Genomic DNA, 115,343 nt, shown 5'->3' with positions numbered 1-115,343 from the left:
CCCGTGACCAGGGCAGCCCGCCGTTTTGGGCGCGATTCAGTAGATCGCCGACGGCGCCTGCCGGATCGGGTCCCAGCGAGCAGTTGTTGGCGACGCATTGCGCCGCGAACGCATCGAAGGCAGATTGCTCGCCCTTGAGCCGCTGTTCGGCGGCGGCCTCGGCGGCGATATCGGCGGCCACGGGTGAGTCGAGCATCAGCCGAGCAACCTTGTTGGGATGAGATCCCGTGTACGCCAGGGCCACTCGGGCGCCGCTGCCAACGCCAAGGAGTGCCAGGTTGGGCACGTCCCATTGGGCGCGCAACGCCTCCAGGTCCTCGGCGGCATGCGCGTCGTTGTAGGCCGAGTCACCGGGGGAGATGGTGTCGGTGCAGTTGGTGGTGGCCGTCTCGATGATCTTGCCGAGGCTCGCGACCTGGTCGTCACCGCCACGATTCTGGGCCTGGTCCCGCATGTCCCGCAGATCCCAGGTGTCGCGGCAGGTGATGGGATCGGATCGCCCGATGCCGCGGCGGTCGACAGCCACCACCGGGCGTTGTCTGAGCACCTGGGCGCCGGGACCGTTGAGCCAGGTCGCCAGCTGTACCGAGGACGGGATATCCGAGCCGGTGGTGAAGACCAACGGCCCCGCATCGGCAGGTGTCTGCGAGGTCTTGGCGCGCACTGCGCCCAGCGTCACGCTGCCCGGTGCGCCATTGATGGGATCCAGCGGGGCCTTGTACTCGGCACATTCGAGTGTGAACGTCGGCGATGTGGTCACGCCGGCACTGGCGAGCACCTCCCGGGTGCAGTCCTGCCAAGACAGGTCGACCTTGGGTTTGTCGATGGATGGGGGTCCGCTCACCGGCGGCGCCGAGGGTGGGCCGATATTTCCTCGCCCCTCGTCCATCGCGAAATTCGGTCCCGCGGAAGGGCCGGGGGCGCACCCGGCCAGGAGCATGGCAACCGCCATCGCCCCCGCCAGCCGTGCACCCATGCGGACCAGAGTATCGGGTGTGCATGGGTTGCGATGAGCCGCTTGCGTGAAAAGCGTTAGCTGCGATGAGCCGCTTGCGTGAAGAGCGTTAGCTAGGTCCGGACGTGCCGCGCGAACAGGTACCCGTCCGCGTCGCCGAGTAACAACACCCGTCGCCACGACGTAAGTGCTTCGGCGGGGCTCGACGCGATCCGGATTGCGCCACCCGCGACCGTGGTCGGCGCAATGGTCAGGCACAGCTCATCGACGAGACGTGCGGAAAGAAGGGTGCCGAGCAGAGCGGGACCGCCTTCGCACAGCACCCGGGTCAGACCGCGACCGCGCAGCTCGGCCAACGCCGTGGGCAGGTCGACCTGCCCGGCGCGCAGGTGGTGCTCGGCGACAACTACCTGCGCACCGGATACGCGGGAAGCGACGTTCGCCGCCCCGGATGCCGAGGTCACCACGATGGGTGCGATCTCCGACTCGTTGAACAGGGGAGTGCTGGGGTCGATCGCCCCGGAGGCGGTGACGACGGCGATCACCGGCACCTCGCTCTGTCCGCGGGCTTGGCGGCGCTGGCGCTGACTGACCGGTAGATGCGCTCCGTGATAGCGCTCGGTCCGCACGGTGCCGGCCCCGACGAGAATCACATCGGCATTGGCGCGCATCGCGGCGAACACCGCTCGGTCGCCGTCGCCGCCGAGCCCACCGGACGATCCGGTCACCGTCGCTGCACCGTCCAAGCTGCCAATCATGTTGGCGCGCAGATAGAGTCCGGCGTCGTCGGGGTAATCGTAGAGATCGACCAGCTGGCCTGGGTCGACCGATGCGCCCGTCGTCAGCTGTGTGAGCTGCGTCCCAGTAGAGCCCGGAATTGCCTGTTCACCGTCGTTGTCGGCCACAAGGAGATCTCAACACGCCGCTACGCTGCCCGTGTGACTGATCCGCAATCCGGTGCCGTAATAAACCTCCAGCACCTTGCCGACCGGCACCCCACCGTCTCCAATGACCGGCTGATCGCGCAGTTGGTACCGCCGCCGACGTTCACTTCGGTGAGCTTCGACTCGTACCGGCCGGATCCGAACGAACCGACTCAGGCCGCGGCCGTGGAGACCTGTCGGGCGTTCTGCCAGGACGCGGTCACCCGCCGCTCGGGCAAGAAGAAACTGTTCGGCAAGCGTGAGGTGCTGCCCGGCGTCGGCATCTATCTCGACGGCGGATTCGGTGTCGGCAAGACTCACCTGCTGGCGTCCATCTACCACACCGTGCCGGGCCCCAAGGCCTTCGCGACCTTCGGCGAATTGACACAGGTGGCCGGGGTTTTCGGGTTCCTGGAGTGCATCGAGCTGCTGTCGAACTACACGGTGGTCTGCATCGATGAGTTCGAGCTTGACGACCCGGGAAACACGACGCTGGTGTCGCGGCTGCTCTCGGAACTGGTGGCCCGTGGAGTATCCATTGCCGCCACCTCCAACACGCTGCCCGAGCAGCTCGGTGAGGGCCGGTTCGCGGCGCAGGACTTCCTGCGCGAGATCAACACCCTCGCGGCGATCTTCAACACGGTGCGGGTGGAGGGTCCCGACTACCGCCACCGTGATCTGCCTCCTGCACCCGAGCCGCACACCAGCGAAGAACTCCGCGAGCTGGCGGCCTCCATTGACGGTGCCACCTTCGACGAGTTCGACGATCTGTGCCGCCACCTGGCGAGCATGCATCCCTCGCGGTATCTGACCTTGATCGAAGGTGTGACGGCGGTATTCATCGCGGGCGTGCAGCAGATACATGACCAGGCGGTGGCGCTACGGATCGTGGCGCTGACGGACCGGCTCTACGACGCGGGCATCCCGGTGGTGGCGTCGGGGGTGAAGCTGGACACGATCTTCGACGACGAGATGGTCGGAGGCGGCTTCCGCAAGAAGTACCTGCGCGCCACCTCGCGGCTGTTGGCGCTCAGCGCGGCGCCGTTGCCGAGCGCTAGATGACCCGCTGCATCACATAGTCGTTCTCCAGTCGCTCGCCGACTCGGAACGTCTTGGTGCCGCTGCGGCTGAAGCCGTGTTTGGTGTAGAAGCGTTGTGCGCGTTCGTTTTCCTGGTTGACGCCCAGCCATACGCCGGTGGCCCCGCGCCCGGCAGCCGCGGTGAGGGCGGCGCTCATCAGTGCGCCCGCCACCCCGGCTTGGTGGAACTCCGGCAGCACGTACATCTTGGAGAGCTGTACCGCGGGCCGTAGCGTGACGGCGCGCTGGACTTCGGGATCGTCGACGACACCGTCGACCAGCATCGCGTACCCCACGATCGTCGTGCCGTCAGCACGCGCCACCAGCACGCGGTTATCGCGGACGTGTTCGGCGAACCTGTCCGCGTTGAGGTTGGCCGCGATGAAGGCTGCGATATTGTCCTGCGTCGACGACGGTGGGCAGGCCAGAGGAAAGGTTCGGGCGGCGACGTCGGCCAGCTCGGTGCAGTCGGCCGCTGTGGCGGTGCCGACCTGAATCGTCATGACCGGCACGCTACCTATACTTGGCCCGGTTTCAGACTCTGCGACCCATTCACCCCATTCAGGAGGAGCATCACATGACCCGGCGCGTGACGGCCTTCGGCGAGATTCGTGACGCGGTGGTGGGGCAGGGCCTGCGCACACTGGCCCGCACCACACCGTGGGTGGAAAGCGAGTTGGTGGGTATCGCGCAGGTGGTCAGGCCGGGGGATGTGTGCCTCGACGTGGGTGCGGCCGCCGGTTTCTACACCGCGGAGCTGGCACGGCTGGTGGGCGCCGAGGGCCTGGTGTACAGCCTGGAGCCGCTGCGGTTCGCCCATGCCACCTCGTCGGCGGCCCTGGGCCTGCGCAGCGCACAGAACGTGCGCCGTCACGCTGTCGCGCTCGGCACCAATGCCGGTGAGCAAGTGATGAGCGTTCCGCTGCGCAACGGCAAGCCGATCACCGGCCGGTCCTTTGTCGACGCGGGAGCCGACGGGCTCGGCTCGAATGCCGAGTTCGACGAGCACATTCGGGTGGTCGTGGATACCGAGACATTCGACGGGTTCTGTGAACGTCTGGGCATCGCGCGGATCGATTTCGTGAAGATCGATGTCGAGGGCGCCGAACTCGATGTCCTGGTCAGCGGTGAGAAGACGATTGAGCGGACTCGACCGGCGATGATGCTGGAGGTGGAGGACCGGCACATGGAGCGTTTCGGACGCACCGCCGGGGACATCGTGGCCTGGTTCACCGAGCGCGATTACCGGATGTCGGTGTGGAGCGCCGATTCTTGGCGGCCCGCGGACAAGGTCACCGATACCTTCCGGAACTACCTGTTCCAGCCCCGCTGATCTCCAGGGCTCGCGCGGGAGAAGTGCGCTAGAGGTCCCACTGGGCCAGGTGGACCTGGGTCTGTGCCGAACGCAGCACGATATGGCGCACCGGTCCGCGGTAGACGTCCCAGTACACAGCGCCGCTTACGGTCGATCCCTGCGGCGCGTTGCGCAGCGCATAGTTCAGATCGTCGGGCTCGTCGGTGCGCTGCGGCTCGTACGCATCCCCGGTTTCCGGTGAGATGCCGCCGAGCTTGAGCGCCATCAGCAGCGCGTACGCATTGGGCACCTTGGTCGGCCGGATGGTGACGTATGCCTTCCAGATGACACCGCGAGGGGGAGCCATTCCCGCGGGGACGCCGGTGGGTTCGATGTTGTGCACGGTGACGTCCGCGCCGATGGTGCCGTAGTCGAAATGCAGCGTCTCACCGATGTGTCCGATGGGCGTTACCCGCTCGGGTTGCGCATTCGCGGTCGGAGCCAGGGCCATGGCGATGGCGGTGAGCATGGCGATGAGCTGGAGGGCAGGGCGTAGACGCACCCAGCGATCTTGGCACACGTCGCGGCGGGGTCGGTGGCGCATGGCTCTTCGGTATTCGCCCGGTATAGAAGCCCTGACGACCTACGATGTCCTGATTGGCGCGGGCCGCCGAACCGGATGGGACGTGAAGCATGCGCGTATTGGTTACTGGCGGTACCGGATTCGTGGGTGGGTGGACGGCGAAAGCGATCGCAGACGCCGGGCATCAGGTCCGTTTTCTGGTGCGTAAGCAAGCGCGACTGCACACCACGGTGGCGACGCTGGGTGTCGACGTATCCGACTACGCGGTCGGCGATATCACCGACCGGGAGTCGGTCGAGGCCGCACTCGACGGATGCGATGCGGTGGTGCATAGCGCGGCGATGGTCAGTACGGATCCCAAAGAAGCCGACCGGATGATGGCCATAAACCTCGAGGGCACCCAAAACGTCCTCGGGGCGGCGGTTGACCGTGGCCTCGATCCGATCGTGCACGTCTCGAGCATCACCGCGTTGTTTCGGCCGGGCCTGGACACGTTCGCCGCCAACCTGCCCGCGGCGGGCGGTAGTGACGGATACGGGCAGTCGAAGGCGCGGGTGGAGCTCTACGTGCGCGAATTACAGGAGTCTGGCGCACCGGTGACCATCACCTATCCCGGCATGGTGCTGGGACCACCCGTCGGCGATCAATTCGGGGAGGCCGCCGAGGGGGTGCGCTGGGTCCTGCTGCTGAGGTCGGTCCCCGGCCGTAGTGCGGCGTGGCTGGTGGTGGATGTCCGTGACCTCGCCGCCTTGCACACCGCGTTGTTGGAACCCGGACGCGGCCCCCGCCGCTACACCGCGGGTGGCCATCGGCTGGAGGTCGACGAGCTGGTGGATCTGCTGACCGAAGCAGCGGGCAGTACCGTACTTGCGGTTCCGGTACCCGACTCGGTGCTGCGCGCAGCGGGGACGGTGCTGGACCAGGTCGGCCGCTACGTGCCGCACGGCACTCCGGTCACCGAGGCGGGTATGCAGTACTACACGCAGATGCCCGCCTCGGATGACTCACCCAGCGAGCGTGAGCTAGGAGTCACCTACCGGGATCCGCGGGAAACTCTGGAGGACACCATCGTCGCCTTGCGCGGTAAGAAGGCCACCTCGAATCTGTTCGGCTCATGGCCCTTTTTCTCATAGAGCGAGCCAGTGTGCTGCCCGCCGCGATCGCCTTCGCGCGGGTCACCGACTGGCCGCGGCATAGCGAGCACATCCCGTTGACGACGGTCGTCGTCACCAGCGACCCTCCCGCAGGCGTCGGTACCACCTTCGTGGGGCGAACCGGGTTGGGGCGCATAGGTTTCGATGATCCGATGACGGTCGCCGGATGGGAACCGCCGCAGGGCGGGCAGCCTGGGAGGTGTCGGCTGGAGAAGACGGGTTCGTTGATACTGGGCTGGGCCGAGATCGAGGTCCATCCCGCAGACCGCGGTTCTCGGGTGGTCTGGCGTGAGGAAGTGCGCATTCGCGGTTTACCGAGATTCTTCGACACGCTGGCCAGATCCGGCGGCCAGTGGATGTTCGGCCGAGCCCTCGACGGACTGCTGCGCCGCTAATTCCGGGAGCTGCGCCATTCCTGGATGGCGCAGCCAATCTCGGTAGTCGGCGGTTCACCATAGATCCATTCGCGAGCGATCCGATGCCAGTTGTTGGTGACGTTGAGCTGGCCGAGGACGCCGAAGGTGTAGAAGTCCGCGCGTCGCGAGAAGATGTGTTCGGGCGGCAGGTTTTGGCGCCTCATGCCGGCGAACTCGCCGGAGCGTGGGTCTACGGCGAGAATCATTGCACTGGAAGCGATCTCGGGAGTAATGGTCATTTCTTCATCGACGAGGTTCCATCCGGACGCCGCATAGCAGTACTCCAAACAGTCCTGGGGGCTTACCGCGGCGTCCGGGTCGACCACCCCGCGCCGCACCATGGCGTCGTATAGATCGTCGGCGCGGCCCTCAGATGCTGCGCTCATGGTCTGACGCTCGAAGTCCACATGTTCGGGATCCATTCGCTTGTACAGCCCGAAGTCCACGAATCCGACGGTGCCATCGGCGGCGAGCAGGATATTGCCCGGATGGGGATCGCCGCAGAACTCGTTGTCCTGGAACAGCGAGCCGACGTAGAAGCGGAAGATGAGTTCACCGATTCGGTTACGTTCGGTGTCGGGCAGTCCTTGCATGTACGGAAAGGCTTCGCCCGCTACAAAATCCGTGACGAGTACCTGCGGTGTGCACAGTTCCGGTACACAGTCGGGAATGACGATGAAGGGATGCCCGCGATAGTGCTCGGCAACATGTCGCTGGGTGCGTGCTTCGCGGAGGTAGTCGAGCTCGCCTTCCAGGCTCAGTGAGATCTCGTCCATGAACGCCGAATTGGCAAGGGTTGGTATCGCTTTGCGCCAGAACTTGGTGAAGAGCGCGAGATTCTGCATATCCGCGCGCACCGCTTCGTCGACGCCTGGGTACTTGACCTTGACCGCGACATCGCGGCCATCTCGCAGGGTGGCGCGATAGACCTGCCCGATTGATGCGGCCGCGACAGGTGTTTCGTCGAAATCGCGGAATGTCTTACTGAGGCTTCCCAGATTTCTTTCGATGATCGGTCGCATCACCGAGAACGGTTCGCGTGGGGCCTGGTCGCGCAGCCGGGCCAGCTTTTGCCGGAAGCGTTCTCGGTGCGCCTCCGGCACCAGATCGACTTCGAGCATCGAGAGCAGCTGACCGAGCTTCATTGCCGAGCCCTTCAGGCTGCCCAGCACGGTGACGAGCTGTTCGGCGGCTTGGAGCGAGGATCGTTCTGCCAGCACTTCACGGGCCCGTTCTGACCGGCCGATCATGGATATCCGGCTTCCGGCGGTGCGGATGGCCTGCCCGGCAGCGAGCTTGCCCAAAATCTGGCCACGGCTTATGCGGCTCAAGGGGATTGGATCAGTCATCGAGTTTTGTCTCTAGCCGCGGGTACCGGTGAAGGCCAAGTGCAGCGGCAGCTCGGGGTCGAGAATCAGCCCGTTGAATGCGGCGATCGATTCGGCGATACCAAACAAGATGGTGGCCAGGTATTGAGTGAACCGCTCGATCGGCATGGGATTGTCGCGTGACTGGTTGGCGCTCAAGAACCAGTCGGTGGCGGTGCCGACTGCCCCAGCCACCGAGCTGACTGCCAGATCGGCGTCATCGGCGCTCACTGTTTCGTCATCGATGGCGTTCGACAGCATTTCCGCGAGGTCGCGCGTCATCTGGTGTGCCGCCTCGAGGAGCCGCTCGGTGCCGTCCGCCGAATTCACGAAATGGCCGTGCACGATGAACCGCAGCACATTCGGGTGCTCGGTGACCATGCGTGTGTACTCGTTGGCGCCGAGCTCGACCAGCTGGCGTGCTGAATCGGTCATGAGATTCATGCGGCCGGTGGCGGCCGACCACACCATGTCCTGGACGCGTGCAAGTACCGCCGTGTGCAGGTCGCCCTTGTCTTCGAAGTATCGGTACAGCTTGGGCTTGGCGATCCCGGCTTCGCGAGCGATATCGTCCATGCTCACGGCCGGGCCGAGGCTGTTGATGGCGCGAAAGGCGGCGTCCACCAATTCTTCTCGTGCAATCTTGCGTCGGTCGCCGCGCCGGGCAGCGGCCGTGCCTGCCTTCGGTGCGATGGCTGTGCTCACGTTCTCCACGGCTCCCATCACCACTGATGATATGTGTGTGCCGTCATCGGTTTGTTGATTCGGGCGACACGATCCTGCTGCCTATTGTGCTTACGCCATGCCGTATGGATACTATCAGTAGTACTCGGAGTACCAGTATAAAAAGCCAGGTCAGACGTCAACGCGGACGTCGGAGGTAAGGAGTTCCGTCATGGCAGTTGTAGAACAGCGGAGTCGAAAGTCGGTCACGCGCGCGCTTCCGAAGGTGCGCCGGATGAACTTCCGGTTCGGTGAGCCGGCTCCGATGAAGAAGCACTACGTCGAGGGCGATATCGTCTTCAGTCACCTGGTGTCACTACTGTCGGGTGTTTTCCCGCCCGGTGAGGAGTCCTTCATTCGGTCGGTGCGCAACTACTCCGACCAGATCACCGATCCGGTGTTGAAGAAGCGTGTTGCGGCCTTCATCGGCCAAGAGGCCATGCACGGTCGCGAGCACCGCAAGCTCAACGATCAGATCGTGAACATGGGATACCCGCTGGTCAGGCTTATGAACTTCGAAGAGGGCAGCCGGCGCGAGAAGTTTGTCCTGGCCTTGGAGAAGCGCATACCCAAGATCGCGCACCTGGCGGGGACGGCGGCCGCAGAGCATTACACCGCGGTGCTCGCCGAGCGGGTGCTGTCCAGCTCTGAGCTGCAAGAGATTCCGATGTCCGATGAGGTTCATCACCTGTTGAACTGGCATGCGATGGAGGAGATGGAACACAAGTCGGTGGCCTTCGATGTCTACCGCGCGGTGGGCGGACCGGAATCGGTGCGCATCGGTGTGATGTCGGCGATCTGGTTGGGCACACTGCCCGTCATGACTCTCGCGGTGCTGGGGTCGATCCTCACCGATCGCAGTGGCTGGAAGCCCGTATCCGTGCTGCGTCAGACCATCGACCTGTACCGCGGACCACTCGTCAAGGGACTGATGCGCGATATCGCGGTGTACCTGCGCCCGGGATTCCATCCGGACGACGTCGACACCAACGCGCTGCTGGATGAGTGGCAGAAGATCCTGTTCGGCGCCGAGGGCGAACTCAACGATCGACTACCCACTCGCGCCACTGCGGCGGGCCAGTGACGGCCGAAGCAATTCGGATCACCAGCAGCGGAATCACCGGGAACACAGTCCTGGAGGTCGAAATCTATGGGAGCACACACGTTCTCGACTGGCCGGCGGGCAAGAAGCTGCTCGACGTGCTCCTGGACGCGGGGATAGACGCCCCCTACGTGTGCCGCGAATCCGCCTGTGCCACCTGTATGTGTTCGGTGATATCGGGTCAGACGCGGATGCTGATGAACGAATCGCTCATCGACAGCGAGGTGGCCGAGGGGTTCACCTTGGCATGCCAGACACTGCCGGAATCGGATCGGGTGCAGATCGTTTTCGACGGCTAAGCAGGGCATCTCGCGACACTCGCCGGAAATCGCGGCCGGCCGCGCGGGCGAAACGTGCGCGGGTCCAGCCGCACACCCGCAGCGCACCGCCGTGATCCAGCAGGACCACGGCGGTGGTACCTGCTGCCAGGATCATCCATATCCCGCGCACCAGCATCCGCATGCCGATCGGCATGCGGATGAATCCCCTTTGCAGGGAGTCGATCTGGAAGGCCACGTGCTGGTGCTCGTCATCGACGATTCGCCGCGACATGGCCTCCACCGCAGGGTCGCCGCACTGCGACAAGGCGCCGTAGTAGCTCAGTGCGATCACCTCGGCCACCGTCAGCACCATCACCTCCCATCGCAGCGTGAACATCCTGCGAGCGGTCACGAACACCGAGTTCGACCAATGCGTTGAGAGGGGCGGCACACCCAGGTGCTCCAGGCTTCGGCCCAGCAGATGGGCGTGTTGCTGTTCCTCGGCGACGAACAGTTCGAGCGCCTTCGCGTATTCGGGATCGCCTGCGCGTGCCTTGCGTAACAGCACCTCACCGTCGCCGCGTTCGCCGATCTCGAAACGTTGCAGGGAACGCCCCACTGCCAGTGCGGTTTCCGATGGTAGCGCGGTGTCGGCACGCCAGTTGATGGCGGCGTCGATCTCGCGGTTGAGCCGGCGGTTCCGCTCGAAATGTGCAACCCAGGCTGCCGGTCCAATGATGGGCGTGCGTGGCAGGTTGTCGTTCATGCCGCACGGTAGCAATCGATTGTGAAGCATCTGTGAAGATGTGAATCGGATTGCGGGATAGGCTGGGTATCTGCTGATCGAACGGGGTATTGACCATGGAGCCTATGGCGACATTTGACCTGCTGGTGCGCGGCGGCTTGGTATTCGACGGGACGGGTGCGCCCGGCCAAGCCTTGGATATCGGGGTCCGCGGCGGCAAAGTGGTGGCCATGGCCCACGATCTGTCGGGCGCCGATGCCGATGAGGTCATCGAGGCCGACGGCAAATGGGTCATCCCCGGCATGATCGACGTGCACACCCACTACGACGCCGAGGTGCTTGTCAGTCCTGGGCTCGGCGAATCTGTGCGCCACGGCGTCACCTCCGTCGTTTACGGCAACTGCTCGATGTCCGCGGTGTACGCCGAACCGGAGGATGTCGCCGACCTGTTCGCCCGGGTGGAGGCTCTGCCCTGGGATGCGGTGCACTCGGCCCTCAAGGAGCACAAGGATTGGGACGGGCCACGCGGATACCGCGAGGCCATCGAGTCACTTCCGCTGGGCGCCAACGTCGCGACACTCATCGGACATTCCGATATCCGTGCGGCGGTGATGGGTCTCGCGCGTGCCACCGATTATGAGGAGCGGCCCACATCCGAGGAGCTGGCTCGGATGCGCGCCATGGTGGCCGATGCGCTCGACGCCGGATTCGCCGGGTTGTCCACCGACCGGCTGCGCTTCTCCAAGCTGGAAGGCACGCGGTTCGCGGGCCGACAGTTGCCGTCCACATATGCGACCTGGCGCGAGTACGGGGCTCTCTATGACGTGGTCCGGCGGCGCGGCGCCGTCGTGCAGTCGAATCTCGATGTGGAGAAGCGGCCCGAGACGGTCATGCATTTCCTGCTCAGCGGTGCCCGTCCCTGGCGCCGCGCGCTCAAGACCACGCTGCTGGCCGCCTTCGATCTGAAGAGCAACCGGTCGGTGATAACACTCCTCAAGGCGGCGACCGGTGCCCTCAACCCGCTGCTGCGCTCCCAGGTCAATTTTCAGCTGCTGGCGGTACCTTTCCATCTGTACTCCGACGGTATGGATCTGGTGATCTTCGAGGAGTTCGCCTCGGGCACGGCGGCGTTGGATATCCGCGATCAGCTCCAGCGGGTCGACCTATTCAAGGATGAGGGGTACCGGCGGCGGTTCCGCAAGGAGATGGCCCAGAAGTACGGGGTGGTGGCCTGGAACCGCGATATGTACGACACCGAGATCGTCGGCTGCCCCGATGAATCGGTGGTGGGCAAGTCCTTCGGCCAGGTGGCCGACGCCCGCGGCGTACAGCCGGTGGACGCCTTCCTCGACCTGGTTGCCGAGCACCCCGGGAAGGTGCGCTGGCATACCACCATTGCCAACGACCGTACCGACGTTCTCAACGAAGCCATCAAGTATCGGCATTTCCAGTTGGGCAACAACGACTCCGGTGCACACCTGCGCAACATGTCCTTCTACAACGCCGGGCTTCGGTTGCTTAAGCGCGTCAAGGAGGCCTGCGAGGCGGGCAAGCCGTTCATGCCATTGGAAGCCGCGGTGCACCGGCTGACCGGTGAGCTCGGTGAGTGGTACGGCCTGGATGCCGGGCGGCTCCGCATTGGCGATACCGCCGATATCACCGTGATCGACCCTGTGGGCCTTGATGATTCACTTGAGGGGTACCACGAGGAGTACATGACGGAATTCGGGGTATCTCGGCAGGTATGCCGCAACGACGGGGCGATCGCTGCCACGGTCGTCGGTGGGCAGCGGCTCTACTCCTACGGCACCTTTGTCGATGGCTTTGGCAGTACGGTGAAGGCCGGGCGGTTCCTCGCCGCGCGTTAGCCGAGCCACCCCATGTTTTTCCCGAACGTCTCTGCCGAAGAGGACAGCGAGCCCAGCTCACTGCTGCGCTGCACGTAGCCCTGGATGGCCACCATGAACTGCATCGGGTTGTAGACGTCTTCCTCGTTGGCCCAGTGATTGTCGCCGGCGTAACGGAAGATGCTGATATTCGTTGCTTCCCAGACGCTTCCGTCGCCGGGGTCCTTCATCCGGTTGACCAGCTCGCAGATGACCCAGCCGTGCTCCTCGTCGACCACGTGCCAGTTGGAGAAGTAGTGGGGCATCTCCACCCCTGGGAATTCGGACATGGTCTTGACCATCGACTCACGGATGGCTGCACGGCCCTCGAAGGTGCCGTAAGTCGGTTCGATATAGGTGGCGTCCTCGGCGAACAGATCGGCGTACTTGGCCCAGTCGCCCTTCGGGCCTATCTCCTCGACCACCCGCAGGTGATGGTCGAACATGCTCTGCAGTTCGTCCCGTGACCACTGTCCCATGGCGGGGACAGTAACACCGGGAGCGTTTTCAAATCCGGGCTTTCGCCGGTGTCACCCGGAATTGAAAGCGGGACACAGAAATTCGCGCGACTACAGCAGCCCGAGCTGCTTCAGGTCCGTCGCGTACTTGACGACGAGCTCCCGGGTGAGGTGGGGGATATCGGTGTTCTGGGCGGATTGCACGCCCTCACGGAATCTGACCGCGGGCAGGAAGGCCCCGTTATGCGCGTGCTGTGAATACCGGTACGCGTGTAGCAGTGGGAGTAGCGAGTGCTGCTTCTGCTTTTCGGGCAGGCCGCGGATGGCGGTGTCGAAGCGGTCGAACCATTCGCTGTACTTGGCGATGCGCTGGATGGGGTATCCGGCGTCGATGAGCCAGTCGACGAAGCTGTCCAATGAGACTCCGTCGGCGTGTGGGTTCACCGAATCGTAGGTGTGGAAGCCCTCGATGGCGCGGAGTGCGGTGATGGCCGAAGCCGTGAAATCTGCTGGCAGGCCGTCGTAGTGGGCGAGTGGGCGTTCTCCCGTGGCCTGTGCCTGATAGAAGGAGCCGGGGGCGATACCGGTGGCGATGAGGCTGAGGATCAGTCGGGTGAACTGGTCGGGGACGTTGAGCTGGCCGGTGTAGCGGCTGTGGGCCAGGATCATGTCGGAGCGGAAGACGGCCACGGGCAGGCCGCACAGATCGTGTGCCTCGCGTAGCAGCACTTCACTGGCCCACTTGCTGTTGCCGTAGCCATTCGCGTACCCGTCGTCGATCGGGCGGATCGCGCTGATGGTGCGGATATCGGCGTCCTCGTCGAACACCTTGGGGTCCACCGAGATTGCCACGGCGACGGTGGACAAGTAGGTGACGGGCTTGATTTTGGTGGTCAATGCGAGCTTGATGATCTCGGCGGTGCCAACGACATTGGGGCCGAATAGCTGTTTGTAGGGGAGTACATGGTTGACGAGTGCGGCGGGGTGGATGATGAGGTCGACGGTGTCGGCCAGGTGCTGCCAGGTGTCGGAATCAAGGCCCAGGTCCGGGTCGCCGATATCGCCGGGGAGCACTTCGAGGTGCTTGTCGGCCAGTGACCGGAAGTGCTTGAGCAGTTCGGCGTCGCCGCTGTCGAAGGCATCTTCGAGTCGCTCATATGCGGCCTGGGTGTCCTTGCCGCGGACGATGGCGATCAGCTTGCCGTCCGTCTTGTCTAGGCGCTCAAGCCATTCCAGCGCGAGAAATCGGCCGAGGTAGCCGTTGGACCCGGTGAGTAGCACGGTCTGTGGTGCGCCGGTCGATTTGGGGAGCGACGGGGCAGCCTGCAGCGTGGCCTCGTCGATGAATTTGTCGAGGGTCAGATCGGCCGCACGGATCTCGGTGTGCCCGACACCGTGCACCGACTCGGCGGTGGGACGCACAGAACCGGAGTCACGTTGTGTCTCCACAATGCGCGCGATGGCGGTCAGATCGTTGGCGGCGCTGACGATATCGCCAACCGGAATTTCCACGGCGAAGATGTCGCGCAGCAGATCCGAGAAGGACAACGCGGACAGCGAATCACCGCCAAGGTCGATGAAGTGAGCGTCCGGACTGACGTCCCCGGTGGCCAGACCCAGGAGCGCCGTTGCCGCGCGCTGCACGGTGTCCAGGACAGGCTTGCCCTCGTGTCCCGCCGAGTGCAGGGCCTGCAATTCCAGCGCCTGCGCGATTGCGATATCGGAGTACAGCTGTTCCAGGCGGGCACCGTACTTCTCATGCAGCTTCGGTCGCGCCAGCTTCGCGATACCGGTCAGCAGGCCGTTGGCGGCCGTGAACGGTTCACCCTCCACCAGGAAGTCGCGTGGCACCTCGTAGGGCTGCAGCTCGGCATCTCGAGCGATCTGCTGTAGCGACTCGGCGAGCAGGCGCTTAAGTGACTGGTCATCACCCTGGCTCAGTTCGAGTGCCTCGGGTGTCGGCACCACGACTGCCAGCAGATAGGACCGCTCGCTGCTGCCGTAGACGCAGATCTGTTGCACCAGTGGGCTGTTGGCGTACTCGGCTTCGAGATTGGCGATCGCGACGAACTCGCCCTGAGAGAGCTTGATGACGTTGTTGCGGCGGTCGACGATCTGGATCTTGTCGGGCTGCAGCTCGGCGACGATGTCCCCGGTCTTGTAGTAGCCGTCGGGATCGAACACGTCGGCGGTGACATCCGGGCGCTTGAAATACCCGCCGAATACCGATTCGGCCTTCACCAGCAGCTCGCCGCGTGGGTGTGGTTTGTCGGTGGAGAAGTAGCCCAGCTCGGGCACGTCGGTGAGTTTGTAGTCGATGACGGGTGGACGCTGGATCCAGCCGTTGCGCACGATGACACCTGCCTCCGTTGACCCGTAACCGTCGGTGATGCGGGCATCCAGGCAGGACTCGATGAACGCGGCCAGCTCCTCCGAGAGCGGGGCCGAGCCGCACACGATCGTCAAAACGCGTCCGCCGAACAGATTTTCACGGATGTCGGCCTTGACCTCGGCGTCGAGGGCAGCCGGATCGGCCGCGGAATCCATACCGGCGCGGCGTTCCACTTCGTTGCGGTAGCGCTGAAAGAGCATGTCGCACACGCGGGGAACAAGGGTCACCACGGTCGGGCGGGTCAGGGTGATGTCCTCGAACAGGGTGGACATATCGCTGGATGCAGCGAAGTAGGCGAGGCCACCGCAGGCCAGTGCGGTAACCAGGCTGCCCCGTCCCATCACATGGCTCATCGGCATGAAATTCAGGTTGATCAACGGAATTTCGGCCTTGGAGCTCAGGGTGTCGGCCCGCAGCCATGGTTTGGCGACCATCTTCTCGGTGTAGGTCGCGCCCTTGGGGGTACCGGTACTTCCCGAGGTGTAGATCACCAGGGCCAGCGGATCGGTATCGTCTTCGGCGGTGAACAGTGGGGCCTGCGGAAGAGCCCGCCCGTGCCCTATCACCGCAGACATGGGCTCGACGGCAATGGGCAGCCCGGCCTCGGAGATCCTGCGCTGCGCCGTCTCGATGCTCTCTCGCTGCGCGTCGACACCAGCGTGATAGTCGAAGACCGTGATATGTCGTAGCGATGGCGTGGCGAGCGCCGATTCCATTGCTACATCCAATAATTCGGCGCTCACGGCCAGCACCGAGGGCTCGGATTCGGCCAGTATCGCGGTCCAGCTCGATGCGGGCGCGCTCGTCTGCAACGGAACCGCTACCGCGCCCAGATGGATACACGCGAGATCAACCGCGGTGTAGTCGACGCTGGTGAAGCCGAGCATCGCGACGAAGTCTCCGGCGCGTACCGGATGGACGGGATCGTGGTACCAGGTGGAGGCCAGCGCGCGCGCCATACCCCACAGCTCTCCGTAGGTGACGGTCTCAAACTCGGGCAGTGCACGTAGCGTCGACCGTCCGGTCTCGTCGGTGACGAGTTCTTGGGCCCGGTGTCCGAGGGCCGGCCGGTCGGCATACCCGTCCATGATCGCGGTGACCACTTCGGCCAGGCGCATGCCCGGTACCGCGACGGCAGCGTCCACCCCGGGATCGGGTTTGGCGGCCAGGAATTGCGGATCTTCGGTGAACAGCCGCCTGACGCGGTCGCCCAATCGCTGACGACGTGCTTCCTTGGTGTTGTCAGCGGCGGCGTCGATGGTCATATCGGGGAGCTTACGAAACCTCGAATTCTGTAAGCGCGCGGGTTAGAGCAGACCGAGTTGTTCCAGGTCCTTGGCGTACTTCACGATCAGCTCCTCGGACAGGTGTGGAATGTCGGTACCGCCGTCCTGATCGGCCGGACCGATTCCAGCGGCCTGCACCGCGTGCTGGAAGCGCTTGGCCGGAACGACGCCGTGGTCCTCGGCACCCTGGGGCCGCTCGAACGCGTGGAGCAGGGGCAGCAGGGAATGCTGCTTCTGTTTTTCGGGCAGGCCGCGGATGGCGCTGTCGAAGCGGTCGAACCACTCGCCGTAGTTGGCGATGCGCTGGATGGGGTATCCGGCGTCGATGAGCCAGTCGACGAAGTTGTCCAATGAGAGTCCGTCGGCATGCGGGTTCACGCAGTCGTAGGTTTCGTATCCATCGGTCACCTGCGTGCCCAACGTGGTGATCGCCTCGGCAGTGAAGTCACCCGGCAGGCCGTCGTAGTGCGCACGCGGACGCTCACCGGTCGCCTGTGCCTGATAGAAGGAGCCGGGGGCGATACCGGTGGCGATGAGGCTGAGGATCAGTCGGGTGAACTGGTCGGGGACGTTGAGCTGGCCGGTGTAGCGGCTGTGGGCCAGGATCATGTCGGAGCGGAAGACGGCCACGGGCAGGCCGCACAGATCGTGTGCCTCGCGTAGCAGCACTTCACCGGCCCACTTGCTGTTGCCGTAGCCATTCGCGTACAGCTCGTCGACGGGGCGCGCGGCGCTGATGAGACGGATATCGGACTCTTCGTCGAATGTTGTCGGATCGACATACGCCGCGACCGCTACCGTCGACAAGTAGGTGACGGGCTTGATTTTGGTGGTCAATGCGAGCTTGATGATCTCGGCGGTGCCAACGACATTGGGGCCGAATAGCTGTTTGTAAGGGAGTACATGGTTGACGAGTGCGGCGGGGTGGATGATGAGGTCGACGGTGTCGGCCAGCCGCTGCCAGGTATCGGAATCAAGGCCCAGATCCGGGTCGCCGATATCGCCGGCCAACACCTCAAGGTGCTTGTCCGCAAGCGAGCGGAAGTGCTCGAGTAGTTCGGTGTCGCCGGTGTCGAAGGCACCTTCTAGACGCCGGTAGGCGGCGTCGGCATCCTTGCCGCGGACGATAACGATCAGCTTGCCATCTGTCTTGTCCAGACGCTCAAGCCATTCAAGAGCCAGATAGTGGCCGAGGTAGCCGTTGGACCCGGTGAGTAGCACGGTCTGTGGTGCGCCGGTCGATTTGGGGAGCGACGGGGCCGCTTGCAGTGTGGCCTCGTCGATGAATTTGTCGAGGGTCAGATCGGCCGCACGGATCTCGGTGTGCCCGGCTCCGTGCACAGTCTCGGCGGTCGGCCGGGTTCCTCCCGAATGACGTTGGTCGTCAATGAACTTCGCGATATCGCTGAGGTCGTTGGCGGCGCTGACGATGACGCCGACGGGTACCTCGATGCCGAAGATGTCGCGCAGCAGATCCGAGAAGGACAACGCGGACAGCGAATCGCCGCCCAGATCGGTGAAGTGTGCGTGCCCAGACAGCTCGGCCGACGAGACACCGAGTAGGGCTTGCGCGGCCTTGAGTACCGTCTCCAGCGCGGGCTTGTCCGGGTCCACGCCGTGCAGCGCACGCAGCTCCGCGGCCTGCTGCTCGGCGATATCGGTATACAGCCGCTCCAGCCGATCGCCATAGTGCGCCTTGAGGTTCGGGCGTGCCAACTTGGCGATCCCGGTCAGTAGACCGTTGCCCTGAGTGAAGGGCTGCGGCTCGACTATGAAGTCGCGCGGGACCTCGTAGGACTGCAGCTGGATTTCCTTGGCGATGTCCTGCAGCGAGTCCGCGATGGTTGCCTTAAGGGCCGCCCCGTCGCCCCGAGCGGTGGCGACAGCCTCAGGTGTCGGCACCACGACCGCCAGCAGATAGGATCGCTCGCTGCTGCCGTACACGTAGATCTGGTGCACCACAGGGCTGTTGGCGTACTCGGCTTCCAGATTGGCGATCGCGACGAACTCGCCCTGGGAGAGCTTAAGGACGTTGTTGCGACGGTCGATGATCTGGATGTTGTCGTGCGCGAGTTCGGCGACGATATCGCCGGTCATGTAGAAGCCGTCCTGGTCGAAGACGCCGGCTGTCACCTCGGGGCGCTTGTAGTAGCCGAGGAACATTCCGTCGGTCTTCAGCAGCAGCTCACCGCGTGGATGCGGCTGGTCGGTGGAGAAGTAGCCCAGCTCGGGCACGTCGACGAGCTTGTACTCGATCACCGGCGGGCGCTGCACAATGCTGTCGCGGAACACCATGCCTGCCTCGGTGGATCCGTAGCCGTCGGTCAGATGCAGCTCGAAGCAGGACTCGATGAATTCGCCTAGCTCCTCGGACAGCGGCGCCGAGCCCACCATGACGGCCAGCACCCGGCCCCCAAAGAGGTTGTCGCGGATCTCGGCCTTGACCTCGGCGGACACCGAGTCCGCATCGGCGGCGTTACCACCGGCGAGACGGCGATCCACCTCGGTCTGGTACCGCTGGAAGACCATGTCGCAGACCCGGGGAACCAGCGCGAGCGCGGTGGGTCGGATCAGCTCCATATCTTCGAAAAGCGTTGACATGTCGCTGGATGCGGCGAAGTACCCCAGGCCACCGGTTGACAGGGTGGAGGTGAGGGTGCCGCGGCCCATGATGTGACTCATCGGCATGAAATTGAGGCCGATCATGGGCAGATTTTCGGTACCGGCCATGACGTCTTCGCGAATCCACCAGCGGCGCACGATATTTTCACTGTGCATGGCGCCCTTGGGGGCTCCGGTGCTGCCGGAGGTGTAGATGAGTAGCGCCAACGGATCGTCGTCGGCGACCGGCGCGTACAGCGGTGCGCCGGGAAGCTCCGTGCCGCGGGCGATCACGGAATCGAGGGTCTCGATCGCGATACCGGTTCCCGCGAGCCGTGCGCGGGCGGCGTCAAAGGCCTGGCGTTGCTCGTCGACCTCGGGGGTGTAATCGAAGACCACGATCTGCTTGATCGACGGCGTGGTGAGTACGGATTCCACTGCAGTGCTGAGCAATTCGACGCTGACGGCGAGAGTATTGGGTTCGGCCTCGGCGAGAATGGTGGTCCACTGCGAGGTGGGTGCACTCGTCTGCAGAGGTACCGCGACGCCGCCGAGGATCATGATCGCGAGATCCAGCACGGTGTAGTCGATGCTGGTGAATCCGAGGGTCGCGACAAGGTCGCCGCCCTTGACAGGATGGGACGGATCATGGTGCCAGGAGGCGGCGACAGATGTTGTGCGGGACCACAATTCACCGTAGGTGACAGTGTCAAAGCGGGGGAGGAGACGCAGGGTGGTACGTCCCTCGGCGTCGACGACGAGTTCGCGCGCGCGCTCGCCGAGGGCAGGGCGCTCGGCGTAACCGGTCATCAGGGTCGCGATGGCTTCGGAGAGATGTAGGCCTGGCTGCAGGACCGCTTTGGCGACTGCCGGGTCGGGCCGCGTGGCGCGGAACTGGGGATCGCTCTCGCGCAGGTTCTCGATACGACGGGTCAGCTGCTCCAGCTGCGGGTCGGTCGTGACGGTCTCGGTGTTGGTCGCAGTCATGGACAGCCTCTAATCGACAGGGTGCTCTTTGGGACTCTGAAAGTACATTACCTAAACTAACGATATATCCCGATATGGTATTCCTCACAATCGGCGCCCTTTGCCGGTGGCGTCAAGTAGTTGCGTGGAAATCTCGCACAATCCAGGATTGGCCAGCGTCGCGAGCCATGAAGGGAGGCGTCATGACACAGGCAAAGGTTGCTACACAGAATCCCCTCGGCGCCGAGCGCTCGGGGTGTGGGTGAAGAACTGGGCATCGATGATCGAACCCGGAACCCTGCGGGCGGCCGGGCAAGCGGCCGGTATGAGCAGCTTGCCGAGCCGGCTGCACGTCACTCGGCGGCGGTGTGGCTGGCCGACATGACATCTACGCAGGCTTCTACTCGACATCTACCCGCGTAGATGTCATCTCGGCGGCGGGGAGCTGAACTCGACAATGTCGCGCCACCGGCTTCCGGTTGCCGACTTGAACGCGAAGCTCTCCGATTCGGCGAGGGCGCGTAGCTCGGCAATGCCCAGGCGATCGGGATCGAGGAAGATCTCTTGGAAGACCAGCCGCCCACCGGGTTTGAGTACCTGTGCCAATGACCGGATGCAGGCGGGCTTGTCGGGGACCTCGCCGATCACGCTGGAAAGGAAAGCGACGTCAAAGGTGTTGTCCGGGAAGGGAAGTCCGTTGCCGGCGTCGCCGGAGTGAAATCCGGTGTTCCGGTATCCGGCTCCGTCGAGCTTGCGCTTGGCCTTGTCGAGCATCTGAGGCTGCACGTCGAATAGGTCGAGACGTCCGGAGGTGAGTCGGGGGGCGATCTGGATGCTGAACATTCCTGGTCCAGGGCCGATCTCCAGTACGCGTTCGTCACCGCGCAGTGCCAGCTGCTCGATCACCCCGGCGGGATTCACGAACTTTCGGTGTATCGGATTGTCGAGTAAGAAGGCCGCCTGGTGGGGAAAGGGGAACTCGCCAACCCGACGCACCTGGTGTATCACGGTGTCTATCCATGTTGTAGGCATGAACTAAGGGTACCCTAATTAATGCCTCGAATGGAGTCTCGCTAGTGGTGGCCGCCGCCCGCGCTGGGTGCCTGCGCGGGTGTGCTGTAGGTCGGCGCCTCCCGCGTTGGTGCCTCCCGTGTTGGCGCGACGGGTTCCGGCGCCGACGCGCGTGACGGGGGCGCCTCACGCTCCACGGGTGCTTGCTTCGCCGGGGCCTCGACGGGTACCTGCTGTGGGGCCGGTTCCACCGTGGCGCGCGGCTCGGGTGTCGGAGCTTCCTGCGATGGCGTGCTCCGTTGCCTGGTGGGTTCCGGTGCGGTGGACGGTTCGGCGGTTGGCACAGGGGGTGCGGTGACTGTTTGACGTGGGGCGGGTGTCACCGGCGACGCGGGTGTCTCTGGCGTTACGGGAGTCGGGGCCGCCGGGGTGGTCACCGGTGCCGATGTCTCGTCCTTCGGCGTGGGGGCCGGCGCTACCGAGGTCGGTGCGGGGGCCGGCGCACTCGTGGTGGCCTTGGCCGGGGCGGAAGGCTCGGACGTCGGCGTCGGTGATTGTGACGGTTCCGTCGATGGGGCCGGACTTGTGGTGCCGGACGTCGCACGCGGTTCTGTGGAGGGAGTGCGCGTCACCGGCGTCACCGCCGGAACCGCGGGGAGCGACGGGGGAGTGAAATCCTCGGGTACTTGCTTCGGTGGAGCCACAGGTGCCGTCACCGTCAATGCCGGTGGAGTAGAAGACTTTTCGTCGGTAGGAGACGCCGGTTTCGGCGACTGCTCGGGAGCGGAGGCGGGGGCCGCCAGCTCCTTGCTGAAGTTGCGGACCGACTTCGTCGACAGGTCCTTGACGAGGTCCGCCGACGGGCGGGCCGACTTGTCATCGGCCAGGAACTGCGCGAGCGACGCATCCAGGCTCACAACTGGTTCTGCGGCGGCTGGGCGATCGGCGACGCGGGCGGTGCTGGTCACGGGGGACCAATCGCGCTCTAACGGGTTATCCCAGTTGCGATTGAGGTTCCAGTCCCGGTACTGGGTGGGGTCGATTCCATGTGACTGGTCCCAGAGATTGCGGCTGAACACCGGGTTGGTGTTCTGGAACTTCCACTCGTAGTACTGCCGGAACGGGTGATACCTGTCATACCAACCCTGGTCGCGCGGATCGTTGTCGTTGCGCTGACCCCACTCATTGCGGCCATCCCGGTCGCGGCCGTCGTGGTTGTATCCGGACCAGTTGTAGCCGTCCCAGTTGTAACCCCAGCGGTCGTATCCCCACCTGTCGTAACCCCAGCGGTCATAACCCCACCGATCGAAGCCCGTGAAGTCGTATCCGTACCGATTGAACCCGGACAGTCCCCAGTTGAACCAGTCCACGACGTTGTATCCGTAGAGCAACATCCACGACGGGTCGTAGCCGCCCAGATCGCCCAGGTTGGGCGTCAGCGGTGGCGTGACGGGCGCCGGCCAGTCGGCCACCGGATCGACCGGGATGCCAGGAGGCAGGGGAGCCGAATAGGCCTGGGGTGCAGGGGAGGGGGCGCTGGCCGCTGCGGCGTAACCCCAGCTCGGCGGCGGCGTCGAAGGTCCCACGGGCGACGCGTTGGCGGCCAGATTCGCGTCGGCGTTTACGCCCGGGGCCGCGGGCAGCGCAGGGAGCTGCTGCGCCTGCTCCGGTGTGTACTGGCGCAGCTGCTGGGTCAGCTGCAGATAGAGATTTTGCAATGAGGTGCGTTCGTCGGAGGCGGATACGAACTCCAGTCCCCGCTTGGCTTCGTTGAGTGAGGTGCGGGCGGTGGTGAGCTGGTCGGGCGACGGTTGCTTGCCGGTGCCGAGGATGTCCTGAGCGTTCTTGAGCTGGGAGACCACCGCGCGCACCGCCACGTCCTGCGAATGGGCGGGGAAAACGGTCCTGTCCAGCGCCCACAGCGAGCCGCCGGGCTGTGCGCCATAGGCCGCGCCCATAACCACAGCGAACAGCAGGCCGACCAGTGTTCCGAAGGCCGCGGCCCGTAACTGGGACTCACCGGGCGTGAACTGGCTCCACCGCGGGGGCGGTTCGGGAGCGTCCTCTGGGAACTCCCAAATCCGCATCGCCGTGTCCTCGACGGGAGGCGGAACAATCGTCATCTCAACCCTCTGCACTACCGATCAGCACTAATACACACCGAACTCTAGGTATTCCATCGCCACGACAATCGCGGTCGTTACCGATTCTCAGTAATCTCGCAGGTCTCCTATCAGCGATGTTGGGGCGCAATCAGTCCCGGTACATCGCCCAGAGGGTGGGGCCGCCGGACGTTGGCTTGATCTCCTGGACCACCTTGAAGCCGAAGCGTTCGTACAGCGGGTTGTTGCGGATATTGGAACTCTCCAGATATGCGGGCCCCTCGATCTGATCGATCTGATGTTTGATCAGCTCGGAGCCGATGCCCTTACCGGGAATGGTGGCGCCGATGGTCGCCAGATACCAGTGCGGGTGCTTGGGGCGGACAGCCGCGGCGGCACGTGCGACTGCCGCACCGCGGATGACCCCGAGCCTGAGTGCGCCGAGTAGCAGCGGGATGGCACGCATTTTCTGCGCGCTCGGCGGCTCCCAGCTCGGGGGATCCCAATGCGCGGCGCCAACCGCCACGCCGTCCTCGTATAGCAGGTATTCGCCCTGGCCGGACCCGTGTAATGCCAGCGAGATTCCGCGGAAAATCGCCTCATCACGCCGGGGGTCGGAATTGACCCAACGGACCACGGGATCCTCGGCGAATGCCGTGGCGATCACTCGGTGGGCGACGGCCTCGTTGGTGGAGTCGATGTCTCGGATCTCGCGGGTCATACGTGTTCTACGAGTCCGGAGCGCCGAAGGTTCCCGGTGAGGCCGGGTTAGTCCGGTTAGTCCTGGGTGCGGCGCATCGTGAGGGCGGCCGCGATCGCGGTGGCCACCAGGATCAGCGTCGACAACCCCGCCACGGCATGGATGCCATCTGTCCATCCCGTCCTGGCGAGCTCGGCTGCGGCGGCGCCGGTGTCACCACCGAGGTCTTTGGCGCGAGCCATGGCCTGCCCGAGTGTTTCGTGCACTTGGGTACGTGCCGCGAAGACCGCCGAGGCCAGGGCGCCGAAGACCGCCAGGCCGAAAGCCTGCCCGAGTTCGAAGCTCATTTCCGAAATGCCCGTAGCCTGACCGGCCCGTTCAGGTGGAGCGGCACCGAGTGCGACCGCTGACACGAAGGTGAACATGACACCGGTACCGATGCCGGCGATCACCGTCCCGGCGATGTAGACGCCGACCGGCCCGTGCGGACCCAGCCCGAGTAGCACCGCATTGCCGGCGGCCATTGTCAGCAGGGAGGTCACGAACGTCCAGCGCTGTCCGAGCAGGTGTTCGATCCGTGGTGCCGCCATCGAGAAGTAGGCGATGGTTACCGCCATGGGCAGCCCCAGGAATGCGGCGGCGAGCACGTCGAATCCGAGTACAGACTGCACATAGAGTCCGGTGAGGTACATGGTGGCGCCGAAGGTGGCCATGGCGCCGACGGTGCCGATGATGGTCACGGTGAATATTCGGTTACTGAACAGGTCGATTGCCAGCAGCGGGTGCGGGTTACGCATCTGCTGACGAATGAACACCCCGAGCGTGACCACACCGATCACGCCGGTGATCGCGACAGAGGGCGAGAAGCCGTGTGTGGCGAAGGCTTTCACCGCATAGACGAGCGTCATGATCCCGACCATGGACAACGCGACGCCGGCAAGGTCGAAGGGCGACGGGACCGGGTTGCGATACTCGGGGATGAGTATGGGGGCGATGAGTAGCAGCACGACCAACACCGGTGCGTTGATGAGGAACACCGAACCCCACCAGAAGTGGTGCAGCAGGATGCCGCCGATGACGGGCCCGACGGCCGCGCCGAAGGAGAAGGCCGCGGTCCAGATGCCGATCGCCAGCGCCTTCTGGCGGGCGTTGGGGAACATGACACCGATGAGCGCCAGGCTCGCGGGCAGCAGCGTGGCCCCGCCCACACCCATCAGGGCGCGCGCGGCGATCAAGGCCAGCGGGGTGGGTGCGAACGCGGCGAGTACCGAGGCGATTCCGAAAAGTGTTGCACCCCAGAGCATCAGGCGTCGTCGTCCCCACCGGTCGCCTAGGTTGCCCATGGTGATAAGCAGACCGGCGAGCAGGAATCCGTATACATCCAGGATCCAGAGCTGTTCGGCCGCTGATGGATTGAGTGACTCGGACAGTCGCGGCATCGCCAGGAACAGCACCGAGACGTCCATGGACACCAGGAACACGGGCAGCAGCAGTGTCGCCAGCCCGAACCACGTACGGCGTCCAGCGCGCGCACCCTCGGGGGTGGTCGCGTTTTCGGGCGCAGGGGTCTTGCAGGTGCTCATCGGTATCGCTCCGGTATATTTTTGCGCGTACGGCGTACGCAGCAGACTGGGTACACTGTACGCAAATTGGTTCAGTGGGTCAATCGAGTTGTGAAGGGAGCATCGTGACGGAACCGCGCCTGACGCTGGAATCGATTGTCACTAAGGCGATCGCGATAGCGGATTCGGACGGTCTGTCCGGAGTTTCGATGCGCAAGATTGCCGACGCTCTCGGGGTGGGAGCCATGTCGCTGTACCGTCACGTCGCCGATAAGGACGCGCTCCTGCTTGAGATGACGGCAGAGGTGACGAGACGGTTCGCCTATCCCGATGAGATGCTCGGAGACCCGGATTGGCGGGCCCGGGTGCGCGTCGCCGTCGAGTACGACTTCAATCTCTACAGCACTCACCCCTGGGTGCTGCTGGCGTATGCCGTGCCGCGCAATGGGATGCAGCCGGACACGCTCGGCTGCTTTGACTGGATGCTGGAGGCGTTCGGACACCTAGGGGTGTCGGTGCCTGACGCGGCTGAATTGGTGTTCCAGGTGTGGTGCTATTCGCAGGGGGTGGGCCTGGGCGCTGTCGGCGGTCAGCTCGTCTCACCCGGCGCGCGCACGGACTTCTCAGGATTGTCGGAGCTGATCGCGGGCAACGTCGATGTGCCGGAGTCCCCGCGGCTGGCCGCGCTCGTGGGATTGGGCGACCTGCCGCAGGTGACCAATCCGCGAGAGGTGATTGACCGGGGTGTCGAGATCTTGTGCGACGGCATCGCGCGGCGCTACAAGAAGCTATAGGTACGTGGCGAGAACCTCGGCCTCAGCGCGCAGCTTTACGGCGGCCTGCGCCTGCCCCAGCGCGTCGTAGCCATTGGCCTCGGTGGCACGGTCGTCGATCTGGGCCTGCAAGATGGCGCGGACATCGGCAGGGGAGAGCACTCGGCGGGCCGCTTCGGCCGCACCGAGACCCGTTGCAGCACCGGCGATATGCGCATTGCTCGTCGTGGTTTTTGCTATCTGGTCCACCGACTCGGCATTGTCGATCGCAGCGATTGCGGTCCGCAGGGCGCTGACGGCCTGGCTGTTACGGGCCTTCATCGCGGCAGCGAGATCGGCGCGCATCGCGGCGCGCAATGCGTGTGGGTCGTGGGTCGATGTCATGGGGTATCGAGGGTATCGACGCGGATAGGTGGTGGCCACCGAATAACCGATGGCGTCAATCAGATCCGGACAGGCCGACGCCGTCGTCGTATTCCACGACGTCCACCGTTGAGATTGTGTCGTCGGGGGTCGCGAGGATCCACCGTTCACCCGAATCGGCGGTTGGGTCCTCGATGTCGAAGAGCACGCGCTGGCCTAGCTCGCGGGCAATGGCCCGCGCCACGGCCTCCTGCGACCGGGTCACCGGCGATGCAGGTGACCAGATGATGCACAGCCCCATCTCGAATCCGTACATGTACTCGGTGATCTGGACGTAGCCGTCCGCGTCGTCGACGGCGTGGTTATCGGACTCCAGTGGAACGCCACAGGCCCGGGTGCAGGCGGCCGCCACCGACGCTTCGGATGCGGGCCGCTCCACGAAGAAGTTCATGTAGTTCGGGTCGTCCATGTTTGTGTGCGCGATCAGGCGTCGTCGTCGCGCGATTCGTCATCGCGTGCTTGGTCTTCCGGTCCGGGATTGCGCCACTCCGAGAATCGGCGACGCACATCTGAGGCGACGTCGGTGACGCCCTGCCCGACGACGTTCACGACGCCGTCCAGGGTGGATCCGAAGTTGCGCAGTGCTGCGATCAGCGGATCGGTGGAGGAATCGAAATTGTCCTTGTATGACTTTGCCGCGGAACGGAAATCGGCGCCGAGGTCGGTCTGCGCGTCGTCTTCGCGCAGCGGATAGTTTCCGCCGAGGATGGCGCCGTACTCTCCGCGGTCGATCCACTTGCTGAGCTCGGCGGCCCGCAGTACGGAGAAAGGGTGAGATTGCAGTTCGAGATTGAGCAGCTTGAGCACGCCGTCGCGCATATCGCCGGTGCGCTCGTACTCGGCCGCCTGGGCCAGGAAGTGCTGGGTGTCCATCTCATCGAGGCGGGAACCTCCGGCCAGCTTCATCTCCACTCGGATGGCGGTGTCCACGTCCTGCCCGCAGAGCATGCCGGCGCGGTCACCGGAGAGCTCGGACTTGCGCTGCCACTCCATGAGTGCGGCGACAACGGCGCGCAGCGCCCACCCGCCGATCGGCATCCAGCCGAGGTTTCCGGCCAGTCGCATCAGGTGCAGCAGCATGGTCCGGTACACCGCGTGCCCGGAGAGGGCATGCCCGAGCTCGTGGCCGACGATGAAGCGCAGCTCCTGCTCGTTCATCAGGTCCAACAGGGCCGAGGTGAGCACGATGAACGGGCGGTCCATCCCAATGGTGTACGCGTTGGCGTATGGCCCCTGGATGACGTACAGCTCTGGGGTTTCGGGGGCGTCGAGGACGCGGGCACAGTCGTTGAGGATGTCGTTCAGCGTGCTGAACTGCCGGTCGTCGACGCGGATTGCGGTGGCCAGATACATCAGCCGGTGCTGCCGTTCACGCAACAGTGCCGCCAACGCCTTGAGGATGGTGTCGAATCCCTTTAGGCCGCGCAGCGTTGCCAAAGCGGCGCGGTCGGCGGGGTGCTCCCAGGCGCGGGTGCTTATCCCGGGAAACTCTACGTAGGTGCGAGTGGGCAGATCAGACATAACATTCAACCTATCTGGTTACCGTGAAAAACGCTCGTGACAGGCGAGGTTATCGACGGCGACAGTCAATAGCGGGCGCGGTGCGCGCAGCGCGTATGTCGATGTCATGGATCCCCCCGGTGTTGCTTCTTGCTAGATCAGACGATTGCGCGTTCGTTTTGGTTCCCCGGCCCCGCTACGCGTTCACGTTCGCAAGCTCCTGCTGGTACCGCTGCGCCTTGCTTATCACCGCGTCCATCAGCGTCGGGTACTGGCCGATCCCGGTTGGTCCGTCACCCGCAAGCTCGAAGACGACACCTGGCTCGTCGGTGAAATACGAATGGGAAACGGCGATGGTCATGCCGTAGTAATCGTCGGAGCCGATGACGGGAATCAGTTGATCGAAGGAATGGGCGCCGAAGTACTCGGGTGTCAACGACGCACCCTCGATGTACGCCTTCATCCGTTTCCAGTTCTTGGAGCCGGGTGCCGAGTCTGCGAGTGAAAACAGGTGCTCGAAACCGCAGAAGGCGCGTAGGCCGTCGGAAATCTGCAGTAGATCGCGGTGGTCGGCATCGAGGTAGCGACCCCACTGCCGTTCCTTCGCACGGATGTCGTCGCGTGTCGCCGGCTTGGGTGTGCCGGGTAGGTCGTAGCGGGGGTCCTTCTCGTGTAAAGCCTTCTGCTGTTCCGAGAGCATCGACACGATTGAGGACCATTCGCTGTGCCGGGCCGAGCTACTAGGTGAGACGCAGCCGCATAGCAGTGTGGCAATCAGGAAGATCGTCGTGCTGAACCGCATACGCCCGCCTAACTCGCACCTACTGGGAAGAATAGCTCTGGGTACCGGCGCGATTTGGCGAGAATCGATCACTTCGAGAGGGTTTCGTCCCGTCGTTAGTCGTTGCCTGCCGGCCGGTGAACGGGTTGGGAGAAGGTCCGCAGCATGGCGGGGAAGGCGAGCCGCTCGAGCATGCGTGCCTCGGCCACCTCGGGCTCGACATATACCTGTGCCGCGGCACCCTCGCGCAAGGCGGTGGCCAATCGGGCGATGAGCTCGGTGTCGATGATCAACTCCCGATTGGCGATGGACATCAGCTCGCTGATGACACCTGCCGCCTCGCGGCGCAACCGCGCGTCATGCTCCGCCAAGATGGCGGCAGCGCTTGGCTCGCGGATTGCGTAGAGGGTGAACTCGGTGCTGATCAGGTACCAGCGGCGCTGTTCCGGGCCCTTGTCATCGATCATGGAAATGAAGGTGCCCAGGGGATCCGGGCTGTCTCGGCACTGTTCGAGCGCCGCCCGCAGCTGTGCGATCAGCTGGTCGCTGCTGGCGTCGAATAGGGCGAAGAAGAGCTCGTCCTTGCCCGAGAAGTTCGAATAAAACGCGCCGCGGGTGAATCCTGCTCTCTCGCAGATATTTTCGATGCTCGCACCGTGGAAGCCGCGCTCGGCGAAGGCGTCGAGCGCTGCGTCTAGCAGGCGCGCACGCGTGCGTTCGCGCCGATGAGTCCAACCTTTCGGCATGGGCTTCCCTTCGTGGTGCAGAGGTGAACCATAGCTTTAATACAGATATGTATCCAATATTGTCGAACCGAAGCGCGGAAGTTGTGCATGAACACGCCAGCCTGCTGTCGGTGCGGTGCATCGGAACATCGCTTTAATAATGACTATTTGCCGTCTCGGCAGGCGGTTCTTCGTTCAGGATCCCCTTGACGGGCTTCCGGGTGCGGCAGTAGCTTGTGGAGAACCGATACAGGTATGTATCGAAAGGAGATGCAGATGGTGGCCGGAGGCATTGCAGTGGGCGAGGAGATGTCGGCATACGCGGTCGGTTCCGCGGGCACCGAGTGGTTGAAACAGCCGTCGCCCGCGACGGTCGGGGAGGAACGTGACCTCCGGCTGCGCGAGCTGGCCGCCGCCTTCCGCATCTTCGGCGCATTCGGTTTCTCCGAGGGCGTGGCCGGGCACATCACTGTTCGTGACCCCGAATTCCCGGAAACGTTCTGGGTGAACCCATTTGGGATGAACTTCCGGCATATCACGGTGTCGGACCTTGTCCAGGTTGACCATGAGGGAAACGTGCTCACTGGGGACCGCCCGGTGAACCGGGCGGCATTCTGTATCCACTCAGAGGTGCACAAGGCGAGGCCGGACGTGGTCGCCGCAGCACACGCTCACTCGATACACGGAAAGGCGTTCTCGTCGTTGGGGCAGCCGTTACTGCCCATCACGCAGGACGCGTGCGCGTTCTACCAAGACCATGCGGTGTACACCGACTACCAAGGCGTGGTCACCGATCTGGAGGAAGGGCGCGCCATCGGCGCGGCCCTCGGCCCGAGCAAGGCGGTGATCCTGCAGAACCACGGACTGCTCACAGTGGGCCATTCGGTGGCCGAAGCGGCATGGTGGTTCATCTCGATGGAACGGTCGTGCCAGGCGCAGCTGCTCGCGATGGCTGCAGGGCAACCTCGAGAGATTGCCCATGACACGGCGGTCTCGGTCTACCAGCAGACGGGCACCCCGCTTGCCGGATGGTTCCAGTTCCGGCCGCTCTGGGACGAGATCGTGCGGACCGCTCCGGAGGCCTTCTGTTGAACGGCGGGGAGACGCTGACCGTCGACCTGCACACACACGGGCTGAGTATCGTCCCTAAATGGCTACGGGCGTTGGGCGAGAAGGCAATAGACATGCGGTCCGAGCCGCTTTCTTCACTGCCGAAGGGCAGGCTGGCGGTGGTGACCGCGGTGGGAGATGCGCTGCTCGGCACCGCATGGCGCCTTCGATCGCCCTGGAGTGGCGTCAAGGCGCAGCTCGCCCTTGCCCGCGCCGAGGCGGCCGCAGCGGGTATCCCGGTGGTGGACAGCCTTGGGCAGGCCGAGGGCACCGAGAACTCCGCAGTGATACTCGGTATCGAGGGCGCCGATGTGGTGGCGGCACAACCGGATCGGTTGGTAGAGCTGCATCGCCTCGGGGTGCGGGTCCTGGGTCTGGTCCACTATGCGGACAACGGTCTCGGAACGATCAGTACCTCGCTGACCGGAAACCGGGGCAGCCGAGCGGTGCGCTCGGGGCGTCACGGCGCGGGGTTGACGGCACTGGGCAAAGAGGTTGTTGCGGAAGCCAACCGGCTGGGGATGCTGGTGGACCTGGCGCACGCCGATGCGCCCACCACGTTGGCAGTGTGTGAGAACGCCCGGGCCCCGGTGATCAGCTCCCACACCGGCGCGGCAGCGGTGCAGGAGTTCCCCCGGTACATCAGCGATGTCGAGGTGCGTGCCATCGCCGACACGGGTGGGCTGGTCGGATTGTGGCCCATGGGCTTTCGCGGCCTCGGTATGCGAGACCTGGACGACTTCGCGCGCCACGCCTCGCATCTGGCAGAGCTCGTCGGCGCCGGCCATCTGTGTGTTGGAACCGATATGAACGGAGTGCCCGGGTACGCCGCGGGATTCGATGGGCCTGGCGGGTTCCCCGCGCTGAGCGAGGCGTTGCGGCGCACCGGGTTCAGTGCGCCCGAAGTTTCGGGGATTCTCGGAGGTAATGCCCAGCGTGTCCTGGGGGAGGTCCTGGTTGGCCCAGGAGCTCCGTAGCGGCTCAGTCCAGTGCGTGCAGAAAGGAATTCGGATAGTGAAGACCCAGATCGAGACAGCGCTGGCACCGCGTCCTATCGGTGCCTACTCTCAGGGCGTTCGTATCGGCAACACCATTCAAGTATCGGGCCAGGTGGGGCTCCACCCTGCGACCAGCTCGTTAGCCGGCGAGACGACCTACGGACAGGCAGTCCAGACATTGCGTAACGTTCGGGCGATCTTGCAGGAGGCCGATGCGGATTTCGATGACGTGTTGATGCTGCGGGTCTACCTGCAGTCACCCGGGGCGTTCGCCGAACTCAACCGGGCGTTCGAGGAGACTCTCAGTGAGCCCTACCCGGCGCGCACCACCCTTTACGGTGGGCTCCCGCCTGGTGTGCTGGTCGAGATCGACGCACTGGCAGTCGTTTCGGGGACAGGGGAGTAGCGATGCGCATCCATCACCTGAACTGCGGCACGATGGCTCCCCTGGGTAAGCGACTCATCGAGGGTAAGGGCGCGCCGTGGCAGCGCGGCCGTCTGGTCTGTCATTGCCTGCTCATCGACACGGGCAAAAGGCTGGTGCTCGTCGATACCGGCTTTGGCCTGCGGGATATCGCGGACCCAGTCGGAAGGATCGGTCGACCGCTCCAGCTCCTCCTCAACCCCGAGTTCGCAGAGTCGGAGACCGCTGTGCGCCAGGTGCATGCACTGGGATACGACCCGGAGGATGTCACCGACGTTGTGCTGACCCATCACGATCACGATCACGTCGGCGGAGTCGACGACTTTCCGAACGCGCGTCTGCATGTGCACGCGATCGAGGCCGAGTCCATCCGGTCGCTGCTCACGCTCCATGACCGGGTCAGGTACACCGGGCAGCTTGACCTTATGAGTCGTAAACGGGGGCAAGACCGATGGGTCGAGTACTCGATCGGTGGCGATTGGTGGTTCGGCTTCGAGGCTGTACGCCAGCTCTCCGGCCTGCCGGAAGAGATTGCCATCATTCCGCTGGCCGGGCACAGCCGCGGTCATGTGGGCGTGGTGATCGACACGGGCGGTATCGACCGCCCGCGCTGGCTTGTCCATGCGGGAGACGCCTTTATGCATCCCGACGAGATGCGGCCAGACCCGCGTTGCCCGATGGTGTTCAGGGTGTTCCAGAACATCGTGCAGGCGGATGCGACGTCGCGGCTGTACAACGCGCAACGGCTGCGTGAGTTGGCTGCGCGAGATGATGTGCAGATCATCAATGCGCACCATCCCTACTACCTGGACCGTGCCGTGGTGGCAGGGGAGCCCACGCGGGTGCCCGCTCGATGAGGGTCGCCGTGGCCGGGGCCGGAAGCATCGGCTGCTATCTGGGCGGCAGGCTACAGACGGCCGGGCACGACATCGTGTACATCGGTCGGATGGGGCTAGGCCGAGCCATCGCCGAGCATGGCCTGACCGTCTCGGATTACCTGGGATCGTCAGCCACAATTCCCGGCGACGACTGTGCTTTCACCGAAGATATCGAGGCGGTGCGTGAGGCCGACGCCGTGCTTGTGACGGTGAAATCTGCAGCCACCGCAGGGATCGCGGAGTCACTGGCGGGGCGGTTGCGGCCAGGTGCGCTGGTGGTCAGCTTGCAGAATGGGATACGGAACCCGGCCGTGATTGCGCAACATGTGAAGCAGCACAGCGTGATTGCCGGAATGGTGGGGTTCAACGTCGCGCAGGTCGGCCCGGGGCATTTTCATCAGGGCACCTGGGGGAAACTCGCCCTTGCTACCGGCGCGGAGACTGTCGCGCAGGCGTTGACCGACAGCGGGCTGCCCACCGACACGCATGGCGATATGCCAGCGGTGCAGTGGGGAAAGCTATTGGTGAACCTCAACAACGCCGTCAACGCGCTGTCCGGCCTGCCGCTGAAGGCAGAACTGGAGGACAGGGATTTCCGGCGCGTGCTGGCGGCCGCGCAGCATGAAGCGCTCGGGCTGTTGCGTCGTGCGGGCCAGCCCGTGGTGAGCCCGCTCGCCGCCCCGATCTCGCTGATGCCCTGGGTGCTGCGGACCCCCAACCCGGTGTTCACCAGGTTGGCTCGCCAGATGATCACCATTGATCCGCAGGCGCGCTCGTCCATGTTTGACGACATCACCGCGGGGCGGCCCACCGAAATTGACTACATCAACGGAGAAGTCGTGGGGCTGGCCAGGGGACTCGGGCGGAACGCGCCGGTCAATGCCACGCTTGTCGACCTCGTCCGCGAGATCACTGCAGGAGGTCGGGGAAGCTGGCTGGGCCCGGAGCTGCTCCGCGAGGTCAGTGATCGTGCCGACCGGTGCAGGGGCAACTGCCGGGCCTGAGATACGGCCTGATGCCATCTTGACAACGGGCGGTGTCAACATAATCATTGCCCGGAGTTGACATGTGTCAGCTCGGTCGGTGTCACGCGAAACAACCGGCAGCACACGAGCAATGGGAGACCGGATGCGGGCCGTCAGGCGCATGATCAACGTTCTTACGAAGCCGATCCGGGTCAGCTATCCATGGACCCCCACGCTCGCCGAACGTGTGAGCGGCCGGACCGTACTGATCACGGGTGCGTCGAGTGGGATCGGGCGCCGGCTGGCAGAGCGCATCGCGGAGGCGGGGGCGATCGTGCTTGTCACCGCCCGCCGTGCCGATGAACTCGACGAGGTCGTGCGCGGGATCAGGGTGCGCGGCGGTATCGCGCATGCAGTGCCCGGTGATCTGTCGACGGGCGATGGTGCCGATGCGGTGGCCAACGAGGTCATCGAACGCTATGGGGCACCGGATATTTTGGTGCTGAACGCGGGCCGATCCATCATGCGGTCTCTCGCGGACTCAGAACATCGGCTGCACGATTTCGAGCGGACGATCGCGATCAACTACCTCGGCGGTGTCGGGCTGCTGGTGCGGCTACTGCCGGGAATGCGTGTCCGACGGTCGGGGCATATCGTGCACAGCTCGTCGATTGGAGTGCTGGGCAACCTGCCCGACTTCTCGGCCTATGTCGGGTCGAAGGCGGCCATGGATGCGGTGCTGCGCATCGCGGCCATCGAGAGCCGCGCCGACGGGGTGCGTGTCACCAATGTCCACCTCCCGTTGGTGTCGACGGATATGACAGCGCCGACCGACTGGAGCCAATACGCATCGCTGTCTTTGGATGAGGGCGTCGACATGGTCCTCGACGCGATCCGTCGGCGGCATCGTGAGGTGAACAACCCGCTGGGGATCCTGTACCGGGATTCGTATCGGGTTGTGCCCGGCATCGTCAGTCGGGTGCAGAACGATTACTACCGTTGGTATTCGAACCGCAGCCGGAGTCCGGAAGCCTCGGCAGAAGCGGTGACCGCCCCGTCGAGGTAGACCCCAACTGGGCCGTTTACGTGGATATACTCGCCGACCTATGGACAGCGTGCCTACCGCCCTCCCGGCGCCGAGCGGGCCCGCCGATCAGCTGGGTGTGGAGAGGCCAGGTCACCCGGACAAGCTGGACGCCGCGCTGCTCCGGATCGCCGGCATATGCGGTTTGGCGAGTGTCATGGCCTTCCTGGACAGCACGGCGGTCGCTGTCGCCCAACGCACCTTTGTCGCCGAGTTCGGTTCCAATCAGGCCGTCGTCTCTTGGACCATAGCCGGCTACATGCTCGCCTTCGCGACCGTGATCCCGATGAGCGGATGGGCGGCCGACCGATTCGGCACCAAACGGTTGTTCCTGGGTGCGGTCCTGGTGTTCACGGTCGGTTCGCTGCTGTGCGCGGTGGCGCCAAATATTCTGCTGCTCATCATCTTCCGTGTGGTACAGGGCATCGGCGGCGGTATGTTGATGCCGCTGAGCTTCATGATCTTGACCCGCGAGGCGGGACCAAAGCGGCTTGGCCGCGTGGTGGCGATAGGGGCGATTCCCTTCTTACTCGGCCCTATCGGTGGGCCGATCCTGGGTGGGTGGCTGATCGGCAGTTATGGCTGGGAATGGATATTCCTGATCAACCTGCCGATCGGGCTGAGTGCCTTTGTGCTCGCCGCACGCATGTTCCCGGCGGATCGCCCGGCGCCGTCAGAGAAACTCGACATCGTTGGTGCGCTGCTGCTGTCACCCGGCGTGGCGACGTTACTTGCCGGGGTGTCGGCCATCCCCGGGCGCGACAGTGTGGCCGACCGCCATGTCCTGCTGCCCGTAATTATCGGCGTGACATTGATTTTCGCCTTCGTGGTGCACACCAGGAACCGGGCGGCCCACCCGCTTATTGACCTGCGGCTATTCGAGAACCGTGTGGTCAAGTGGGCCAACATCACGCAGTTCGCTTTTGCCGCCACCTTCGTCGGCGCAGGCTTGCTCATCCCGAGCTATTTCCAGGTGGCACTGCACCAGACGCCGATGCAGTCTGGGATGTCCATGGTGGCGATGGGAATCGGTCTCGTACTGACCGTGCCTCTCGCGGGGGTGTTCATGGATAGGCATGGGCCCGGCGCGATCGTGTTGATCGGCCTTCCGGGGATTGCGATGGGCCTGGGGATCTTCACGTACGGAGTTGCGCGGCAAGCAGATTTTTCGCCGATACTGCTGGCCGGATTGCTGATTATGGGCATGGGTGTTGGCTGCACGTCGACGCCGCTCTCGGCGGCGTGCGTGCAGTCGCTGGCGCCGTCCCAGGTGGCGCGGGGTACCACGCTGCTCAGTGTCAACGACCAGGTGGGCGGATCGGTTGGGGCCTCGCTGGTGGCAGTGCTGCTGACCAATCAGTTCAATCGCGCCGGAGGTGGAATCGAGGCGGATGGCCCGTCGGTGCTCGTGAGTTCAGAATTTGCGGGGAACGCTTCCCAGTGGCTTTCGCACTCGTACACGATGGTGTTCTTGGTGACCGTCGCATTAGCGATAGTCACCATAATTCCCGCGGTTTTCCTGCCGAGGAAATTGGTGGTACAGGTCGACGCCTGAGAATCGTTGCAGTGTCTCGCCATCTGGGCGGCCGGTGGCCTAGTGCTAAGGTCCACTGCAGCTTAGGGAAGGCTTGCATAACCTGAGAAAATCCTTAAGCTGATCTGCCAGTGGGCCGTGTTCATCGGTGCGCACAAGCCCCTGAACAGCATTGAAGAGCTAAAGGGGTCGTGTATGCGCATTGTGTCGTTCGGATATCAGGTCTGGGGCTACCGAACCCTGCAGGCAATGATCGATCTGGGCCACGAGGTCGTGCTCGCCGTCACCCACCCGTCCAGCGACGAAGCGTACAAGGCGATTTGGTCAGCACCGGTCGAGGAACTCGCGCGCGAGCACGGTATCCCGGTGCATATCACGAAGCGGGTCGATGCTGAAACCATCGGTTTGGTCAAGGGTGCCGAGCCCGATGTCATCGTCGTCAATAGTTGGTACAACCGGATGCCGGTCGAACTCTACGACTTTCCGCCGCATGGCACGCTGAACTTTCATGATTCCTTGCTGCCTAAATTCACCGGTTTTTCCCCTGTCTTATGGTCATTGATCAGCGGTGAATCCGAATTCGGATTGACCGTGCATCGAATGGACAGTGGGCTGGATACCGGAGACATTCTGGTGCAGCGTTCGCTTCCCATCGGCTCCGCCGATACCGGCACCGAGTTGGTATTGCGAGGCATGGACCTGATTCCGGGTGTGCTGGCCGAAGCGCTCGGTGCGCTCGAGTCCGGCGCCGCCGTCTGGCGACCGCAGAACAAGGCCGAACGGACCTACTGTCACAAGCGTTCAGAGCGTGACAGCGCGATCGACTGGACATGGCCCGCCGAGGATCTCGAACGGTTCGTACGCGCGCTGTCCGACCCGTATCCGCGCGCCTTCACCTTCTACGACGGAGAGCGGATCGAGGTTCTGGAGGCGCGCATTTCCGAGGCCCGCTACGGCGGGACGCCGGGCCGGGTCATCGTCCAGGAGGAAGGCGGGGTGGTGGTCTGCGGGTCATCTGCCTATCGCGTCGGTAACCGCGGACTGGTGATCACCCGTATTCGTTGCGCTGACGGGGTCGAGCGCAGTGGCGAAGAGTACTTCCGGCGCGGGGGATATCTCAACAGCCACCCATGATCTCGGGACGGCAGAACGGGTGCTGTCAGGCAGGACGCGCGGCGCCGTCGCTCTCAGATCGTGATGATGAGGAAATTCGATGCAAACCAATCCCTTTGACGATGACAGTGGCAGTTTCATGGTTCTGGTCAACGACCAGGAGCAACACAGCTTGTGGCCGTCCTTCGCTGATGCCCCGGCGGGCTGGCGTGTGGTCTACGGCCGCGCGGGCCGTGCGGCGTGTCTGGAGTACATCGATGAGCAGTGGACCGACATACGGCCGAAAGACCTACGCCAAAGACTCGCGTAGAGACCATGTTCGCAGGTGATGTTCGCCAAGCGCGACAAGGCATCTCAACGATGACATTTCAGAAGCCAGTATGCAGGCCCAAGTAGGGAGTTCGTCGTCCTCATGCTCAACTACGGAACGCGTCCAGAAGTTCTTGGACCCCTGACAGCCGCTCAGCGGTCGATATGGGCCGCCCAGCAATTGCGCCCCGAGGTGCCCTACAACTTCGCGGGATTCCTCACGATCGATCACGACGTGGACGCCGAACGGCTCATGGTCGCGTGCGAATCGATGGCCGCACGGTTCGGTACGCCATGTGCGCGGCTGTCCGTCGAGGACGGCGAACCGATTTTCGTCATCGACCGCTCGTTTCCGGAGACCATGCACTGCATCGATCTGCGCGCCGAGCGTGACGCGGTAGCCGCTGCTCGCCGCTGGATGGACGAGGAATACCGCCGGCCCATCGACTTGCTCAGCGATCGGCTCACCCACTTCGCGCTATTGCGGATTGCGGACGATGTGTCGTACTTCTACATGCGCACACACCACGTGCTGCTGGATGGATACGCCACCAACAATCTGCTGAGGCATATCGCGGATGTCTACTCAGGGTCGGTAGCCGCTGAGACGGAGGTCGACTTCTCCGAGTTCTCGGTGATCCGCGAGGCCGACCTGAAGTATCGGCAGTCCTCGCGTAGCGCAGCGGATTTCGAGTATTGGAAGACCGTCATGCATGGGCCCGTCGAGGTCGCCGACCTCGCGGGAATGGAGCGTTCCGTGACGCCTCGCCACCCACTGGTGCGTGAGCTGGTCTGTGATGAGCTGCTGTCACAGAACGGGCTTGGTCAGTTCGAGGTGGCCAGAGTCGTCGCGACATTGGCGACATTCGTCGCGAAAACAACTGGACGTCAGCGGGTTTCATTGTCATTGCCAGTGTCGGGGCGCACCACGGCGGCACTGAAAAGATGCGGTGGCATGGTGTCGAACCTGGTGCCGTTGTTCGTCACCATCGACGACGCGGATACCATTGGTGCACTGGATGATCAGGTCGCCAAGGCCGTGATTGGTGCGTTGCGGCATCAGCAGTTCCGGCGCTGGCCGGAGCTGGTTACCGATGCGGGCCGCCGCGATACAAACATTGAATTCGGCCAAGTAATCAACGTATTCGACTTCGCGGATGCGTTCTTCTTCGGGCCGTCGGAGGCCGTGGTCAACGTGTTGACCACATTCCCCATTCAGGACATCGCAGTCAATATCTATCCGCGGCCGGGCGGTGGTGCCTCGCGTATTCAGTTCGCGTGGAATCCCGACAGGTACACCACCGACGAGATCGACAGGCACATAACCCGTTTGGAATCGCTCCTGGGTCGGCTCTTGGCGGCCGACGCCTCGCTGGTGGTGGGTGAGGTCTCATTGTTGGACCGGCGTGAGCGTCATCAGGTGCTGGAGGAGTGGTCCGGTACCGATGTCCAGGCCCCGGTAGGGGTGGCACCGGAATTGCTGGCTGCAGCGGCGGCCGCCGATCCGGAAGCGGTGGCGGTGGTGGACGGCGCCCGCGAGCTGTCGTATCGCGAGCTCGATGAGTGGTCGACGCGATTGGCGCGGGTGCTGATCGAGGCCGGGGTGGGCCCTGAGCGCGCGGTGGGTGTGGCGTTGGACCGTAGTGCCGAGTTGGTGGTGGCGTGGTGGGCCGTGGTCAAGGCTGGCGGAATCTATGTGCCGGTGGACAGTGCCCATCCGGTCGATCGGATCGCCTCGGTCTTGGATTCCGTTGCGGCTGTGTGCGTGTTGACCTGTGGCGCGGGGGAGGTGGCCGGGGCGGGTGCGCGCCCGGTGCTGCGCGTCGACGGTCTCGGTGTGTCCGGGCAGTCGGAGTGGTCTCAGGAACCAGTCACGTTGCTGGCTGAGAACACCGCGTATGTGATCTTCACATCGGGCTCCACCGGTACCCCCAAGGGTGTGGCGGTCCGTCACGCTGGCCTGCCGGGAGTGGTCGCAGCGCAACGCGATCTGCTCAAACTGGGCGTCGATGAGCGGCTGCTGATGGTGGCCTCGCCGACATTCGATGCGTCGGTCTTTGAGATCTTGTGGGCGGTGGGGGCGGGAGCCACGCTGGTGGTGGCACCGCGAGATGTGTACGCCGCCGACGCATTGACGGAGTTCTTGCAGACCCAGCGGGTCACCGCGGCGGTGCTGACCCCGACGGTGTTGTCGTCACTGGACCGCGCGCGGCTCGATGCGATGCGCACGTTGGTCACCGCGGGGGAGGACTGCCCGCGGGAGCTGGTGGACGCCTGGGCGCCGGGCAGGCGGCTGGTCAACGCCTACGGCCCCAGCGAGGCCACCATCTGGGCGACCTCTGCGCCGGTGGTGGCCGGGCAGCCGGTCGACATCGGTGCCCCGATCCCGGGGGTGCGCGCGCTGGTGCTCGACGCGGGGCTGAACCCGACACCCATCGGGGTGGTGGGCGAGTTGTATCTGGCCGGGGCCGCGCTGGCATCCGGCTATGTGGGCCGCGCGGAGCTGACAACCGAACGGTTCGTGGCCAACCCGTACGGGCAGGGTGGGGCGCGGATGTACCGCACCGGAGACCTGGTGCGCTGGAACATGAATGGCGCGTTGCAGTACATGGGTCGCGCCGATGAGCAGGTCAAGGTCCGCGGTAACCGCATCGAACTCGGCGAAGTTCAGGCCGTGCTGGCCGGTGTCCCCGGGGTGGAGCAGGCCGTGGTAATCGTCCGCGAGGACCGTCCCGGTGACAAGCGCCTAGTGGGTTACGTCACCGGTGCCGGCACCAGCGCCATAGACTCCGCTGCGATTCGTGCCGCGCTCGGTGATCGGTTGCCGGCCTACATGATTCCGTCCGCGATTATCGTCCTGGACGCACTGCCGCTGACGACCAATGGCAAGCTCGATATCCGGGCGTTACCGATACCCGAGATCGCAGCCGGTGAGTACCGAGCGCCATCCGATGCGGTCGAGCAGACCCTGGCCGCCGTCTATGCGCAAGTCCTCGGGCTCGAGCGGGTTGGTGTGGACGATTCGTTCTTCGATCTCGGTGGGGACAGCATCATGTCGATGCAGGTGGTGTCCCGGGCACGCACGGCCGGGGTGCTGTGCCGACCACGCGATATTTTCGTCGAGCAGACCGTGGCGCGGTTGGCACAAGTGGCCACGATGGTCACCGGCGATACCGACGAGGGCGATGACGGCTTGGGTGAGGTGATCGCGACACCGATCGTGCGGTGGCTGCAGGATGCGCAGGGCGAGATCGGCCAGTTCAACCAGACGATGGTTGTGACGGTGCCCTCGGCCGTGACCGAAGCTGATGTGGTGGTGGTGCTCCAAGGGCTGCTGGACCGCCATGCCATGCTGCGACTCCGCGCCGAAGACAACAGTGTGGGTGCATGGTCGTTGACCGTGCCCGAGCCGGGGAGCGTGGACGCGCGCGGCTGCCTGCAATCGGTGGATGTGCTGTCCGATGAGGCGCTGGTCCAGGCCCGGGCGCGGTTGAACCCGGCCACCGGAACCATGCTGAGCGCACTGTGGGCCGGTTCCACCGCCCAGCTGGCACTGGTCATCCACCATCTTGCGGTCGACGGGGTCTCCTGGCGAATTCTGTTGGAAGACATCAACATCGGCTGGACTCAGCATCACGCCGGGCAGCCGGTGGCCTTGCCGCCCGGCGGCACATCCTTCGCTCGGTGGTCGGCATTGATCGACGAGCATGCGCGCACCGCCGAGGTGCTCGAACATGCCGAGGCGTGGAAGCGGGTGGCGGCGACCCCGGCATTGCTGCCGGCCGTGCGTCCCGAGCTGGACACGTATGCCACCGCCCACACGTTGTCGGTGCCACTGGATGTCGAAACCACCCGCATCTTGTTGGGCGAGGCGGCTGCGGCGTTCCATGCGGGGGTGGGCGAGATCTTGTTGATCGCCTTCGGCTTGGCGGTCGCTGAGCTGTCGGGTAACAGCGGTGCGCCGGTCGGTATCGACGTGGAAGGCCATGGGCGCCAAGAGGAATTGGGCGTCAGTACGAATTCTCCGGTGGACCTGTCGCGCACGGTGGGCTGGTTCACCAGCAAGTACCCGGTGGCATTGAGTGTCGGCAGGTTGGACTGGGCACAGGTGAGCGCCGGTGATCCTGCGTTGGGCGCAGTGATCAAGGACGCCAAGGAGCAGCTCCGCGCCCTGCCCGATGGCATAACCTACGGCTTGCTGCGGTATGCGAATCCCGAGGTGGATCTCGGTGGGGCAGAACCGGTTATCGGGTTCAACTACCTGGGACGGCTGGGCGGCGGTGTCGGGCCGGCCGATCAGATGTGGCTTCCGAGCCCCGATGCCCTGTCGGCGGCCGCGGTGACCGCCGCGGTGCCAGTGTCGTTGGCTCATACCGTGACACTGAATGCGGGCATCCTCGATACAGAGGCCGGACCGCATCTGGAGGCCAACTGGACTTGGGCGCCCTCGATGGACGATGCCCAGGTCGGCCGGCTGAGCCAGCTGTGGATCGAGGCATTGACGGGTATCTGCGCGCATGTGTGTGGTGGCGGAGGGGGATTGACCCCGTCGGATATCGCCCCCGCACACCTCACCCAGCAGCAGATCGGCGAACTCGAGCAGCATCACCGAGTCGCCGATGTGCTGCCGCTGACCCCGCTGCAACAGGGACTGCTCTTCCTCGCCACCGCCCACGTCAACGGTGACGATGTGTATGCGGTGCAACTGAATCTGACCCTCGCCGGCCTGCTCGATGCGCACCGGCTGCGCGATGCGGTGCACGCGGTGGTCACCCGTCACCCCAACTTGGCGGCACACTTCTACCCTCAGTTCGACCCGCCGGTACAGGTCATACCAGCTGATCCGGTCGTCCCCTGGCAGTACGCCGAACTTGACGGCGGTATCGATGCCGAGGCGCCGTTTGAGCAGCTGTGCGCCGCTGAACGCGCAGCGGTATGCGATCTGAGCAGACCGCCGCTGTTCCGGGTGGCTTTGATCCGCACCGGTCACGACCAACACCGCTTGGTGCTCACCAGCCACCACACGGTGCTCGACGGTTGGTCGTTGCCGATCCTGCTGCAGGAGATCTTCGCGAGTTACGGCGGACACAGCCTGCCTCCGGCGGTGCCGTATCGCAGGTTCGTGACGTGGCTGGCCGATAGGGATCTCGATGCCGCGCTAACGGCCTGGCAGGACGTGCTGTCCGGGTTCGAGACACCCACATTGGTGGGCCCCCTGCACAAGCTGGGATCGGGGCGGCGCGGCACACAATCGCGGCGTCTGTCCGCGCGGGCAACACAGGCACTGACCGAACTTGCCCGCGCGCACCACACCACCGTCAACACCGTCTTGCAGGCGGGCTGGGCGCAGCTGTTGGTCTGGTTGACCGGTCAGCACGATGTGGCCTTCGGTGCAGCGGTCTCGGGCCGCCCCACCGAGGTGGCAGGCGCGGAATCCATGGTGGGCCTGTTGATCAATACAGTGCCGGTGCGCGCGCGTATCACCGCGACGACTACTGCCGCCGAGCTGTTGGAGCAGCTACACAGTGTCTCGAACCGCACGCTGGACCACCAGCACGTGGCGCTTCCCGAGATTCATCGTGTGACAGGGCAGGACCAGCTCTTCGACACCCTGTTCGTCTACGAGAACTACCCCATCGACCCGGCGGCATTCGGGACGGTCATGGGCACAGGCGAATTGGCTATCGCGGGGTTCTCCAGTCGCGAAGCCACCCACTACCCGCTGGCCCTGCAGGTCACGCCCGGCCACGAACTGGTGCTGAGCATCGAACACGACACCGATGTTTTCGATGTCGAGAGTGTCGAGGTGTTGGTTGGCCGGTTGGAGCTCGTGCTGGCGACCATGGTGGCGGACCCGTTGCGGCGGTTGTCCTCGGTGGATGTCTTGGGTGCCGACGAACGTGAGCGTTTGGACGTGATGGGCAACCGGGCGCTGCTGGGCCGTCCGGTGGCAGGGGTGTCGATTCCGGAGTTGTTCGCGGGCCAGGTGGCGAGGACCGCCGATGCGGTTGCGCTGAGTTGCCGGGACCGGTCGTGGACCTACGCTGCGGTTGACCGTGATTCGAACCGTTTGGCGCACTTCCTGATTGGCTTGGGTGCCGGTCCGGGCCGCTGTGTGGCGGTGATGTTCGGGCGATCCGCCGAGGGGATCATCGCGATCTTGGCGGTGCTCAAGACCGGGGCGGCATACGTGCCGATTGACCCGGCGGTGCCCGACGTGCGGATCGATTTCGTGGTCGGTGACGCGAAACCGGTGGCGGTGGTCACGACCGCGACGTTGGCCGGCCGGTTCGGGGCGCATGATGTGGTGGTTGTCGACATCGACGACCCGGCCATCGACGTGCAGACCGGCGCATCGCTGCCGCTACCCGCCTCTGACGATGTCGCGCACATCATCTATACCTCGGGCACCACCGGTATTCCCAAGGGAGTGGCGACAACTCACCACAACGTGACGCAGTTGTTGGAGTCGTTGCATGTCGGTTTGCCCTCGGGGCCCGGACAGGTGTGGTCGCAGTGGTATTCGTTTGCCTTTGACGCCTCGGTGGAAGAGATCTGGGGTGCGCTGTTCCACGGTTCGCGGCTACTCGTTGTCCCGGAGTCGATCGGTCCGGATGAGTTCCAGGCCTTGCTGATTGACGAACATGTCACCGTGTTGCACCAGACTCCGTCGGCCGTATCGGCGCTGTCCGTGGAGGCGCTGGAGTCGGTGGCGCTGGTGGTGGCCGCCGAGGCATGCTCGGCGGAGCTGGTGGACCGCTGGGCCCCGGGTCGGGTGATGACGAACGCCTATGGGCCTACCGAGACCACGATGTGCGTGACGGTCAGTAAGCCGTTGGCCGCGGGTTCGGGGACGCCGACGATCGGCGGGCCGGTACCGGGGGCCGCGCTGTTCGTGCTCGATGCCTGGCTGCGGCCGGTGCCGGTCGGTGTGGTCGGTGAGCTGTATGTGGCCGGGCTCGGGCTGGGGCTCGGATATGTGAGCCGGTCCTCGTTGACCGCGTCGGGGTTTGTGGCGTGCCCGTTCGGTGCCCCAGGCGAGCGTATGTATCGCACAGGGGATTTGGTGCGTTGGCGTGCGGACGGGAACTTGCAGTACCTGGGCCGCGCTGATGAGCAGGTCAAGATCCGCGGGTATCGCATCGAGCTCGGTGAGATCCAGGCCGCCCTTGCCGACGTGGTGGGGGTCGAGCAGGCGGTGGTGATCGTGCGCGAGGACCGACCGGGCGATAAGCGTCTGGTCGGTTATGTCACGCAGTCGCCTGAAGCGGAGCTGGCTGGCGGAGTCGATACCGCCGGGGCGCGCGTGGCGCTGGGCGAGCGGCTGCCGCCCTATATGGTGCCGGCCGCGGTCGTCGCGGTGGACGCCTTGCCGTTGACGATCAACGGCAAGCTCGATACCCGTGCCTTGCCGGAGCCGCGGTACCAGGAAACGCAATACCGTGCTCCGTCCAATCCGGCCGAGGAAATCCTGGCCGATATCTACGCGCGCGTGCTTGGGCTCGAACGCGTCGGCGTCGACGACTCGTTCTTCGATCTGGGCGGTGACTCCCTGTCGGCCATGCGCTTGATCGCGGCCATCAACAAGTCGATGAGCACACATCTGACCGTGCGCGCCCTCTTCGACACCGCCACGATCGCCAAGTTGGCCCCGGGCCTGCGGACGGATACGGGCGGGCGCGCACCGTTGGTACCCACCTCACGGCCCGCGGTGATTCCGCTGTCGTTCTCGCAGCGGCGGTTGTGGTTCCTGGACCAATTGCACGGTGCCTCACCGGTGTACAACATGGCGGTCGCGCTGCGGCTGTGCGGGCAGCTCGACCTGGATGCTCTGGGTGCGGCGCTGTTCGATGTGGTGCTCCGCCATGAGTCGCTGCGCACTGTATTCCGCGATGAGGAAGGTGTGCCGTACCAACAGGTGCTGGCACCCGAAAGTGCGGAATTCTGCTGGGAGGTGGTCGATGCCACCGCATGGCCGCCCGCGCAGCTGGACGAAGCGATCGGCGCCGCCGCGCGCCACACGTTCGACTTGTCGGTCGAGATCCCCATAAACGCAAAGCTCTTCACGGTGCCCGGGGACGAGCACGTACTTGTCGCCACGGTTCATCACATCGCCGCCGACGGCTGGTCGGTGGCCCCGCTCATGCGTGACCTGACGGTGGCGTATGCCAGCCGGTGCGGGGGACACGCACCCCGTTGGGCACCGCTGCCTGTGCAGTACGCCGATTACACACTGTGGCAACGTGATCAGCTCGGCGACCTCGAAGACAGCGAGAGCGCCATCGCCACCCAGGTTGCCTATTGGCAGGATGCGTTGGCCGGGATGCCCGAACATCTCTCGCTGCCCACAGACCGGCCCTACCCGGCGGTCGCCGACTATCGCGGTGCCAGTCTGGATCTGGAATGGCCCGAGCAGCTGCAACACGCGGTGCGTTCGCTGGCTCGTGAACACGGAGCCACCAGCTTCATGGTGATTCAGGCGGCCCTGGCCGTACTGCTGTCGAAGATCAGCGCCAGTTCCGATGTGGCGGTGGGTGTCGCGGTCGCCGGCCGCGATGAGCCCGCGCTTGATGAGCTGGTGGGATTCTTCGTCAATACCTTGGTGCTGCGCGTCGATATCGACGGCGATCCCACGTTCGCGGACCTGCTCGGGCAGGTCCGGACCCGCAGTCTCGGAGCGCTCGAACACCAGGACGTGCCCTTCGAAGTGCTGGTGGAGCGGCTGAACCCGATCCGGTCGCGGAGCAGTCATCCGCTGGTTCAGGTCGGATTGACTTGGCAGAACCTCCCCGGGCAGGATGCCGCCGGACTAGGGCTGGGCGATCTGCGGATCACTCAGATACCGGTGCACACCAACACCGCCCGCATGGACCTGACGTTCTCTCTGGGTGAGCGCTTCACCGAGGCCGGTGAGCCTGCCGGGATCGGCGGTGCGGTCGAGTTCCGCACCGATGTATTCGATCTCCAGAGTGTCGAGTCATTGATCGCGCGCCTGCATCGGGTTTTGTCGGCCGTGACTGCTAATCCCTTGGCTCGGTTGTCATCGGTGGATCTACTTGATGACGACGAGCGCGCCCGACTGGATGAGTTGGGCAATCGGGCCGCGTTGTCTGCGCCGGTAACGCCGGTGTCGATACCGGAACTTTTTGCGGCGCAGGTGGTTCGCACTCCCGAGGCGGTGGCGATCAGCTGCGGGCCGCGCTCGTGGACCTATCGTGAACTGGACGAAGAATCGAATCGTTTGGCGCACTTACTGATTGGCCATGGCGCCGGTCCGGGACAGTGTGTGGCGTTGTTATCGGAGCGTCGCGGTGAGGCCATCATCGCGATTCTTGCGGTACTCAAAAGCGGTGCTGCGTATCTGCCGATCGCCCCGGCGGTTCCCGATGCGCGCATCGAATTCATGATCTCCGATGCCAGTCCGGTCACCGCGATCGCGAGTGCGATATTGCGTTCGCGCCTCGATGGGTACGGGTTGCCGGTCATCGATATCAGCGGTCCTGCAGTGGGTGCGCAGCCCAGCACCGCGTTGGCGGGGCCGGCTGCCGACGATATTGCGCATATCGTGTACACCTCCGGTACCACCGGTATTCCCAAGGGCGTTGCGACAACTCACCACAACGTGACGCAGGTGCTGGGATATGAGCACCTGGGTATTCCGTCGGGGCCGGGGCAGGTGTGGTCTCAGTGGTACTCGTATGCCTTTGATGCCTCGGTGGAAGAAATTTGGGGTCCGCTGCTGCACGGTGGCAGCCTCGTGGTGGTCCCCGAATCGTTGGTCCCGGAAGATTTTCAGGAATTCCTGGTCTCCGAGCGAGTCACCGTCTTGCACCAGACACCCTCTGCCGCAGCCGCGCTGTCTCCGGAAGCTCTGGAAGGCATGGCGTTGGTGGTGGCTGCCGAGGCCTGCTCGGCCGAGATGGTGGACCGGTGGGCGCCGGGGCGGCTGATGGTCAACGCCTACGGCCCTACCGAGAGCACGCTGTGTGTGACGGTCAGTCCGCCGCTGGCGGCGGGTTCGGGGACGCCGGCGATCGGTGTTCCGGTGGCAGGGGCTGCGCTGTTCGTGCTGGACACCTGGATGCGGCGGGTTCCGGCGGGCGTGGTCGGCGAGCTGTACATCGCGGGCCACGGGCTCGGGGCCGGTTATCTGCACCGGTCAGGGCTGACGGCATCGCGGTTTGTGGCGTGCCCGTTCGGAGAGCCTGGGCAACCGGGACTGCGTATGTATCGCACCGGCGATTTGGTCCGTTGGGGTACCGACGGGCAGTTGCACTATATGGGGCGTGCCGATGATCAGGTCAAGATCCGCGGCTACCGCATCGAGCTCGGCGAGATCCAAACTGCGCTAGCCGATCTCGATGGCGTCGAGCAGGCGGTGGTGATTGTGCGTGAGGATCGTCCGGGCGATAAGCGCCTGGTCGGATACGTCACCGGGGTTATCGAGCCGGCCAAGGCGCGCGCGGCGCTGGCCGAGCGGATACCGGCCTACATGGTGCCCGCGGCCGTGGTGGTCATCGACGCTTTGCCGTTGACGGTCAACGGGAAGCTTGATACCCGTGCGCTGCCGGAGCCGCAGTATCAGGAAACCCAGTACCGTGCCCCGTCGAACCCGGTCGAGGAGACCCTGGCCGGTCTCTACGCGGAGGTGCTCGGCCTGCCGCGCGTCGGTGTCGACGACTCGTTCTTCGATCTGGGTGGTGACTCCCTGTCTGCGATGCGTCTTATCGCCGCCATCAACAAATCGATGAACACGCACCTGACCGTCCGTGCTCTCTTCGACACCCCCACGGTGAGCAGGCTGAGCGGGCAGCTGGACAGGCATGCCAGCGACCCGCGCTATGTGGCCGTGCACGGTTCCGAGGGCGCAGAGGTGCGGGCCGCCGACCTGACGCTGGACAAGTTCATCGACGCGAAAACCCTCAGCGTGGCAACGACACTGCCGAAGCCCAGCAGGGAAGCACGCACCGTACTGCTGACCGGGGCGACCGGCTTCCTCGGGCGGTACCTGGTGCTGCAATGGCTCGAAAAGCTGGAACTGCTCGACGGCAAGCTGATCTGTTTGGTACGGGCCTCATCTGACGAGGAGGCCCGTCGCCGGCTGGAGCAGATTTTCGACAGCGGCGACCCGGAACTGTTGCGGCACTTCCATGAACTGGCCGAAGACCATTTGGAGGTCGTCGCCGGTGACAAGGGCGAAGCAGGCCTCGGTTTGACCGAGGAAACCTGGCAGCGGCTGGCCGATACCGTTGACGTGATCGTCGATTCGGCGGCCGTTGTCAGCGGCGCGCTGTCCTATGGCGAGTTGTTCGGACCGAATGTGGCGGGCACCGCAGAGCTGATCCGGTTGGCGTTCACCACGAAGCTGAAGATGTTCACCTTCGTGTCGACGGCCAATGTCGGTGACCCGATCAAACGGGTGGCCTTCACCGAGGACGCCGATATCCGCGATATCTGTGCCACGCGTGCCATTAAGGACTCGTACGCCAATGGCTACGGCAGTAGCAAGTGGGCGGGAGAGGTGCTGCTGCGTGAAGCCCATGACCTGTGCGGGTTGCCGATCGGGGTCTTCCGCTGCGACATGATCCTGGCCGATACCACCTATGCAGGTCAGCTGAACGTATCGGATGTGTTCAGCAAGATGATTCTGAGCATCGTGACCACCGGCTTGGCACCCAAGTCGTTCTACCGCCTTGATGCCGACGGCAATCGGAGGCGTGCGCACTTCGATGGGCTGCCAGTGGAATTTGTCGCCGAGGCGATCACCACCTTGGGTGTTCAAGTGGTTGACGGGTTCCAGACCTATCACGTGATGAACCCGCACGATGACGGCATCGGTCTCGACGAGTACGTCGATTGGTTGATCGAGGCCGGGTACCCGATCGAGCGCATCGACGACTTCCAGAATTGGTTGCAGCGGTTCGGGACCGCCCTACAGGCGCTTCCCGATAAGCATCGGCGAAATTCGGTGCAGCAGATGTATCTGACGCTGGTGCAGGACCCCGAGAGAGTGAGTCCCGTTGTGCCGACTGTCGGTTCATTCGCGCCGGCCGATCGTTTCCGTGCGGCGGTGCAGGAAGCCAAGATTGGGCCTGATAGCGATAATCCGGACATCCCTCAGGTCTCGGCGGCGAACATCGTCAAGTACGTCACCGATATGGAGCTACTCGGGCTGCTTTAGGCGTCAGCGTGCTGCTCGGAGGCAGGACCGATGAATTCGAGACCGGCGTTGATCGCGGGGCGGTGCCGCAGGATTCGGAAGTGCGCCAGGCGCCCGAGTCCCTTGGTCGCCATCAAACGGGCTCCAGGCCATGAATCCGCTAGGCGCTCGCTGCACTCATAGGGGGTGTCCGGGTCGTCGGGGTCGTGAATCAGCAGCAGCGGGGGATGCCCGGCGGTCGCAGCGACGCGGACCAACTCGGTTTCGGGCAGCGTCATCTCGATGCGGCGCTCCAGCTGACGCTGCAGTCCGGCGCGTATCCGCTTGCCGAAGCCGTGCCGCGCGGCGAACAGATCGAGGTACAGGGGGAAATCACCCATCGGCGCCAGGTACACCAAACGGCCCACGGATGCGCCGTAGGAAGCGGCGAACGTGGTCGCGTTGGACCCCAGGGAGTGGGCCACCACCGCGTGGGCGGGCCCGTGCTCCTTGATGACGGCCGCGACCGCGTGCGCGCACTCGATGAGCGTGGTTCGCCCCGGTGCGAGCGCGCCCGGGGCGGACTCGTTGTGGCTGGGCAGGTCGAAGGCGATGACGCGGTAACCGGCCTGCAGGAGAGGCTTGATGAAGATCCCCAGGTGTGTGCGCTGCCCGCCCCAGCCGTGGACCAGATAGACCGTCGGCCCTTCGCCCCACGACTCACCCGCAATACGGTGCCCGTCCCAGTGGGCCTCCAGCGGCTCGCCGGGGGGCACGCCGGGCGGCATGCGCAGACTCGACTCGATGACCGGCGGGGTGCACCACAGTTCGACGGCCCACCGCGATCCGATGGCGGGCGCGAAGCGCTCCAACCACCAGAAAGCCCGGCGTATCCGGTCGGAGACCGGAGGTTGAACTCCGGAGCCGTTCACGTCAAGGACGGGCTCCGCGCCCTGAGTTGGTGCGGACTCCGTCTTCTCTTGTGCAGTCACGTCAAGGAGTCTATTGACCGTCAGAGATGAGGCCGCTGGCGAGACTCGCTGAGAACCAGATCGATGACCGGTTTCTGGGCGTTCCACAGTGCGCGCTGGTTGACGAACTCCACCGCGGAGATCAGCAGGCGAATCACGTCCTCCGGGCGGGAAGCCAGATTGGTGACATGCAGGTGTAGGCAATCGGCGGGTGAGTCGAGGGTAAAGGCGCTCATCCCGTCGTCGGGATATCGCAGGCTTGACCAGCAGTCGATCAGGGCAGCGAAATTGCGGCCATAGAAATCGGGAAACCCGAAGGTCTCTTTCAAGAGTTCGTGCAGTTGACCGGTGGTTCGGGTGTCCGTCAGGTCAATGGATATCTGCTTGTTCAACGGTTTTCGGCCGAGGCTCGCCCTGCTGCGGTCAGTGCGCCGAAGAGGCGCAAGCGTGACAATCCGCCGTCCGGGTAGATGTCCAGGCGCACGTCGGTGACGGGTTCGCCGCCCCCCAACAGGAAACGGTGCCGGGTGTCGGGTTGCAGCGGGGTATGTGGCAAGAGCGGAACCCAGTTGCCCTGGGCGGTCAGGCCCTGCAGCCCCGCCGCACCGGGGCTGTTACCCACGAAATACGAGGTATCGATCTCGGCCAGGTGGAGCACCCCCTCACCGGCGAGCCGCACCTGCACCCAGTCGTTGGCGCCATCGCGGCGGCGGGCGGTCTCCCATCCGTCGCCCATCACCCGGGCGACGCCGGGAAACAGCAGGTTCTGCGGTGAGCTGTAGAACCTGTTGGAGCAGTCGGTGACCAGGCCACCGTTCTCGATAGCGGCCAGGTCGAACGGCCCGGCATCGAGCAAGCGCAGGTCGGGACGGCCGTGGCCGTGTACACGCAATCGTGCGACACCGCCGTCGGGGTACATCGTCAGCCGTACGTGTGTCCACCGCTGCGGCGATTGGACATCGAACACGTTGCGGGTGTCGCCGTAGGCCTTCGTGCGCTCGACGACGCTGTGCCAGGTGGTGTCGCGGGCGATATCGGCCGCAGCCGGGTATCCGTCGATCTCCGCCGCGTCGACCGAGATTTCCGGAGGGTAGTTGCCCTTGAACCATGCGGTATCGACGACGACACCCGCGATCACACCGGGCACGCCCAGCCTCACGATCGCGGAGTCATGGCCGGGGGCACCGTCCGGGTCGCGCCGGCGCCGCGTCTCCCATCCGTCGTACACCTGCCCCTTGTGCCCGAATGTCGCGGGCCGATAGTCGGCAGGCCCGGGCTTGATCAGGTTCTCCTTCTCGGCGAACAGGTCGTCGTTGGCCCAGATCACCGCGCCGCCCAGGGGTCGCAGCGCCAAGTCGGGCAGCATCGTGAAATCGGGCAGCCCTGCAGATGTGTTGCCGGTCATCGCTGGTCGGTTCCTCCTGTGACGCTGTCTGTCGAGGTGCGCTGCACGAGTTGGTCCAGTACCGCCCGGTCGCATCCCGGGACCACCGCCGTCACTTCATCCTCGGAGTAGGCGCCGCAGTCCAGACCACGCAGTATTCCGGCTGCCAGTGCCTGCGCCGTCGCGGGCTCGTCGACTACGGCGCCCCCTTGCCGCCGGAGGTAGGCGTCGATGCGCGGCCCGGCCACTGCCAGAGCCCGCTGGTGGAATCCGTACGTGGCCAGCCAGCGCGTGATCAAATGCCCCGGATGCATGTCCCAGCCTTGCCAGTAACCGCGCTCGAGGGCGCGGGTGACCAGCCGGTGGTGCCTGGCGATTGCGGCGGCCTGCTGTTCTTCGGAACCCTCGGGCATCACCTGGGTTGAGCCGTCACAGACCCATACGCCGGTCTGTGCGGCGGCCGCCAGCATGACGGCCTTGGCGTGGTCGGCCACCGGATGTTCCAGCGATTGGTGTTCGGCCGCGATCCCGCAAGCCGCGCTGTAGTCGTAGGTTCCGTAATGCAGCGCCACCAGGCGCCCTTGCGCCATGTGGATGGCCTTGGCCAGGGTCGCTGCACCATCGGCACCCAACACTGCCTGTGGGCTTTCGATCTGCAGCTCGAAACGCAGTGAGCCGCAGGGCAGTCCATGCACTCGCTCCAGCTCGTCGAACAGCCGCAGGGCGGCCTCGGCCTGAGCCAGCGCCCGGAATTTGGGAACCGTCGTCACGAATCCCGGCGGCACCCCCGATGCACCGTCCAGGACCAGCTCCAGGGTGCGCACGCTTCGCCGCAGGTGCAGCGAGGTGAGCCCCTTGATCCGGATTCCCAACGCCCGGGGCGGGTTCGCCCCCGCCGACAGCGCCCGCAAGGTCCGGCCCGCCTTACGGGCGTCGGCGTCTTCGGTGCTGTCCTCGCGCCAGCCGTAGCCGTCCTCAAAATCCAGCCGCAGGTCTTGTACGGGAGCGGTGCCCAGCCGTTCTCTGACGCGGGGGAGGACGCCCTGCGGGTCCAGTTCCGCGAGTGTTTCCGCGTGAAGCTCGGCGAGTTCCAGCGCGGAGGCTCCCCACTGGGCGGGCGTTCGGCTATCGGCCAGTGCCGCACTGGCATAGACGGTGTGGATGGGCTGTGGTTCGCTGCGGACATCCGGATAGCGGGACGCCAGATCCGCATCGGCGGCCGCCAGGAGCGCGGCGATCGGCGCGAGCCAGCCGGGACCACCGGCATCGGATGGGCGCGATGGGGATGCCGATGACACGAGTCCCATGCTTGCAGACTTGTGACGGCAGTGCTTAGTGGTGCGGGGCAGCAGGGTCCTCGTGGGGCTCGGCGACCACCTCGTCACCGGCGAGGACCTTGCGCATGCGCTCCTTGTCGAGCTGGCCTTCCCAATTGGCCACCACCAGCGTCGCCACGCAATTGCCCAGCAGGTTCACCGAGACCCGCATCGAGTCCATGATCCGGTCGGCCCCCAGCAGCAAGGCCACCGCGGCCACCGGGATGGCGCCGTGACCTATCGCCGCCACGGTCGCCGAGAGCGCCAGGAACGACGAACCCGGCACGCCCGCCATGCCTTTGGAGGTCAGCATCAGCACCAGCACGGCGGTGATCTGTTCGCCGATACTGAGGTTGACTCCCAGCGCCTGTGCGAGGAACAGCACACAGATGGACAGGTACAGGGTGGCCCCATCGAGGTTGAACGAATACCCGGTGGGGATTACCAGTCCCGTCGTCGTCTTGGAGCACCCGGCGTGATTCAGCTTGGTCATGATGCGCGGCAGCACCACTTCGGTGGATGCGGTGCCGAGAGCCAGGAACAACTCGTCCTTGATGTAGAGGATGAACTTCCAGAGGTTCACCCCCGCGAAAATCCTGGCGACCGCCGCCAGGACGCCGATGAACAGCAGCGCGGCCAGGTAGCAGGCCGCGATGAGCTTGCCGTAGCTGCTCAGTGCGCCGATCCCATACTGGCCCACGATGTAGGCCATCGCCCCGAAGGCGCCCAGCGGTGCCAGCCGCATGATCCATCCGATGATGGTGAAGAAGAGGTGGCTGAGATGGTCGATGAACTCCAGTACCACCGGGGGGCCCGATTCCCCGAACTTGGCCAGCGCCAGCCCGAACAGCACTGCGAAGAACAGCACCTGCAGCAGTGCGTTCTCGGCGAAGGCCGAGACGATGGAGGACGGGATGATGCCGAGTAGGAACTCGACGGTGTGTGGTAGCTCCCCGTTGTTGGTCTTCTTCGCAATGGCATCGGCCCCGGACGCCATGGTGCCCGCATCAATGTGGAAACCCGCCCCCGGCTTGGTCAGGTTCCCCACGAGCAGGCCGAACAGCAGCGCGAAGGTGGTGACCGCCTCGAAGTAGACGAGGGCCTTGATACCGATCCGGCCGACGGACTTGAGATCTCCGACGTGGGCGATGCCGAGCACCACCGTGCAGAAGATGATCGGGGCGATCAACATTTTGATCAGCTTGATGAAGCCATCGGCCAGCGGGCGTAGGTCGGCCCCGAACTCCGGCCATTGCCAGCCGATCACGACGCCCGCGACGATCGCGACGAGGAGCTGGAAGAACAACGACCGGTACCAGGGTGGTTTGTTCGCCAAGCGCACCATCTCGCTGGCGGGTATCTCGATCGCGGCTGACATGTGCGAGACCGTAACGACGGTCTGTTTATCGCATGTGAACGCAGGATTCAGCCCGTATTACGCCGGGCGTGGTCATGGGGTTCGATAGGGACCATGGCTGCCGCAGAACCCGACCTCGCGACCGATATCGTCGTCGGCGTGGTGCTGGCGGCAGGTGCCGGGAGCCGCTACGGAACACCTAAGATCCTCGCCGAACAGGGGCGCTGGCTGGAGCTGGCGGTGACGGCACTTGACGGCGGTGGCTGCGGCGAGATCTACGTGACGCAGGGTGCGGCGCACACCGAGATACCCTTTCCAGCAAGGGGAATCGACGTCCTCCGCTGGCAGGACGGCATATCGGAATCGGTGCGTTCGGTGTTGGGCCGGCTGCAGCCGAGAACGGATGTGGCGGGAGTTCTCGTCCACTTGGTGGACCTGCCGACCGTGGGGCCAGAGGCAGTGCGGATGGTGTTGCAGGCCGCCGGACGGCGGCGCTCGGTATTGGCCCGCGCCACGTTCGCGGGCCGACCCGGGCATCCGGTGTATATCGGCTATGAACATTTCGAGCCCGTGCTGGCGGCGCTCGACGGTGACCGGGGAGCCGGGCCATACCTGGCGGGCCGCACCGATGTCATTGCGGTGCCGTGCGATGACCTCTGTGACGGCGTCGACCGGGACTATCGGCCGTAGATCAGGTACGCCGGTAGGTGCCGCATGCCGAGCAGGTAGACCCCGAACCCAATCCCGGCGCCGATGAACCAGGTGAAGCTCGCCAGGTAGGCGCTGCCCCAAACCACTGTCGCGATGGCGGTAAGCGCCCCGGCGACGGTCGCGGCCACCGCGACCGGGTTGATGCCGCCGCGGTAGTAGTACGCGCCCGACGGAGAGAGGGTGAATAGGTCGTCGACCTCGATGGTGCGGTTACGCACGAGATAGAAGTCGGCGATGAGGACTCCGAAGAGAGGGCCGATTACCGCGCCGAGCGTGTCGAGTGTGTAGTGGATCGTGTCCGGGTTGTTGTAGAGATTCCAGGGCGTGATGAGGATCGAGCCGACCGCCGCGATCATCCCGCCGGCTCGCCAGCTGATCCGGGTCGGGGACAGGTTGGAGAAATCGAAAGCGGGCGAGACGAAATTCGCCACGATGTTGATCCCGATGGTGGCGATCGCGAAGGTGAGAACACCCAGTACGGCCGCAGTGGTGTTGTCGATCTTGTCCACGATCAGCACCGGGTCGGTGATGATGGCGCCGTCCTCGCCGCGGCCGATGACCGTTGCCCCTGCCGACACCGTGCACACCGCCAACACCGCGAAGAACAGGAAGTTCACCGGCAATCCCAGGAAGTTGCCGCGCTTGACCTCCTCGAAGCTGCCCCCATACCGCGAGAAATCGCCGAAGTTGAGCATGGGCCCCGAGAAGTAGGAGACCACCAGTGCTATCGCACTCAGCACTGTCGCCACGGCGGCGAACCCGGTTTTCGGCGGACCCGACGCCAGGCCGAAATGCACGTTCTGCCAGCCGGCCGCGACGACGAGATAGAGCGCAAGTGCCACCATCACCGCGTACACCGCGGGCCCACAGAAGTCGATGAACTTACGAATCGCCTCCATGCCGTTCCAGAAGACGGCGGCCTGCAGCACCCACATCAGCAGGAAGCCACCCCAGCCGAGTAACGATAGACCGAGAAAGCCGTACTCGTCGGCATCGCCATAGCGTCCCAGGGCGGGCTGGAACTTCACCGCCAGGAGTACGAATGCCGTTGAAGCCAAATAGGTTTGGATGCCGTACCAGGCGACGGCGATGAGGCCCCGGATCAGAGCGGGAAGATTGGCACCCCGCACACCGAAGGCAATCCGTGCGGTCACCGGGTACGGCACGCCGGCCTGCTGGGAAGGTCGTGACACCAGATTGCACAGCCAGTACACCGCCACAATGCCGATCGTCAGTGCCGACAGCACCTGCCATGCCGAAATACCCAGCGCAAAAAGGCTTCCCGCGAAGACGTAACCGCCCACGCTGTGCACATCGGACATCCAGAACGCGAAGAAGTTGTAGCTGGTCCAGTCCTGCTTGCGTAACGGGGCCAAGTCGCCATTGGTCAGTGCGGGGTCGTACCCGGGCTTGATCACACTGTCGCCGGCGGCGCTGTGCCCGGTGACAGCAGGTGCGATGGCATCGGCCGCGAGTACACCGGTCACGAGAACCTCCAGGAATAGCGGCAAGGAGTAATGACGCCGGTGATAAACGAAGCTAAGCGGCCGGTGTTGCCGTCGTGTTGCGCGAAGACAATATTTTCGGCGTGCGTCTGCGGCGAAGACGGTGCTGCGGCTTATGATCGCGTCACGATGGCTCAGAACGAGGCTGAACCGGCGGCACCCCGCGACATGGTGGGCTACGGGCGCACGCCGCCGCATCCGCGCTGGCCCGACGACTCGCGGATCGCGGTGCAGTTCGTGCTTAATTACGAAGAGGGCGCAGAGAACAACATCCTCGACGGGTCGGCCGCCTCGGAGACATTTCTGTCGGAGATCGTGCCGGCAGAGCCGTTCCCCAACCGGCACATGAGCATGGAGTCTCTGTACGAGTACGGTTCGCGTGCCGGGTTGTGGCGCGTGTTGCGGGTATTCGAGCGCCGCGGACTGCCGCTGACCGTCTTCGCAGTGGCGCGGGCATTGCAGCGCAACCCGGAGGCGGTAGCGGCCTTCGGTGAGCTCGGGCACGAGATCGCTTGCCATGGGCTGCGATGGCAGTCCTACCAGCTGGTCTCCCCGGATGTCGAGCGTGCGCATATGGCGCAGGCCGTTGAGATCCTGCGCGGCCTCACGGGTGTGGCTCCCGTGGGCTGGTACACCGGCCGTGATTCCCCGCAGACCCGACAGCTGGTGGCGGAGCATGGGGGATTCGCCTACGACTCCGACTCCTACGCCGACGACCTGCCGTACTGGGTCAGGGTGCCTGTCAGTGGGAATGTGGTCGACCATTTGGTGGTGCCATACGCCCTGGACACCAACGACATGCGGTTCGCCTCGCCGGCCGGATTCCCCAGTGGGGAACAGTTTTTCACCCACCTTCGTGATGCATTCGACTGCCTGTACGCCGAGGGCGAGGCGGGCAGCCCGAAGATGCTGTCAGTGGGCCTGCACTGCCGGCTGGTAGGCCGTCCGGCCCGGACGGTCGCTCTCGAACGGTTCCTGGATCATGTGCAATCCCACGAGCGGGTGTGGATTGCCAAGCGCATCGACATCGCCGAGCATTGGCGTCGGGTTTACCCCGCAGGTACCGATCCGAACGAATCCAGCAGCCCGGCATAGGGTTTGATCGGCGGTGTGGCGAACTCGCCCCGCCCCGATTTACTCAGGCCCATCGATACCAATGACTGCACCAGGTTCACCGCGGCGGCCACACCATCGATCACCGGCAGTCCGATCTCGGCCGAAATGTCTTGGCACAGACCTGCCATTCCCGCGCAGCCGAGCACGATGACATCGCTGCCGTCCTGCTGCGCGGCGCGGCGGCAGTGCTCGATCAGGATGTCCTTAGTGCGGGGGTTTTGCTCCAGGTCCAGTACCGCGATCTCGCAGGCGTGCACCCCGCGGCAGAAACGCGACATCCCGTACCGTTCGGCTAAGTCCCAGGCGCGCCCGGCCGTCCGTGCCAGCGTGGTCACCACGCTGAACCCTCTGCCGAGATGGCTTGCCATGTGCATAGCGGCCTCGGCGATACCGAGCACTGGGCCGGTGGCCAGCTCTCTGGCGGCGTCGAGGCCGGGGTCGCCGAAGCAGGCGAGCACATACCCGTCGGTGCCTTCGGATTCCGCGCGGCGGATCTCGGCCAGCACACCGGGCACGCTCAATGCCTCGTCGTAGTGGCTCTCGATGGATACCGGTCCCATCCCCGGATTGACGGCCGTCACGCTGGTTCCCGGCCAGGCCGCCGATTCCGCCACCGTCCCGATGGCCTTCGTCATGGCCTCGGTGGTGTTGGGGTTGATCACGCGTATCCGCATGGCCGACAGGGTACGTCGGCGTGGGGTGCTGGGCATCGTGTTGTCCGCGCAACGCGCTGCCATGAAACGTTCGCGTTAACTATGTGTCTCCATCGATGGCGGCGGGGCACGACCACTGACAGGATCGGGGTTTCGGCAGACGGTTATGGAGGGTGAATGCCACGCACATTCCGGTACCGCAGGCTGATCAACGAGCTGCGCACCAACAGGTCCGGGCACGACCAGCTGAGTGTGCTCGACGGGTTGCGGCGCGCGATCCTCGACGGTGCGGCTCCGCCGGGTTCGATGATCCCCATCAGCGAAGTGGCTGACACTTACCAGATCAGCCCCATACCGGTACGGGAAGCGCTCAAGACCCTTGTCGCCGAAGGGCTTGTCGGCCACCGGGCCAACGGGGGCTACCGCGTAGCTCAACTCACTCTGCCGGAGCTGCGTGAGATCTATTTCACCCGAGGTGTTCTGGAGCGTGCCGCGCTCACCCAGGCGGTTGCGCTGGCGACCACCGAAGATCTGGACCGTGCCCTGGCCGAACATGAGCTGCTGCAGCGGGCAACCGTCGAGGGTGATGCGCGTGCATTTCATCTGCATTCCCGGCATTTTCATCGTGCATTGGTGACTCCCTGCGGTATGCACCGCCTGTTGCACATGTTCGAGGCCACGTGGAACTTGACCGAGCCGTTCCAGGTAATGCGGACGGTGTCCGAGTCGGCGCAACTGCAACTGCATGCCGATCATGAGGCGATGATCACAGCGGTGGCAAGGCGCGATGTCGGGGCCCTGTTGGCTGTCGCGGCCACTCACCACGACCGTTTGGAATCGGTAATCGTCGCTGCCGCAGGGCAATTGGATGTGATCGCCGAAACGCAGCCAGGGTGACCCGTCGAGCAAAATATAGACACTCGGCAACCTGGCCGCAACACACCCGATCTAGCGTCGCTTCGGCGGCCGGCGGATATGCACGGGTGCACTGAGACCAGGGAGGTTCCGCGATGAGGAGAGTCCATCCCGTCGACGAGGTGCCCTCCGCGGGCAAGCTCGTCACGCTGGGCGTGCAACATGTGATCGCGTTCTACGCCGGTGCGGTACTGGTGCCGCTGCTCATTGCGCGCGCCATCGACCTGGACGCCGAGGCGCTGACCATGTTGATTACCGCCGACCTGTTCACCTGCGGTATCGCCTCGATCCTGCAGTCGGTGGGCTTCTGGAAGATCGGTGTGCAGCTGCCGCTGCTGCAGGGGGTCACCTTCGCCACCCTCGCCCCGGTGATCAAGATTGCCAACGACCACGGCGGTGGCAGGGTGGGGCTGCTGACCGTCTACGGCGCGGTCATTGCCGCGGGTGCGTTCACCTTTCTCATCGCGCCATTCTTCGCTCGCCTGATCCGTTTTTTCCCGCCGATCGTGACGGGTTCGGTGATCACCATCATCGGGGTATCGCTGCTGCCGGTGGGTATTGGCGACGCCGTCCGCAACCCGCACAGCTCGGTGTCCGCGCACGATCCCGGCAACGGGCGCTGGCTCATGTACGCGGTGGGCACCATCGTGCTGATCGTGTTGATGCAGAGATTCTTCCGAGGTTTCTGGGGCACCATCGCCGTCCTGCTCGGGCTGGTCACCGGTACCGCCATCGCCTGGCTGGCCGGGGACACCGATTTTGCCCGCGTCGGCGAGGCGGGCTGGATCGGGTTCACCTCGCCGTTCGCGTTCGGGGCCCCGCGCTTCGATGTCATCGCCGTGGTGTCCCTGATCGTGGTGCTGATGGTGACCGCCGTCGAATCCACCGGCGCGGTCTTCGCCACCGCCGAGATCGTCGGGAAGCGGGTGCGCGGGGCGGATATCGCCGCCACGGTGCGGGCCGACGGCATCGCCACCATGATCGGTGGCACCTTCAACTCCTTCCCGTATACAGCGTTCTCGGAGAATGTCGGGCTGGTGCGTCTCACCGGGGTCAAGAGCCGCTGGGTGGTGGCGGCCGCCGGATTGATCATGATGGTGCTGGGCGTGCTGCCCAAGACCGCCAAGGTGGTGGAGGCCATCCCGGCGCCGGTACTGGGTGGGGCCGCGATGACGTTGTTCGCGACGGTGGCCGTGGTGGGCATCCAGACACTGGGCAAGGTCGACTTCAACGACCATCGCAATCTGATCATCGCCAGCACATCCCTGGCCATGGGGATGTACGTGCAGTTCTCCCAGTCCTCGGGTCCGTCGACCGTTCTGGACCACGGACGCGGTATCGCGGTCCCGGCGCTCCCGGGGATCGACCAGGCCGTACCGGGGCTGCTGCAGATCCCCTTCAGCACCGGCATCACGATGGGGGCCATCACCGCGATCGTCCTGAACCTGCTGTTCTTCCACACCGGCAGCCGCGGTGTGGCGGTGGCCGGAGGAGGCTCGATCCGGCTTACGCAGGTCAATGAGATGACGCTCGAGGAGTTCCGCGAGACCTTCGGCGGGCTGGTCCAGGACGTGCACTGGGTCGCCGACCGCGCTTACCGGCAGCGGCCGTTCGCCGACACACACGATCTGCGCAGTGCCTTCCAGGAGGCGATGCTGACCGGCAGCGACGAGGAGCAGCTCGAACTCATCAGATCGTTCCCCGATCTGGGCGCCGAGGACGAAGCTGGAGAGATGGCGGCCGTGGACCACACCATCCTGCAGACCCTTGACGAGGGCGAGCTGAACAACGTGGTGAGCCTGGCCACCGCCTACCGCGAGCATTTCGGCTTTCCGCTGGTGGTCTGTGCGCGCGAGACCGAACGCTACGAGCGGCTGCTGCGCAACGGCTGGAGCCGCATGGAGAATTCCGCGACCAGTGAACGGTCCTTTGCCCTTATCGAGATCGCGAAGATCGCGAACTACCGTTTCGACGACCTGGTGGCCGACGCCAACCCCATCACGGCGGCCCGTTTCGGGCGCTACGAGGATTTCCATGCGACGCGTTGACTGGCGGGGAATCGAGAGCTTCAACGAGCTCAGCGATAACCAGGCGATCCATTGGCTTTACGAATGCTGCACGTCGCGGATATGGGCTATCCGGGTGGCTGCGGGGCGGCCCTTCCGAGATGAGCAGGCGCTGTACAGCCGGGCAGACCTGATACTCGCTGAGCTCACCGAGACCGACCTGGACGAGGCGCTCGACGGGCATCCGAGGATCGGGGAGCGGTCCGATAGTGCGGCATCCCGCCGTGAACAGTCCGGTGTGGCCGGCGCAGATGCCGCGGTGCTGGCCCGGCTCAAGGACGGTAATGCCGAATACGAGAAGCGCTTCGGCTATGTGTACCTGGTGTTCGCCAATGGCCGGCCCGCCGGGGAGCTACTGGCGATCCTGGAGGAACGGCTCAAGAACGATCCGCAGAACGAGCGCCGCGTCATGAGAATGGAGCTGGGCAAGATCAACCGCAGCCGCTTGGAACGGATGCTGGGTCCTGCCGGTCAGCATGGCGACGATTTCGAGACGGAAGGCGATTCATGACCGGATTGAGTACCCACGTGCTGGACGCGGTGTCCGGGCGCCCGGCCCGGGGTGTGCAGGTGACGCTGCTGGACGCCGTGGATGCGCAACTGGCCAGCGGTGCAACCGATTCAGACGGCAGGATCAGCGATCTTGCCGAGGCGATCCTGCCCGCCGGGCGCTACCGGCTGGTCTTCGACACCGGAACGTGGTTCAGCGATCACGAGATCGACGCGTTCTACCCAGAGGTGGTCATCAGTTTCGAGGCAGACGGGCAGGGTCACCTGCACGTACCGCTGCTGCTAAGTCCCTACGCCTACTCGACCTACCGCGGCAGCTGAGAAAGGAAGCATCAATGGGAATCGTCCTCGGAGGCAACCAGTACGGCAAGGCCGAGAACCGGGTGGTCCGGATCTACCGCGACACCCCCCGCCACGAGATCAAGGATCTGAACGTCGGCAGCGCACTGCGCGGGGATTTTGCCGCTGCCTACACCGATGGCGACCAGCGCAAGGTGCTGCCGACCGACAGCCAGAAGCAGACCATCTACGCGTATGCCAAGGAGAAGGGCATCACCACCATCGAACAGTACGGCCTGGACCTGGCGTACCACTTCGTGGACGAGTACGAGCCGGTAACCGGTGCGCGCATCGAGATCGACGAATATGCCTGGGAGAGGGTCGTTATCGACGGGCGCGAGCACGACCACAGCTGGGTCCGCAAGGGCCAGGAGGTGCGCACCGCGGAGATCACCGTCGACGGTGTGGGAGCGCAGCAGCGGACCTGGGTGATCGGCGGCCTGAAGGACCTCATCGTGCTGAAGTCGACGGGATCGGAGTTCCGCGATTTCCTGAAGGACAAGTACACGGTGCTGCAGCCGACCACCGACCGGGTGATGGCCACCTCACTGGTCGCCAAGTGGCGTTTCGTCGGGACTGAGATCGACTGGGATCAGACCTATCTCGGGGTAAAGGCGATCATTCTGGAACGGTTCGCCACCGTGCACTCGCTGGCACTGCAGCAGACGCTGTACGAGATCGGCAAGGCGATCCTGCAGGCCTACCCGACGATCGCCGAGATCCGGCTCTCGGCGCCCAACAAGCACCACTTCCTCTACGACCTGTCACCGTTCGGGTTGGACAATCCCAATGAGGTATTCCATGCCGATGACCGCCCGTACGGACTGATCCAGGCCACCGTCGCCCGTGACGATGCTCCCGATGCCGGGCAGGCCTGGACCCCCCACCTGGCCTGGCTGGGCTAGCGGTTGCCGTCGAGGTACCCGGTGATATCCCGTCCACGTACCAGCACGGAACTGATGGCCGGTTCGCGCAGCCCCATCAGCAGGCCGAACAGTGTCTGCTCGGTGGCCAAGTGTTCATCATCGGACCGGATGGCATGGGAGAGGTTGTCGGCCAAGGGCTCCCACCGCGCCGGGTCGATCACCAGGAAGTCGGCGTCCTTGCCTGCGTCCAGGTTGCCGAACGTGCCCTCCCGGTCCAGTGCCCGAGCCCCGGCGAGGGTGGCGGTGAACAGCAGCTCGGCCGGGTGCAGCGATACCGCGGCCGGGTCTGGTTCGGACATGTGGACCTTGAAGCAGTCGTTCAGCACGCGGGCCAACAACCATTCGTCACCGCCACCCACATCGGAGCCGAGCGCGACGTTGACCCCGCTGGCGATGGTCCGGCGCCACGGCATGGTGCCGGAGCCCAGAAACAACTGGGAGGTGGGGCAGTGCGCGATGGAGCTGCCCGTCTCGGCCATCCGGGCCAGCTCCTTGTCCTGGCAGTGGACGGCGTGCGCCAGGATGCTCCTGCGCCCCAACAAGGTTGAGCCGCCCCGGCGGGAGCCGGGCAGGAAATGACCGTCATAGGTATCCAGATAGTTCCTGACGCCGTAGGCGGCCAGGGTGGCATCGACCTCTCCGGTACCCGGGCGGGCGTTCTCGTTGAGGTGGGAATGGAAGTAGACGCCGTCGGCGCGCACCCCGTCGTAGAGCTCACCGAGTGCCGCAAGGGTGTCGGTGTTCACCGACAGCGAGAACCTCGGCACCAACGCGACATCGGTGAGCCAGTGGCCGTGCCAGCTCTCGATTTCTCTGGCGCACAGTTCGATTGCGCGTTCTGTCGAGGTGAGCAGCGGTGCGGCACTCTGCGGGCCCACGGTCTGCACGCCGCGCCCGCTGACTATCCGCAGGCCCGCGGCTCGGGTGGCCGCAAACAACGCGTCCTGGGCCTCCGGGAACGCCGAACCCATCACCATCGCTGCGGTGGTGCCGGCGGCGATGCGGCGTCGACAGAACGCGGCGGCCGCGCGCTGCGCCAGTGCGGGGTCGGCCAATCGCGCCTCGGCCGGGAAGATGCAGTGTTCGAGCCATTCCAGCAGCTGGCCGCCGCCATACGAATCGGTGCAATACGTCTGCGGGAAGTGCATATGCGTGTCCACGAAACCGGGCAGCAGGAAACCGGAGCGGTGGTCGCGTACGGGCCACCCGGTATATGTCTGGGGCAGTTGCGTATAGGGGCCGCAGTACGCGATCACTCCGTCGGCCCCGACCGCCAGCGCGCCATCGGGGACCGACTGCAGATGCGCGACCGCATCCGCCACGTCAGGGGAGCCCGTGATGTGGAAGATGTGCCCGCGGTAGACGGCAGCGGCAATCGGGTGCATCGCACCATAGTGCACACCGCATGTCACCGCCGCAGCACTAGGTGCGGCGGCGAGGCCCTGCAATGAGCCCAATCACATTGATCGAGAACGTATTCGCGGCGACCGTCGATCTTGAGCGCCGGGAGATCGACAGTGCGACCGTAGTCATCGACGGCAGCAGGATCGCTGCGGTGCTACTCGCCGGGGAACAGAACCCATGGCGGACACTGCCCGATGTCGAACGTGTGGACGGCCGTGGCTGCCTGCTCACGCCGGGCCTGGTCAACACCCACCATCATCTGTACCAGTGGATCACCCGCGGGCTGGCTGCCGATCACACTCTCTTTGAGTGGCTCACCGCCCTGTACCCGGTGTGGGAGGGTATCGACGCCGACAGCGTGCACGTGGCGGCGCAGGGCGCGCTGAGCTGGCTGGCCCTGTCGGGATGCACCACGACTACCGATCACCACTACGTATTCCCCTCGCGGGCAGGGGATCTGCTGGAGGCAGAGATCGAGGCGGCGCGGGAGGTGGGGCTGCGGTTCGACCCGACTCGGGGCTCGATGGACCTCGGGCAGTCGGCAGGCGGGCTGCCTCCCGACAGCCTGGTGGAGTCGATTGACACCGCGCTGGAAGCCACCGTCGCGGCCATCGCACGCTGGCATGACCCCGCGCCCGGGTCTATGTTGCGCATCGGTGTGGCGCCGTGCTCACCCTTCTCGGTGACCGCGGAGCTGCTGCGCCAGTCGGCGCTGCTGGCCCGTGAGCACGGTGTGCGGCTACACACGCACCTGGCCGAGACCGTGGACGAAACCGATTACTGTGCTGCGCACTTTGGTTGCAGCCCCCTCGAATACATGGAAGAGCTGGGCTGGCTTGGAGCCGACGTGTGGTTCGCGCACGGTATTCACTTCGATGATGCGGCCATCGCTCGGCTGGCGTCGACGGGCACCGGTATCGCGCACTGCCCGACCTCCAACGGGCGCCTGGGCGCCGGTATCGCGCGGACCCGCGAGCTGGTTGCGGCCGGGGTGCCGGTGGGTCTGGGGGTGGATGGTGCGGCCTCCAATGAGTCGGGGCGGCTGCTGGAGGAGGCGCACCAGGCGTTGCTGCTGGCCCGTGCGACCGGCGGTCCCATGGCATTGAGCACCCGCACCGCACTCGAGCTGGCGACGTTGGGGGGAGCACGACTGCTGGGCCGGGACGGTGAGATTGGCTCGATAGAGTTTGGTAAGTGCGCGGACCTGGTGCTGTGGAACATGAGCACGCTGGGGCACAGCGGGATCGAGGACCCGGTGGCCGCTCTGGTGCTGGGTGAGGTGCCGCCCGTCAAATGTTCGTGGGTGGGCGGCAGACGGGTCGTCAGTGACGGGGAGATGTTGACGGTCGACACCGACCGGATCGCGGCCGCTGTGCAGGCGGCGCATCATGGATTGATGAGCAGGGTGCGCTGATGGATCTGCACACCATCGACTCGGTGATGGTTCCCCAGGACCGTTCTGACCTGCGTGGCCTCGGGGAGCAGGACGGCCTGCTGGCCGGTGGTACCTGGCTGATGAGCCAGCCGCAGCCCGGGTTGCGGCGCTTAGTGGACCTCGCCGGAATGCGGTGGCCGGATCTCGTGGTCGATTCGGCCGGCTTGCAGGTGGCTGCGACCTGCAGTATCGAACGGCTCATTAACGCTTCGTATCCGCCTGACTGGCGTGCCACCGACCTTTTCGGGCAGTGTGCGCGTGCGCTGTTGGCCTCATTCAAGATCTGGCGTGCCGCGACGGTCGGCGGCAATATCTGCCTGGGCCTGCCCGCGGGGGCGATGATCTCCCTGTGCGCGGCTCTAGATGCCGAACTGCTGATCTGGCGCCGCGACGGATCCGACGAGCGTTGCACCGTAACGGAATTCGTGACCGGTATCAACAAGACAGTGCTTGATTCCGGTGATGTGCTGCGCGCCATATTTTTTCCCGCCGCCGCGCTTGTACAGCCGACCGCACTGCGCAAGATCGCCTACTCCGCGCTGGGCCGCTCCGGCGCCCTGGTCACCGGTCGCCTCGACGGACACGACATCGTGCTCGGGGTCTCCGCCGGGACACGCAGGCCGATTGTGCTGAGGCTCCCCGCCAAACCAGAACGTGTGTTCCAGGCTGCGGCGGCCATTCCAGGCCAGGAGTTCCACACCGATGCGCACGGCACTGCCGACTGGCGCCGCGCGGTGACCGCGCAGCTGGCGCGGGAGGTCGCGGAGGAGCTGACGGGAGGACGCCCGTGAAAGTCAACGGCCAGATCATCGACGCCAGCCCGCGGCCCGGGCAGTGCCTGCGCACCTTCCTGCGTGAGCACGGGCACACCGAGGTCAAGAAGGGTTGTGACGCCGGGGATTGCGGCGCGTGCACGGTGCTGGTGGACGGAGCCTCCCAGCATTCGTGCATTGTGCCGGCCCACCGCGTCACCGATGCCGAGATCCGCACCGTCCGCGGCATGGGTGACGAGCACGACCTGCATTCCATGCAGCGCTGTTTCATCAGCCATGCCGGGTTTCAATGCGGATTCTGTACTGCCGGAATGGTGTTGACGGCGGCAACTCTCACCGAGGGTCAGCTGGACGACCTGGGGGACGCGTTGAAGGGCAATCTCTGCCGCTGCACCGGCTACCGGCCCATCAGAGAGGCCATCCGCGGTGCTGCTGCGCCGCAGGACTCCGTCAGTGCTCCCGCCGCCGCACGGGTCGTTACCGGCACCGAGCCGTACACCATGGACCAGTTGCCCGCTGGTGTGGGACATATTGCGGTACTGGGAAGCCCGCACCCGTCGGCCCGCATCACCCGGATTGATACTGAAAAGGCCCGCGCCCTGCCGGGGGTGCGTGCGGTGCTGTACTACCGCGATGACCCAGGGGTGCCGTTCTCCACCGCTCGACATCACGAGCGTGCCGACGACCCCGATGACACCCTGGTTTTCGATCGCATCCTGCGGTTCACGGGGCAACGGGTTGCGGCGGTGGTGGCCGACTCGCCTACTGATGCGCAGCGGGCACTGGATTCTATCGACGTCGAATATGAGTTGCTGCCAGCGGTATTCGACCCCGAACTGGCGCAGCGGTCGGGAACGCACCTTGTGCATGGCGACAAGGGGATCGGCGCCAGGATCGCCGATCCCGCGCGCAATCTCGTCGCTGAGGTGCACGGTGAGGTCGGGAGTGTCGCTGAGGCCGTGGCGCGGGCCGGGGAATCCGGTGCGGTGGTCAGCGGCAGCTGGCAGACCGCCCGCGTGCAGCATGTCCACCTAGAGACACATGGTTCGGTGGGCTGGCAGGACGAGCGCGGGCGCTATGTCCTGCGCACCAGCAGCCAGGTCCCGTTCTTGGTGCGCGATGAGCTCTGCCATATCTTCGGCCTTGCGCGCGAACAGGTCCGGGTGTTCGCGCCGAGGGTCGGTGGCGGGTTCGGCGCCAAACAGGAGATGCTCACCGAGGACCTGGTACTGATGGCGGTCCGCGCGACCGGGGCACCCGCCGTCTACGAGTTCAGCCGCACCGATCAATTCACCATCGCACCGTGCCGGCATCCTATGCGGGTGAATGTCACCGCGGCGGCCGACCCTGACGGGGTTCTGACCGCTCTCGCGGTTGACGTGCTCTCCGATGCAGGGGCCTACGGCAATCACAGTGTCGGTGTCATGTTTCACGGATGCAACGAGTCGATGGCCCAATACCGTTGTGCCAATAAGAGAGTCGATGCACAGGCGGTATACACCAATAACATCCCGTCCGGTGCGTTCCGCGGCTACGGGCTGGGGCAGGTGCTGTTCGGTATCGAATCGGCCCTCGACGAGCTGGCACGCGAGCTCGGTATCGACCCGTTCGAGTTCCGCCGCCGCAACGTCATTGTCCCGGGTGATCTTTTTGTCAGCTGGGAGGTCGAAGAGGACGACCTCGAATTCGGTAGCTACGGGCTGGACCAGTGCCTTGACCTCGCCCAGAATGCGTTGACCCAGGGGGCGACCGACCCGGCACGTGACGGTTCGGCGCTACCTGCTGGCTGGAAGATGGGCGAGGGCATGGCCATCGCGATGATCGCGACCGTTCCGCCGCGTGGGCACGTGGCCGATGCGCGCGCCGAGCTGGACGAGCGGGGCCGCTACCGGATCGCTGTGGGTTCGGCCGAATTCGGCAACGGCACCACCACGGTGCACGCCCAGCTCGCGGCGGCCGTGTTGGGCTGTACGCCGGGCCAGATCGACGTCCACCAGGCCGACACCGACGAGGTGGGGCACGACACCGGGGCATTCGGCTCGGCCGGCACCACCGTCGCCGGATTGGCCGTGCAGCAGGCAGCAGAGCGGCTGCGGGAGAAGATCGTCCGATTCGCCGCGGCCAAGCTGGTGGCACCGGATTCCCTGTGCGTGCTGGGCCCGCACGGGGTGCAGATCGGCACGGAGCTGCTGGAGCTTGCCGATATCGCACGCTTGGCACCACAGCCACTGTCGGCGATGGGGCGCCACGAGGGCACACCGCGGTCGGTCGCCTTCAATGTGCAGGCATTCCGGGTCGGTGTGCACCCGGATACCGGCACCGTGCGCATCCTGCAATCGGTGCAATCCGTCGATGCTGGGGTGGTCATCAATCCGCAGCAGTGCCGCGGGCAGGTGGAAGGCGGTGTCGCACAGGCCATCGGCTCAGCGCTCTACGAAGAGATCCTGGTGCAGGACGGCGTCGTCAGCACGGCGACCCTGCGCAACTACCACATTCCGCAGCTGGTGGACCTGCCCGATACCGAGGTCTATTTCGCGGACACCTACGACACGCTCGGGCCGTTCGGTGCCAAGTCCATGAGCGAGTCCCCGTACAACCCGGTGGCACCCGCGCTGGCCAACGCCATCAGAGATGCCGTCGGCGTGCGGATGCACCGCTTGCCGATGAACGCGGCGCGCGTGTGGTGGGCCGTCAAAGAATCCGGGGGAGGGGAGCCTTCGTGAAAGACATACTCGGTGATCTGGTGAGGCGGCTTGAGGGCGGTGGCGCCGTCGCGCTCGCACGCGTGGTGGAGGTCAGTGGTGCTGCCCCGCGTGAGCCCGGTGCGGCGATGGTCGTGACGGCCGATGGGCGGGTAATCGGGTCACTGTCCGGCGGGTGCGTGGAGGCAGCGGTCATCGAGACCGCGCGCGAGGTCCTGGAGACCGGGGTATGTGTGGGCGAGCGGTTCGGCATCGACGACGGAATCGCACCGGGACTCACCTGCGGGGGCGAGATCGAGATCGTCACCGAATACGTTGGCGCCAAGAGGCTGCCGTTGTTACGCCAGCTGCGCGCCTTGGTTGAGGCGGGGGAACCGGTGGCATTGGTGACCACCCTGTCGGGTGTCTCCGATTGGGCACTGCTGCAGCCGGGCGAGCCGGGGCCGTGGCCGCAGATCGATGGCGATATCGCCGCGCTGGTGCGGTCGGGGCGCAGTGCGGTGGCGGGGGCCGATCGCTGCGAGCCCGATCAATCCGCCCTGCCGCGGGTGTTCGTACAGGCGTTCGCTGCGCCGCCCCGGATGATTCTGGCGGGGGCCAATGCATTCGTGCGGGCGTTGAGCCGCACCGGAAGTCAGCTCGGTTACCGGGTGACGGTGGTGGATGCCCGTGAGGTGTTCGCGACGCCGGCGCAGTTCCCGCATGCGGACGAGGTGGTGGTCGATTGGCCGCACCGGTACCTGCGCGCTGAGGCGGAAGCAGAGCGTATCGACGGGCGCACCGTCGTGTGTGTGTTGACTCATGACCCGAAATTCGATGTGCCGATGCTGGCGGCGTCTCTCGCCGTGGTGCCGCTCGCGTTTGTTGGTGCGCTGGGCTCGCGGCGGACGCATCTGGACCGGGTGGCGCGGCTGCGAGAGCAAGGCGTGACCGACGCCCAACTGCGGCGGCTGCGCAGCCCGCTCGGCCTGGACCTGAACGCCCGGACGCCCGAGGAGACCGCGATATCCATTGCGGCACAGATCATTGCCGAGACTTCAGGAGGCTCCGGGCGCGCGCTGAGCGACACCGACGGACCGATCCACCGGTAGTTGGGAGCGGCAGACCGAACGGGACGCGTCACAAGACGAAGTTGTTGGGTTTTGTCGTGTGTGGGCTGACGGCCTGTCATACTCGTTGTTATCCATATGGTTTCAGCCCCGGTGAGGGGGTCCGATGCGAGCAGCTCGTGCGCTACGGCGTGTTACTCGATCTGACCGTGAGTTCCAGGCGTTATCTGGCGGATGGAATCGGCGATTTCACGCGAATCCTCTGGAGATCGTGTTTCCGGCCGACGCTGACGAGGTGGCTGTGGCTCTGCTGGATGCGCAAGAGCGGGGGGTACCGTTTCGAATCCGCTCGGGTGGGCACTCAGTAGACGGCTTCTCAGGGGTCGACGACGGGATCATCATTGACCTCGGAGATCTGAATACTGTTGACGTCAGCGCTGATCGTGCGCAGGCCAGAGTGGGGGCCGGCGCGCATCTGCACGATGTCTATGAGGTGCTAGGTGAGATCGACCGGGTGGTACCGGGCGGGGTTGGTCACTCGGTTGGTATGGGAGGGTTGATCACCGGCGGGGGACTGGGCGGCCTGACTCGTTGGCTGGGGGCGCTGGCGCACAACGTGCTCTGCTTCGATCTGGTCGATGCGCAAGGACAGATCCACAATGTGACGCCGGATAGTCACCCGGACTTGTATTGGGCCTGTCTTGGTGCCGGTGGAGGCAATTTCGGCATCATCACCGCCTTCACGTTGCGGACGACGCCCCTATCTGCGGCTGTCTGGTATCGGTTGTCGTGGCCGTGGAGTCAGTTCGAGCACGTTTATGAGGCGTGGCAGCAGTGGGCTCCGGCCGCCGATAGTCGCCTGACGCCGCTGCTGGTGATGTGGCCGACAACGACAGCCAATCGCATCGATGTAGCCGGCATCTTTCCGGGCACCTCTGAACAACTCGAAGACTTGTTAGATCCCCTACTCAAGGCGGTGCCGTCGCCGAGCGAAAAGCAAACAACGCCAACCACATTCGTTGCCGCCATGGCGGCTCTTCTACAGAAGATTGGCGGTGAGTCCTTCGACGTCGACACACGGGCCGCGACCGCATCGCCGTTCTTTGACCAACCACTCGACCGGAACCTCATGGGAATACTTCGTGATTGGCATACCAAAGCGCCAGGTAACTCGTTTGTTTGGTGTCTTCCCGGTGGCGGAGAACTTACAGCCGCCGCTGACCGGGGAACCCAATCGTTCTCCCACGGCCACATGCAGCAGCTGATGCTCATCCGATCGGACTGGAGCGACTTACGCGACGACGATGCCTGTATCTCATGGGTCAGCGGCCTTTACGATCTGGTACAGCCGTACGCCAGTGGTGCTTATCTCAACTGGACCAACACAGACACCGAATCGCGGCCGCACCGGCTATACCGCGACAGTTATGCCAGATTGGTTCAGATCAAGCACCGCCACGATCCGCACAGCATCTTCAGCTTCACGCACGCGATCCCGGCCTCGATATCTCGCGCACACGCCCGTCAGCTCCAACTACCAGACTCCACACTCACCGAGCTGTCCGACCGAGGCCTCCTGGTCGACTAAGAAGCGCCTCGCCGCAGACTGCTTTCGGCTGGACCGCGTCCGGCCAGTCAGGAGGAGCTGCCCTTATCGGTAAACGAAGCCTATGGCAGTCGTCGACTGCAGCACTGAATGCCTTCGGGGTGCCATAGCCGCGGTCGCTGATCGCGACATCGATCGGACGATCCGTGGGGCGATGATGCCTGGCCAGAGGCTTAAGAATTGCCTTTGACCCGTGATCCTGCTGGTGCGCGATACTGGGATTGAACCAGTGACCTCTTCCGTGTCAGGGAAGCGCTCTCCCGCTGAGCTAATCGCGCCTGTCTAAATGGAGGTGGAGACGGGAATCGAACCCGTGTGCACGGCTTTGCAGGCCGTTGCCTCACCACTCGGCCACTCCACCGCAAGGGATGCCAGTCCACCTTCGAGCGGATGACGGGATTCGAACCCGCGACCCCAACCTTGGCAAGGTTGTGCGCTACCAACTGCGCTACATCCGCGCGCAACGGATGAGATCGTCACCCGGTGCGAAGTGAAACAGTAGTCGAACGAGAGGTTTAATCACAAATCCCTTGAGCGCACGGCTCGTAAGCTGCTGGGCTGCGGTCTTTCCGGTACCTCGTGCTAGCCTTTCACCTCGATTGATCAGCCATCTCCGATCAACGCGCGGTCTCGTAGCTCAGCGGAAGAGCACTCGCCTCACACGCGAGGGGTCGCTGGTTCGAACCCAGCCGGGACCACCAAGAGTTCATTTTCATCACCTCCGCGATCCTGATCACTGCGCCAGGATGGCGGCATGGCTGAGATCGACTTCTCACTGTTGGATGTGCCACGAACCACGCCGGTGGGCGATCCCGAGGCGTATCTCCGTGCCGCCATCGCCTGGCATTTCCGTGAGAGCACCGGCTCACCGTTCTGGCTGCGTACCGCGCGGACCCTGGACTTCGATCCGTTGATCGACATCAACGGTTTCGACGATCTCCGGCTGTTCCCGAACCTTGTCAACGAGCTACGGCACGCCCCCGTCGAAGACCTCATTCCGCGCGGCTACGGTTCGCCGGCGCCTGTGCCCAAGATCTTCGAGTCGGGCGGCACCACCGGCGCACCCAAACGCACGGCACAGCTGCCCGACTGGGTCGAGCAGGTCACCCAATGGCAGATCGAGGACTTCACCGCCGGCGGGTTCGTGGCCGGAGAGGGTCTGCTGTTCCTCATGCCCAGCGGCCCGCACGGGGTCGGCTACTTCTCCCGCGCCGTCAGCGAGCGGCTGAGCTCGGTGTTCTACCCGGTGGACCTGGATCCGCGGTGGGTCAAGAAGATCGCCGCACGGGGCGCCACCGCCGAGGTGTCGGCGTATGTCGAGCACGTCCTGGAACAAGCCAGATTCGTCCTGCAGACCCAGAACGTGGCCAACCTGCACATCAGTCCGCCGCTGTTGGGTGCCATCGCCCGCGATGACGCCATGGTGGACCTGGTCAACCAGAAGATCCGCTACATCCTGCTCAGCGGCGCCCACGTGGATCTGGACACCCTGGATCTGCTTCGGGAGATCTTCCCGACGACCGAGATCGCGATGGCGTTCGGCAGCACGATGATCTTGTCCCAGGCCAAGACTCGGGTCGAGGGTGACGCCTTGGTGTTCGACCCCAGAACGCCCTACGTGGTCTTCTGGGTGATCGATCCCGACACGGGCGAGCGCGTGCCGTACGGCGAGCGCGGTCAGGTGGTGATGAACCACATCAGCAAGGGCATGTTCATTCCCAACAACCTCGAACGCGATAGTGCGATCCGAATGCGCGGACCCGGGGGCCAGATCGGTGATTCCGTCAGCGAGGTGGTGCCCGTCGCTATCTTCGAAGGCGAGGCCGTCATCGAGGGCGTCTACTGATCGTGATTGTCCTCGACGCGCTCGGCCCCAACGGCGAATACCGCACCCGCACCCGTGAAGTCATCAACGATATGGCCGGGACGCCGGTCGCTGAGCTGAGCATCGTGCCCCCGCTGTATGTGCACCGCAGCATCCGGGCTCAGCACAACGCGAGACCACTGTCGACCGCGCAGCGCGCCATCGCGCTGGCCGGCGCCGCCGAGGTCTTCGGCACCGCGATGATCGGCGGTTTGGGCTTCGAGCAATACGTCGAGATGGTCAGCCGGACATCGGGTCTGCCGATGGCGGTGGCGCGGTCCAGCGCCCGCGGAGTCGCCGAGTCCGTCCGATGTGCGGTCGATGCGGTGACACCCGCCCAGCCGGTGGGCGCCGCCCGCGATTGGCGCGATGAGCGCACCCGACGGGGGAGCGCGGTGTGGACACGTCGCGGCGAGGTGTTGGCGGTGCACGCATCGGGAAACAGCCCGGGTGTTCACGGCTCGTGGGCGCAGGCACTGGCGCTTGGCTACCGGGTCGCGATACGTCCGTCGCGGCGTGAGCCCTTCACCGGTCACCGGCTGGTCAATGCGTTGCGTCAGGCAGGATTTCGACCCGAGGACGCGGTGTATCTGCCCACCGGCCACGCAGGTGCGGCCGAGATCATCACCGCGGCCGACCTCGCCATCGTCTACGGCGGGCAAGACATCGTCGACAAGTACGCCGGCGACCCGACGGTAATGGCGAACGGGCCCGGCCGCACCAAGATCCTGATTACCGCCGAACAGGACTGGCGTGACTATCTCGATGTCATCGTCGAGTCGATCAGCGGTCAGGGCGGGATGGCATGCACCAACGCCACGGCCGTTCTCTATGAGGGGGACCCACGCCCGTTGTCGGAGGCGGTTGCGGCCAGGCTTGCGACGATTGCACCGCTTCCGATCACCGACGAACGTGCCATCCTGCCCACCAAGCCCCTCGGCGCGGCGCGGCGCCTCGCGGACTACCTCGCGGTCAAGGCCCGGGGCGCCACGCCACTGTTGGGCGCCGATCAGGTGGTCGCGGACCTCGGCGACGGCTCCGCGGCGCTGCGACCCGCACTGCATCTGCTGGAGCGGCCCGACGGCGACCAACTCAATACCGAGTTGGCGTTTCCGTGCGTGTGGATCTCACCGTGGTCCCGTGCCGATGGCGTAGCCCCGCTGCGGCATTCGCTCGTCATCAATGCGATCACCGGCGACGAAGACCTCATCGACGATCTGCTCAGTGACCCGACGGTGTCCAACGTCTACAGCGGCGGGCACCTCACCTCGTACGCGGCACCCGACATCCCACACGACGGCTTCCTTGCCGATTTTCTGATGCGCAACAAGGGCGTCATCCGAGACTGACGGCGACCCGTGTCACGACACCCAGGGGCCGTTGCCGCCGATGGAGTCAATGCGGATGCGGGTAAGGAATCCGGCGGGGGCGTTCGGCGGCGGGAAGTGCTCATCGGAGCCCAGCATTGCGGTGGCCAGCTGTTTGAGCAGCTCGGGTGCCCCGCCCTCGACGACCCGCGCGGGGCCCGTGACGGCCAGATACTCGCGCTGCTGACCCGGCTGGCTGGGCGCGAGGATGGTCACGGCGACATGTGGATCCCGCCGGATGTTGCGCAACTTCTTGTATCCGCCGGATAGATGGGCGGACACCAGTTCGTCGCCATCGGCGGTGGACTGCAATGCGAACCAGACGACGGACACCTGCGGGCTGCCGTCGTCGTTGATGGTGACGAGCGTGGCATCTGTGCCCGCCCCGATGAGTGTGCGTGCGGCCTCATTGAGTTCCATGTGCGATGTCTACCCCGTTGCGGTCGGTTTCATTCCCGGATTGGAAGGACGCCCGAAACGACGGTGCCCGGCTGACAGGCATCGTCAGCCGGGCACCGTGTCGTAATGGGCTTACTGCAGAACGGTCGTGGTGTTCGTTCCGAACGGCACCTGCGGGTTGGTGCCCAGGGGAGTGCGTGGGTTCGCGCCCTCGTGAGTTGGCTCGTGGAAACCGCGGTCGTACAAGTTGGTGCCGGGCTGTGTGCAGGCCCCGCCGACACGCGGCGCGCCGCCGGCGCAGGCCGTCCGGCAGCTGTGGTTGTACGGCGTCTCGCCGGCTGAACACACCGGGGATGACGGCTCCGCGGCCGCGACCGGGGCGAGGAACATCGCGGCCGAGGCGCCCAGGGCCCCGGCGAACAGCGCGATGCGAGTGGGCAGCGAAACCATGAGGTTCAGAGCTCCTAACAATGCATGAATGAAACCTGAACAACAGGCTACATATCATAACGATTTCAACTCAAGGAATATTTGCTGCATTGCGAGAAAGGGTATCTGAATGGCTGAACTCCCAGCGGACACGCCTAGTGAACGGACATGCCGTAAGTAGCTGAAGGAGATGAACAGCTAACCCGTAGCCTACCGGGGGAGGGTTCTGGTCGGGGCGATCGATGGCGCTCGACTCACAACGCGCGCAGGTACCGCCTGGTTACCAAACGCTGCAGCTGCCTGGCTACGAGATTGCCTACCCGAATCCACCAGAACGATGGCTTCGAGAAAGCCGTGATCTCCACGGACACAATGTCATTGGATGGATCAAAGCGCACCGTAAAAGCTTCCTCGCCGGTCTCCGGGTGTCCCTGCAAGGTGCCGTACGCGAAACCGCGCCGGTTCGGCTCGTCGATCACGCACACAACACGGCACAACGCCCAGAACGGCCACAGGTGCGTCGCCACGTTCACACCTTCGGCGACGTCCGGGGCGGAGGTCTGCACGGGAAGTCCAATTCCGCGTTGGATGCCGAACCGCATCAGGCTCGCGGTGGCCTCCTCGAACCGCGCCCTACCCGTCCCGATCTGCTGCGACTCGTGCAGATGGTGATATCCGGCGGGCAGTTCACCGGCCGTCGCGCCGATCTCGGGGTAGGTGAACGGGAGCTGGCTCAGCTGCGCAATATCCACCCCAATAACGTAGGGGAGCATGACCACCGAGGAAGCAGTAACAGCGCACGAGGGTGGCGGGTTCAATCCGCCCGATCCCACCCTCAAGGGCGGCCCTGACTACGGCCGCTTCATCGATGCGCTGCGGACCCTGCAGGACCGCGCTCGCGCGGTCCTGCCTCCTGACGAGGTGATCACCGGGCTGGCCGATCAGATCGAGGCCATGAATGATCTGCTTGCCCCACACGAGGTTTCCGAATGGGACGCGCCATCGGGTCGGCGCACAGATCTTCCGCTGCGCGGAAACATCCTGTTGGTCCCGATGACGGTCGACAGTTTTGACAACGGAGTCCTCACGGGCACAGCCACTTTCGGGCGGTACCATCTGGGGCGCAACGGCGCGGTGCATGGCGGATGCCTGGGGCTGCTGTTCGACACCATTATCGGGACCGGCACGATGCTGCTTACCGATCTGCGCAAGCTGCGCACCGCCTACCTCAACATCAACTACCGCAAGGTCACGCCCATCGAGAAGGAGTTGCAATATGACTGCACCCTGGATCGGGTGGAGGGGCGCAAGGTGTTCTTGAAGAGCAGGCTGCTCGACGGCGAGGATGTGCTCGCCGAGGCCGATGCGCTCTTCGTGAAGCTCAACCCCGGGCAGCCGTGACCGAAAACGCCTGGCGTCGGGCCACCCGCAGGTGGGCTCGTTGGCGCGACCGGGTGCGGGATCGGCCCGCGCTGGACATCGCGTATCGCATGGTGGTCGCCGTCGTGGGCCTGGCCGTACTCGTTGTGGGCATCATCACCATCCCGTATCCGGGACCCGGCTGGGCGATCGTGTTCCTCGGTCTGGCGATCCTTGCTACCGAATTCTCCTGGGCAGGCAAGGTTCTGCACGCCGTCAGGGCCCGGTATGACAGATTCATGGCCTGGTTCTCCACCCAGCCGCACTGGGTGCGGGGGATCGGGGTGCTCTTCACCGCAGCCGTGGTCGTGGCCACGCTATGGGTGCTGGGCGCGGTCGGCTGGGTTGCTGCACTGGTCGGGATCGAGACGCCGTGGCTGAAGAGCCCGCTAGGACTTGGCGGCTGATCGTCGTCCCCGCACGCGATCGATAACATTTGTCCACAACACTTTTGAACCCGCCACAAACTCCGAACCGACCTCGCGCGTCGAGATCATCTCCTTCATCATTCGAACCGCGTCGGCCTTGTTGCGTGTGGAGGCCTTGCTGAAATGGCCGGTGTCGAACGGAGGCTGCGGGTCGTACTCGATGCAGAGTTGTGTGGCCTCGGCGCGCGATCGCCCGGCGATCTCGCCGACGAGCCATAATCCGAGGTCGAGTCCTGCCGAGACGCCGGCGGCGGTGATCACCTTGCCGTCTCGCACGATTCGTTTGTCCCGGCGGGGATTCGCGCCGAAGGTGGTGAGCATCCGTTGCCCGGCCCAGTGACAGGTGGCGTCCTTACCCTGCAGAATCCCGGCCGCACCAAGGATGAGCGACCCGCTGCATACCGACGCCGTCCACTGCGTGGTCCGGTGCACGTTCCGGAGCCAGTTCAGCACGCCCTCATCCGCGGCCGTGGTCATGGTGGCCGGTATCGAACCCCCAACCAGGACGATGTCGGGTGTCTGCGTTTCCTCGAATGAATGCGTCGCCCCGAGCACCAGCACCCCGCTGTCGGTCACTATCGGGCCCGGCTCATGCCAGACGAATCGAAACTCGGCATCGGGTAACCCCCTGAGCACTTCAAACGGACCGATCGCATCGAGTGTCGTCATCCCCGGGTACGCCAGAATCGCTATCTGCATGACTGCCATGGTCGATGAGAGGTCACCCGAGCAGAAGTGGCCAGATAGTCAGCAGCCGACGAGATATTGCCAATCGAGGTTTACGCTGGCCGCATGCACACCGTGTCGTCGGGTCGTTCGGACAAGCCTCACTCCGTGCTGTCGGGTCGTTCGGACAAGCCTCACTCCGTGCTGTCGGGTCGTTCGGACAAGCCTCACTCCGTCGTCGTTCTTGCCCTTCCCGAAACCATCGGATTCGATCTCGCCACCGCGGTTGAGGTGTTCCGGCGCGTGCACCTGGCCGACGGCAGCCGGCCCTACCGCGTGCGGGTGTGCGGCACCGAACCGGTCGTCTCTGCCGGGCCGTTCGGCATTGCGACAGACCTTGGGCTTGAGGCCCTTTCGGAGGCGGACACGATCGTGGTCCCGGCCCGCAACGACGTGACCGCACCCGTCCCCGATGGTGTCATCGAGGCATTGCAGGCCGCATACGCGCGCGGCGTGCGGATCGTTTCCATTTGCGCGGGGGCGTTCACCCTCGCCGAGGCCGGGATCCTGGACGGCAAGCGGGCCACCACCCACTGGATGGCCGCGGACCTGTTCCGGGAGATGTACCCGGCGGTACGCCTGGATGCCGACGTGCTGTACGTCGACGAGGGGCAGGTGCTCACCTCCGCCGGTGCCTCGGCCGGTATCGATCTGTGCCTGCACATCGTCGCGTGCGATCACGGCACGGCGGTCGCCTCCGCGGCGGCGCGAGTAGCAGTGGCGCCGCTGCACCGCGACGGCGGTCAGGCGCAGTACGTCATCAGAAACCGTCAGCGTGCCGAGGCAGGTCTTGGCGAGATTCTGGCGTGGATCGAGCACAACGCCCATCGCGAGCTGTCCCTGGAGGACCTCGCGGCGCGGGCGTCCACCAGCGTGCGTAGCCTCAACCGGCGGTTTCGCGCTGAAACGGGCCAGACGCCCATGCAATGGCTGACAGGGGTGCGGGTCCGTCACGCCCAGCAGATGTTGGAAAGTTCCGCGGATCCGGTGGAGTGGATCGGGCGCGAGGTGGGGTTCGGTTCACCTGCGAATTTCCGGGAGCAGTTCCGCCGGCTCACTGGTGTCCCCCCGCTGGCGTATCGGAACACCTTCCGGATGCGGTCGGCCTGAGTGCAGCGACCGCCATCAGGCTGGGAAGGCGCTGGTGTGGACCGATAGCATGAGTTCGCAAACCCCCGCCTCTGACGATGGAGAACTGCTGATGACTGCGCCCAACCCGTCTTCCCTTGTGGCCCCGATCCGGGTGCCGGCCGGGACGACGGCGGGCACCGCGGTGCGCGAGGCGGGCCTGCCCGGTAAGGGTGAGGACGCCGTGGTTGTCGTGCGCGTCGACGGGAACCTGAAGGATCTGTCGTGGACCCCGGAGGTCGACACCGAGGTAGAGCCGGTCGCGGCCAACACCGAGGACGGACGCAGCGTCATCCGACACTCGGCCGCCCACGTGCTGGCGCAGGCCGTGCAAGACCTCTTCCCGGCCGCCAAGCTCGGTATCGGCCCGCCGATCACCGATGGCTTCTACTACGACTTCGGGATCGATCACGCCTTCACTCCCGAGGATCTGACCGCCCTCGAAAAGAAGATGAAGCAGATCATCAAAGAGGGACAACGTTTTTCGCGCCGTGTCTACGATTCGGTCGAAGAGGCTCAGGCCGAGCTGGCGAGTGAGCCGTTCAAACTGGAGCTGGTTTCGGACAAGTCCGGCGCCGACGATCCGGAGGTCATGGAGGTCGGCGGCGACGAACTGTCGGCCTACGACAACCTGAATCCACGTACCGGGGAACGGGAATGGTTCGACCTGTGTCGTGGCCCGCACATTCCCACCACTAAACACATCCCGGCGTTCCGGCTTACCCGTAGCTCGGCCGCCTACTGGCGCGGAAACCAGGCCAACGCGAGCATGCAGCGCGTCTACGGCACCGCTTGGGAGTCCCAAGAAGCCCTCGACAAGCACCTCGAACTGCTGGAAGAGGCGCTGCGACGCGACCACCGCAAGCTCGGCGTAGAGCTCGACCTGTTCAGCTTCCCCGACGAAATCGGTTCCGGTCTCCCGGTTTTCCACCCCAAGGGTGGCATCATCCGCAAGGAGTTGGAGGACTACTCGCGCGCCAAGCACTCCGCCGCCGGGTACGAGTTCGTCAACACCCCGCACATCACCAAGGAAAACCTGTATCAGACCTCCGGGCACCTGGATTGGTACTCCGACGGCATGTTCCCCCCGATGCACATCGATGCCGAGCTCAACGAGGACGGCACCGTGCGCAAGCCGGGGCAGAACTACTACCTCAAGCCCATGAACTGCCCCATGCATCACCTGATCTACCGGGCGCGGGGCCGCTCGTACCGTGAACTGCCGTTGCGGCTCTTCGAATTCGGTTCGGTGTACCGATATGAGAAGTCGGGCGTGGTGCATGGTCTGACCCGGGTGCGCGGTATGACGCAGGACGACGCGCATATCTACACCACCCGCGAGCAGATGCACGAGGAACTGACCTCACTGCTGCGGTTCGTGCTCGATCTGCTGTCCGACTACGGGCTCGACGATTTCTATCTGGAGCTTTCCACCAAGGACGAGACGAAATTCGTTGGCAGCGACGAAGACTGGGAAGAGGCCACCAGAACCCTGGAGCAGGTGGCGCGCGACTCCGGCCTTCAGCTGGTCCCGGACCCGGGCGGCGCCGCTTTCTACGGCCCCAAGATCTCGGTGCAGGCCAAGGACGCACTGGGCCGGTCCTGGCAGATGTCCACGATTCAGCTCGACTTCAACATGCCCGAACGGTTCGATCTCCAATACTCCGCCGCGGACGGCACCCGCCAGCGTCCGGTGCTCATCCACCGCGCACTGTTCGGGTCGATCGAACGGTTCTTCGGTGTGCTCACCGAGCACTACGCGGGCGCCTTCCCGGCCTGGCTGTCGCCGGTGCAGGCGGTGGGCATCCCGATCGCCGATGCCCACGCTGTGTATCTGAACGACATTGTCTCCCAGCTCAAATCCCAGGGCATCCGTGCCGAGGTCGACACCAGCGATGACCGCATGAACAAGAAGATCGTCAACCACACCAACCAGCGGGTGCCGTTCCTGCTGTTGGCCGGTGACCGCGACGTGGAGGCGGGCGCTGTCAGCTTCCGTTTCCGTGACCGCACCCAGGTCAACGGTGTGCCCCGCGAGGAGGCCGTCGCCGCGATCATCGACTGGGTAGGCAGACGCGAGAATGTGTCGCCGACAGCCGAGCTCATGAAGTTGGGGACCCGTGACTGACGAGGACTCGACCATCACCGACCGGGGAGTGGGCGACCCCGATCACTTGCAGCGGCTGTGGACCCCGCACCGGATGACCTACCTCGTCGAGGCAGTGAAATCGAGCGGGGCAGAGTCCGCTCCGTTCACCGACATTCCTGAGATGGCCGACGAAGACGGACTGGTGGTGGCGCGCGGCGACCATGTATACGCCGTGCTGAACCTGTACCCGTACAACCCGGGGCATCTCATGGTGGTGCCGTACCGGCAGGTCGCGGAGCTCGAAGACCTCACCGAGGACGAGAGCCGGGAACTGATGGCGTTCACCCAGAAGGCGATTCGGGTGATCAAGAAGGTCTCCCGACCACACGGCTTCAACGTGGGACTTAACCTGGGCACCGCCGCGGGTGGATCACTGGCCGAGCACTTGCATCAGCATGTGGTGCCGCGCTGGGGCGGCGACGCCAACTTCATCACCATCATCGGCGATTCCAAGGTGCTGCCGCAGCTGCTACGGGACACCCGCAAACTGCTCGCCACCGCCTGGGAGCAATTGCCATGAGCGGCTTCCTATCCCGGGAGACATTCGCCAAGATCACGAAACCGCTGGCCAATGCGGTACTGCGCGCCGGATTCACCCCCGACACCGTCACCATCTTCGGAACCGCGGCGTCGGTCGTCGCGGCACTCACCCTGTTCCCGACGGGCCACCTGTTCTGGGGTGGCATTGCGGTGGCGCTGTTCACGATGTTCGACATGCTCGACGGGGCGATGGCGCGCGCCCGTGGCGGCGGCACCCGGTTCGGTGCGGTGCTCGACGCGACATGCGATCGGGTCGCCGATGGTGCGGTGTTCGCCGGTCTGCTCTGGTGGGCCGCATTCGGTTGGGGATCAACGTCTTTGGTGGTCGCTACGCTGATCTGCATGATCACCTCGCAGGTGATCTCGTATGTGAAGGCCCGGGCCGAGGCGTCCGGATTGCGTGCCGACGGCGGGCTGATCGAACGCCCCGAACGGCTCATCATCGTGCTCCTCGGAGCGACCTTCAGCGGAGGCCTCGGGGTGCACTGGCCATTGCATGTGGCGATGTGGGCGCTGGCGGTCGGGAGCCTGGTGACCGTGGCGCAACGGATGCACGCGGTGCGCACATCTGCCGGTGCTCTGGACGCGCTGCCCAACCCCGATGGCGGCCAGGACACCGCGGAGTCGAGTCAGTCATGAGCGTCTGGGGTGAACGGGCCGCCGATTGGGGATACGCCGCCGGCTGGAAACTGACACAGGTAACACCAGATCCGATCGCCCGTGCCATATTCGATCTCGGAGCGACGGTCGGCGCGCGCGATGGTGGTCCCGAGCAGCTCCGCAAGAATCTCGCCCGGGTACTAGGGGTGCATCCCCGCGAGGTGCCCGATCGGCTGATGCTTGACGCTGTGCGGTCCTACGCCCGGTACTGGCGTGAAGCGTTCCGGCTGCCCTCACAGAACATGGAACGTCTTGCCGGCCGTTTGGACAGCGGCGCCTTCGGGCGTCGGAACATCGAGGCATCCCAGGACCGCGGTAAGGGAACGGTGATCGCGCTGCCGCACAGCGGCAACTGGGACATGGCGGGTGTTTGGCTGGCCCAGACCTACGGCACCTTCACCACGGTGGCCGAGCGTCTCAAGCCTGAATCGCTGTACCGACGTTTCCTTGATTACCGGGAAACCCTTGGCTTCGAGGTGCTGCCGCTCACCGGTGACCAGTCCGGGCCGTATGAGCTGCTCGTCCAGCGATTGCGGGAGAACCGGGTCGTCTGTCTGATGGCCGATCGCGACCTGAGCCGCAGCGGTGTCTCTGTCGACTTCTTCGGCGCTGAAGCCCGGATGCCTGCGGGCCCGGCACGCCTGGCAATCGACACCGGTGCGGATCTGCTTCCGGCGCACTGCTGGTTCGACCCACATGGTCAATGGGGCGTGAGGATTCATTCGCCTATTGACACCTCATCGGGGGACGTCGCGGTGGTCACCCAGGCGATGGCCGATGTGTTCGCCGCCAATATCGCTGAGCGCCCCGCGGATTGGCACATGTTCCAACCGTTGTGGCTCGAGGACCTCTCGGAGGACCGTCGCACCAAGCTGCGCGCCGCCGCGGCCCAGCCCACCCCTACGGAGGAGTCGGAGCCCACACGGGAAACGGATCCGGTCGGTGGGCAGGCGTAGTGCGCATCGGGATGGTCTGCCCCTACTCGTTTGATGTACCGGGCGGCGTCCAGTCGCATGTGGTGCAGCTGGCGGAGGTCATGCGGGATCGCGGCCATCACGTCAGCCTGCTTGCGCCATCGTCATCGGAGCTGGAGCTGCCGGAATTCGTGGTTTCCGGCGGTAAGGCCGTCCCGATCCCATACAACGGCTCCGTCGCGCGACTGCGCTTCGGTCCCGCCACCTATGCCAAGACCAGGCGCTGGCTCGTGGATGGCGACTTCGATGTGCTGCATCTGCATGAACCGAATGCGCCGAGCCTGTCCATGCTGGCGCTCATGGTCGCCGAGGGGCCTATCGTCGCGACCTTCCACACATCGACCACGAAGTCGTTGACGCTGAGCGTCTTTCAGGCCGTGCTGCGTCCCTGGCATGAGAAGATCGTCGGCCGGATCGCCGTCTCCGAGCTGGCACGGCGCTGGCAGATGGAGGCACTAGGTTCCGACGCGGTCGAGATACCCAATGGCGTCGATGTCCGATCCTTCTCCGGGGCGCCGATGCTCGAGGGCTACCCGCGAGCGGGTAAGACGGTGTTGTTCCTGGGCCGCTACGACGAGTCGCGCAAGGGTATGGACGTGCTGATGGGGGCGCTACCGAAGATCACCGCAGGCTTCTCCGATGTGGAGATCTTGATCGTCGGCCGTGGAGACGAGGACGAATTGCGCTCGCAGGCAGGTCCATTGGCCAAACATCTGCGGTTTCTCGGCCAGGTCGACGATGCCACCAAGGCCTCGGCAATGCGTAGCGCCGACGTGTACTGCGCACCCAACATCGGTGGCGAGAGCTTCGGCATCGTGTTGGTGGAGGCGATGGCCGCGGGTACCGCGGTGGTCGCGAGCTCGCTCGACGCCTTTCGGCGAGTGCTACTGGACGGCAAGGCCGGCCGGCTGACGCAGACGGGCGATCCTGATGCCTTGGCGGCGGCCATCATCGAAGTGCTCGGCAACGACGAAGGTCGCGCGGAGCTTGTCGCGGCCGGTACCGAAGCGGTGCAGCGGTACGACTGGTCGGTGGTCGCGCAGCAGATCATGCTCGTCTACGAGACCGTGACCGCTGCCGGTGTACGGGTGAAGGTCGACAGTTGGTGACCTTCTCGGCGTTGACCGTCATCGTCATCGCCCTCATCGCGACCTTCCTCGCCTTCGGCCTGCTGTGGGCCTATCTGGTGGCCAACCGGCTCGACCGCCTGCATGTGCGCAGCGACCTGTCCTGGCAGTCGCTCGATGCCGCCCTGGCGCGCCGCGCCGTCGTCGCGCGGGCAGTGGGAGATGCGCTCAAGGACAATCAGCTGATCAAGGTGGCGGCCAAAGCCGAACGTGCTGAACGCAACTGGCGCGAGGATGCGGAGAACCAGTTGGCCTCCGCACTATCCACCATCGACCCAAACCGGCTGCGGCCCGCGCTGGTGGCCGAACTCGCCGATGCCGAAACGAGGGTGCTGATTGCGCGCCGTTTCCACAACGACGCAGTGCGTGACACCCTCGCGTTGCGTGTACGCCGTCCCGTGCGGTGGCTGCGGCTGGGCGGAACGGCGCCGATGCCAACATATTTCGAGATCGTTGATCTGCAAGGCGCGGGCTCCGAGGATCCTGCTCTGGCCAACTTCCGTACCTCGGCGCGGATCATCCTGTTGGACGAGGACGGTCGGGTGCTGCTGCTGCGTGGTTTCGACCCGGCCGCGCCCAGTCCGGCGGTGCACTGGTGGTTCACGGTCGGCGGTCAAACCCTGTCGGGGGAGAAGCTTGCCGATGGTGCGGTGCGCGAGCTGGTCGAGGAGACCGGATTGACGGTGCCCTCCGGACGGCTCGTCGGGCCGCTGTGGCGTCGGGTCGCCGTCTTCGACTTCAACGGCACCACCATCCGTTCCGAGGAACTGTTCTTTGTGCACCGCACCAAGAGATTCGAGCCGGCCACCGATGGCCGCACCAATCTGGAGCAGCGCTACATCACCGGCCACCGTTGGTGCGACGCCGAGCAGATCGCCGCATTGACGGCGTCGGGGGAGCAGGTGTTCCCCAATCAGCTAGGAGAGCTGCTGGATGAGGCCGCCGCGGCGGCCGATGCGGTAGTCGCTGGTGGGCGCCGCGAACCGATTCTGATCGGGTGAGCCCGGTCACCGCACCTCCCGGAGCAAAATCGCTGGTGCGGCGGCATTAGACTGATGGAAGAACCCGACATCCAGGAGCCCTCAGTTGACTAGCACGACCAACGGAACGTCCCCCGAGACCGGAACCGGCACCGCGCGCGTCAAGCGCGGTATGGCCGAGATGCTCAAGGGCGGCGTCATCATGGACGTCGTCACCGCCGAGCAGGCGAAGATCGCCGAAGACGCCGGAGCCGTCGCCGTCATGGCGTTGGAGCGGGTGCCCGCCGATATCCGCGCCCAGGGTGGCGTGTCCCGGATGAGCGATCCGGACATGATCGACCGCATCATCGGCGCCGTCAGCATCCCCGTCATGGCGAAGGCCCGGATCGGGCATTTCGTGGAGGCGCAGATCCTGCAGAGCCTCGGCGTCGACTACATCGACGAGTCGGAGGTTTTGACCCCGGCCGACTACACCAACCACATCGACAAGTGGAAGTTCACCGTGCCCTTCGTGTGCGGTGCCACCAACCTGGGCGAGGCGCTGCGTCGTATCACCGAGGGTGCGGCAATGATCCGTTCCAAGGGCGAGGCCGGCACCGGTGACGTGTCCAACGCGACCACCCACATGCGCAAGATCGGCGGCGAGATCCGTCGCCTCACCTCGCTGGCCGAGGACGAGTTGTATGTCGCCGCAAAGGAACTGCAGGCCCCATACGAGCTGGTGGTCGAGGTTGCACGGGCAGGCAAGCTCCCGGTCACCCTGTTCACCGCCGGCGGTATTGCCACCCCCGCCGATGCTGCGATGATGATGCAGCTCGGCGCCGAGGGTGTGTTCGTCGGATCCGGAATCTTCAAGTCCGGCAACCCGGAGCAGCGGGCCGCGGCGATCGTGAAAGCCACCACCTTCCACGACGACCCGGACGTGCTCGCGAAGGTGTCGCGTGGTCTCGGTGAGGCGATGGTCGGCATCAACGTGGAGGACATCGCTCAGCCGCATCGGCTGTCCGAGCGCGGCTGGTAATGCGATGAGCCGCTTGCGTGAGGAGCGTCGGGGCTAGCTGATGGCCGATATCGAAGAGATCCTGACGCTGGAACAGCTCGAAAAGGACATCTTTCGGGGCAACGTGACCCCGAGCAGCCTGCGCCGCACCTTCGGTGGACAGGTCGCGGGACAGTCGTTGGTATCGGCGGTTCGCACCGTGGAGCCGGAGTACCTTGTACATTCCCTGCACGGATACTTCCTGCGGCCCGGAAATCCCAACGAGCCCACCGTGTTTCTCGTTGACCGGGTGCGCGAGGGACGGTCGTTCTGTACTCGCCGCGTCACCGCGATCCAGGACGGCCAGCCCATCTTCAGCATGTCCGCTTCCTTCCAGACCCTGGATAGCGGCATCGAGCATCAGGATCTGATGCCACCGGTGCCGGCACCCGAGGACCTGCCGGATGTGCAGGATGCGGAGGAGTCGTTCAGTAGTGATCTGTTCCGGCAGTTCGCCGAATGGGATATCCGGATCGTTCCCGATGAGCTGATGGATCGGAATCCACGGCTTGCCGCGCAGCAGCGCGTATGGTTCCGCTGCCGTAAGCACCTCCCCGATGATCCGGTGCTGCATATCTGTGCGCTGGCCTATATGAGCGACCTGACCCTGCTGAGCTCTTCCAAAGTGCCGCACCGGGATGCGGTGCTGCAGACGGCATCCCTTGACCACGCGCTGTGGTTCCTGCGACCGTTCCGCGCCGACGAGTGGCTGCTGTACGACGAGACATCGCCGTCTGCCGGCTACGGACGCGCGCTGACCCAGGGCCGGATCTTCGACCGCGAGGGCCGAATGGTCGCGGCGGTGGTGCAGGAGGGTCTCACCCGGTACGAACGGAACCCGGATGAGGCGTCGATTGCCAAGGGGAACATGGCGTGAGCCCGCTCGTCGGCGTGCTGGCATTGCAGGGTGATGTCAGGGAACATGTTGCTGCCCTGAGAGATTCGGGTGCCGACGTGGCGAGCGTGCGCCGTCCCGAGGAGCTCGCCAAGGTGGACGCGCTGGTGATCCCCGGTGGTGAGTCGACCACGATGAGCAACCTGCTGCGTGTGTTCGAACTGTTGGACCCGCTCACGGAGCGCCTACGCGAAGGCCTGCCGGTCTACGGTTCGTGCGCCGGCATGATCCTGCTGGCCAGCGAAATACTCGATACCCGTCCGGATGCGGTGGCACTCGGCGCCATCGATATGACGGTGCGGCGCAATGCCTTCGGCCGTCAGGTCGACTCCTTCGAGGGCGACCTGGATTTCATCGGGCTCGACAGTGAGCTGCACGCGGTATTCATCAGGGCGCCGTGGGTCGAGCGTGTCGGCGAGGACGTCGAGGTGCTGGCCAGTGCGCAGGGGCATCCGGTCGCGGTCCGGCAGGGGAGCGCACTGGCGACGGCGTTCCACCCCGAGGTGACCGGCGACCGTCGGGTGCACGAGTTCTTCGTCGATATGGTGCGTGCTTCGTAGCAGCCCCTTGCGCGAGCAGACGCGTATTGCACGCGCGTCCTGGGGTTTCTGTGCACTAAGTGTCTGCTCGGCCGGGGGATCTGGCACGTGCGGTTCACCAGCGGAGCATCGGCATGGGGCGCAGCGGGTGCTTAAGCGTCCACCTTCCCGCGGTACGCAACAAGAATCCGTGAAAACCGCCGTAGGGCAACGCCTCCACGACCTCGCGCACATCAGAGCGTTCCAGACCGGTCCAGACGTACAGACCGCGGAAGGCATCGATCCGGTCGCCTAGGCGGAAGGTCTCGACCCACAAGTCCTCAACGGTGCGCAGCTTGTGGTGTTCGGCCACCATCGACCGCACCCGCGCGATGTCGGTGACTCCGAATTCCGGCGCCAGCTGCTCGGCGAGCGCCACCGACGGATCGAGGTAGTCCCAGGTGCCTGCCGTCCAGATCCCGATATCGTGTGTCGCCCACGCCAAGGCAATCTCGGGTGGTGCCTCGGTCATGCCGAGAAGCCGTAGCTGGTAGTTCATGGCGCGGTACAGATGGTTGCGGTAGTCGGTCAGGCTCTCGCCGATGGTTTCCGCGTATCGGTCCAGCACGGCGTCGACAATCGGGTCTTCCACCAGGACAGTCATGCGGTTCACCCTAGTTGCGCGAGTACACTCGGTCAGCGCTGAAAATGAACACAGACAGAAAGAAGTAACCGGGTACATGAGCGGCCATTCCAAGTGGGCCACCACCAAGCATCAGAAGGCCGTCAAAGACGCGCGCCGTGGCAAGGAGTTCGCCAGGCTGATCAAGAACATCGAGGTCGCCGCGCGCACAGGCGGCGGTGATCCGTCCGGCAACCCGACGCTCTACGACGCCATCCAGAAGGCCAAGAAGACCTCGGTGCCCAATGACAACATCGAGCGGGCCCGCAAGCGTGGTGCCGGCGAGGAAGCCGGCGGCGCCGACTGGCAGACCATCATGTACGAGGGCTATGGCCCGAATGGTGTCGCGGTGCTTATCGAATGCTTGACCGATAACCGCAACCGTGCCGCCGGTGAGGTGCGTGTCGCGATGACCCGCAATGGTGGCGCCATGGCCGATCCGGGGTCGGTGTCCTATCTGTTCTCCCGCAAGGGCATGGTGACCCTCGACAAGGGGAACCTGTCCGAGGATGACGTGCTCATGGCCGTCCTGGAGGCGGGTGCCGAGGAGGTCAACGATCTGGGCGAGAGCTTCGAGGTCGTCTCCGAGCCCACGGACCTCGTTGCGGTGCGGCAGGCGCTGCAGGCTGCCGGGATCGATTACGAGTCGGCGGAAGCGAGCTTTCAGCCGTCGGTGAGCGTCCCTGTCGATGTCGACGGGGCCCGCAAGGTGTTCAAGCTGGTCGACGCGCTGGAGGACAGCGACGACGTGCAGAACGTCTACACCAACGTGGACCTGTCCGATGAGGTGCTGGCCGCGCTCGACGAGGACTGACCGGCCGCCCAGACCGCCAGGGTCACCACCGCGGTGGTGACGAGCACGGCGCCGATGGTGTCCGTGACGTAGTGATACCCGCAGGCAACCTGCCCGAGTAGCCCCAGCGTGCTGACGATCGCAGCGGCAACGAAGGACCACATCGCCCCGCCGGCCACCAGCACGACCATTCCCATCACCGATACCACCAGCGTGGTGTGGCCGCTGGGGTAGGCGAGGTAGCCGCCCTTCTCGCGTCCCACGAGCAGCTTGGTGGCCTGAGTGGTCCAGATCGCGACGAACGGACAGGCGAGTACCACCGCCGCCACCCGCCAGCGCCGGCGATACAGCTCGAAGCCGATGCAGGCCAGCAGTACCGGTCCGAGCAGCGCCCAGTCGGTGAAGATCAATAGCCAGCGTGGCTGCACCCCGAATACCTGTTGGGTCGCATCGAAAAACCAGATGTCAAAGGGTGTTGAACCCTTCCCGACGGTGAATCCGAGCACCAACATCGTGATCACGCCAAGGGGAGGCCACCACTGAATCGTTTTCTGGATCGACAGGTTTCCGGCAGACACTATGACGACAGTAATCGTCGGGAATGTAACGCCACCCGTGCGGCGTTACTGTGATGTCAACGACTGTTGGTCAACATGTGTTGACAGCTATGTCAAGTAGGCGTACATCTTAGACATCTAGGAGTGAAGGGAGGCCCGTCATGGCCACACAAACAGTCATCTCGGCGCCCGAATCGACGAGTCTCTGGCGCACCGCGCGTGCCGTACTCGCGCTGCCGGTCACCATGACAGTCCTCATTCCACTGGTCATCCTCTACGGATCGGGCATGGAAGTGCCCTCGTGGATGTCGGACCAGATGTCGATGGCGGCGACGGTGATCGGGACGCTGTTGTTCGGTGCGGGCCTGTACCTGGTGACGCGGACGGTGCTGCTCTTCCATCAGATCGGTAAGGGTTCTTTGGCGCCATTCGATCCACCGACCCGACTGGTGGTCTTCGGTCCCTACCGCTACGTGCGCAACCCGATGATCACCGGAGTGATCGCCATCCTGGTGGGCGAGGCACTCGCCGTGAACTCTGTTGGTCTGCTGATCTTCGCGGCGGTGTTCATCACCGTCAACGCCATCTACTTCCCCCTGGTTGAGGAACGCGGCCTGTTGAAGCGGTTCGGCCGCGACTACGCCGAGTACTCCCAGCACGTACCGCGATGGATTCCGAGGCTGCGCCCCTGGGCTCAGCCCGCGGCCTGAGGTGCGGGTGCGTCGAGGTAGTGCTGAATGATTGGCGCCAACCAGTCGATGACCTGCTCGCGCGTCATGTCCACCACGGGACTCAAGTTGAGGATGTAGCGGCATGCGGCGAAGCCGATCATCTGCGTGCCAACCAGAGCGGCACGCTCGAGGATGTGATCCGAGATCACTGGCGCCATGGCAGGGACCGTCTGGCTGCTGAAGATGTCCTCCATTCGCGCTCGCGCGGATTCGTGCGATACCGCGGCGCGTAGGAGTGCGACCATCGTGTCGTCTACTTCCCAGCGGTCCATGAAGTGCTCGACCATCGTCGTGCCGAGCTCGGCATGGGGCACCGCGGTGAGATCAGGCAGGCACAGGTCGAAGTTGGCGGCCGCCGCGAACAGCTTTGCCTTGTTGCCGTAATACCGCATCACCAGGGACGGGTCGATACCCGCGGTCGCTGCGATGGCTCGGATGGTTGCCTTCTCGTAGCCGACGCCGGCGAAGTGTTCCTGGGCAGCCTCAAGGATGGCCGCGCGGGTGGCGTCCGATCGCCGAGGTTCGGTGGACATGCGCTGAGTTTAGGCCAACGAGCGTTGACATTTGGAGAGCCCTCGCGTGTTGATATGCCGGATGGGCGAAACCCCTCGATATGCTGATCGAACAGTTGTTCTACGGCGAGAGGGCTGACACGTGCGGGTGATGGGAGTCGACCCGGGTCTTACCCGGTGTGGCCTGTCCATGGTCGAGGCCTCCTCGGGCCGCAAGGTGGTTGCCCTGGATGTCGACGTCGTGCGTACCCCGGCCAATCAGCCTCTCCCGCAACGACTTCTGGCGATCAGTGAGGTCGTCGAACACTGGATGGACACTCACCGCCCTGATGTGGTCGCCATCGAGCGTGTCTTTGCTCAGCACAACGTCTCCACCGTGATGGGAACCGCTCAAGCCGGCGGGGTGATCGCGCTTTGCGCCGCAAAACGGGGAATCGAGGTGTATTTCCACACCCCGTCGGAAGTCAAGGCAGCGGTAACCGGCAACGGGCGGGCGGATAAATCGCAAGTGACAGCCATGGTCACCCGCATCCTGCAGCTGCAGACGGCGCCGTCACCCGCGGACGCGGCGGATGCACTGGCCCTGGCAATCTGTCACTGCTGGCGTGCGCCCATGCTGGCGAGGATGGCCAAAGCGGAGGCCGCAGCGGAAAAGCAGCGGAAGGCCTTTGCGGCCCGAATGAAGGCGGTGGCGCGATGATGAGCCGCTTGCGCGAAGAAGGTGGTATCGAATGATTGCTTCGGTCAATGGCGAGGTCATCGACATTGCGCTCGATCATGTGGTGATCGAGGCCGCCGGGGTCGGATATCGCGTCAATGCCACCCCGGCGACACTGTCGACGCTGCGGCGCGGCACGCAGGTGCGGCTGATCACGGCGATGATTGTCCGCGAGGACTCGATGACCTTGTACGGCTTCACCGACACCGATGCCCGTGATCTGTTCATGACGCTGCTTGGGGTCTCTGGTGTGGGGCCCAAGATCGCGATGGCCACGCTCGCGGTGTACGACGCACCGACGCTGCGTCAGGCACTGGGCGATGGCGATGTCACGGCGCTGACCCGGGTGCCGGGGATCGGTAAGCGTGGCGCCGAGCGCCTGGTGCTGGAACTGCGGGAGAAGGTGGCGGCCGCCCCGAGCGGATCTGCCGAGCTGGGCCGCGGCACTGGATCGCTGGTGCGCACACAGGTCATCGAGGCGCTTACGGGCCTCGGATTCCCCGCCAAACAAGCCGAGCAAGCCACCGATACCGTGCTGGCCCAAGACAATTCCGATGGCGACACCTCGACCGTATTGCGCTCGGCACTGACGCTGCTGGGTAAGACGCGATGAGTCGCTTCGACGAGTTCGGGGACCTTGAGGCCGAGGAGGAGGGCTTCGAAACCGCCGAGATGTCCAGTGCCCTGACGGTCGGCGAGGGCGATGTCGACGCAGGATTGCGGCCGCGGACCCTGCACGAGTTCATCGGCCAGCCACGCGTGCGCGAGCAGCTGGAGCTCGTGCTGTCCGGCGCGAAGAATCGTGGCAGCACCCCGGACCACATCCTGCTGTCCGGTCCGCCCGGGCTCGGGAAGACCTCATTGGCCATGATCATCGCCGCCGAGTTGGGCTCCGCGCTACGGGTGACCTCGGGGCCGGCGCTGGAAAGAGCCGGCGACCTCGCGGCGATGCTGAGCAACCTCGTGGAAAACGATGTGCTGTTCATCGACGAGATCCACCGCATCGCCCGGCCCGCCGAGGAAATGTTGTATCTGGCCATGGAGGACTTTCGCGTCGATATCGTCGTCGGCAAGGGACCCGGTGCGACGTCGATCCCCCTGGAAGTGGCCCCGTTCACGTTGGTCGGCGCGACCACCCGATCAGGAGCGCTCACCGGGCCGCTGCGGGACAGATTCGGATTCACGGCCCATATGGACTTCTATGAGCCCCCCGAGCTCGAACTCGTGCTGGCCCGGTCGGCGGGAATCCTCGGTATCGAACTGGGGGACGACGCCGGTGTGGAAATCGCCCGACGGTCACGGGGCACCCCGCGTATCGCCAACCGACTGCTGCGCAGGGTCCGCGACTACGCGGAAGTGCGCGCGGACGGCGTGATCACCATCGATGTCGCGAAGTCCGCCCTAGAGGTATACGACGTAGACGAACTGGGTCTGGATCGTCTCGACAGAGCGGTGCTTTCGGCCCTGACGCGCAGCTTCGGTGGCGGTCCGGTGGGCGTGTCAACGCTGGCGGTGGCGGTCGGGGAGGAGTCGACCACTGTAGAAGAGGTATGCGAGCCATTCCTGGTGCGTGCCGGGATGCTGGCCCGTACGCCGCGCGGACGCGTGGCGACCCCATTGGCGTGGACGCATCTGGGTCTGACCCCGCCGCCGCAGGCGCTGGGGCAGACCGGACTGTTTGATTGACACGACGCTCCAGTCCTGGCGGGCACGGGGTTCGCGTCGATTCCGCAGAGTCGGATGGCACACTGGTGGCTTGTCGCGCGCTCGTTCACGCAGACCGTGCTTGATCTTGTGAAGACCCAACGGAAAGAACCCCGAAAGCCGCCATGGAATCGTTCATCGTTTTCTTACCGCTCATTCTCGTCATGGGCGCGTTCCTCTACTTCGCGAACCGTCGGCAGCGCAAGGCCCTCGACGCCACCATCTCGCTGCATGACTCCCTGGCAATCGGAGACCGGGTGCACACCACATCCGGGCTGCAGGGCACCATCACCGCCGTCACCGACGACGACGTCGATCTGGAGATCGCGCCGGGCGTCGTGACACGCTGGATGAAGCTCGCCGTCCGCGGCAAGATCGAGGACTCGGACGAAGACACCGATGACACCGTTGAGGACACCTCTCGCGACGTCGAGAGCTCCGGGGTCGAGCTGACCAAGGACTAGTGGCTTTCGCCTTGCCGAAAGCCTGAAAGCCCCCGACGACCCGCCCTCGACAAGCAAGGAGACCGGACACGTGGCCTCTCCATCGGCCCCTGTGCATCCCGCGCGCTATCTGGCTGCCTTCCTGGTGCTACTGATAGGTGCCTTTCTGCTGGTGTTCCTGACCGGCGATAAGCAGGCCAAGCCCAAGCTCGGTATCGACCTGCAGGGCGGTACTCGCGTCACCCTGACGGCCCGTACCCCCGACGGTTCAAAGCCGACCCGGGAAGCGTTGACACAGGCGCAGCAGATCATCAACGCACGCGTCAACGGACTCGGCGTCTCCGGATCCGAAGTCATCATCGACGGCGACAACCTCGTCATCACGGTGCCCGGTAACGACGGCAGCGAGGCTCGGAACCTCGGTCAGACCGCCAAGCTCTATATCCGGCCCGTCCTGCAGGAAATACCTGCAGAGCCGCCGCAGCAGCCGCAGCAGCCTGGTGGTCCGGCGGGGAAGCCTGGCGGCGAACAGGGCGCAGCGCCGGCCGAATCCGCACCGGCAGCACCGACACCCAAGCCGCAGCCGCGCCCGTATCCGGCCCAAACCACCACTCCGCCTCCGCCCCCGGCCCCGGCAACCCCGGCCGCCACCACGCCTGCAACTCCTCCGACGCAATTGCCTCCCAAGCAGGACGGCGAGCAGCGCAAGGCGTTGATCGATATGCACAAGCAGCTGCGGCAGAGTGAGGATCCACGGCTGCAGATCGCGGTACTGCAAGCGCAGGCCGCCAGTTGCGCCGACGAGGATCCGTTGGTCGGCAACGATGACCCAAACCTCCCGCTGATCACCTGCTCGCAGGATGGGAAGGCGGCGTACCTGCTGGACAAGTCGATCATCAGCGGTGAAGAAATCAAGGACGCCAGCTCGGGACTTGACCAACAGCGCGGCATCTATGTGGTGAGCATGGAATTCAAGTCCACCGGCGCCAAGGTGTGGGCGGACTACACCGCGTCGCATTGGCAGCAGGGCACCCAGACCGCCTTCACGCTGGACTCCAAGGTGATCAGTGCACCGGCGATCCGCGAACCCATCCCTGGCGGTAAGACCGAGATCAGCGGACAGTTCACCTCCGACCAGGCCAAGCAGCTCGCCGCGGCACTCAAGTACGGCTCGCTGCCGCTTTCCTTTGAGGCCTCTGATGCAGAAACTGTCTCGGCCACACTCGGATTGACCTCGCTCAAGGCCGGTCTCATCGCGGGCGCCATCGGTTTGGCGGTCGTGCTGCTGTACTCGCTGCTCTACTACCGCGTGTTGGGTCTGCTGACCGCGTTGTCCCTGGTGGCCTCCGGCGCGATGGTCTACGCGATCTTGATTCTGCTCGGCCGATACATCTCCTACACCCTGGATCTTGCGGGCATCGCCGGTCTGATCATCGGTATCGGCACCACCGCCGACTCCTTCGTGGTGTTCTTCGAGCGCATCAAAGATGAGATACGAGAAGGTCGTTCATATCGTTCGGCGGTGCCGCGCGGTTGGGCACGCGCCCGCAAGACGATCCTGTCGGGTAACGCGGTGACCCTGTTGGCCGCCGTAGTGCTCTACGTCCTGGCCATCGGCCAGGTGAAGGGCTTCGCGTTCACCCTCGGGCTCACCACCATCCTCGACGTCGTCGTGGTGTTCCTGGTGACGTGGCCGCTTGTCTACCTGTCCTCGAAGTCCGCGACCCTGTCCAAGCCCGTGTACAACGGGCTCGGCGCGGTCCAGCAGATTGCCCGCGAACGTAAGGCGGCGGCACACGCATGAGCACCAGCAACGACACCGTGAGCAATGGAAACGGCGCAAAGGACACCGTGGAGGGCGCCGATAAGGACTCGGCGGACGTCACCGCGAGCGCCGCGAAGGAACCCAAGTCCACTGCGGTGGAAACCGCCGGTGCCGCACCAGAACACGGGTTCTTCTACCGCCTGTACACCGGAACCGGCGCCGTCGACGTGGTCGGCAAGCGCACGTTGTGGTTCGGGATCAGCGGCGCGTTCATGGTCATTGCGATCCTGTCGATCGCGATCAAGGGATTTGTCTTCGGCATCGACTTCGAGGGCGGCACCAAGGTGTCGTTCCCGAAGGGTGAGGCCACCGTCCAGGCGGCAGAGGATGTCTTCAGTCAGACACTCGGTCGCGATGCCGAATCGGTAGTCGTCACCGGAACGGGCGCCTCGGCCTCGATTCAGATTCGCACCGAGACGCTCGACAACGACGAGTCCACGAAGCTCCACAAGGCGATCTTCGATAAGTTCGCGCCCAAGGGGTCAGACGGTAAGCCGTCTATCAATGCCATCAGCGATTCGGCGGTATCGGAGACCTGGGGTGGTCAGATCACCACCAAGGCACTCTGGGCGCTTGGCGTGTTCCTGGTGCTGGCCGGTATCTACATCGCGGTCCGCTATGAGCGTTATATGGCGTTGGCCGCGTTGGCCGCGTTGGTCTTCGACCTGCTGGTCACCGCGGGTGTGTACTCGTTGGTGGGCTTCGAGGTCACCCCGGCGACGGTGATCGGCCTGCTCACCATTCTCGGCTTCTCCCTGTACGACACCGTGATCGTGTTCGACAAGGTGGAGGAGAACACGCACGGCTTCCAGCACACCTCACGGCGCACGTTCGCCGAACATGCCAACCTGGCCGTGAATCAGACGTTCATGCGATCGATCAACACCAGCCTGATCTCGGTGATCCCGGTGCTCTCGCTCATCGTGGTCGCCATCTGGCTGCTGGGCGTCGGAACACTGAAGGACCTTGCACTGGTTCAGCTTGTCGGCATTCTGGTGGGCACGTACTCGTCCATCTTCTTCGCGACCCCGCTGTTGGTGGCGTTGCGTGAGCGCACGGAGCTGGTGGCGAGCCACACCAAGAAGGTGCTGAGCCGTCGCAAGCCCGACGCTGCGCCGCTGGCGGAAACGGGTTCGGGAACGAAGGCCACCAAGGCTGCGTCATCTGGGTCCTCGGAAGCCTCCGACGCTCCCCGGGTGCGGCCTGCCAAACCGAAGCCCGGTGCTCGTCCTCAAGGTAAGCGAAACGCGCGGCGGCACTGATGGTTTCACGGGGCCAGGCACGAGCCAGGGCACGACGGATCGGGCGGATAGGCGCCATCGCCGCGACGGTGCTCCTCGCGTCAGGACTGTTGACCTCGTGTTGGACTTCGGCGGCGAAAACGCTGGACTACGCCGTCGACGGCCGCCTCACGACCTACAACGTCAACAGCGTCGCGGGGAACGCCTCGGCAGGCGCGCAAGCGTTCAACCGCGTACTCACCGGTTTCGGCTTTCACGGACCCGACGGTCAGGTGATTGCCGACCATGACTTCGGCTCCGTGGAAGTAGTGGGCCGCATTCCGCTGGTTCTCGACTACACCATCAATGACAAGGCCGTCTACTCCGACGGCAAGCCGGTGACCTGTGAAGACATGGTGCTGGCCTGGTTCGCGCAATCCGGCAGGCAGCCTGATTTCGATGCTGCCAGCACGGCCGGATACGCCGACATCTCCTCGGTCGACTGCAAGCCGGGGCAGAAGACCGCGCGGGTCACCTTCGCGCCCGATCGCGCCTTCACCGACTGGGCCCAGTTATTCACCGCGACAACGATGTTGCCGTGGCATGTGATCGCCGACAAGCTAGGTGGGGGTGTCGACCTGATCGGCGCCATCGCCGCCAACGATGTTCCGACGCTGCAGAAGATCGCCGATTTCTGGAACACCCAATGGAATTTCGGGCCGGACCTGGACCTGTCGAAGTTCCCGTCAGCAGGCCCCTACAAGCTCGACGGTTACAACGAAGACGGATCGGTTGTACTCGTCGCCAATGACAAGTGGTGGGGGAACCCGCCGGTCACGAAGCGGGTCACGGTGTGGCCCAGCGGGATCGACGTGCAAAAGCGTCTGTCCGACGGTGACCTGGAGGTTGTCGACGTCGCCGCAGGATCGGCCGGGACTCTCACCGCGCCTGACGGATTCGCACGCACCGAGGAACCCGGATCGGGTGTGGAACAGCTCATCTTCGGTGCCGCCGGATCGGTCGGGGCTCCCGATCTGCGCCGCGCGGTGGCCCTGTGTACCCCACGCGACGCCATCTCGGGAATCGCCGGAGCGCCGGTGATGAACGCACGACTGGATACCAGTATCGGAGACTCGTTCGCCTCAGTAGAAGCTGCGGCCGAGGCGGGACGATTCATGCGTTCGGACCCGGCCGCGGCCCGTGCCGCCGCGGCCAACCGTCCGCTGACCGTCCGAGTGGGATACCAAGCGCCCAACCCGCGTCGCGCGGCGATCGTGTCCGCGATGGCGCAGGCCTGCGAACCTGCGGGGATCACCGTGCAGGATGTGAGCGCACCTGAGGTCGGGCCACAGTCGTTGCGGGACAATCATATTGACGCGTTGCTCAGCTCGATCGGCGGTGCTCCCGGAAGTGGGTCGACCGGTTCGTGGCTCATGGATGCGTACGCCCTGCGTTCTCATGAGGGAAAGAACCCGGCGAACTACGCCAACGGTCAGATCGATGGAATCATCGCCGCGCTCGCGGTGACCACCAATGCCAGGGACCAGAGCCGGCTATTGGGCGATGCATCGGCGATCCTGTGGAACGACCTCCCGACGCTGCCGCTGTACCGACAGCCACGCGTGCTGATCGCACCGAAGTCGATGTACGCCGGCACACCCAGCGTCACCCGGTGGGGCGCGGGCTGGAACATGGACCGCTGGGTGCTGCCCGCGTGACGGATACGGATCCGCGGATTGCGCTTCTGGTGGCATCGCTGACCCGTGAGGTTCCCGATTTCCCGGAGCCAGGGGTGCAGTTCAAGGACCTGACACCGCTGTTCGCGGATGCGAATGGTTTGTCACAGGTGACCGACGCGTTGGCAGAGGCGGCCGATGGTGCGTCTCTGATTGCGGGGATTGATGCGCGCGGTTTCCTCTTGGGGGCGGCCGTGGCGATTCGGCTCGGTGTGGGAGTGCTGGCGGTGCGTAAGGCCGGAAAGTTGCCGCCACCCGTGCATTCCCAGTCCTATCAGCTCGAATACGGCACCGCGGCGCTGGAGATCCCCGCCGACGGGGTGGAACTCGCCGGTCGCCGCGTGTTCATCGTCGATGACGTGCTGGCCACCGGAGGAACGCTCGCGGCAACGGTGAGGCTGTTGCGCAGTGCGGGGGCCGACGTGACGGGCGCCGGTGTGGTCCTGGAATTGTCTGATCTGGGCGGTCGCACCGCCGTGGCGCCACTGCCATTAACTGCGCTGCGCGTGATCTGAGAGATAATCTAGGCAAAGACCGGCGGAGGAGGTGAACCGTGGCTGACGAGCACGTACCCAGCGAGAATCAGGTCGCGGTGGAATCCCTGCCTGTCGTGAACGAACTGACGGTACCGAGCTCGGAGTCCCTGCGGGTCAGCGGCACCATGAGCGCTTCGCGCAGGGTGCGAGCTCGACTGGCTCGCCGGATGACCGCGCAGCGCGGTGCTGTTAGCCCAGTGCTCGAACCGCTGATGGCCGTCCATCGCGAGTTCTATCCCAAGGCCGACAGATTGGTGCTCCAGCGCGCCTATGAGGTGGCCGAAAGCCGACACTCCGAACAGTTCCGCAAGTCGGGCGATCCGTACATCACGCACCCGATCGCGGTGGCGAACATCCTGGCCGAGCTGGGCATGGACACCACCACGCTGGTTGCCGCGATCCTGCATGACACCGTCGAGGACACCGGCTATAGCTTGGAGCAGCTGACCGCCGAATTTGGCAGCGAGGTGGCCCATCTGGTCGATGGTGTGACCAAGCTCGACAAGGTGGTGTTGGGCAATGCCGCCGAGGGCGAAACCATCCGCAAGATGATCATTGCGATGGCGCGCGACCCTCGGGTGCTGGTCATCAAGGTCGCCGACCGGCTGCACAACATGCGCACCATGCGATTCCTGCCGCCGGAGAAGCAGGCGCGGAAGGCACGCGAGACACTGGAAGTGATTGCGCCACTGGCGCATCGGCTGGGCATGGCCACGGTCAAGTGGGAGCTCGAAGATCTTTCCTTCGCGATCCTGCACCCCAAGAAGTACGAGGAGATCGTGCGGCTGGTCGCCGACCGGGCGCCGTCACGCGATACCTATCTGGCCAAGGTTCGTGCGGAAATCATTGCCACCCTGAATGGTTCGCGTATCAGTGCCGTCGTCGAGGGGCGCCCCAAGCACTACTGGTCGATCTACCAGAAGATGATCGTCAAGGGCCGTGACTTCGACGATATCCACGACCTGGTGGGCGTCCGGATTCTGTGCGACGAGATTCGTGACTGTTATGCCGCTGTGGGCGTGGTGCACTCGTTGTGGCAGCCGATGGCGGGCCGCTTCAAGGACTACATCGCGCAACCGCGTTTCGGTGTCTATCAGTCGTTGCATACCACCGTGGTCGGGCCCGAGGGCAAGCCGCTGGAGGTGCAGATTCGCACCCGCGATATGCACCGCACCGCCGAGTACGGCATCGCCGCGCATTGGCGTTACAAGGAAGCCAAGGGGCGCAACGGAGTTCCGCTCACGCTTGCGGGCGCCGAAGTCGACGATATGGCGTGGATGCGCCAGCTGCTCGACTGGCAGCGTGAGGCCGCCGACCCTGGTGAGTTCCTGGAGGCGTTGCGGTACGACCTGGCGGTGCAGGAGATCTTCGTCTTCACCCCCAAGGGCGACGTCATTACCCTGCCTGCCGGATCCACTCCGGTGGACTTCGCCTACGCGGTGCACACCGAGGTTGGGCACCGCTGCATCGGTGCGCGCGTCAATGGGCGCTTGGTGGCACTGGAGCGCAAGCTCGAAAACGGGGAAGTGGTGGAGGTTTTCACCTCCAAGGCCGCCAGCGCCGGCCCGTCGCGCGACTGGCAGACCTTCGTGGTGTCACCGCGTGCCAAGGCCAAGATCCGGCAGTGGTTCGCCAAGGAACGGCGCGAGGAGGCGTTGGAGGCCGGTAAGGACTCCATCGCCCGTGAGGTGCGCCGCGGTGGACTTCCGCTGCAGCGCTTGGTCAACGGCGAGGGCATGGCATCGTTGGCCCGGGAGCTGCGCTACCAGGACACCTCCGCGCTGTACACCGCGGTGGGCGAGGGGCATGTTTCGGCCCGGCATGTGGTGCAGCGGCTGGTTGCCCAGCTGGGCGGGGTGGACAGCGCCGAGGAGGAACTCGCAGAGCGGTCCACTCCATCGACGATGCTGGTGCGCCAGCGCCGTAGCGACGATGTGGGTGTCGCGGTGCCGGGTGCCCCGGGTGTGCTGACCAAGCTCGCCAAGTGCTGCACCCCGGTACCGGGGGATCAGATCCTCGGATTTGTCACCCGCGGCGGGGGAGTCAGCGTGCACCGCACCGACTGCACCAACGCCGAATCCCTGCAGCAGCAATCGGAACGGATCATCGAGGTGCACTGGGCGCCGTCGGCGTCCTCGGTGTTCCTGGTGGCCATCCAGGTCGAGGCGCTGGACCGGCATCGGCTGCTCTCCGATGTGACGCGTGTCCTTGCTGATGAGCGAGTCAACATCCTGTCGGCCTCGGTGACCACATCGAATGACCGAGTTGCCATCAGCCGGTTCACTTTTGAGATGGGCGACCCCAAGCATCTGGGCCATGTCCTCAACGTGGTCCGCAATGTCGAGGGCGTCTACGACGTCTACCGGGTTACATCCGCCGCGTAATCCCTTACGCCGAGCACCAGTGTGGACACTCGGCGGTTAGGAAGTCAGTGCCTTGAGCGCGATTCGGGTGGCCTCGGCGATGGTCTGCTTGCCCTTGGTGGATTTCGGGTCGTCGGGGATCGCGAGCACCGCGATGGCGATGGGCGCACGCCCGGGTGGCCAGATCACCGCGATGTCGTTGGTCTCGCCCTTGAATCCGCTGCCCGTCTTGTCGCCGACCGGCCAGCCCGTCGGGACACCCGCCCGAATCGATTGATCACCTGTGGTGTTCCGCTTCATCCAGTCGGTGAGCAGGTCCCGGCCCTGGGGATCCAGCCCGTCGCCGAGAACCAGCCTGCGCAGGGTGGTCGCCAGCTGTAGCGGGGTCGACGTGTCCTTGTCGCCGTCGGGAATGTTCAGCTGACCCTCGATGCGATCCATACGAGAGATGTTGTCGCCCAAGCCTCTGACGAACTGCTCGGTGACCTTGGGGCCGCCGAGCTGAGCGATCAGCAGGTTGGCGCCGGTGTTGTCGCTATAGCGGATCGTCGCATCACACAGCTCCGAAATGGTCATGCCGTCGGCCACATGCTTGGAGGTGATCGGCGCCCACTCCAGAACGTCGGCCTGCGTGTAGTGAATCCGCTTGTCCAGCAGGCCCGGATCGCTGCGGCGGCGGTGCAGAATCGCCGACACGATGAAGGTCTTCACCGTCGAACACATGATGAAGCGTTGGTCGCCCCGAAAGCTGAATGTCGCACTCGAGCCGGCCTGGACCGCACACACGCCGAGGCGGCCGCCGAAGTCCTCTTCGAGGGAACTCAGCGCGATCCTCGCCGGGTCAACGGGTAGCCGGCATCCGGTTCCCGCGGATTGGGTGAACTCGTACGCCCCGGCACCCACCGCGGCCACCGCACCTGCGGAGAGGCCCCCGATAAGCAGCTTGCGACGCGAAATCACGTCAGTCGAGCTGCAGGTCGATGATCTTCACCTCTTGGGCGGGTGTGCCATCGCCCGAGCCGCGAGAACCCGGCTTGATGCCGTTCTTGGCGATCTTGGCCAGGGTGTCCATACCGGTCTTGTCGATGGTTCCGAACACCGTGTACTGCGGCGGAAGCTTCGAATCCTTGTAGACCATGAAGAACTGGCTGCCGTTGGTGCCAGGTCCCGCATTGGCCATCGCCAATGTGCCCGCCGGATAGACGACGGCACTCTCCGCGGCCGGATCACCCGGCTTGTACTGGTTGGTGGGGTACTCGTTGTCGAACTGGTATCCCGGGCCGCCGGAACCGGTGCCCGTCGGGTCGCCACACTGCAGCACCGAGAGACCGCCACTGGTTATCCGGTGGCAGATGGTGTCGTCGAAATATCCACCCTGCGCCAGGCTGGCGAAGCTGTTCACCGTGCACGGAGCCTTCGCATTGTCCAGCACCAGGCCGATGTTGCCCTGGCTGGTTTTCACGCTGGCGGTGAGCGTCGCGGGTTCGGTGGGCACCTTCCCGGTTCGCGGTATCTGCTTTTCGATCTTCTTGGAGGGCTTTTCCGCGGGCAGGTACTGGCAGTTGGCACCCAGATTGGCGGGGGCCACGAACTGCGGGAGAGCCGGCCCTGTGACAGGCGGTTCGTCGGGTGTCGGCAACGAGGAGGTCGGCGGTGCGTCGACCGTGGAGACCGGGGTGGTGTCAGAGGCGGTGGCCAGGGCGGAGTCGGTCTTATCGCTCTTGCGGATGGCCAGCCATGCGGTGATGGCCACCGCTGCGAGGACGGCGACAACCGCGACGCCGCTGATCGCCCAGATCCGCTGCTTGCGAGCGCGCTCCGCACGGCTCTCCAGCTGTCGCTCCAGCTTGCGCTTGGCGGTCTGACGTCGCTGCTCGTTGGTCGGCACCGGGCTCTCCTTCTAGGGCTTCCGCTGAAGAATCATCGAAGAATCTAGGTCGCCAGAGAGTGTGCCAGCCACACCTGAGAGAACGTGCAGGACCCGCCGCCTAAGCTGTTCGGGTGCTGATCACCGGATTTCCCGCGGGCATGTTCGCCACGAACTGCTATATCGTGGCGCCCCACGAAGGCGGCCCTGCCGTCATTATCGATCCCGGCCAAGAGGCCATCCCGGGTGTCAAGGAGATCCTCGCCGAACGCAATCTGACCCCCGCGGCGGTGCTACTCACCCACGGGCATCTCGATCACACGTGGACCGCGCAGCCGATCGCCGACGAGTACGGGATCCCGGTGTACATCCACCCCGATGATCGCGTGATGCTTGCCGATCCGCTTGCCGGGATCGGGCCGGGCCTGGGTCAGTTCATCCAGGGCGTGGAGTTCACCGAGCCCAAGGAGCTCATCGAGATCGGCGACGGCGACAAGCTGGAGCTCGCGGAGATCACCCTCACCGTGGATCACACGCCCGGGCATACGCGCGGCTCGGTGGTCTTCGGGATCGAGGTCGACACCGAGAACGGCCCGGTTGATGTGGTGTTCAGTGGCGACACCCTGTTCCAGATGTCGATCGGGCGCACCGACCTGCCTGGCGGGAACCACCAACAGCTGCTTAATTCGATTGCGGCCAAACTGCTGACCCGCGACGATTCCACCGTTGTCCTCCCCGGGCACGGCAACTCCACCAGCATCGGCGACGAGCGACGCGCCAACCCGTTCCTCGAGGAAATTCAGTGAGCGAGAAGACATACGGGGCTGGATCCTTTCGGGCCCCGAAGGGCATTCCCGATTACATACCACCGGACTCGGCGCAGTTCCTGGCGGTGCGTGACGGCTTGTTGGAACAGGCGCGGCTGGCCGGGTACGGCTATATCGAATTGCCGGTGTTCGAGGACACCGGACTGTTCGCCCGTGGGGTGGGGGAGTCCACCGATGTGGTCAGCAAGGAGATGTACACCTTCTCCGATCGCGGCGATCGTTCGGTAACGCTGCGCCCGGAGGGCACGGCCTCGGTGATGCGTGCGGTCATCGAGCATGGCCTGGACCGCGGCCAGCTGCCCGCGAAACTGCGTTACGCCGGACCGTTTTTCCGGTATGAGCGTCCGCAGGCCGGCCGCTACCGCCAGTTGCAGCAGGTGGGCGTGGAAGCCATCGGCGTCGACGATCCGGCCCTGGATGCCGAGGTGATCGCGATCGCGGATGCCGGGTACCGCTCGCTGGGGCTTACCGGCTTCCGCTTGGAGATCAGCTCGCTGGGCGATGCGTCTTGCCGCCCGCAGTACCGAGAGTTGTTGCAGGAATTCCTCTTCGGCCTGGACCTGGACGAGGCGACGCGGGAACGGGCCCGTATCAATCCCATTCGGGTACTCGACGATAAGCGGGCCGAGGTGCGCGAGATGACCGCCGCCGCGCCGCTCATGCTCGACCATCTCTCGCAGGAATCCAAGGCGCATTTCGATGAGGTTCTCAATCATCTGGACGCGTTGGGCGTGCAGTACGTGGTGAACTCGCGGCTGGTGCGCGGCCTGGACTACTACACCAAGACCACATTCGAGTTCGTGCATGACGGACTGGGCGCGCAGTCGGGGATCGGCGGCGGCGGGCGCTATGACGGACTCATGGCGCAGCTCGGTGGACAGTCGTTGTCGGGTATCGGGTTTGGGCTCGGCGTGGACAGAACTCTGCTCGCCCTGCGGGCCGAGGGCGTCGAGGTGGGGGACAGCGGGCGCTGCGAGGTGTTCTGCGTTCCCCTTGGGCAGGACGGAAAATCGGCGTTGGTCAAGGTGGCGGCGCAGCTGCGTGCTGCTGGAATCCGCACCGATATCGCGTACGGCGACCGTGGACTCAAGGGTGCGATGCGCGCGGCGGACCGCTCCGGAGCCTCGATTGCACTGGTCGCCGGGGACCGGGAAATCGGTGAGGGAAACATCGAACTCAAGACGCTGGCAGATGGCGTTCAGCACCCGGTGCCGATTGGTTCGATTGTCGACGAGGTAACGGCGCGGCTAGCATCGCGGATATGACACGTATGGGACGTATCGCAGCAGGTCTGCTCGCCGTGGCCGGTTCCGCAACCTTGACCATGTCCGTGACGGCCCTGATCCCGGTAGCGCAGGCGGCACCGCACCAGGTGAAGTACGTGATCAGCTCCGACCGTGAGTTCCTCTCGCAGACCCTCGTGCTGCAGAACGAGCCGCCCAGCAAGGCCGCGTACGACTCGGAGTCGAGCAAGTATCTGGTGCGTAACTCGACCCGTATCTCGCCCGACGCTCCGTTTGTGGTCGAGACCACGTTGAACGATCCGACGCAGTGGGCTTATGTCAGCGCGAGCGCGGCGGCCAAGGCCGTTACCGGTGCTCCCGTGTTCCATTGCGAGGTGTTCGTGGACGGCGCTCTTGCAACGCAGGCCGATGGCGAGACCGCTGTTACGTGCGCACTGCGTAAGTGGTAGCGCGCTAGCCGGCTGCCCACACGTAGACCCAGGCCGTTGCGCCTGAGCGCAGCGGCACCGAAATGCGTCGATAGTCGTCGACTTCGTATTCGTCGGCGGAGGCCAGCTGTGCGGCGGTAATGGAAAAGACTGTCCCCGGGACCTCCGCTGCGGCCGTTGCCGACGGACGCAGGATGGGATGCCGATCGTTGCCGCTGGTTGCTATGACACGCGGGTCGGTGATGGTGACGTAGTCCAGGTCGAACCCGACGATGGCGTCGCCCTGCCCTTGGAGTTCCTGCCCGAATGTGGCGCGTTGCACCTCGGGCTGCTGCAGGGTGCCATAGGAAAATAAGAGCTCTGTCGTCGATTCCGTCACGTGATAAGTCAAGCAGTCCCTCGCGTGCGACGCATCTCAGTACCACCGCGCTCCTACACTGACCGGCATGCGTCGTTGGCCGGTCGAACTCTGGAAGATGCTTGCCCGGGCAAGCATCGGATACATGTTTGTCAGTGGCGCGGTGGGAAAGATCGCCGATCTCGGGAGGTTTCGCGATGACTTCGCGGCATGGGGTGCCCCGCTGCCGTCGATATCGGCGCCCGTGACGGCGTGGGTGGAGTTGATCGCCGGAGTCATGCTCATTGTGGGTCTGCTGACCGGGATGGCTGCGCTGGCACTGTCCGCAATCATGGCCGGAGCGATCTGGCTATCGGTGGTTCCTGGGCTCGCGGGGCAGTCCACGGCTGAGTTCTTCAGCAATTTCTTCTACTCACCGGAATGGCTGTTGCTGCTGGTGCTGGGAGCGGTCGCGTGGGTCGGTGCGGGCACGCTTAGCTGCGACAACCGGCTGCGGCACGCCAATCTTCTTGTGGCCGGCCATAAGTGGAATCTTGCCGATCCACGGGGGCTTTCGAGCGCGTTTGGCGCTTGACACCGTATCGAACATATGTTCGCATAAGGTATGCGGTGGGACGGTCAGGCACTGGCGGCCGACGATGGTGCGCTCCCGGGTTTGGAGCGCATCGGTCTGGTGCGCAGCGTCCGCACACCCGAGTTTGAAGGCATCACCTTTCACGAGGTGTTGTGCAAGTCGGCGCTCAACAAGGTCCCGGCCGCGTCCATGCTGCCGTTTCGCTTTACGGTCAACGCATTTCGCGGGTGTTCGCATGCCTGCCGTTACTGCTTCGCGCGCCCGACGCATGAGTACCTGGAATTCGACAGCGGTGCTGATTTCGACACTCAGATCGTCGTGAAGACCAATCTGGTTCCGGTGCTCCGGAAAGAGTTGCAGCGCAAGTCCTGGGCGCGTGAGACGGTCGCGCTCGGCACCAACACCGATCCCTATCAGCGGGCCGAGGGCCGCTATCAGTTGATGCCGGGAGTGATTGCCGCGCTGGCCGATTCGGGGACACCGATGTCGATCCTTACCAAGGGGACGTTGCTGCGCCGAGATCTACCCCTGCTCGCCGAGGCGGCCGGGCAGGTGCCGGTAGGCCTGGGCGTCTCGCTCGCTATCGGCGATGACGCGGTACACCGGGAAGTCGAGCCGGGGGTGCCCTCACCCCAGGCACGGCTGTCGCTCATCGCCGCGGCGCGCGAGGCGGGATTTGAGCCGCATGTGATGGTGGCGCCGGTGCTTCCGTTTCTCACCGACTCGATTGAGCATCTCGATGACCTGCTGGGCCGCATCGCGGATGCCGGCGCGGGTTCCGTGACGGTTTTTCCGTTGCATTTGCGTGGGACGACACGGGGCTGGTTCATGTCCTGGGTATCGCAATCGCATCCCGAGCTGGTCGGTCGATACCGGGAGCTGTACCGGAAGGGCGCATATGCGCCGGCCGAGTATCGGTCATGGCTACGAGAGCGGGTGGCCCCGTTGGTCGACAAGTATGGATTGGCCTCGCACCGTGAGGAAACCCCTACGCGGCCACCAAAACTGGTGCCCGCGCTGGAGCCGACGCTGTTTTAAGCCGCCGAGCCCGGTGCCTAGTTCAGGTTCTCGGCGTTGAAGGTGTCGCAGACGCGGTAATCACCGCTGCGGTACCCCTCGGTGAACCACCGCTGACGTTGTTCGGATGAGCCGTGCGACCACGACTCCGGGTTGACGCGCCCGGTCGCACGCTTCTGAATTCTGTCATCGCCCACCGAGGATGCCGCGGAGAGCGCGTCCTGAATGTCCTGATCCGACAGTGGTTTCAGGAAGGGCACCCCGGTGCCCTCCTGCTTGGTGGTCGATGCGTGCTGGGCCCAGACCCCGGCGTAGCAGTCGGCCTGCAGCTCGGTGCACACGCCGCCACCTGCCTGGCCCTCGGCGCAGCGTTGATTCTTGCCCAGCACGCCGAGCAGGTTCTGCACGTGATGGCCGTACTCGTGGGCGACCACATATTCCTGCGCCAATGGGCCGCCGCTGGATCCGAACTGGTCGACCAGCACCTGGAAGAAGCTGGTGTCGAAGTATGCGGTCTGGTCGGCGGGGCAGTAGAAGGGGCCGACCTCGGTGGTCGCGGCGCCGCAACCGGTGTTCACCTGACCGCTGAACAGTTTCACGCCGGGCCGTGGGTACTTCGGCCCGAGGATCTGCTTCCAGACGGCGTCGACGGAATTCCCGGTAGCGATGATGCGGCAGTCCAACGCGTTGTTCGCATCGGCACCGGTTTTGCAATGGCTGAAGTCCTGTGTCTGCTCCTGCGCCGGGCCCGCTTGCTGCTGGCCCTGCTGTTGCAGAACCTGGCTGGGGTCGCCGCCGAGCAGCATCACCACCACTGCGATCAGCAACCCGCCGACACCACCGCCGATGGCCAGTTTCGGGCCGCGGCCCATGCCTCCACCCGAGGTGGTGCTGGTATCGATCTGCATGCCTTCGTTGAAGGTCATTGGTCTGCCACTCCCACGTTGTATCTCTGCTACTCAGTTATCGGCTGCGTCCGGCTGCCGATACCTTTGCATACTCCACAGGCCGACGTATCGCTACACGGCGAAGAGTTCATGTCCGTCTCCGGTACTTTCCCGCGGCGCCACACGGCCCATAGCGGGTCTATGGCCTCCGCCCGCATTACGATTCGATACGTGGCCGTTGATGTCGCCTTACCGACCATCGTCCGCACACCATTGGGAGACCTGCGGGGAACCATCGATCGCGGCGTTTCGGTGTGGCGTGGGGTGCCGTACGCGCAGCAGCCCGTCGAACAGCTTCGGTTCCTGGCACCCGCTCCGCTGGAGGCCTGGGACGGTGTGCGCGACGCCATAGAGCACGCGCCGTTGCCGCATCAAGGAAAATCGTTCGTGGGTGCCGGGCGGGACGACCCCAAGGTCCGAGGCGAAGACTGCCTGACGGTCACCGTATGGTCGCCCGACGTCCACGCCAGCCTGCCCGTCATGGTGTGGATCCCGGGCGGGGCCTTCGTTTTTGGTGCTGGGCAGCTGGAGCTGTACAGCGGTGCGCGACTGGCCGCCAATGGCAATGTCGTGGTCGTCAATGTCACGTACCGGATCGGAGCGCTGGGTGGGCTGGAACTCAGCGCCCTGGGCGAGGGTTTTGACGACAACCTGGCCCTGCGTGACCAGATCGCCGCGCTGAAGTGGGTGCGCGACAACATCGCGGCCTTTGGTGGCGACCCCGATCGCGTCACGATTTTCGGTGAGTCGGCAGGGGGGACTTCGGTGCTGGCGCTGTTGGCCAGCCCGGCGGCGGGAGGGCTGTTCGGTCGCGCCATCGCGCAGAGCCCGGCGTTACCGCTCATTGCCGACAAGGCCCTGCGAGACCGGCGTGCGCACCGGTACATGGAGCTGCTCGACGTCACGGACCCCAGCCGTCTCAAGGTGTTGCCGCAGCGGGAACTGCGCCGCGGCGCGGCCAAGTTGCAGATCGAGAGCGCGACCGATACCCCGATCCTCGGATACGGGCTCACCTACGGCACTGACCTGCTGCCACACCACCCCGTCGAAGCGGCGCGGCGCGGCGAGGTGCATCAGGTGCCGCTCATCATCGGGTCCAACAGCCATGAAGCGTCGATGTTCGCGCGGGTGAAACCGCCGATGCTGCCTACCACCGAGTCGACCATCAACGGCTACTTCAACCGGATAGGCCCGGAGTATCAAGACGCGATCGTGTCCGCATACCCGAGATACCCGAGCCGTTCGGCGCTCGTCGCCCTGGGTTCCGATGCCATGTTCGCCGCCCCCATGTGGGCCTTCGCCGATGCCTACAGTGCCTTCGCCGATACATTCATGTACCGGTTCGACCACACCGCCTGGGGCCTCAAGGTGCTCGGCCTCGGTGCTACCCACGGCAGCGAGATCGTGCACGTCCAGCACAGTTATGGGTCATTCGTCGGGATGCTGCTGAGCCCGCTGGGGGCGCGGATGATGCCCTCGGTCGGCCGCCGCATGCAGCGCGCCTGGCTGGACTTCGCGGTCGGAGACGGACCCGAGGGCTGGCCGACGTATGGAGCAGAGGGTCGACGGACCCGGATCATCCGGTCCCGTGCCGACGTCACCGTGGAGGATCCGGACTCGGTGCGCCGTCTCGCCTGGGCCCGGGTGCACTGAGTCCGTCGAGGTCGCTAAACGCGGGCCGCTAGGCTCAAATGTCTTAACACTGACTTTTCGAAGGGATCTTTTGTGCTGCGCAGTCACGACGCGGGAACGTTGCGGGAGTCCGACGCCGGGCAGCGGGTAACGCTTGCCGGCTGGGTGGCTCGACGACGCGACCACGGCGGCGTCATCTTCATCGATCTGCGCGACGCCTCCGGCGTGTCGCAGGTGGTGTTCCGCGACGACGCGGTGCTCGAACAGGCTCATCGGCTGCGTGCCGAATTCTGCGTCGAGGTCAGCGGAATCGTGGAGGTCCGGCCCCAGGGCAACGCCAACGACGAGATCCCCACCGGCCAGATCGAGGTCAACGCCGCCGAACTGACCGTGCTCAACGAGAGCGCGCCGCTGCCGTTCCAGCTGGACGAAACCCCGGGTGAGGAAGCGCGTCTCAAATACCGGTACCTCGACCTGCGTCGCGAGGGTCCGGGCAATGCAATGAGGTTGCGCTCCAAGGTGAGCGCCGCGGCGCGCAGCGTGCTGGCCCGCCACGATTTCGTCGAGGTGGAGACGCCGACACTGACTCGCTCGACGCCGGAGGGCGCGCGCGACTTCCTGGTACCGGCCCGTCTGCAGCCGGGCAGCTTCTACGCCCTGCCGCAGAGCCCGCAGCTGTTCAAGCAGCTCCTCATGGTCGCGGGTATGGAGCGGTACTACCAGATTGCGCGTTGTTACCGGGACGAGGATTTCCGGGCGGACCGGCAGCCCGAGTTCACCCAGCTCGATATCGAGATGAGCTTCGTGGACCAGGACGATGTCATCGGGCTTGCCGAGGAGATCCTCGTGGCGTTGTGGGATCTGATCGGCTATCACGTGCCGACACCCATCGCGCGCATCACCTATGCCGAGGCGATGCGCCGCTACGGCAGCGACAAGCCGGACCTACGTTTCGGCCTGGAGCTGGTGGAGTGCACGGAGTACTTCTCCGACACCAGTTTCCGGGTTTTCCAGGCGCCCTACGTGGGTGCGGTGGTGATGCCCGGCGGTGCCGATCAGCCACGTCGCACGCTGGACGGCTGGCAGGAATTCGCCAAACAGCGCGGACACAAGGGACTGGCCTATGTGCTGGTGGGGGAGGACGGCACCCTCGGCGGCCCTGTCGCCAAGAACCTGTCCGATGCCGAACGCGATGGGCTGGCGGCCCATGTCGGCGCCAACCCGGGTGACTGCATCTTCTTCTCCGCCGGTGCTGTGAAGTCCTCGCGGGCTCTGCTCGGTGCGGTGCGCGGCGAGGTTGCGCAGCGCCTCGGTTTGATCGACCCCGACGCCTGGGCATTCGCCTGGGTGGTGGACGCGCCGATGTTCGAGCCTGCCGATGACGCCACCGCCGCGGGTGACGTGGCGGTCGGTTCCGGTGCGTGGACTGCGGTGCACCATGCCTTCACCTCGCCGAAGCCGGAGTCGGAGAACACCTTCGATACCGATCCGGGTTCGGCGCTGGCATTCGCCTACGACATCGTGTGCAACGGCCACGAGATCGGCGGAGGGTCGATCCGTATCCACCGCCGCGACGTCCAAGAGCGGGTCTTCAAGGTGATGGGCATCAGCAACGAGGAGGCCCAGGAGAAATTCGGGTTCCTGTTGGACGCCTTCGCATTCGGCGCCCCGCCGCACGGCGGGATCGCCCTCGGCTGGGACCGGACGACCGCGCTGCTGGCCGGCACGTCTTCGATCCGCGAGGTCATCGCCTTCCCGAAGTCCGGTGGCGGTGTCGATCCGTTGACCGATGCCCCGGCGCCGATTACCGCGGCGCAACGCAAGGACTCCGGGATCGACGCCAAACCGGAAAAGCCCGGTAAGCCTGCGGACGCATAGGGCACGTGCTTCACGTCCGGATTATCGCACCTGCGGACCTGTCCGATCAGGTGGTGGAATTCCTTTCCACCACAACAGGAGTCGCGCATATCGTGCGCCTGCCCGAAGCGGCGATCAGTCCGGCGGGCGATGTGATCACCGCCGACGTGGCGCGCGAGACCGCCAACGACGTGCTCGACGGACTCAAGTCGATCGATATCGACAAACGTGGGTCGATCACTGCGGAGGTTCTCGACACGGTGATCTCGCAGACCGCCTATGAGGCCGAGGACGAGGCCGAGGGGGATCCGGCCGATGCCGTCATCTGGGACGAACTGATCGGTCGTACCCGCGAGGAGTCGACCCTCAACCTGACCTTCCTGGCATTCCTATGTCTGGCCTGTCTGATCGCTGCAGTCGGTGTGGTCACCGACTCGCCGGTCACCATCGTGGGCGCCATGGTGGTTGGCCCGGAATTCGGCCCGCTTGCCGCCCTGGCGGTTTCGATCGTGCGGCGTAAGTGGTCGCTGGCGCGTCGGTCACTGCTGGCGCTGATGGTGGGCTTCCCGGTGGCGATGGCGGTGACTGCTGTCGGAGCGCTGGCCGCCGAGGGTGCCGGATGGGTAACGCTGAAGAGCGTGCGAGAACTGCAGCAGGTTGACTTCGTGTTCCAGGTGGGGCCGTTCTCGTTGGTAGTCGCGCTGCTGGCCGGAGCCGCAGGCATGCTCTCGCTGATGTCGGCGAAATCGGCTGCACTGGTGGGCGTTTTCATCTCGGTCACCACCGTGCCGGCCGCCGGTTTCGCGGTGGTGGCGGCGACAGTGGGGGAATGGGAGCTCGCCGGACTGTCCACATTGCAGCTGGCGGTCAACCTTTTCGGCATCGTCCTTGCCGGGGTGTTGGTGCTGCTGGTACGGCCCAGGGGTCTGCGCTAGGCGCCGGCTGCTCGTGTCAGCCCGCCAGAGTGTTGACGGCACGCCGGAACAGCGCTGGCGCCAGGGCGGAAGCGGGCACAATGGCCTTCCGGGTGAGACGAGGCGCCGTGGCCAGTACCAGCCCGCGTGTCAGGTA

101 protein-coding genes, 4 tRNA genes and 1 pseudogene (2 of these 106 cut by a window edge) are annotated in these 115,343 nt (G+C 64.8%); 64 read left to right on the top strand and 42 right to left on the bottom strand.

Annotated elements, in window-relative coordinates:
• A protein-coding gene (locus MLB1_RS00820; protein ID WP_180747867.1) for an alpha/beta fold hydrolase crosses the window boundary here: on the bottom strand, window positions 1–976 show its 5' portion. 566 nt of this gene lie to the left of the window's left edge; only the first 976 of its 1,542 coding nucleotides appear in the window; its start codon is at window positions 974–976; its stop codon lies beyond the left edge, outside the window.
• Window positions 977–1,068: 92 nt separating this feature from the next.
• On the bottom strand, window positions 1,069–1,860 hold the full coding sequence (locus tag MLB1_RS00815; protein WP_180747866.1) for a pyrimidine reductase family protein: 792 nt from the start codon (window positions 1,858–1,860) through the stop codon (window positions 1,069–1,071).
• 6 nt (window positions 1,861–1,866) lie between these two features.
• Here MLB1_RS00815 and zapE point away from each other — a divergent pair, with 6 nt between their 5' ends.
• Window positions 1,867–2,940, top strand: a complete 1,074-nt coding sequence (gene zapE / locus MLB1_RS00810; RefSeq protein ID WP_371750583.1) for a cell division protein ZapE — start codon at window positions 1,867–1,869, stop codon at window positions 2,938–2,940.
• On the opposite strand, the gene MLB1_RS00805 is transcribed toward zapE, so the two are convergent.
• The gene (locus MLB1_RS00805; protein ID WP_180747864.1) at window positions 2,933–3,460 is read right to left on the bottom strand and encodes a GNAT family N-acetyltransferase; all 528 of its coding nucleotides are present in this window, start codon (window positions 3,458–3,460) and stop codon (window positions 2,933–2,935) included. The two genes, zapE and MLB1_RS00805, sit on opposite strands and share 8 nt — an antisense overlap.
• 74 nt (window positions 3,461–3,534) lie before the next feature.
• Between MLB1_RS00805 and MLB1_RS00800 the strand changes: the two genes are divergently transcribed.
• Window positions 3,535–4,290, top strand: coding sequence for an FkbM family methyltransferase (locus MLB1_RS00800; protein WP_180747863.1), 756 nt, complete (start codon window positions 3,535–3,537; stop codon window positions 4,288–4,290).
• Window positions 4,291–4,318: 28 nt separating this feature from the next.
• Here MLB1_RS00800 and MLB1_RS00795 read toward each other — a convergent pair whose 3' ends face one another.
• Window positions 4,319–4,813, bottom strand: coding sequence for a DUF1942 domain-containing protein (locus tag MLB1_RS00795; RefSeq protein ID WP_180749607.1), 495 nt, complete (start codon window positions 4,811–4,813; stop codon window positions 4,319–4,321).
• 131 nt (window positions 4,814–4,944) lie between these two features.
• Here MLB1_RS00795 and MLB1_RS00790 point away from each other — a divergent pair, with 131 nt between their 5' ends.
• The gene (locus MLB1_RS00790) at window positions 4,945–5,967 is read left to right on the top strand and encodes an SDR family NAD(P)-dependent oxidoreductase (RefSeq protein WP_180747862.1); all 1,023 of its coding nucleotides are present in this window, start codon (window positions 4,945–4,947) and stop codon (window positions 5,965–5,967) included.
• A complete protein-coding gene (locus MLB1_RS00785) occupies window positions 5,949–6,383 on the top strand; it encodes an SRPBCC family protein (RefSeq protein ID WP_180747861.1) in 435 nt (144 codons plus the stop codon). Before MLB1_RS00790 ends, MLB1_RS00785 begins: the two co-directional genes overlap by 19 nt.
• Here MLB1_RS00785 and MLB1_RS00780 read toward each other — a convergent pair.
• Together MLB1_RS00780 and MLB1_RS00775 are read right to left on the bottom strand one after the other, a co-directional pair.
• Window positions 6,380–7,753 carry an AarF/UbiB family protein gene (locus MLB1_RS00780; protein WP_180747860.1) on the bottom strand — a complete coding sequence of 458 codons (1,374 nt, stop codon included), beginning with the start codon at window positions 7,751–7,753 and terminating at the stop codon, window positions 6,380–6,382. The two genes, MLB1_RS00785 and MLB1_RS00780, sit on opposite strands and share 4 nt — an antisense overlap.
• 12 nt (window positions 7,754–7,765) lie before the next feature.
• The gene (locus MLB1_RS00775; RefSeq protein WP_180749606.1) at window positions 7,766–8,485 is read right to left on the bottom strand and encodes a TetR/AcrR family transcriptional regulator; all 720 of its coding nucleotides are present in this window, start codon (window positions 8,483–8,485) and stop codon (window positions 7,766–7,768) included.
• Between the two features lie 181 nt (window positions 8,486–8,666).
• Between MLB1_RS00775 and MLB1_RS00770 the strand changes: the two genes are divergently transcribed.
• Both MLB1_RS00770 and MLB1_RS00765 read left to right on the top strand, forming a co-directional pair.
• The gene (locus MLB1_RS00770) at window positions 8,667–9,578 is read left to right on the top strand and encodes a metal-dependent hydrolase (RefSeq protein ID WP_180747859.1); all 912 of its coding nucleotides are present in this window, start codon (window positions 8,667–8,669) and stop codon (window positions 9,576–9,578) included.
• A complete protein-coding gene (locus MLB1_RS00765; protein ID WP_180747858.1) occupies window positions 9,575–9,895 on the top strand; it encodes a 2Fe-2S iron-sulfur cluster binding domain-containing protein in 321 nt (106 codons plus the stop codon). Before MLB1_RS00770 ends, MLB1_RS00765 begins: the two co-directional genes overlap by 4 nt.
• On the opposite strand, the gene MLB1_RS00760 is transcribed toward MLB1_RS00765, so the two are convergent.
• Complete coding sequence (locus MLB1_RS00760; protein WP_180747857.1) at window positions 9,834–10,622, bottom strand: ferritin-like domain-containing protein; 789 nt, start codon at window positions 10,620–10,622, stop codon at window positions 9,834–9,836. The two genes, MLB1_RS00765 and MLB1_RS00760, sit on opposite strands and share 62 nt — an antisense overlap.
• Before the next feature lie 104 nt (window positions 10,623–10,726).
• Here MLB1_RS00760 and MLB1_RS00755 point away from each other — a divergent pair, with 104 nt between their 5' ends.
• The gene (locus MLB1_RS00755) at window positions 10,727–12,469 is read left to right on the top strand and encodes an amidohydrolase family protein (RefSeq protein WP_180747856.1); all 1,743 of its coding nucleotides are present in this window, start codon (window positions 10,727–10,729) and stop codon (window positions 12,467–12,469) included.
• Here MLB1_RS00755 and MLB1_RS00750 read toward each other — a convergent pair.
• The 7 genes from MLB1_RS00750 to MLB1_RS00720 form a co-directional block, all read right to left on the bottom strand.
• Window positions 12,466–12,966 (bottom strand): nuclear transport factor 2 family protein, encoded by a 501-nt coding sequence (locus MLB1_RS00750; protein ID WP_180747855.1) that lies wholly within the window; start codon window positions 12,964–12,966, stop codon window positions 12,466–12,468. The genes MLB1_RS00755 and MLB1_RS00750 overlap by 4 nt on opposite strands.
• Before the next feature lie 90 nt (window positions 12,967–13,056).
• Entirely contained in the window at window positions 13,057–16,602 is a 3,546-nt protein-coding gene (gene car, locus MLB1_RS00745; RefSeq protein WP_180747854.1) for a carboxylic acid reductase, read from the bottom strand.
• Between the two features lie 42 nt (window positions 16,603–16,644).
• A complete protein-coding gene (gene car / locus MLB1_RS00740; RefSeq protein WP_180747853.1) occupies window positions 16,645–20,211 on the bottom strand; it encodes a carboxylic acid reductase in 3,567 nt (1,188 codons plus the stop codon).
• A 405-nt stretch (window positions 20,212–20,616) separates the two neighbouring features.
• Window positions 20,617–21,207, bottom strand: a complete 591-nt coding sequence (locus MLB1_RS00735) for a methyltransferase domain-containing protein (protein ID WP_180749605.1) — start codon at window positions 21,205–21,207, stop codon at window positions 20,617–20,619.
• Between the two features lie 56 nt (window positions 21,208–21,263).
• Complete coding sequence (locus MLB1_RS00730) at window positions 21,264–23,324, bottom strand: hypothetical protein (protein ID WP_180747852.1); 2,061 nt, start codon at window positions 23,322–23,324, stop codon at window positions 21,264–21,266.
• A 130-nt stretch (window positions 23,325–23,454) separates the two neighbouring features.
• Window positions 23,455–24,024: a GNAT family N-acetyltransferase gene (locus MLB1_RS00725; protein ID WP_180747851.1), complete on the bottom strand. Its 570-nt coding sequence runs from the start codon at window positions 24,022–24,024 to the stop codon at window positions 23,455–23,457.
• A gap of 56 nt (window positions 24,025–24,080) precedes the next feature.
• Window positions 24,081–25,586 (bottom strand): MFS transporter, encoded by a 1,506-nt coding sequence (locus MLB1_RS00720; RefSeq protein ID WP_180747850.1) that lies wholly within the window; start codon window positions 25,584–25,586, stop codon window positions 24,081–24,083.
• A gap of 104 nt (window positions 25,587–25,690) precedes the next feature.
• Here MLB1_RS00720 and MLB1_RS00715 point away from each other — a divergent pair, with 104 nt between their 5' ends.
• Window positions 25,691–26,359, top strand: coding sequence for a TetR/AcrR family transcriptional regulator (locus MLB1_RS00715; RefSeq protein ID WP_180747849.1), 669 nt, complete (start codon window positions 25,691–25,693; stop codon window positions 26,357–26,359).
• On the opposite strand, the gene MLB1_RS00710 is transcribed toward MLB1_RS00715, so the two are convergent.
• The 5 genes from MLB1_RS00710 to MLB1_RS00690 all read right to left on the bottom strand — a co-directional run bounded on the left by MLB1_RS00710 (window position 26,354) and on the right by MLB1_RS00690 (window position 29,788).
• Window positions 26,354–26,722: a hypothetical protein gene (locus MLB1_RS00710; protein WP_180747848.1), complete on the bottom strand. Its 369-nt coding sequence runs from the start codon at window positions 26,720–26,722 to the stop codon at window positions 26,354–26,356. The genes MLB1_RS00715 and MLB1_RS00710 overlap by 6 nt on opposite strands.
• 55 nt (window positions 26,723–26,777) lie before the next feature.
• The gene (locus MLB1_RS00705; RefSeq protein ID WP_180747847.1) at window positions 26,778–27,170 is read right to left on the bottom strand and encodes a hypothetical protein; all 393 of its coding nucleotides are present in this window, start codon (window positions 27,168–27,170) and stop codon (window positions 26,778–26,780) included.
• 14 nt (window positions 27,171–27,184) lie between these two features.
• Window positions 27,185–28,282 (bottom strand): M48 family metallopeptidase, encoded by a 1,098-nt coding sequence (locus tag MLB1_RS00700; RefSeq protein ID WP_180747846.1) that lies wholly within the window; start codon window positions 28,280–28,282, stop codon window positions 27,185–27,187.
• A gap of 175 nt (window positions 28,283–28,457) precedes the next feature.
• Window positions 28,458–28,967, bottom strand: coding sequence for an SMI1/KNR4 family protein (locus MLB1_RS00695; protein ID WP_180747845.1), 510 nt, complete (start codon window positions 28,965–28,967; stop codon window positions 28,458–28,460).
• 191 nt (window positions 28,968–29,158) lie between these two features.
• The gene (locus MLB1_RS00690; protein ID WP_180747844.1) at window positions 29,159–29,788 is read right to left on the bottom strand and encodes a TetR/AcrR family transcriptional regulator; all 630 of its coding nucleotides are present in this window, start codon (window positions 29,786–29,788) and stop codon (window positions 29,159–29,161) included.
• Between the two features lie 255 nt (window positions 29,789–30,043).
• On the opposite strand from MLB1_RS00690, the gene MLB1_RS00685 reads away from it, so the two are divergent.
• The 10 genes from MLB1_RS00685 to MLB1_RS00640 all read left to right on the top strand — a co-directional run bounded on the left by MLB1_RS00685 (window position 30,044) and on the right by MLB1_RS00640 (window position 50,363).
• A complete protein-coding gene (locus MLB1_RS00685) occupies window positions 30,044–30,859 on the top strand; it encodes a class II aldolase/adducin family protein (protein WP_180747843.1) in 816 nt (271 codons plus the stop codon).
• Window positions 30,796–31,854 (top strand): membrane dipeptidase, encoded by a 1,059-nt coding sequence (locus MLB1_RS00680; RefSeq protein ID WP_180747842.1) that lies wholly within the window; start codon window positions 30,796–30,798, stop codon window positions 31,852–31,854. Before MLB1_RS00685 ends, MLB1_RS00680 begins: the two co-directional genes overlap by 64 nt.
• Before the next feature lie 37 nt (window positions 31,855–31,891).
• Entirely contained in the window at window positions 31,892–32,281 is a 390-nt protein-coding gene (locus MLB1_RS00675) for a Rid family detoxifying hydrolase (RefSeq protein ID WP_180747841.1), read from the top strand.
• Between the two features lie 2 nt (window positions 32,282–32,283).
• Window positions 32,284–33,156, top strand: coding sequence for an MBL fold metallo-hydrolase (locus MLB1_RS00670; protein ID WP_180747840.1), 873 nt, complete (start codon window positions 32,284–32,286; stop codon window positions 33,154–33,156).
• The gene (locus MLB1_RS00665) at window positions 33,153–34,181 is read left to right on the top strand and encodes a 2-dehydropantoate 2-reductase (protein WP_180747839.1); all 1,029 of its coding nucleotides are present in this window, start codon (window positions 33,153–33,155) and stop codon (window positions 34,179–34,181) included. The genes MLB1_RS00670 and MLB1_RS00665 overlap by 4 nt, the downstream gene beginning before the upstream one ends.
• A gap of 124 nt (window positions 34,182–34,305) precedes the next feature.
• Entirely contained in the window at window positions 34,306–35,208 is a 903-nt protein-coding gene (locus tag MLB1_RS00660; protein ID WP_180747838.1) for an SDR family NAD(P)-dependent oxidoreductase, read from the top strand.
• Window positions 35,209–35,248: 40 nt separating this feature from the next.
• Window positions 35,249–36,781 carry a DHA2 family efflux MFS transporter permease subunit gene (locus MLB1_RS00655; RefSeq protein ID WP_180747837.1) on the top strand — a complete coding sequence of 511 codons (1,533 nt, stop codon included), beginning with the start codon at window positions 35,249–35,251 and terminating at the stop codon, window positions 36,779–36,781.
• Window positions 36,782–36,955: 174 nt separating this feature from the next.
• Window positions 36,956–37,894: a methionyl-tRNA formyltransferase gene (locus tag MLB1_RS00650; protein ID WP_180747836.1), complete on the top strand. Its 939-nt coding sequence runs from the start codon at window positions 36,956–36,958 to the stop codon at window positions 37,892–37,894.
• A 79-nt stretch (window positions 37,895–37,973) separates the two neighbouring features.
• A complete protein-coding gene (locus MLB1_RS00645; RefSeq protein ID WP_180747835.1) occupies window positions 37,974–38,183 on the top strand; it encodes an MbtH family protein in 210 nt (69 codons plus the stop codon).
• A 102-nt stretch (window positions 38,184–38,285) separates the two neighbouring features.
• The gene (locus tag MLB1_RS00640) at window positions 38,286–50,363 is read left to right on the top strand and encodes a non-ribosomal peptide synthetase (RefSeq protein WP_180747834.1); all 12,078 of its coding nucleotides are present in this window, start codon (window positions 38,286–38,288) and stop codon (window positions 50,361–50,363) included.
• On the opposite strand, the gene MLB1_RS00635 is transcribed toward MLB1_RS00640, so the two are convergent.
• The 5 genes from MLB1_RS00635 to dctA are packed head-to-tail and all read right to left on the bottom strand — an operon-like array spanning window position 50,360 to window position 55,370.
• Window positions 50,360–51,313, bottom strand: a complete 954-nt coding sequence (locus tag MLB1_RS00635) for an alpha/beta fold hydrolase (protein WP_180747833.1) — start codon at window positions 51,311–51,313, stop codon at window positions 50,360–50,362. The two genes, MLB1_RS00640 and MLB1_RS00635, sit on opposite strands and share 4 nt — an antisense overlap.
• 20 nt (window positions 51,314–51,333) lie before the next feature.
• Window positions 51,334–51,684 carry a barstar family protein gene (locus tag MLB1_RS00630; RefSeq protein WP_219602506.1) on the bottom strand — a complete coding sequence of 117 codons (351 nt, stop codon included), beginning with the start codon at window positions 51,682–51,684 and terminating at the stop codon, window positions 51,334–51,336.
• Window positions 51,681–52,697, bottom strand: a complete 1,017-nt coding sequence (alc, locus tag MLB1_RS00625) for an allantoicase (protein ID WP_180747832.1) — start codon at window positions 52,695–52,697, stop codon at window positions 51,681–51,683. The genes MLB1_RS00630 and alc overlap by 4 nt, the downstream gene beginning before the upstream one ends.
• Window positions 52,694–53,983 (bottom strand): aldolase/citrate lyase family protein, encoded by a 1,290-nt coding sequence (locus tag MLB1_RS00620; protein ID WP_180747831.1) that lies wholly within the window; start codon window positions 53,981–53,983, stop codon window positions 52,694–52,696. The genes alc and MLB1_RS00620 overlap by 4 nt, the downstream gene beginning before the upstream one ends.
• A gap of 25 nt (window positions 53,984–54,008) precedes the next feature.
• Window positions 54,009–55,370, bottom strand: a complete 1,362-nt coding sequence (dctA, locus tag MLB1_RS00615; protein ID WP_180747830.1) for a C4-dicarboxylate transporter DctA — start codon at window positions 55,368–55,370, stop codon at window positions 54,009–54,011.
• Window positions 55,371–55,463: 93 nt separating this feature from the next.
• Between dctA and MLB1_RS00610 the strand changes: the two genes are divergently transcribed.
• Entirely contained in the window at window positions 55,464–56,039 is a 576-nt protein-coding gene (locus tag MLB1_RS00610) for an NTP transferase domain-containing protein (protein ID WP_180747829.1), read from the top strand.
• On the opposite strand, the gene MLB1_RS00605 is transcribed toward MLB1_RS00610, so the two are convergent.
• Window positions 56,027–57,547: an NCS1 family nucleobase:cation symporter-1 gene (locus MLB1_RS00605; RefSeq protein ID WP_180747828.1), complete on the bottom strand. Its 1,521-nt coding sequence runs from the start codon at window positions 57,545–57,547 to the stop codon at window positions 56,027–56,029. The two genes, MLB1_RS00610 and MLB1_RS00605, sit on opposite strands and share 13 nt — an antisense overlap.
• A gap of 186 nt (window positions 57,548–57,733) precedes the next feature.
• Between MLB1_RS00605 and puuE the strand changes: the two genes are divergently transcribed.
• Window positions 57,734–58,660 (top strand): allantoinase PuuE, encoded by a 927-nt coding sequence (gene puuE, locus MLB1_RS00600; RefSeq protein ID WP_180749603.1) that lies wholly within the window; start codon window positions 57,734–57,736, stop codon window positions 58,658–58,660.
• Here the strand turns inward: puuE and MLB1_RS00595 are convergent.
• Complete coding sequence (locus MLB1_RS00595; protein ID WP_180747827.1) at window positions 58,615–59,355, bottom strand: aspartate/glutamate racemase family protein; 741 nt, start codon at window positions 59,353–59,355, stop codon at window positions 58,615–58,617. The two genes, puuE and MLB1_RS00595, sit on opposite strands and share 46 nt — an antisense overlap.
• 156 nt (window positions 59,356–59,511) lie before the next feature.
• Between MLB1_RS00595 and MLB1_RS00590 the strand changes: the two genes are divergently transcribed.
• From MLB1_RS00590 to pucL, 5 genes are all read left to right on the top strand, one after another.
• Window positions 59,512–60,231 carry a GntR family transcriptional regulator gene (locus MLB1_RS00590; RefSeq protein ID WP_180747826.1) on the top strand — a complete coding sequence of 240 codons (720 nt, stop codon included), beginning with the start codon at window positions 59,512–59,514 and terminating at the stop codon, window positions 60,229–60,231.
• Between the two features lie 113 nt (window positions 60,232–60,344).
• Window positions 60,345–62,297, top strand: a complete 1,953-nt coding sequence (locus MLB1_RS00585) for a solute carrier family 23 protein (RefSeq protein WP_180747825.1) — start codon at window positions 60,345–60,347, stop codon at window positions 62,295–62,297.
• Window positions 62,284–62,826: a 2-oxo-4-hydroxy-4-carboxy-5-ureidoimidazoline decarboxylase gene (gene uraD / locus MLB1_RS00580; RefSeq protein WP_180747824.1), complete on the top strand. Its 543-nt coding sequence runs from the start codon at window positions 62,284–62,286 to the stop codon at window positions 62,824–62,826. Before MLB1_RS00585 ends, uraD begins: the two co-directional genes overlap by 14 nt.
• Window positions 62,823–63,146: a hydroxyisourate hydrolase gene (uraH, locus tag MLB1_RS00575; RefSeq protein ID WP_180747823.1), complete on the top strand. Its 324-nt coding sequence runs from the start codon at window positions 62,823–62,825 to the stop codon at window positions 63,144–63,146. Before uraD ends, uraH begins: the two co-directional genes overlap by 4 nt.
• Before the next feature lie 14 nt (window positions 63,147–63,160).
• Entirely contained in the window at window positions 63,161–64,069 is a 909-nt protein-coding gene (gene pucL, locus MLB1_RS00570; RefSeq protein WP_180747822.1) for a factor-independent urate hydroxylase, read from the top strand.
• On the opposite strand, the gene MLB1_RS00565 is transcribed toward pucL, so the two are convergent.
• Window positions 64,066–65,475, bottom strand: a complete 1,410-nt coding sequence (locus MLB1_RS00565; protein WP_180747821.1) for an amidohydrolase family protein — start codon at window positions 65,473–65,475, stop codon at window positions 64,066–64,068. The genes pucL and MLB1_RS00565 overlap by 4 nt on opposite strands.
• Window positions 65,476–65,537: 62 nt before the next feature.
• Between MLB1_RS00565 and MLB1_RS00560 the strand changes: the two genes are divergently transcribed.
• The 5 genes from MLB1_RS00560 to MLB1_RS00540 all read left to right on the top strand — a co-directional run bounded on the left by MLB1_RS00560 (window position 65,538) and on the right by MLB1_RS00540 (window position 73,041).
• A complete protein-coding gene (locus MLB1_RS00560) occupies window positions 65,538–66,908 on the top strand; it encodes an 8-oxoguanine deaminase (RefSeq protein WP_180747820.1) in 1,371 nt (456 codons plus the stop codon).
• Window positions 66,908–67,720 carry an FAD binding domain-containing protein gene (locus MLB1_RS00555; protein ID WP_180747819.1) on the top strand — a complete coding sequence of 271 codons (813 nt, stop codon included), beginning with the start codon at window positions 66,908–66,910 and terminating at the stop codon, window positions 67,718–67,720. Before MLB1_RS00560 ends, MLB1_RS00555 begins: the two co-directional genes overlap by 1 nt.
• Complete coding sequence (locus MLB1_RS00550; protein WP_180747818.1) at window positions 67,717–70,425, top strand: molybdopterin cofactor-binding domain-containing protein; 2,709 nt, start codon at window positions 67,717–67,719, stop codon at window positions 70,423–70,425. The genes MLB1_RS00555 and MLB1_RS00550 overlap by 4 nt, the downstream gene beginning before the upstream one ends.
• Window positions 70,422–71,495: an XdhC/CoxI family protein gene (locus tag MLB1_RS00545; RefSeq protein ID WP_180747817.1), complete on the top strand. Its 1,074-nt coding sequence runs from the start codon at window positions 70,422–70,424 to the stop codon at window positions 71,493–71,495. Before MLB1_RS00550 ends, MLB1_RS00545 begins: the two co-directional genes overlap by 4 nt.
• Window positions 71,496–71,619: 124 nt before the next feature.
• Entirely contained in the window at window positions 71,620–73,041 is a 1,422-nt protein-coding gene (locus MLB1_RS00540; RefSeq protein ID WP_180747816.1) for an FAD-binding oxidoreductase, read from the top strand.
• A gap of 221 nt (window positions 73,042–73,262) precedes the next feature.
• Here the strand turns inward: MLB1_RS00540 and MLB1_RS00535 are convergent.
• The 3 genes from MLB1_RS00535 to MLB1_RS00525 form a co-directional block, all read right to left on the bottom strand.
• Window positions 73,263–73,337: transfer RNA gene (locus MLB1_RS00535), tRNA-Val, on the bottom strand.
• 9 nt (window positions 73,338–73,346) lie between these two features.
• Window positions 73,347–73,420, bottom strand: a tRNA-Cys gene (locus tag MLB1_RS00530).
• Between the two features lie 24 nt (window positions 73,421–73,444).
• Window positions 73,445–73,517, bottom strand: a tRNA-Gly gene (locus tag MLB1_RS00525).
• A gap of 168 nt (window positions 73,518–73,685) precedes the next feature.
• On the opposite strand from MLB1_RS00525, the gene MLB1_RS00520 reads away from it, so the two are divergent.
• From MLB1_RS00520 to MLB1_RS00510, 3 genes are all read left to right on the top strand, one after another.
• Window positions 73,686–73,760 (top strand) — tRNA-Val (locus tag MLB1_RS00520).
• Between the two features lie 53 nt (window positions 73,761–73,813).
• Window positions 73,814–74,905 (top strand): phenazine antibiotic biosynthesis protein, encoded by a 1,092-nt coding sequence (locus MLB1_RS00515; RefSeq protein ID WP_180747815.1) that lies wholly within the window; start codon window positions 73,814–73,816, stop codon window positions 74,903–74,905.
• Between the two features lie 2 nt (window positions 74,906–74,907).
• Window positions 74,908–76,272: an aldehyde dehydrogenase family protein gene (locus MLB1_RS00510; RefSeq protein WP_180747814.1), complete on the top strand. Its 1,365-nt coding sequence runs from the start codon at window positions 74,908–74,910 to the stop codon at window positions 76,270–76,272.
• A gap of 12 nt (window positions 76,273–76,284) precedes the next feature.
• Here MLB1_RS00510 and MLB1_RS00505 read toward each other — a convergent pair whose 3' ends face one another.
• The 3 genes from MLB1_RS00505 to MLB1_RS00495 form a co-directional block, all read right to left on the bottom strand.
• Window positions 76,285–76,710: a PPOX class F420-dependent oxidoreductase gene (locus MLB1_RS00505; RefSeq protein WP_180747813.1), complete on the bottom strand. Its 426-nt coding sequence runs from the start codon at window positions 76,708–76,710 to the stop codon at window positions 76,285–76,287.
• Between the two features lie 111 nt (window positions 76,711–76,821).
• Window positions 76,822–77,139, bottom strand: a complete 318-nt coding sequence (locus tag MLB1_RS00500; protein ID WP_180747812.1) for a hypothetical protein — start codon at window positions 77,137–77,139, stop codon at window positions 76,822–76,824.
• 233 nt (window positions 77,140–77,372) lie between these two features.
• On the bottom strand, window positions 77,373–77,870 hold the full coding sequence (locus tag MLB1_RS00495) for a DUF1990 domain-containing protein (protein ID WP_180747811.1): 498 nt from the start codon (window positions 77,868–77,870) through the stop codon (window positions 77,373–77,375).
• A 19-nt stretch (window positions 77,871–77,889) separates the two neighbouring features.
• On the opposite strand from MLB1_RS00495, the gene MLB1_RS00490 reads away from it, so the two are divergent.
• The gene (locus MLB1_RS00490; RefSeq protein ID WP_180747810.1) at window positions 77,890–78,519 is read left to right on the top strand and encodes a PaaI family thioesterase; all 630 of its coding nucleotides are present in this window, start codon (window positions 77,890–77,892) and stop codon (window positions 78,517–78,519) included.
• Window positions 78,516–78,944, top strand: a complete 429-nt coding sequence (locus tag MLB1_RS00485) for a TIGR02611 family protein (RefSeq protein ID WP_180747809.1) — start codon at window positions 78,516–78,518, stop codon at window positions 78,942–78,944. Before MLB1_RS00490 ends, MLB1_RS00485 begins: the two co-directional genes overlap by 4 nt.
• Here the strand turns inward: MLB1_RS00485 and MLB1_RS00480 are convergent.
• Window positions 78,927–79,664 carry a DJ-1/PfpI family protein gene (locus MLB1_RS00480; RefSeq protein WP_180747808.1) on the bottom strand — a complete coding sequence of 246 codons (738 nt, stop codon included), beginning with the start codon at window positions 79,662–79,664 and terminating at the stop codon, window positions 78,927–78,929. The genes MLB1_RS00485 and MLB1_RS00480 overlap by 18 nt on opposite strands.
• A 93-nt stretch (window positions 79,665–79,757) precedes the next feature.
• Here MLB1_RS00480 and MLB1_RS00475 point away from each other — a divergent pair, with 93 nt between their 5' ends.
• From MLB1_RS00475 to pdxT, 10 genes are all read left to right on the top strand, one after another.
• Window positions 79,758–80,801 carry a helix-turn-helix domain-containing protein gene (locus tag MLB1_RS00475; protein ID WP_219602504.1) on the top strand — a complete coding sequence of 348 codons (1,044 nt, stop codon included), beginning with the start codon at window positions 79,758–79,760 and terminating at the stop codon, window positions 80,799–80,801.
• A gap of 91 nt (window positions 80,802–80,892) precedes the next feature.
• Window positions 80,893–82,947 (top strand): threonine--tRNA ligase, encoded by a 2,055-nt coding sequence (gene thrS / locus MLB1_RS00470; protein ID WP_180749601.1) that lies wholly within the window; start codon window positions 80,893–80,895, stop codon window positions 82,945–82,947.
• Window positions 82,940–83,488, top strand: a complete 549-nt coding sequence (locus MLB1_RS00465) for an HIT domain-containing protein (RefSeq protein ID WP_180747807.1) — start codon at window positions 82,940–82,942, stop codon at window positions 83,486–83,488. Before thrS ends, MLB1_RS00465 begins: the two co-directional genes overlap by 8 nt.
• Window positions 83,485–84,147 (top strand): phosphatidylinositol phosphate synthase, encoded by a 663-nt coding sequence (gene pgsA / locus MLB1_RS00460; RefSeq protein WP_180747806.1) that lies wholly within the window; start codon window positions 83,485–83,487, stop codon window positions 84,145–84,147. Before MLB1_RS00465 ends, pgsA begins: the two co-directional genes overlap by 4 nt.
• Window positions 84,144–85,124: a phosphatidylinositol mannoside acyltransferase gene (locus tag MLB1_RS00455; RefSeq protein WP_180747805.1), complete on the top strand. Its 981-nt coding sequence runs from the start codon at window positions 84,144–84,146 to the stop codon at window positions 85,122–85,124. Before pgsA ends, MLB1_RS00455 begins: the two co-directional genes overlap by 4 nt.
• On the top strand, window positions 85,124–86,251 hold the full coding sequence (locus MLB1_RS00450; RefSeq protein ID WP_180747804.1) for a glycosyltransferase family 4 protein: 1,128 nt from the start codon (window positions 85,124–85,126) through the stop codon (window positions 86,249–86,251). The genes MLB1_RS00455 and MLB1_RS00450 overlap by 1 nt, the downstream gene beginning before the upstream one ends.
• Window positions 86,248–87,270, top strand: coding sequence for an NUDIX domain-containing protein (locus MLB1_RS00445; RefSeq protein ID WP_180749600.1), 1,023 nt, complete (start codon window positions 86,248–86,250; stop codon window positions 87,268–87,270). Before MLB1_RS00450 ends, MLB1_RS00445 begins: the two co-directional genes overlap by 4 nt.
• An 85-nt stretch (window positions 87,271–87,355) precedes the next feature.
• Entirely contained in the window at window positions 87,356–88,270 is a 915-nt protein-coding gene (pdxS, locus tag MLB1_RS00440) for a pyridoxal 5'-phosphate synthase lyase subunit PdxS (protein ID WP_180747803.1), read from the top strand.
• Between the two features lie 40 nt (window positions 88,271–88,310).
• Entirely contained in the window at window positions 88,311–89,165 is an 855-nt protein-coding gene (locus MLB1_RS00435; protein ID WP_180747802.1) for an acyl-CoA thioesterase II, read from the top strand.
• Window positions 89,162–89,743, top strand: a complete 582-nt coding sequence (gene pdxT / locus MLB1_RS00430; RefSeq protein WP_180747801.1) for a pyridoxal 5'-phosphate synthase glutaminase subunit PdxT — start codon at window positions 89,162–89,164, stop codon at window positions 89,741–89,743. Before MLB1_RS00435 ends, pdxT begins: the two co-directional genes overlap by 4 nt.
• A gap of 94 nt (window positions 89,744–89,837) precedes the next feature.
• Here the strand turns inward: pdxT and MLB1_RS00425 are convergent, their stop codons facing one another.
• A complete protein-coding gene (locus tag MLB1_RS00425) occupies window positions 89,838–90,365 on the bottom strand; it encodes a hypothetical protein (protein WP_180747800.1) in 528 nt (175 codons plus the stop codon).
• A gap of 76 nt (window positions 90,366–90,441) precedes the next feature.
• Between MLB1_RS00425 and MLB1_RS00420 the strand changes: the two genes are divergently transcribed.
• On the top strand, window positions 90,442–91,197 hold the full coding sequence (locus tag MLB1_RS00420) for a YebC/PmpR family DNA-binding transcriptional regulator (protein WP_180747799.1): 756 nt from the start codon (window positions 90,442–90,444) through the stop codon (window positions 91,195–91,197).
• On the opposite strand, the gene MLB1_RS00415 is transcribed toward MLB1_RS00420, so the two are convergent.
• Window positions 91,143–91,754 carry a phosphatase PAP2 family protein gene (locus tag MLB1_RS00415; RefSeq protein ID WP_180747798.1) on the bottom strand — a complete coding sequence of 204 codons (612 nt, stop codon included), beginning with the start codon at window positions 91,752–91,754 and terminating at the stop codon, window positions 91,143–91,145. The two genes, MLB1_RS00420 and MLB1_RS00415, sit on opposite strands and share 55 nt — an antisense overlap.
• A gap of 140 nt (window positions 91,755–91,894) precedes the next feature.
• Between MLB1_RS00415 and MLB1_RS00410 the strand changes: the two are divergent.
• A pseudogene (locus MLB1_RS00410) lies at window positions 91,895–92,356 on the top strand (isoprenylcysteine carboxylmethyltransferase family protein); the annotation flags it as partial.
• 71 nt (window positions 92,357–92,427) lie between these two features.
• On the opposite strand, the gene MLB1_RS00405 reads toward MLB1_RS00410, so the two are convergent.
• Window positions 92,428–92,997 carry a TetR family transcriptional regulator gene (locus tag MLB1_RS00405; protein ID WP_180747796.1) on the bottom strand — a complete coding sequence of 190 codons (570 nt, stop codon included), beginning with the start codon at window positions 92,995–92,997 and terminating at the stop codon, window positions 92,428–92,430.
• A 121-nt stretch (window positions 92,998–93,118) separates the two neighbouring features.
• On the opposite strand from MLB1_RS00405, the gene ruvC reads away from it, so the two are divergent.
• The 9 genes from ruvC to MLB1_RS00360 all read left to right on the top strand — a co-directional run bounded on the left by ruvC (window position 93,119) and on the right by MLB1_RS00360 (window position 103,542).
• The gene (gene ruvC / locus MLB1_RS00400; RefSeq protein ID WP_180747795.1) at window positions 93,119–93,676 is read left to right on the top strand and encodes a crossover junction endodeoxyribonuclease RuvC; all 558 of its coding nucleotides are present in this window, start codon (window positions 93,119–93,121) and stop codon (window positions 93,674–93,676) included.
• Window positions 93,677–93,707: 31 nt separating this feature from the next.
• Window positions 93,708–94,307, top strand: a complete 600-nt coding sequence (ruvA, locus tag MLB1_RS00395) for a Holliday junction branch migration protein RuvA (protein WP_180747794.1) — start codon at window positions 93,708–93,710, stop codon at window positions 94,305–94,307.
• Window positions 94,304–95,380 carry a Holliday junction branch migration DNA helicase RuvB gene (ruvB, locus tag MLB1_RS00390; protein ID WP_180747793.1) on the top strand — a complete coding sequence of 359 codons (1,077 nt, stop codon included), beginning with the start codon at window positions 94,304–94,306 and terminating at the stop codon, window positions 95,378–95,380. The genes ruvA and ruvB overlap by 4 nt, the downstream gene beginning before the upstream one ends.
• A 143-nt stretch (window positions 95,381–95,523) precedes the next feature.
• Window positions 95,524–95,862, top strand: coding sequence for a preprotein translocase subunit YajC (gene yajC, locus MLB1_RS00385; protein WP_180747792.1), 339 nt, complete (start codon window positions 95,524–95,526; stop codon window positions 95,860–95,862).
• Window positions 95,863–95,932: 70 nt separating this feature from the next.
• The gene (gene secD / locus MLB1_RS00380) at window positions 95,933–97,645 is read left to right on the top strand and encodes a protein translocase subunit SecD (protein ID WP_180747791.1); all 1,713 of its coding nucleotides are present in this window, start codon (window positions 95,933–95,935) and stop codon (window positions 97,643–97,645) included.
• 17 nt (window positions 97,646–97,662) lie between these two features.
• Window positions 97,663–98,928 (top strand): protein translocase subunit SecF, encoded by a 1,266-nt coding sequence (gene secF / locus MLB1_RS00375; RefSeq protein ID WP_180749599.1) that lies wholly within the window; start codon window positions 97,663–97,665, stop codon window positions 98,926–98,928.
• Complete coding sequence (locus tag MLB1_RS00370) at window positions 98,928–100,604, top strand: ABC transporter substrate-binding protein (protein WP_180747790.1); 1,677 nt, start codon at window positions 98,928–98,930, stop codon at window positions 100,602–100,604. Before secF ends, MLB1_RS00370 begins: the two co-directional genes overlap by 1 nt.
• Complete coding sequence (locus MLB1_RS00365) at window positions 100,601–101,137, top strand: adenine phosphoribosyltransferase (protein WP_180747789.1); 537 nt, start codon at window positions 100,601–100,603, stop codon at window positions 101,135–101,137. Before MLB1_RS00370 ends, MLB1_RS00365 begins: the two co-directional genes overlap by 4 nt.
• A 95-nt stretch (window positions 101,138–101,232) precedes the next feature.
• Complete coding sequence (locus tag MLB1_RS00360) at window positions 101,233–103,542, top strand: bifunctional (p)ppGpp synthetase/guanosine-3',5'-bis(diphosphate) 3'-pyrophosphohydrolase (protein ID WP_371750582.1); 2,310 nt, start codon at window positions 101,233–101,235, stop codon at window positions 103,540–103,542.
• 36 nt (window positions 103,543–103,578) lie between these two features.
• Here MLB1_RS00360 and bla read toward each other — a convergent pair whose 3' ends face one another.
• Window positions 103,579–104,481: a class A beta-lactamase gene (bla, locus tag MLB1_RS00355; protein WP_180747787.1), complete on the bottom strand. Its 903-nt coding sequence runs from the start codon at window positions 104,479–104,481 to the stop codon at window positions 103,579–103,581.
• A gap of 1 nt (window position 104,482) precedes the next feature.
• Window positions 104,483–105,409 (bottom strand): peptidylprolyl isomerase, encoded by a 927-nt coding sequence (locus tag MLB1_RS00350; protein WP_180747786.1) that lies wholly within the window; start codon window positions 105,407–105,409, stop codon window positions 104,483–104,485.
• A 113-nt stretch (window positions 105,410–105,522) separates the two neighbouring features.
• On the opposite strand from MLB1_RS00350, the gene MLB1_RS00345 reads away from it, so the two are divergent.
• Genes MLB1_RS00345 through MLB1_RS00335 form a run of 3 tightly spaced genes read left to right on the top strand, consistent with a single transcriptional unit; the run spans window position 105,523 to window position 107,908 of the window.
• Entirely contained in the window at window positions 105,523–106,194 is a 672-nt protein-coding gene (locus MLB1_RS00345; RefSeq protein WP_180747785.1) for an MBL fold metallo-hydrolase, read from the top strand.
• On the top strand, window positions 106,191–107,480 hold the full coding sequence (gene hisS, locus MLB1_RS00340) for a histidine--tRNA ligase (RefSeq protein WP_180747784.1): 1,290 nt from the start codon (window positions 106,191–106,193) through the stop codon (window positions 107,478–107,480). The genes MLB1_RS00345 and hisS overlap by 4 nt, the downstream gene beginning before the upstream one ends.
• Window positions 107,481–107,485: 5 nt before the next feature.
• Entirely contained in the window at window positions 107,486–107,908 is a 423-nt protein-coding gene (locus MLB1_RS00335) for a hypothetical protein (RefSeq protein WP_180749598.1), read from the top strand.
• A gap of 4 nt (window positions 107,909–107,912) precedes the next feature.
• Here the strand turns inward: MLB1_RS00335 and MLB1_RS00330 are convergent, their stop codons facing one another.
• Window positions 107,913–108,266: a gamma-glutamylcyclotransferase family protein gene (locus tag MLB1_RS00330; protein ID WP_180747783.1), complete on the bottom strand. Its 354-nt coding sequence runs from the start codon at window positions 108,264–108,266 to the stop codon at window positions 107,913–107,915.
• A 67-nt stretch (window positions 108,267–108,333) separates the two neighbouring features.
• Between MLB1_RS00330 and MLB1_RS00325 the strand changes: the two genes are divergently transcribed.
• Both MLB1_RS00325 and MLB1_RS00320 read left to right on the top strand, forming a co-directional pair.
• Window positions 108,334–108,819, top strand: a complete 486-nt coding sequence (locus tag MLB1_RS00325) for a DoxX family protein (RefSeq protein ID WP_180747782.1) — start codon at window positions 108,334–108,336, stop codon at window positions 108,817–108,819.
• Between the two features lie 30 nt (window positions 108,820–108,849).
• A complete protein-coding gene (locus MLB1_RS00320; protein ID WP_180747781.1) occupies window positions 108,850–109,857 on the top strand; it encodes an Rv2578c family radical SAM protein in 1,008 nt (335 codons plus the stop codon).
• Between the two features lie 17 nt (window positions 109,858–109,874).
• Here MLB1_RS00320 and MLB1_RS00315 read toward each other — a convergent pair whose 3' ends face one another.
• Window positions 109,875–110,762, bottom strand: a complete 888-nt coding sequence (locus MLB1_RS00315; protein ID WP_180747780.1) for a neutral zinc metallopeptidase — start codon at window positions 110,760–110,762, stop codon at window positions 109,875–109,877.
• Between the two features lie 162 nt (window positions 110,763–110,924).
• On the opposite strand from MLB1_RS00315, the gene MLB1_RS00310 reads away from it, so the two are divergent.
• From MLB1_RS00310 to MLB1_RS00300, 3 genes are all read left to right on the top strand, one after another.
• Window positions 110,925–112,436 (top strand): carboxylesterase/lipase family protein, encoded by a 1,512-nt coding sequence (locus tag MLB1_RS00310; protein WP_180747779.1) that lies wholly within the window; start codon window positions 110,925–110,927, stop codon window positions 112,434–112,436.
• A 72-nt stretch (window positions 112,437–112,508) separates the two neighbouring features.
• Window positions 112,509–114,293: an aspartate--tRNA ligase gene (gene aspS, locus MLB1_RS00305; protein WP_180747778.1), complete on the top strand. Its 1,785-nt coding sequence runs from the start codon at window positions 112,509–112,511 to the stop codon at window positions 114,291–114,293.
• 5 nt (window positions 114,294–114,298) lie between these two features.
• Window positions 114,299–115,207 carry a DUF389 domain-containing protein gene (locus tag MLB1_RS00300; RefSeq protein ID WP_180747777.1) on the top strand — a complete coding sequence of 303 codons (909 nt, stop codon included), beginning with the start codon at window positions 114,299–114,301 and terminating at the stop codon, window positions 115,205–115,207.
• Between the two features lie 16 nt (window positions 115,208–115,223).
• Here the strand turns inward: MLB1_RS00300 and MLB1_RS00295 are convergent, their stop codons facing one another.
• On the bottom strand, window positions 115,224–115,343 hold the 3' portion of the coding sequence (locus MLB1_RS00295; protein WP_180747776.1) for an NAD(P)/FAD-dependent oxidoreductase. Its footprint extends 900 nt past the window's final position; 120 of the gene's 1,020 nt are visible here — the last part of the coding sequence; its start codon lies beyond the right edge, outside the window; it ends in the stop codon at window positions 115,224–115,226.

Origin of the sequence: Mycobacteroides sp. LB1, from assembly GCF_013449725.1 — a bacterium.
Taxonomy (GTDB): domain Bacteria; phylum Actinomycetota; class Actinomycetes; order Mycobacteriales; family Mycobacteriaceae; genus Mycobacterium.
Note: the sequence above shows the minus strand (reverse complement) of the source record. Positions and strands in the feature narration are given on the sequence as shown.

Coding starts and splice junctions, on each gene's coding strand:
- pucL (WP_180747822.1), top strand. CDS start 63,161: ATGGGAATCGTCCTCGGAGGCAACCAGTACGGCAAGGCCGAGAACCGG.
- ruvA (WP_180747794.1), top strand. CDS start 93,708: ATGATTGCTTCGGTCAATGGCGAGGTCATCGACATTGCGCTCGATCAT.
- MLB1_RS00560 (WP_180747820.1), top strand. CDS start 65,538: ATGAGCCCAATCACATTGATCGAGAACGTATTCGCGGCGACCGTCGAT.
- uraH (WP_180747823.1), top strand. CDS start 62,823: ATGACCGGATTGAGTACCCACGTGCTGGACGCGGTGTCCGGGCGCCCG.
- ruvB (WP_180747793.1), top strand. CDS start 94,304: ATGAGTCGCTTCGACGAGTTCGGGGACCTTGAGGCCGAGGAGGAGGGC.
- MLB1_RS00790 (WP_180747862.1), top strand. CDS start 4,945: ATGCGCGTATTGGTTACTGGCGGTACCGGATTCGTGGGTGGGTGGACG.
- MLB1_RS00490 (WP_180747810.1), top strand. CDS start 77,890: ATGACCACCGAGGAAGCAGTAACAGCGCACGAGGGTGGCGGGTTCAAT.
- alc (WP_180747832.1), bottom strand. CDS start 52,697: ATGACCGGCAACACATCTGCAGGGCTGCCCGATTTCACGATGCTGCCC.
- MLB1_RS00720 (WP_180747850.1), bottom strand. CDS start 25,586: ATGAGCACCTGCAAGACCCCTGCGCCCGAAAACGCGACCACCCCCGAG.
- MLB1_RS00665 (WP_180747839.1), top strand. CDS start 33,153: ATGAGGGTCGCCGTGGCCGGGGCCGGAAGCATCGGCTGCTATCTGGGC.
- MLB1_RS00805 (WP_180747864.1), bottom strand. CDS start 3,460: ATGACGATTCAGGTCGGCACCGCCACAGCGGCCGACTGCACCGAGCTG.
- thrS (WP_180749601.1), top strand. CDS start 80,893: ATGACTGCGCCCAACCCGTCTTCCCTTGTGGCCCCGATCCGGGTGCCG.
- MLB1_RS00595 (WP_180747827.1), bottom strand. CDS start 59,355: ATGCGGATACGCGTGATCAACCCCAACACCACCGAGGCCATGACGAAG.
- MLB1_RS00725 (WP_180747851.1), bottom strand. CDS start 24,024: ATGACCCGCGAGATCCGAGACATCGACTCCACCAACGAGGCCGTCGCC.
- MLB1_RS00700 (WP_180747846.1), bottom strand. CDS start 28,282: ATGTCTGATCTGCCCACTCGCACCTACGTAGAGTTTCCCGGGATAAGC.
- MLB1_RS00645 (WP_180747835.1), top strand. CDS start 37,974: ATGCAAACCAATCCCTTTGACGATGACAGTGGCAGTTTCATGGTTCTG.
- MLB1_RS00370 (WP_180747790.1), top strand. CDS start 98,928: ATGGTTTCACGGGGCCAGGCACGAGCCAGGGCACGACGGATCGGGCGG.
- MLB1_RS00405 (WP_180747796.1), bottom strand. CDS start 92,997: ATGTCCACCGAACCTCGGCGATCGGACGCCACCCGCGCGGCCATCCTT.
- MLB1_RS00710 (WP_180747848.1), bottom strand. CDS start 26,722: ATGACATCGACCCACGACCCACACGCATTGCGCGCCGCGATGCGCGCC.
- MLB1_RS00690 (WP_180747844.1), bottom strand. CDS start 29,788: ATGCCGAAAGGTTGGACTCATCGGCGCGAACGCACGCGTGCGCGCCTG.
- MLB1_RS00670 (WP_180747840.1), top strand. CDS start 32,284: ATGCGCATCCATCACCTGAACTGCGGCACGATGGCTCCCCTGGGTAAG.
- MLB1_RS00455 (WP_180747805.1), top strand. CDS start 84,144: ATGAGCGTCTGGGGTGAACGGGCCGCCGATTGGGGATACGCCGCCGGC.
- MLB1_RS00540 (WP_180747816.1), top strand. CDS start 71,620: ATGCGAGCAGCTCGTGCGCTACGGCGTGTTACTCGATCTGACCGTGAG.
- MLB1_RS00660 (WP_180747838.1), top strand. CDS start 34,306: ATGCGGGCCGTCAGGCGCATGATCAACGTTCTTACGAAGCCGATCCGG.
- MLB1_RS00565 (WP_180747821.1), bottom strand. CDS start 65,475: ATGCACCCGATTGCCGCTGCCGTCTACCGCGGGCACATCTTCCACATC.
- MLB1_RS00335 (WP_180749598.1), top strand. CDS start 107,486: ATGGGACGTATCGCAGCAGGTCTGCTCGCCGTGGCCGGTTCCGCAACC.
- MLB1_RS00435 (WP_180747802.1), top strand. CDS start 88,311: ATGGCCGATATCGAAGAGATCCTGACGCTGGAACAGCTCGAAAAGGAC.
- MLB1_RS00680 (WP_180747842.1), top strand. CDS start 30,796: ATGGTTCCAGTTCCGGCCGCTCTGGGACGAGATCGTGCGGACCGCTCC.
- MLB1_RS00755 (WP_180747856.1), top strand. CDS start 10,727: ATGGCGACATTTGACCTGCTGGTGCGCGGCGGCTTGGTATTCGACGGG.
- MLB1_RS00480 (WP_180747808.1), bottom strand. CDS start 79,664: ATGCAGATAGCGATTCTGGCGTACCCGGGGATGACGACACTCGATGCG.
- MLB1_RS00730 (WP_180747852.1), bottom strand. CDS start 23,324: ATGACGATTGTTCCGCCTCCCGTCGAGGACACGGCGATGCGGATTTGG.
- MLB1_RS00705 (WP_180747847.1), bottom strand. CDS start 27,170: ATGGACGACCCGAACTACATGAACTTCTTCGTGGAGCGGCCCGCATCC.
- MLB1_RS00500 (WP_180747812.1), bottom strand. CDS start 77,139: ATGGTTTCGCTGCCCACTCGCATCGCGCTGTTCGCCGGGGCCCTGGGC.
- MLB1_RS00325 (WP_180747782.1), top strand. CDS start 108,334: ATGCGTCGTTGGCCGGTCGAACTCTGGAAGATGCTTGCCCGGGCAAGC.
- MLB1_RS00505 (WP_180747813.1), bottom strand. CDS start 76,710: ATGGAACTCAATGAGGCCGCACGCACACTCATCGGGGCGGGCACAGAT.
- MLB1_RS00610 (WP_180747829.1), top strand. CDS start 55,464: ATGGCTGCCGCAGAACCCGACCTCGCGACCGATATCGTCGTCGGCGTG.
- MLB1_RS00620 (WP_180747831.1), bottom strand. CDS start 53,983: ATGGGACTCGTGTCATCGGCATCCCCATCGCGCCCATCCGATGCCGGT.
- MLB1_RS00780 (WP_180747860.1), bottom strand. CDS start 7,753: ATGACTGATCCAATCCCCTTGAGCCGCATAAGCCGTGGCCAGATTTTG.
- MLB1_RS00310 (WP_180747779.1), top strand. CDS start 110,925: ATGGCCTCCGCCCGCATTACGATTCGATACGTGGCCGTTGATGTCGCC.
- MLB1_RS00655 (WP_180747837.1), top strand. CDS start 35,249: ATGGACAGCGTGCCTACCGCCCTCCCGGCGCCGAGCGGGCCCGCCGAT.
- yajC (WP_180747792.1), top strand. CDS start 95,524: ATGGAATCGTTCATCGTTTTCTTACCGCTCATTCTCGTCATGGGCGCG.
- MLB1_RS00785 (WP_180747861.1), top strand. CDS start 5,949: ATGGCCCTTTTTCTCATAGAGCGAGCCAGTGTGCTGCCCGCCGCGATC.
- MLB1_RS00800 (WP_180747863.1), top strand. CDS start 3,535: ATGACCCGGCGCGTGACGGCCTTCGGCGAGATTCGTGACGCGGTGGTG.
- MLB1_RS00585 (WP_180747825.1), top strand. CDS start 60,345: ATGAGGAGAGTCCATCCCGTCGACGAGGTGCCCTCCGCGGGCAAGCTC.
- MLB1_RS00650 (WP_180747836.1), top strand. CDS start 36,956: ATGCGCATTGTGTCGTTCGGATATCAGGTCTGGGGCTACCGAACCCTG.
- car (WP_180747853.1), bottom strand. CDS start 20,211: ATGACTGCGACCAACACCGAGACCGTCACGACCGACCCGCAGCTGGAG.
- MLB1_RS00425 (WP_180747800.1), bottom strand. CDS start 90,365: ATGACTGTCCTGGTGGAAGACCCGATTGTCGACGCCGTGCTGGACCGA.
- MLB1_RS00770 (WP_180747859.1), top strand. CDS start 8,667: ATGGCAGTTGTAGAACAGCGGAGTCGAAAGTCGGTCACGCGCGCGCTT.
- MLB1_RS00640 (WP_180747834.1), top strand. CDS start 38,286: ATGCTCAACTACGGAACGCGTCCAGAAGTTCTTGGACCCCTGACAGCC.
- MLB1_RS00320 (WP_180747781.1), top strand. CDS start 108,850: ATGCGGTGGGACGGTCAGGCACTGGCGGCCGACGATGGTGCGCTCCCG.
- puuE (WP_180749603.1), top strand. CDS start 57,734: ATGGTGGGCTACGGGCGCACGCCGCCGCATCCGCGCTGGCCCGACGAC.
- uraD (WP_180747824.1), top strand. CDS start 62,284: ATGCGACGCGTTGACTGGCGGGGAATCGAGAGCTTCAACGAGCTCAGC.
- MLB1_RS00420 (WP_180747799.1), top strand. CDS start 90,442: ATGAGCGGCCATTCCAAGTGGGCCACCACCAAGCATCAGAAGGCCGTC.
- dctA (WP_180747830.1), bottom strand. CDS start 55,370: ATGTCAGCCGCGATCGAGATACCCGCCAGCGAGATGGTGCGCTTGGCG.
- MLB1_RS00760 (WP_180747857.1), bottom strand. CDS start 10,622: ATGAACGACAACCTGCCACGCACGCCCATCATTGGACCGGCAGCCTGG.
- MLB1_RS00315 (WP_180747780.1), bottom strand. CDS start 110,762: ATGACCTTCAACGAAGGCATGCAGATCGATACCAGCACCACCTCGGGT.
- MLB1_RS00555 (WP_180747819.1), top strand. CDS start 66,908: ATGGATCTGCACACCATCGACTCGGTGATGGTTCCCCAGGACCGTTCT.
- car (WP_180747854.1), bottom strand. CDS start 16,602: ATGACCATCGACGCCGCCGCTGACAACACCAAGGAAGCACGTCGTCAG.
- MLB1_RS00590 (WP_180747826.1), top strand. CDS start 59,512: ATGCCACGCACATTCCGGTACCGCAGGCTGATCAACGAGCTGCGCACC.
- MLB1_RS00685 (WP_180747843.1), top strand. CDS start 30,044: ATGGTGGCCGGAGGCATTGCAGTGGGCGAGGAGATGTCGGCATACGCG.
- MLB1_RS00475 (WP_219602504.1), top strand. CDS start 79,758: ATGCACACCGTGTCGTCGGGTCGTTCGGACAAGCCTCACTCCGTGCTG.
- MLB1_RS00515 (WP_180747815.1), top strand. CDS start 73,814: ATGGCTGAGATCGACTTCTCACTGTTGGATGTGCCACGAACCACGCCG.
- MLB1_RS00750 (WP_180747855.1), bottom strand. CDS start 12,966: ATGGGACAGTGGTCACGGGACGAACTGCAGAGCATGTTCGACCATCAC.
- pgsA (WP_180747806.1), top strand. CDS start 83,485: ATGAGCGGCTTCCTATCCCGGGAGACATTCGCCAAGATCACGAAACCG.